92 protein-coding genes, 10 tRNA genes, 3 rRNA genes, 1 other RNA gene, 8 pseudogenes and 1 riboswitch (2 of these 115 only partly in view) are annotated in these 115,343 nt (G+C 70.2%); of the genes and pseudogenes, 59 read left to right on the forward strand and 55 right to left on the reverse strand.

All coding sequences use genetic code 11. From position 1 onward, the window contains the following. The 3 genes in view from pstC to pstB are tightly spaced (at most 54 nt apart) and all read left to right on the forward strand, a layout consistent with a single transcriptional unit that may run on beyond the window. A protein-coding gene (gene pstC / locus SSPS47_RS15110; protein ID WP_164251583.1) for a phosphate ABC transporter permease subunit PstC crosses the window boundary here: on the forward strand, positions 1-117 show its 3' end. The gene continues 882 nt to the left of window position 1, outside the view; the window shows 117 of its 999 coding nt (coding positions 883-999); the start codon falls outside the window, past its left edge; the stop codon is at positions 115-117. Next, positions 114-1,187 (forward strand): phosphate ABC transporter permease PstA, encoded by a 1,074-nt coding sequence (pstA, locus tag SSPS47_RS15115; RefSeq protein WP_164251584.1) that lies wholly within the window; start codon positions 114-116, stop codon positions 1,185-1,187. The genes pstC and pstA overlap by 4 nt, the downstream gene beginning before the upstream one ends. Positions 1,188-1,241: 54 nt before the next feature. Further along, complete coding sequence (pstB, locus tag SSPS47_RS15120) at positions 1,242-2,018, forward strand: phosphate ABC transporter ATP-binding protein PstB (RefSeq protein ID WP_078076465.1); 777 nt, start codon at positions 1,242-1,244, stop codon at positions 2,016-2,018. Positions 2,019-2,242: 224 nt separating this feature from the next. Here pstB and SSPS47_RS15125 read toward each other — a convergent pair whose 3' ends face one another. Both SSPS47_RS15125 and SSPS47_RS15130 read right to left on the reverse strand, forming a co-directional pair. Beyond that, positions 2,243-3,241, reverse strand: coding sequence for an inorganic phosphate transporter (locus SSPS47_RS15125; protein ID WP_147876553.1), 999 nt, complete (start codon positions 3,239-3,241; stop codon positions 2,243-2,245). 5 nt (positions 3,242-3,246) lie between these two features. Next, positions 3,247-3,867 (reverse strand): DUF47 family protein, encoded by a 621-nt coding sequence (locus SSPS47_RS15130; protein WP_052582416.1) that lies wholly within the window; start codon positions 3,865-3,867, stop codon positions 3,247-3,249. A gap of 212 nt (positions 3,868-4,079) precedes the next feature. Between SSPS47_RS15130 and SSPS47_RS15135 the strand changes: the two genes are divergently transcribed. Then, positions 4,080-4,469, forward strand: coding sequence for a metal-sensitive transcriptional regulator (locus tag SSPS47_RS15135; RefSeq protein WP_147876552.1), 390 nt, complete (start codon positions 4,080-4,082; stop codon positions 4,467-4,469). Between the two features lie 92 nt (positions 4,470-4,561). Here the strand turns inward: SSPS47_RS15135 and SSPS47_RS34835 are convergent, their stop codons facing one another. Further along, positions 4,562-4,738: a hypothetical protein gene (locus tag SSPS47_RS34835; protein WP_187280242.1), complete on the reverse strand. Its 177-nt coding sequence runs from the start codon at positions 4,736-4,738 to the stop codon at positions 4,562-4,564. Positions 4,739-4,843: 105 nt separating this feature from the next. After that, entirely contained in the window at positions 4,844-5,677 is an 834-nt protein-coding gene (locus SSPS47_RS15140) for a hypothetical protein (protein WP_164251585.1), read from the reverse strand. Positions 5,678-5,803: 126 nt separating this feature from the next. Here SSPS47_RS15140 and SSPS47_RS35405 point away from each other — a divergent pair, with 126 nt between their 5' ends. Then, positions 5,804-6,016, forward strand: a complete 213-nt coding sequence (locus tag SSPS47_RS35405) for a hypothetical protein (RefSeq protein ID WP_147876550.1) — start codon at positions 5,804-5,806, stop codon at positions 6,014-6,016. A gap of 53 nt (positions 6,017-6,069) precedes the next feature. Further along, positions 6,070-7,680, forward strand: coding sequence for an FAD-binding oxidoreductase (locus SSPS47_RS15145; protein WP_164251586.1), 1,611 nt, complete (start codon positions 6,070-6,072; stop codon positions 7,678-7,680). 47 nt (positions 7,681-7,727) lie between these two features. On the opposite strand, the gene SSPS47_RS15150 is transcribed toward SSPS47_RS15145, so the two are convergent. The 5 genes from SSPS47_RS15150 to SSPS47_RS15170 form a co-directional block, all read right to left on the reverse strand. Beyond that, complete coding sequence (locus SSPS47_RS15150; protein WP_164251587.1) at positions 7,728-8,453, reverse strand: phosphatase PAP2 family protein; 726 nt, start codon at positions 8,451-8,453, stop codon at positions 7,728-7,730. A 326-nt stretch (positions 8,454-8,779) separates the two neighbouring features. Further along, positions 8,780-9,808 carry a bifunctional lytic transglycosylase/C40 family peptidase gene (locus SSPS47_RS15155; RefSeq protein WP_239064918.1) on the reverse strand — a complete coding sequence of 343 codons (1,029 nt, stop codon included), beginning with the start codon at positions 9,806-9,808 and terminating at the stop codon, positions 8,780-8,782. 153 nt (positions 9,809-9,961) lie between these two features. Further along, the gene (locus tag SSPS47_RS15160) at positions 9,962-10,291 is read right to left on the reverse strand and encodes a hypothetical protein (RefSeq protein WP_239064919.1); all 330 of its coding nucleotides are present in this window, start codon (positions 10,289-10,291) and stop codon (positions 9,962-9,964) included. 254 nt (positions 10,292-10,545) lie between these two features. After that, positions 10,546-12,396, reverse strand: a complete 1,851-nt coding sequence (locus tag SSPS47_RS15165; protein WP_164251588.1) for an alpha/beta hydrolase — start codon at positions 12,394-12,396, stop codon at positions 10,546-10,548. Further along, on the reverse strand, positions 12,393-12,824 hold the full coding sequence (locus tag SSPS47_RS15170; RefSeq protein WP_164251589.1) for a hypothetical protein: 432 nt from the start codon (positions 12,822-12,824) through the stop codon (positions 12,393-12,395). Before SSPS47_RS15170 ends, SSPS47_RS15165 begins: the two co-directional genes overlap by 4 nt. A gap of 502 nt (positions 12,825-13,326) precedes the next feature. Here SSPS47_RS15170 and SSPS47_RS15175 point away from each other — a divergent pair. The 6 genes from SSPS47_RS15175 to SSPS47_RS15200 all read left to right on the forward strand — a co-directional run bounded on the left by SSPS47_RS15175 (position 13,327) and on the right by SSPS47_RS15200 (position 20,641). After that, positions 13,327-13,635 (forward strand): membrane protein, encoded by a 309-nt coding sequence (locus SSPS47_RS15175; RefSeq protein ID WP_023540597.1) that lies wholly within the window; start codon positions 13,327-13,329, stop codon positions 13,633-13,635. A 217-nt stretch (positions 13,636-13,852) separates the two neighbouring features. Beyond that, positions 13,853-14,713, forward strand: a complete 861-nt coding sequence (locus tag SSPS47_RS15180) for a hypothetical protein (protein ID WP_164251590.1) — start codon at positions 13,853-13,855, stop codon at positions 14,711-14,713. Next, positions 14,703-16,061, forward strand: coding sequence for a hypothetical protein (locus SSPS47_RS15185; RefSeq protein ID WP_203557850.1), 1,359 nt, complete (start codon positions 14,703-14,705; stop codon positions 16,059-16,061). The genes SSPS47_RS15180 and SSPS47_RS15185 overlap by 11 nt, the downstream gene beginning before the upstream one ends. Beyond that, positions 16,058-17,626, forward strand: coding sequence for an SCO6880 family protein (locus SSPS47_RS15190; protein WP_147876545.1), 1,569 nt, complete (start codon positions 16,058-16,060; stop codon positions 17,624-17,626). The genes SSPS47_RS15185 and SSPS47_RS15190 overlap by 4 nt, the downstream gene beginning before the upstream one ends. Positions 17,627-17,666: 40 nt before the next feature. Next, on the forward strand, positions 17,667-19,115 hold the full coding sequence (locus SSPS47_RS15195; RefSeq protein WP_164251591.1) for an ATP-binding protein: 1,449 nt from the start codon (positions 17,667-17,669) through the stop codon (positions 19,113-19,115). Between the two features lie 5 nt (positions 19,116-19,120). Beyond that, a complete protein-coding gene (locus tag SSPS47_RS15200) occupies positions 19,121-20,641 on the forward strand; it encodes a type VI secretion protein (RefSeq protein WP_164254596.1) in 1,521 nt (506 codons plus the stop codon). 175 nt (positions 20,642-20,816) lie between these two features. Here SSPS47_RS15200 and SSPS47_RS15205 read toward each other — a convergent pair whose 3' ends face one another. After that, positions 20,817-21,455, reverse strand: coding sequence for an N-acetyltransferase (locus SSPS47_RS15205; RefSeq protein WP_164251592.1), 639 nt, complete (start codon positions 21,453-21,455; stop codon positions 20,817-20,819). A 129-nt stretch (positions 21,456-21,584) separates the two neighbouring features. On the opposite strand from SSPS47_RS15205, the gene SSPS47_RS15210 reads away from it, so the two are divergent. From SSPS47_RS15210 to SSPS47_RS15225, 4 genes and pseudogenes are all read left to right on the forward strand, one after another. Beyond that, positions 21,585-22,544 (forward strand): ATP-binding cassette domain-containing protein, encoded by a 960-nt coding sequence (locus SSPS47_RS15210; protein WP_164251593.1) that lies wholly within the window; start codon positions 21,585-21,587, stop codon positions 22,542-22,544. After that, positions 22,541-23,359, forward strand: coding sequence for an ABC transporter permease subunit (locus SSPS47_RS15215; RefSeq protein WP_164251594.1), 819 nt, complete (start codon positions 22,541-22,543; stop codon positions 23,357-23,359). The genes SSPS47_RS15210 and SSPS47_RS15215 overlap by 4 nt, the downstream gene beginning before the upstream one ends. A 73-nt stretch (positions 23,360-23,432) precedes the next feature. Further along, positions 23,433-24,695 carry a histidine kinase gene (locus SSPS47_RS15220; RefSeq protein ID WP_164251595.1) on the forward strand — a complete coding sequence of 421 codons (1,263 nt, stop codon included), beginning with the start codon at positions 23,433-23,435 and terminating at the stop codon, positions 24,693-24,695. Continuing rightward, positions 24,692-24,895: pseudogene (locus SSPS47_RS15225) on the forward strand (response regulator transcription factor); the annotation flags it as partial. The gene SSPS47_RS15220 and the pseudogene SSPS47_RS15225, both read left to right, overlap by 4 nt. A gap of 65 nt (positions 24,896-24,960) precedes the next feature. Here SSPS47_RS15225 and rrf read toward each other — a convergent pair. From rrf to SSPS47_RS15245, 4 genes are all read right to left on the reverse strand, one after another. Further along, positions 24,961-25,077: ribosomal RNA gene (gene rrf, locus SSPS47_RS15230) — 5S ribosomal RNA — on the reverse strand. Positions 25,078-25,158: 81 nt separating this feature from the next. Further along, positions 25,159-28,282, reverse strand: a 23S ribosomal RNA gene (locus SSPS47_RS15235). A 325-nt stretch (positions 28,283-28,607) separates the two neighbouring features. Next, positions 28,608-30,131: ribosomal RNA gene (locus SSPS47_RS15240) — 16S ribosomal RNA — on the reverse strand. The 16S, 23S and 5S rRNA genes sit together here, the layout of an rRNA operon. A gap of 587 nt (positions 30,132-30,718) precedes the next feature. After that, the gene (locus SSPS47_RS15245; protein ID WP_147878035.1) at positions 30,719-31,261 is read right to left on the reverse strand and encodes a MarR family transcriptional regulator; all 543 of its coding nucleotides are present in this window, start codon (positions 31,259-31,261) and stop codon (positions 30,719-30,721) included. 146 nt (positions 31,262-31,407) lie between these two features. Here SSPS47_RS15245 and SSPS47_RS15250 point away from each other — a divergent pair, with 146 nt between their 5' ends. Continuing rightward, complete coding sequence (locus SSPS47_RS15250) at positions 31,408-32,691, forward strand: MFS transporter (RefSeq protein WP_203558077.1); 1,284 nt, start codon at positions 31,408-31,410, stop codon at positions 32,689-32,691. 17 nt (positions 32,692-32,708) lie between these two features. On the opposite strand, the gene SSPS47_RS15255 is transcribed toward SSPS47_RS15250, so the two are convergent. Then, the gene (locus SSPS47_RS15255; RefSeq protein ID WP_164251596.1) at positions 32,709-34,490 is read right to left on the reverse strand and encodes an ATP-binding SpoIIE family protein phosphatase; all 1,782 of its coding nucleotides are present in this window, start codon (positions 34,488-34,490) and stop codon (positions 32,709-32,711) included. Between the two features lie 137 nt (positions 34,491-34,627). After that, positions 34,628-36,076, reverse strand: coding sequence for an NAD(P)/FAD-dependent oxidoreductase (locus SSPS47_RS15260; protein ID WP_164251597.1), 1,449 nt, complete (start codon positions 36,074-36,076; stop codon positions 34,628-34,630). Between the two features lie 322 nt (positions 36,077-36,398). Between SSPS47_RS15260 and SSPS47_RS15265 the strand changes: the two genes are divergently transcribed. Together SSPS47_RS15265 and SSPS47_RS15270 are read left to right on the forward strand one after the other, a co-directional pair. Further along, positions 36,399-37,181 carry a helix-turn-helix domain-containing protein gene (locus SSPS47_RS15265; RefSeq protein WP_164251598.1) on the forward strand — a complete coding sequence of 261 codons (783 nt, stop codon included), beginning with the start codon at positions 36,399-36,401 and terminating at the stop codon, positions 37,179-37,181. Between the two features lie 334 nt (positions 37,182-37,515). After that, positions 37,516-39,549: a sigma-70 family RNA polymerase sigma factor gene (locus SSPS47_RS15270; protein WP_164251599.1), complete on the forward strand. Its 2,034-nt coding sequence runs from the start codon at positions 37,516-37,518 to the stop codon at positions 39,547-39,549. A 422-nt stretch (positions 39,550-39,971) separates the two neighbouring features. Here SSPS47_RS15270 and SSPS47_RS15275 read toward each other — a convergent pair whose 3' ends face one another. Continuing rightward, the gene (locus SSPS47_RS15275; protein ID WP_164251600.1) at positions 39,972-42,071 is read right to left on the reverse strand and encodes an asparagine synthase-related protein; all 2,100 of its coding nucleotides are present in this window, start codon (positions 42,069-42,071) and stop codon (positions 39,972-39,974) included. Positions 42,072-42,654: 583 nt separating this feature from the next. Between SSPS47_RS15275 and SSPS47_RS15280 the strand changes: the two genes are divergently transcribed. From SSPS47_RS15280 to SSPS47_RS15295, 4 genes are all read left to right on the forward strand, one after another. Continuing rightward, the gene (locus tag SSPS47_RS15280; RefSeq protein WP_147878041.1) at positions 42,655-44,190 is read left to right on the forward strand and encodes a sporulation protein; all 1,536 of its coding nucleotides are present in this window, start codon (positions 42,655-42,657) and stop codon (positions 44,188-44,190) included. Positions 44,191-44,349: 159 nt separating this feature from the next. Then, the gene (gene lhgO / locus SSPS47_RS15285; RefSeq protein WP_239064920.1) at positions 44,350-45,597 is read left to right on the forward strand and encodes an L-2-hydroxyglutarate oxidase; all 1,248 of its coding nucleotides are present in this window, start codon (positions 44,350-44,352) and stop codon (positions 45,595-45,597) included. Between the two features lie 223 nt (positions 45,598-45,820). Continuing rightward, positions 45,821-46,561 carry a tRNA (guanosine(46)-N7)-methyltransferase TrmB gene (gene trmB / locus SSPS47_RS15290; protein WP_239065273.1) on the forward strand — a complete coding sequence of 247 codons (741 nt, stop codon included), beginning with the start codon at positions 45,821-45,823 and terminating at the stop codon, positions 46,559-46,561. 166 nt (positions 46,562-46,727) lie between these two features. Beyond that, a complete protein-coding gene (locus SSPS47_RS15295; RefSeq protein WP_164254598.1) occupies positions 46,728-47,990 on the forward strand; it encodes a PrsW family intramembrane metalloprotease in 1,263 nt (420 codons plus the stop codon). A gap of 69 nt (positions 47,991-48,059) precedes the next feature. On the opposite strand, the gene SSPS47_RS15300 is transcribed toward SSPS47_RS15295, so the two are convergent. The 5 genes and pseudogenes from SSPS47_RS15300 to SSPS47_RS15320 form a co-directional block, all read right to left on the reverse strand. Further along, positions 48,060-49,124 (reverse strand): M23 family metallopeptidase, encoded by a 1,065-nt coding sequence (locus SSPS47_RS15300; protein ID WP_164251602.1) that lies wholly within the window; start codon positions 49,122-49,124, stop codon positions 48,060-48,062. Positions 49,125-49,135: 11 nt separating this feature from the next. Further along, a riboswitch (cyclic di-AMP (ydaO/yuaA leader) is annotated at positions 49,136-49,291 on the reverse strand. Between the two features lie 296 nt (positions 49,292-49,587). Next, a pseudogene (locus SSPS47_RS15305) lies at positions 49,588-50,770 on the reverse strand (PP2C family protein-serine/threonine phosphatase). Between the two features lie 354 nt (positions 50,771-51,124). Then, complete coding sequence (locus tag SSPS47_RS15310; RefSeq protein WP_164251603.1) at positions 51,125-51,871, reverse strand: MerR family transcriptional regulator; 747 nt, start codon at positions 51,869-51,871, stop codon at positions 51,125-51,127. A gap of 148 nt (positions 51,872-52,019) precedes the next feature. Continuing rightward, positions 52,020-52,093, reverse strand: a tRNA-Met gene (locus SSPS47_RS15315). A 70-nt stretch (positions 52,094-52,163) separates the two neighbouring features. After that, the gene (locus SSPS47_RS15320; protein WP_147878044.1) at positions 52,164-52,343 is read right to left on the reverse strand and encodes a hypothetical protein; all 180 of its coding nucleotides are present in this window, start codon (positions 52,341-52,343) and stop codon (positions 52,164-52,166) included. A 102-nt stretch (positions 52,344-52,445) separates the two neighbouring features. On the opposite strand from SSPS47_RS15320, the gene SSPS47_RS15325 reads away from it, so the two are divergent. Continuing rightward, positions 52,446-53,099, forward strand: a complete 654-nt coding sequence (locus SSPS47_RS15325; protein WP_147878129.1) for an HAD family hydrolase — start codon at positions 52,446-52,448, stop codon at positions 53,097-53,099. A gap of 96 nt (positions 53,100-53,195) precedes the next feature. Here the strand turns inward: SSPS47_RS15325 and SSPS47_RS15330 are convergent, their stop codons facing one another. Next, positions 53,196-53,408, reverse strand: coding sequence for a hypothetical protein (locus SSPS47_RS15330; RefSeq protein ID WP_164251604.1), 213 nt, complete (start codon positions 53,406-53,408; stop codon positions 53,196-53,198). 176 nt (positions 53,409-53,584) lie between these two features. Between SSPS47_RS15330 and SSPS47_RS15335 the strand changes: the two genes are divergently transcribed. After that, the gene (locus SSPS47_RS15335) at positions 53,585-53,791 is read left to right on the forward strand and encodes an antitoxin (RefSeq protein WP_164251605.1); all 207 of its coding nucleotides are present in this window, start codon (positions 53,585-53,587) and stop codon (positions 53,789-53,791) included. A gap of 134 nt (positions 53,792-53,925) precedes the next feature. Here SSPS47_RS15335 and SSPS47_RS15340 read toward each other — a convergent pair whose 3' ends face one another. Continuing rightward, complete coding sequence (locus tag SSPS47_RS15340) at positions 53,926-54,357, reverse strand: VOC family protein (RefSeq protein ID WP_164251606.1); 432 nt, start codon at positions 54,355-54,357, stop codon at positions 53,926-53,928. Between the two features lie 80 nt (positions 54,358-54,437). On the opposite strand from SSPS47_RS15340, the gene SSPS47_RS15345 reads away from it, so the two are divergent. Further along, positions 54,438-55,034 carry a TetR/AcrR family transcriptional regulator gene (locus tag SSPS47_RS15345; RefSeq protein WP_164251607.1) on the forward strand — a complete coding sequence of 199 codons (597 nt, stop codon included), beginning with the start codon at positions 54,438-54,440 and terminating at the stop codon, positions 55,032-55,034. Positions 55,035-55,116: 82 nt separating this feature from the next. Here the strand turns inward: SSPS47_RS15345 and SSPS47_RS15350 are convergent, their stop codons facing one another. After that, entirely contained in the window at positions 55,117-56,013 is an 897-nt protein-coding gene (locus tag SSPS47_RS15350) for an alpha/beta hydrolase (protein WP_164251608.1), read from the reverse strand. A gap of 122 nt (positions 56,014-56,135) precedes the next feature. Here SSPS47_RS15350 and SSPS47_RS15355 point away from each other — a divergent pair, with 122 nt between their 5' ends. Next, positions 56,136-58,181, forward strand: coding sequence for an AfsR/SARP family transcriptional regulator (locus SSPS47_RS15355; RefSeq protein WP_164251609.1), 2,046 nt, complete (start codon positions 56,136-56,138; stop codon positions 58,179-58,181). Positions 58,182-58,193: 12 nt separating this feature from the next. On the opposite strand, the pseudogene SSPS47_RS15360 reads toward SSPS47_RS15355, so the two are convergent. Further along, positions 58,194-58,514, reverse strand: a pseudogene (locus SSPS47_RS15360) (helix-turn-helix domain-containing protein); the annotation flags it as partial. Positions 58,515-58,524: 10 nt separating this feature from the next. Here SSPS47_RS15360 and SSPS47_RS15365 point away from each other — a divergent pair. Beyond that, positions 58,525-59,142: pseudogene (locus SSPS47_RS15365) on the forward strand (SDR family oxidoreductase); the annotation flags it as partial. 140 nt (positions 59,143-59,282) lie between these two features. Here the strand turns inward: SSPS47_RS15365 and SSPS47_RS15370 are convergent. Then, entirely contained in the window at positions 59,283-60,863 is a 1,581-nt protein-coding gene (locus tag SSPS47_RS15370) for a hypothetical protein (RefSeq protein ID WP_164251611.1), read from the reverse strand. 527 nt (positions 60,864-61,390) lie between these two features. On the opposite strand from SSPS47_RS15370, the gene SSPS47_RS15375 reads away from it, so the two are divergent. Both SSPS47_RS15375 and SSPS47_RS15380 read left to right on the forward strand, forming a co-directional pair. Then, positions 61,391-62,218 (forward strand): PP2C family protein-serine/threonine phosphatase, encoded by an 828-nt coding sequence (locus SSPS47_RS15375; protein WP_164251612.1) that lies wholly within the window; start codon positions 61,391-61,393, stop codon positions 62,216-62,218. A 73-nt stretch (positions 62,219-62,291) separates the two neighbouring features. Then, positions 62,292-63,257, forward strand: coding sequence for an MASE1 domain-containing protein (locus SSPS47_RS15380; protein ID WP_164251613.1), 966 nt, complete (start codon positions 62,292-62,294; stop codon positions 63,255-63,257). A 138-nt stretch (positions 63,258-63,395) separates the two neighbouring features. Here SSPS47_RS15380 and SSPS47_RS15385 read toward each other — a convergent pair whose 3' ends face one another. The 3 genes from SSPS47_RS15385 to SSPS47_RS15395 all read right to left on the reverse strand — a co-directional run bounded on the left by SSPS47_RS15385 (position 63,396) and on the right by SSPS47_RS15395 (position 66,265). Continuing rightward, positions 63,396-64,907, reverse strand: a complete 1,512-nt coding sequence (locus SSPS47_RS15385) for a DEAD/DEAH box helicase (protein WP_164251614.1) — start codon at positions 64,905-64,907, stop codon at positions 63,396-63,398. A 320-nt stretch (positions 64,908-65,227) separates the two neighbouring features. Then, complete coding sequence (locus SSPS47_RS15390) at positions 65,228-65,431, reverse strand: cold-shock protein (RefSeq protein ID WP_147878055.1); 204 nt, start codon at positions 65,429-65,431, stop codon at positions 65,228-65,230. Positions 65,432-65,929: 498 nt separating this feature from the next. Further along, positions 65,930-66,265 carry a MerR family transcriptional regulator gene (locus SSPS47_RS15395; protein WP_164251615.1) on the reverse strand — a complete coding sequence of 112 codons (336 nt, stop codon included), beginning with the start codon at positions 66,263-66,265 and terminating at the stop codon, positions 65,930-65,932. A gap of 1,183 nt (positions 66,266-67,448) precedes the next feature. Between SSPS47_RS15395 and SSPS47_RS36215 the strand changes: the two are divergent. The 6 genes and pseudogenes from SSPS47_RS36215 (at position 67,449) to SSPS47_RS15420 (ending at position 70,267) form a co-directional block, all read left to right on the forward strand. Further along, a pseudogene (locus SSPS47_RS36215) lies at positions 67,449-67,650 on the forward strand (hypothetical protein). After that, a pseudogene (locus SSPS47_RS36220) lies at positions 67,647-67,787 on the forward strand (DUF6879 family protein); the annotation flags it as partial. The pseudogenes SSPS47_RS36215 and SSPS47_RS36220, both read left to right, overlap by 4 nt. A 43-nt stretch (positions 67,788-67,830) precedes the next feature. Continuing rightward, positions 67,831-68,184, forward strand: a complete 354-nt coding sequence (locus tag SSPS47_RS36225) for a DUF6879 family protein (RefSeq protein ID WP_343234924.1) — start codon at positions 67,831-67,833, stop codon at positions 68,182-68,184. Then, positions 68,181-69,022, forward strand: a pseudogene (locus SSPS47_RS15410) (helix-turn-helix transcriptional regulator). Before SSPS47_RS36225 ends, SSPS47_RS15410 begins: the two are co-directional and overlap by 4 nt. Before the next feature lie 85 nt (positions 69,023-69,107). Beyond that, positions 69,108-69,290, forward strand: a complete 183-nt coding sequence (locus tag SSPS47_RS15415; protein ID WP_164251616.1) for a hypothetical protein — start codon at positions 69,108-69,110, stop codon at positions 69,288-69,290. Positions 69,291-69,802: 512 nt separating this feature from the next. Beyond that, on the forward strand, positions 69,803-70,267 hold the full coding sequence (locus SSPS47_RS15420; protein ID WP_164251617.1) for a hypothetical protein: 465 nt from the start codon (positions 69,803-69,805) through the stop codon (positions 70,265-70,267). Between the two features lie 666 nt (positions 70,268-70,933). Here the strand turns inward: SSPS47_RS15420 and SSPS47_RS15425 are convergent. The 7 genes from SSPS47_RS15425 to SSPS47_RS15455 form a co-directional block, all read right to left on the reverse strand. Next, entirely contained in the window at positions 70,934-71,107 is a 174-nt protein-coding gene (locus tag SSPS47_RS15425) for a hypothetical protein (protein ID WP_164251618.1), read from the reverse strand. Between the two features lie 105 nt (positions 71,108-71,212). Further along, a tRNA-Lys gene (locus tag SSPS47_RS15430) sits at positions 71,213-71,285 on the reverse strand. 157 nt (positions 71,286-71,442) lie between these two features. Further along, on the reverse strand, positions 71,443-73,572 hold the full coding sequence (locus SSPS47_RS15435) for a DEAD/DEAH box helicase (RefSeq protein ID WP_164251619.1): 2,130 nt from the start codon (positions 73,570-73,572) through the stop codon (positions 71,443-71,445). Positions 73,573-73,854: 282 nt separating this feature from the next. Further along, positions 73,855-74,508, reverse strand: coding sequence for a hypothetical protein (locus SSPS47_RS15440; protein ID WP_164251620.1), 654 nt, complete (start codon positions 74,506-74,508; stop codon positions 73,855-73,857). 147 nt (positions 74,509-74,655) lie between these two features. After that, complete coding sequence (crcB, locus tag SSPS47_RS15445; RefSeq protein WP_164251621.1) at positions 74,656-75,009, reverse strand: fluoride efflux transporter CrcB; 354 nt, start codon at positions 75,007-75,009, stop codon at positions 74,656-74,658. Then, the gene (locus tag SSPS47_RS15450) at positions 75,006-75,512 is read right to left on the reverse strand and encodes a CrcB family protein (RefSeq protein WP_164251622.1); all 507 of its coding nucleotides are present in this window, start codon (positions 75,510-75,512) and stop codon (positions 75,006-75,008) included. The genes crcB and SSPS47_RS15450 overlap by 4 nt, the downstream gene beginning before the upstream one ends. Further along, complete coding sequence (locus tag SSPS47_RS15455; protein ID WP_187280349.1) at positions 75,509-75,886, reverse strand: metallopeptidase family protein; 378 nt, start codon at positions 75,884-75,886, stop codon at positions 75,509-75,511. Before SSPS47_RS15455 ends, SSPS47_RS15450 begins: the two co-directional genes overlap by 4 nt. Before the next feature lie 84 nt (positions 75,887-75,970). Here SSPS47_RS15455 and SSPS47_RS15460 point away from each other — a divergent pair, with 84 nt between their 5' ends. From SSPS47_RS15460 to SSPS47_RS34840, 7 genes are all read left to right on the forward strand, one after another. Next, complete coding sequence (locus SSPS47_RS15460) at positions 75,971-77,602, forward strand: metallophosphoesterase (protein ID WP_164251624.1); 1,632 nt, start codon at positions 75,971-75,973, stop codon at positions 77,600-77,602. 105 nt (positions 77,603-77,707) lie between these two features. Beyond that, positions 77,708-77,780, forward strand: a tRNA-Glu gene (locus tag SSPS47_RS15465). Positions 77,781-77,818: 38 nt separating this feature from the next. Next, a tRNA-Asp gene (locus SSPS47_RS15470) sits at positions 77,819-77,893 on the forward strand. A 22-nt stretch (positions 77,894-77,915) separates the two neighbouring features. Further along, positions 77,916-77,989: transfer RNA gene (locus SSPS47_RS15475), tRNA-Phe, on the forward strand. A 124-nt stretch (positions 77,990-78,113) separates the two neighbouring features. Then, the gene (gene hrpA, locus SSPS47_RS15480) at positions 78,114-82,094 is read left to right on the forward strand and encodes an ATP-dependent RNA helicase HrpA (protein WP_164251625.1); all 3,981 of its coding nucleotides are present in this window, start codon (positions 78,114-78,116) and stop codon (positions 82,092-82,094) included. Positions 82,095-82,194: 100 nt separating this feature from the next. Further along, a tRNA-Asp gene (locus SSPS47_RS15485) sits at positions 82,195-82,269 on the forward strand. Between the two features lie 221 nt (positions 82,270-82,490). Continuing rightward, positions 82,491-82,709: a DUF6274 family protein gene (locus tag SSPS47_RS34840; protein WP_203557852.1), complete on the forward strand. Its 219-nt coding sequence runs from the start codon at positions 82,491-82,493 to the stop codon at positions 82,707-82,709. Between the two features lie 415 nt (positions 82,710-83,124). On the opposite strand, the gene bldC is transcribed toward SSPS47_RS34840, so the two are convergent. Together bldC and SSPS47_RS15495 are read right to left on the reverse strand one after the other, a co-directional pair. Further along, positions 83,125-83,331, reverse strand: a complete 207-nt coding sequence (bldC, locus tag SSPS47_RS15490; protein WP_003949541.1) for a developmental transcriptional regulator BldC — start codon at positions 83,329-83,331, stop codon at positions 83,125-83,127. Positions 83,332-83,833: 502 nt separating this feature from the next. Continuing rightward, the gene (locus SSPS47_RS15495) at positions 83,834-84,682 is read right to left on the reverse strand and encodes a hypothetical protein (RefSeq protein ID WP_164251626.1); all 849 of its coding nucleotides are present in this window, start codon (positions 84,680-84,682) and stop codon (positions 83,834-83,836) included. A 153-nt stretch (positions 84,683-84,835) separates the two neighbouring features. Between SSPS47_RS15495 and SSPS47_RS15500 the strand changes: the two genes are divergently transcribed. Both SSPS47_RS15500 and SSPS47_RS15505 read left to right on the forward strand, forming a co-directional pair. Next, complete coding sequence (locus SSPS47_RS15500) at positions 84,836-85,936, forward strand: Glu/Leu/Phe/Val dehydrogenase (protein ID WP_164251627.1); 1,101 nt, start codon at positions 84,836-84,838, stop codon at positions 85,934-85,936. 300 nt (positions 85,937-86,236) lie between these two features. Next, the gene (locus SSPS47_RS15505) at positions 86,237-86,485 is read left to right on the forward strand and encodes a DUF3073 domain-containing protein (RefSeq protein ID WP_078076416.1); all 249 of its coding nucleotides are present in this window, start codon (positions 86,237-86,239) and stop codon (positions 86,483-86,485) included. 101 nt (positions 86,486-86,586) lie between these two features. Here SSPS47_RS15505 and purM read toward each other — a convergent pair whose 3' ends face one another. The 5 genes from purM to SSPS47_RS35410 form a co-directional block, all read right to left on the reverse strand. Next, positions 86,587-87,660, reverse strand: coding sequence for a phosphoribosylformylglycinamidine cyclo-ligase (gene purM, locus SSPS47_RS15510; protein WP_147878067.1), 1,074 nt, complete (start codon positions 87,658-87,660; stop codon positions 86,587-86,589). A 144-nt stretch (positions 87,661-87,804) separates the two neighbouring features. Then, positions 87,805-89,322, reverse strand: a complete 1,518-nt coding sequence (gene purF / locus SSPS47_RS15515; RefSeq protein ID WP_164251628.1) for an amidophosphoribosyltransferase — start codon at positions 89,320-89,322, stop codon at positions 87,805-87,807. 143 nt (positions 89,323-89,465) lie between these two features. Further along, entirely contained in the window at positions 89,466-90,290 is an 825-nt protein-coding gene (locus SSPS47_RS15520; protein WP_343234885.1) for an META domain-containing protein, read from the reverse strand. An 86-nt stretch (positions 90,291-90,376) separates the two neighbouring features. Further along, positions 90,377-91,171 carry a maleylpyruvate isomerase family mycothiol-dependent enzyme gene (locus SSPS47_RS15525; protein WP_164251630.1) on the reverse strand — a complete coding sequence of 265 codons (795 nt, stop codon included), beginning with the start codon at positions 91,169-91,171 and terminating at the stop codon, positions 90,377-90,379. A gap of 112 nt (positions 91,172-91,283) precedes the next feature. Then, positions 91,284-91,427, reverse strand: coding sequence for a hypothetical protein (locus SSPS47_RS35410; protein WP_239064921.1), 144 nt, complete (start codon positions 91,425-91,427; stop codon positions 91,284-91,286). A gap of 4 nt (positions 91,428-91,431) precedes the next feature. Here SSPS47_RS35410 and SSPS47_RS35415 point away from each other — a divergent pair, with 4 nt between their 5' ends. The 3 genes and pseudogenes from SSPS47_RS35415 to SSPS47_RS36235 all read left to right on the forward strand — a co-directional run bounded on the left by SSPS47_RS35415 (position 91,432) and on the right by SSPS47_RS36235 (position 92,563). Continuing rightward, positions 91,432-91,542, forward strand: a complete 111-nt coding sequence (locus tag SSPS47_RS35415) for an AbgT family transporter (RefSeq protein ID WP_239064922.1) — start codon at positions 91,432-91,434, stop codon at positions 91,540-91,542. 90 nt (positions 91,543-91,632) lie between these two features. Continuing rightward, positions 91,633-92,031 (forward strand): annotated as a pseudogene (locus SSPS47_RS36230) (M20 family peptidase); the annotation flags it as partial. A gap of 73 nt (positions 92,032-92,104) precedes the next feature. Beyond that, positions 92,105-92,563, forward strand: a complete 459-nt coding sequence (locus tag SSPS47_RS36235; RefSeq protein WP_343234886.1) for a M20/M25/M40 family metallo-hydrolase — start codon at positions 92,105-92,107, stop codon at positions 92,561-92,563. 253 nt (positions 92,564-92,816) lie between these two features. Here the strand turns inward: SSPS47_RS36235 and purL are convergent, their stop codons facing one another. The 3 genes from purL to purS are packed head-to-tail and all read right to left on the reverse strand — an operon-like array spanning position 92,817 to position 95,997. After that, positions 92,817-95,075 (reverse strand): phosphoribosylformylglycinamidine synthase subunit PurL, encoded by a 2,259-nt coding sequence (gene purL / locus SSPS47_RS15540; protein WP_164251631.1) that lies wholly within the window; start codon positions 95,073-95,075, stop codon positions 92,817-92,819. After that, positions 95,075-95,755: a phosphoribosylformylglycinamidine synthase subunit PurQ gene (gene purQ, locus SSPS47_RS15545; RefSeq protein WP_164251632.1), complete on the reverse strand. Its 681-nt coding sequence runs from the start codon at positions 95,753-95,755 to the stop codon at positions 95,075-95,077. The genes purL and purQ overlap by 1 nt, the downstream gene beginning before the upstream one ends. Beyond that, positions 95,752-95,997 (reverse strand): phosphoribosylformylglycinamidine synthase subunit PurS, encoded by a 246-nt coding sequence (purS, locus tag SSPS47_RS15550; RefSeq protein ID WP_078076409.1) that lies wholly within the window; start codon positions 95,995-95,997, stop codon positions 95,752-95,754. The genes purQ and purS overlap by 4 nt, the downstream gene beginning before the upstream one ends. Positions 95,998-96,406: 409 nt before the next feature. Between purS and SSPS47_RS15555 the strand changes: the two genes are divergently transcribed. From SSPS47_RS15555 to SSPS47_RS15590, 8 genes are all read left to right on the forward strand, one after another. Next, positions 96,407-96,733 carry an Lsr2 family protein gene (locus tag SSPS47_RS15555; RefSeq protein WP_203557853.1) on the forward strand — a complete coding sequence of 109 codons (327 nt, stop codon included), beginning with the start codon at positions 96,407-96,409 and terminating at the stop codon, positions 96,731-96,733. 128 nt (positions 96,734-96,861) lie between these two features. Further along, a tRNA-Gly gene (locus tag SSPS47_RS15560) sits at positions 96,862-96,933 on the forward strand. 40 nt (positions 96,934-96,973) lie between these two features. Beyond that, positions 96,974-97,046, forward strand: a tRNA-Gly gene (locus SSPS47_RS15565). A 130-nt stretch (positions 97,047-97,176) separates the two neighbouring features. Further along, the gene (locus SSPS47_RS15570) at positions 97,177-98,178 is read left to right on the forward strand and encodes an ABC transporter ATP-binding protein (RefSeq protein ID WP_164251633.1); all 1,002 of its coding nucleotides are present in this window, start codon (positions 97,177-97,179) and stop codon (positions 98,176-98,178) included. Next, on the forward strand, positions 98,175-98,987 hold the full coding sequence (locus SSPS47_RS15575) for an ABC transporter permease (protein ID WP_164251634.1): 813 nt from the start codon (positions 98,175-98,177) through the stop codon (positions 98,985-98,987). The genes SSPS47_RS15570 and SSPS47_RS15575 overlap by 4 nt, the downstream gene beginning before the upstream one ends. A 98-nt stretch (positions 98,988-99,085) precedes the next feature. Continuing rightward, positions 99,086-100,486, forward strand: a complete 1,401-nt coding sequence (locus SSPS47_RS15580) for a histidine kinase (RefSeq protein WP_164251635.1) — start codon at positions 99,086-99,088, stop codon at positions 100,484-100,486. 29 nt (positions 100,487-100,515) lie between these two features. Further along, complete coding sequence (locus tag SSPS47_RS15585) at positions 100,516-101,127, forward strand: response regulator transcription factor (protein WP_147878133.1); 612 nt, start codon at positions 100,516-100,518, stop codon at positions 101,125-101,127. Positions 101,128-101,149: 22 nt separating this feature from the next. Next, positions 101,150-101,222: transfer RNA gene (locus SSPS47_RS15590), tRNA-Gly, on the forward strand. Positions 101,223-101,282: 60 nt separating this feature from the next. Here SSPS47_RS15590 and SSPS47_RS15595 read toward each other — a convergent pair. The 8 genes from SSPS47_RS15595 to ffs form a co-directional block, all read right to left on the reverse strand. After that, positions 101,283-102,182: a phosphoribosylaminoimidazolesuccinocarboxamide synthase gene (locus SSPS47_RS15595; protein ID WP_147878079.1), complete on the reverse strand. Its 900-nt coding sequence runs from the start codon at positions 102,180-102,182 to the stop codon at positions 101,283-101,285. A gap of 130 nt (positions 102,183-102,312) precedes the next feature. Continuing rightward, positions 102,313-103,770 (reverse strand): N,N-dimethylformamidase beta subunit family domain-containing protein, encoded by a 1,458-nt coding sequence (locus tag SSPS47_RS15600; RefSeq protein WP_164251636.1) that lies wholly within the window; start codon positions 103,768-103,770, stop codon positions 102,313-102,315. Positions 103,771-104,174: 404 nt separating this feature from the next. After that, positions 104,175-105,947, reverse strand: coding sequence for a hypothetical protein (locus SSPS47_RS15605; RefSeq protein ID WP_164251637.1), 1,773 nt, complete (start codon positions 105,945-105,947; stop codon positions 104,175-104,177). A 350-nt stretch (positions 105,948-106,297) separates the two neighbouring features. Beyond that, complete coding sequence (gene purD, locus SSPS47_RS15610; RefSeq protein WP_164251638.1) at positions 106,298-107,554, reverse strand: phosphoribosylamine--glycine ligase; 1,257 nt, start codon at positions 107,552-107,554, stop codon at positions 106,298-106,300. 354 nt (positions 107,555-107,908) lie between these two features. Continuing rightward, positions 107,909-108,844, reverse strand: coding sequence for a transposase family protein (locus SSPS47_RS15615; protein ID WP_203557751.1), 936 nt, complete (start codon positions 108,842-108,844; stop codon positions 107,909-107,911). Between the two features lie 70 nt (positions 108,845-108,914). Beyond that, positions 108,915-110,372, reverse strand: coding sequence for an NF041680 family putative transposase (locus SSPS47_RS15620; protein WP_164251639.1), 1,458 nt, complete (start codon positions 110,370-110,372; stop codon positions 108,915-108,917). Between the two features lie 140 nt (positions 110,373-110,512). Beyond that, on the reverse strand, positions 110,513-112,810 hold the full coding sequence (locus tag SSPS47_RS15625) for a DNA polymerase III subunit gamma and tau (RefSeq protein WP_164251640.1): 2,298 nt from the start codon (positions 112,808-112,810) through the stop codon (positions 110,513-110,515). 44 nt (positions 112,811-112,854) lie between these two features. After that, positions 112,855-112,951, reverse strand: an RNA gene (gene ffs / locus SSPS47_RS15630) — signal recognition particle sRNA small type. 72 nt (positions 112,952-113,023) lie between these two features. On the opposite strand from ffs, the gene SSPS47_RS15635 reads away from it, so the two are divergent. From SSPS47_RS15635 to SSPS47_RS15645, 3 genes are all read left to right on the forward strand, one after another. Then, positions 113,024-113,111, forward strand: a tRNA-Ser gene (locus SSPS47_RS15635). 315 nt (positions 113,112-113,426) lie between these two features. Then, positions 113,427-115,103: an Eco57I restriction-modification methylase domain-containing protein gene (locus SSPS47_RS15640; protein ID WP_164251641.1), complete on the forward strand. Its 1,677-nt coding sequence runs from the start codon at positions 113,427-113,429 to the stop codon at positions 115,101-115,103. Between the two features lie 11 nt (positions 115,104-115,114). Then, on the forward strand, positions 115,115-115,343 hold the beginning of the coding sequence (locus SSPS47_RS15645; RefSeq protein ID WP_030594928.1) for a PaeR7I family type II restriction endonuclease. The gene runs 497 nt beyond the window's last position; 229 of the gene's 726 nt are visible here — the first part of the coding sequence; the start codon lies at positions 115,115-115,117; the stop codon falls past the right edge of the window.

Raw genomic sequence — 115,343 nt, forward strand, 5'->3', positions numbered from 1 at the left:
GGCCGCGACGCCCTGATCGCCTCCGGCCTGGTCCTCTTCGTCATCACACTGCTGGTCAACGGCGCGGCCCGCGCGATCATCGCCCGCCGCAAGGAGTACTCGGGGGCCAACGCATGAGCCACACGCTGCAGGACGAGCGGCCCGCGGTCGCCGAGCCCCGGGGCTCGCTCTCGCACGCGCGCATGCCGCGCTGGGCCCCCGCGGCCATCGCCGCCGGCTCCCTGGCGCTGGGCTGGCTGATCGGCGAGACGGCGGGACTGGAGAGCAAGGCCCAGTGGGCCCTGCTCGCCGCGCTGATCTTCATCGGCGGTACGTATCTGATCACCGCCAAGGTCGAAGGCAGCCGCCAGGGCAAGAACCAGGTCGCGACCAGCCTCGTCTGGGTCTGCTTCGTCCTGGCCGTCATCCCGCTGCTCTCGCTGGCCTGGACCACCGTCAGCAAGGGCGCGTCGGTCGTCGACGGGTACTTCCTGAGCCACTCGATGAGCGGACTCCTCGACACGGACGAGGGCGGCGGCATCTACCACGCGCTGCTCGGCACCATCGAGCAGGTCGCCATCGCCGCCGTGATCGCCACCCCGATCGGTCTGCTGACCGCCGTCTACCTCGTCGAGTACGGGCGCGGGAAGCTCGCCCGCGCCGTCACCTTCTTCGTGGACGTGATGACCGGCATCCCGTCGATCGTCGCCGGTCTTTTCATCCTGGCGACGTGGAACCTGATGCTCGGCTTCGGCCCGTCCGGATTCGCCGGCGCCCTGGCGCTCTCGATCCTGATGATGCCGGTGATCGTCCGCTCCACCGAGGAGATGCTGAAGCTCGTCCCGAACGAACTGCGCGAGGCATCGCTGGCGCTGGGCGTGCCCCAGTGGCGCACGATCCTCAAGGTGGTCCTGCCGACCGCGATCGGCGGCATCACCACCGGCGTGATGCTCGCGATCGCGCGCATCACCGGTGAGACCGCGCCCGTGCTGCTGCTCGTCTTCGGTACGAAGCTCATCAACCCGAACCCGTTCGAAGGCGCCCAGTCGTCACTGCCGCTGTACGTGTACGAGCAGTACGCGGTCGGCACCAGCGCCTCGGTCGAGCGCGCCTGGGGCGCGGCACTCGTCCTGATCGTCTTCGTCATGCTCCTCAACCTGGTGGCGCGCGGCATCGCCCGCTGGAAGGCCCCCAAGACCGGCCGCTGAGGCCCCGAAATCCGGCTCCGCCGAGCGGGGTCACGCAGAAAGCAGTGATTGAAGATGGCCAAGCGAATCGACGTCAGCGGCCTGACCGCGTACTACGGCAACCACCGGGCGATCGACGACATCTCCATGACCGTCGAGCCCCGCTCCGTGACGGCCTTCATCGGCCCGTCCGGCTGCGGCAAGTCCACGTTCCTCCGCACCCTCAACCGTATGCACGAGGTCACGCCCGGTGGCCGCGTCGAGGGCAAGGTCCTGCTGGACGACGAGAACCTGTACGGCGCCAATGTCGACCCGGTCGCGGTGCGCCGCACGGTCGGCATGGTCTTCCAGCGGCCCAACCCGTTCCCGACCATGTCGATCTTCGACAACGTCGCGGCCGGCCTGCGGCTCAACGGCAAGTACCGCAAGAACGAGCTGGCGGACGTCGTCGAGAAGTCCCTCAAGGGCGCCAACCTCTGGAACGAGGTCAAGGACCGCCTCAACAAGCCCGGTTCCGGCCTCTCCGGCGGCCAGCAGCAGCGACTGTGCATCGCCCGCGCGATCGCGGTGCAGCCTGACGTCCTGCTGATGGACGAGCCGTGCTCGGCGCTCGACCCGATTTCCACGCTCGCGATCGAGGACCTGATCGGCCAGCTCAAGGAGCGCTTCACGATCGTCATCGTGACGCACAACATGCAGCAGGCGGCGCGGGTCTCCGACCGTACGGCCTTCTTCAACCTGTCGGCCGTGGGCCAGCCCGGCAAGCTCATCGAAATAGACGAGACGGAGCGGATCTTCGCCAACCCGTCCGTACAGGCGACCGAGGACTACATCTCCGGCCGCTTCGGATAGGCCTCGGCGCCCCAAGCCGTCCTGCGGTGCTGCATGGCGGTGCCACCGCAAGGCGAAGGGCCCGCCCCCTCTCCCAGGGGGCGGGCCCACTCTTGTGTCCTTGGTGTCCTAGGTGTCCGGCGGGTCGGGCTCAGCCGAAGGCCAGATTCACAATCCAACTGTGCCGCCCCGGGGGACAACCCCCGGACCCCCGGCCGAAAAACCGGGCCCCACCGGCCCCGGCCTCAGCCGAAGGCCAGATTCACAATCCAGAAGCTGACCGCCGCGACGAGCGCCGCCGCCGGCATCGTGATGAACCAGCCCAGGATGATGTTCTTCGCCACACCCCACCGCACCGCGTTCACCCGCTTCGTCGCGCCGACGCCCATGATCGCCGAGGTGATGACGTGTGTCGTCGAGATCGGCGCGTGGAAGATGAACGCCGAGCCGAACATGATCGACGCGCCCGTCGTCTCCGCCGCGAACCCCTGCGGCGGATCCAGCTCGATGATCTTGCGGCCCAGCGTCCGCATGATGCGCCAGCCGCCCGCGTACGTACCGAGCGAGAGCATCACCGCGCAGGCGATCTTCACCCAGATCGGGATCTCGTCGCCCTGACCCTCGACATCGGCGATGACCAGCGCCATCACCACGATGCCCATCGTCTTCTGCGCGTCCTGGAGTCCGTGCCCGAGCGCCATGCCGGCCGCCGAGACCGTCTGCGCTATCCGGAATCCGCGCTTGGCCTTGTGCGGGTTGGAGTGCCGGAACATCCACATGATGCCGACCATCACCAGATAGCCGATGACCAGGCCGACGATCGGCGACAGGAACATCGGGATGACGATCTTCTCCAGCACCCCGGTCCAGATCACCTCGGTCCCGCCGGCGAGCGCCGCGCCCACCATGCCGCCGAAGAGCGCGTGCGACGAGGAGGACGGCAGGCCGTAGTACCAGGTGACCAGGTTCCAGACGATCGCCCCGACGAGCGCGGCGAAGAGGATCCCCATCCCTCGCTGCCCGTGCGGCGTGGCGATCAGCCCTTCGCTGACGGTCTTGGCGACCCCTTGGCCGAGAAACGCCCCTGCGAGATTCATCACCGCGGCCATCGCCAGCGCGGCGCGCGGCGTCAGCGCCCGCGTTGACACCGATGTCGCGATGGCGTTCGCGGAGTCGTGGAAGCCGTTGGTGTACGTGAAGCCGAGCGCGACTCCGATGGTCACGATCAGGGCAAAGGTGTCCACGTGGTTCAGGACTCCTTGACCGCGATCGTCTCCACCGTGTTCGCGACGTGCTCGAACGCGTCGGCGGCCTCCTCGAGCACGTCCACGATCTGCTTGAGCTTCAGGACTTCCATGGCGTCGTACTTACCGTTGAAGAGCTGGGCGAGCAGCTTGCGGTGGATCTGGTCGGCCTGGTTCTCCAGGCGGTTGACCTCGATCCAGTACTCGGTGAGGTTGTCCATCGTGCGCAGGTGCGGCATCGCCTCGGCGGTCAGCTCCGCCGCCCGGGCCAGCACCTCGATCTGCTGCTCGACGCCCTTGGGCAGCTCCTCGACCTGGTAGAGGACGACCAGGTCGACGGCCTCCTCCATGAAGTCCATGATGTCGTCGAGGGACGAGGCGAGGTTGTAGATGTCCTCGCGGTCGAACGGTGTGATGAACGAGGAGTTCAGCTGGTGGAAGATGGCGTGCGTGGCATCGTCCCCCGCGTGCTCCGCCGCGCGCATCCGTTCCGCGATCTCGGCTCTCGCGGAGGAATCCGCTCCGAGCAGTTCCATGAGGAGCTTGGAGCCCGTGACGATGTTGTCCGCTGACGCGGCGAACATGTCGTAGAAGCTCGTCTCCCTGGGGGTCAGACGAAAGCGCACGGGGGATCCTCGGTTTACATCGGGTTCGGTCAGGCTGATGCTAAGCGCATCATCCGGCCACGGCTAACCGGCGTCCATCAGTGTGCTGCATGGGACACGACGATCATGACGTGCCCCTGCCCGTACGCGCGCGACTGGGTACCATATACCTACCTGGGGTATTTACTACCCTTTCGGACATCCATCACGAACACCCCCACCAGGAGGACGCCATGACGACCACCGAGGCGGCCGGCGCGGCGACCGGCGACGCCACCTCCGGCCCGGCCACGGCGGCCACCACCGTCGGCGACGAGATCGTCACCGATCACGACCGCGGTGTGCACGGCTACCACAAGCAGAAGGACGAGCACCTCAAGCGGCTGCGCCGGATCGAGGGCCAGATCCGCGGACTCCAGCGGCTCGTCGACGAGGACGTCTACTGCATCGACATACTCACGCAGGTCTCGGCCTCCACGAAGGCGCTCCAGTCCTTCGCGCTCCAACTGCTGGAGGAGCATCTGCGGCACTGCGTCGCGGACGCGGCGGTCAAGGGCGGCGACGAGATCGACGACAAGGTGCAGGAAGCAACGAAGGCGATCGCGCGCCTGCTGCGTACCTGACGGGCGGGCGGGGCGCCGGGCGGTCCGGCCGACGGGCGGGCCACGGCCCGCGCCACCCGGCCCAGTGCGCACGCCGGCACTCAAGCTCAAGCTCAGCGGCAGGACGATCTCTCGCCGCGCTCCACGCCCACCTTCAGCACTTCGTCGATCCGGTCCGGGCTGAGCCGTTCACCGTCCGCGGCCGACGCCGCGATCATCAGCTCTCCGCAGAGTTCGATCTCGGCGAGGGCCACGTGGTCCTGGACGGTCGGCGTGCGCAACAGAGCCACGTGCGTTCACCTCTTCCTGCCGGTGTCGTCTTCCTGGCGGTGTCGACTGCCGACTTCCTAGGGTATGGAGGGTGAGACGTGGCGCGCATGGCACGTCCGGACCATTTACACCTTGATCTTCCCGGTGAAGATCTGGTCCTTCGGGGGGAGCCGTACCCCGACGGCGACCCCGAACTCGTACAGCAGCGTGGTCGAGGCGACGGCCACCGTACGGCCTTGATTCGGGTAGCTGAACTGGTGCCGGACCTTGCGGAGCCGCCCCTCCTCGTCCAGATAGGCATCGAACGGCACGACGTCGTCCGCGAACCCCCGCGCCGCCGCGGCCAGCGCCTCGCGCGCGTACGGCGCCGCCTGCTTCGCCGCCCGCCCGATGTCGGTGACACCCCGGTAGTGCGAGACGCGCACGCCGGCCAGCTCCTGCTCTCCGACGTGGACCACGTCCTTCGCCGCGCGCAGCAGTTCGGCGGCGGTCAGCGGATCGGTCGCCCCGCCGGTGACCAGATTGCCGTCCGCGAGGGTGGTCGAGTCGAGCATGACCCACTTGTCCTCGGGCACCCCGGCGCCCCGGTTCTTCATGTACAGGGTCGAGGGCGCCAGCAGCTCCGCGATCGGCCGGTGTTCGTCCGCGCCGGCCGGGTCCTTCGGCAGTACGACCGAGAGCCGCCCCATCCGCTTCCGGAAGTCGTAACCGCCTTCGCCCCTGATGGTGACGCGCGTCCCGCCGGTCGCCATCACCAGCGAGGTCCGCGCCTTGGAGCTGCCCGCCTCGGCCAGTACGTCCGCGGCCCCGCGCACCGCCGCCGGATCACCTAGGGGCCGGTCGTCGGCCATGGCTCCCTCGCTTCCGGAACAACCGGTGCTCGTGGCCACGACCCCCGCCGCCGTCACGGCGGCGGCGACCATCGCCACGCCCCTGCGCCTGTGTTGCCGCACCACCATCGCCTGCCAACCCCAACGCCCAGCCGTTGCTTGTCCGAGAGCCCGCCCTGCCCCCATAACGACGTCTCGCGCGCGTCGTCACGCGCCACCCCTACCGGTGGGCGAACGCGCGAGTACGGTGGGAAGGTGCGCGACCAAGAGACCTCGGACCCGCCCACCGCCCCCCACGACCCCCGCGACTCGCTCGCTCCCCCCGTCTCTCCCGTCCCTCACCTCGCGTCGACCGTCGAGCGTGGCTCGTTCTCGCTGGCCCGCTGCACCTGCGGCTGGTCGGGACCAGCCAGACGTTCCCGCGACCGGGCGAGGACGGACGCCGCGTCCCATCAGGCGGCAGACTGACGTTCACCGACGTCACCCCGACGTCGCCGACGCGGGAGAGGGCGGGGGATCCGATGGAGCGGCGCACACTGCTGACCGGCGCGCTGGCCGTGGGCACGGTGGGCGCGGTGAGCGCGTGCACGGGCGACGGCGGTGGCGACGGAAAGGGGAACGGGTCCCCGGACTCCCCCGCGAGCCCCTCGCGTGACAGCCCGTCCGCCGCCCCGTCCGCCCCGTCCGCCCCTGCCCCCGGGCCGGCGGACTGGGGCGCGCTCGCCGAAGGGCTGGACGGCCGGCTCATACGGCCCGGGGACGGCGACTACGCGACCGCCCGCCAGCTCTACAACACGCGCTTCGACGATCTGAAACCGGCGGCCGTCGCGTACGTCGCGGGCGAGGACGACATCAGGGAATGCCTGGCCTTCGCCAGGAGGCACGGCACCCCCGTCTCGATCCGCAACGGCGGCCATTGCTACGCGGGCTGGTCCAGCGGCAACGGCCGCCTCGTCATCGACGTCTCCTCGCTCGACGGAGTCGGCGACGCCGCCTCGGACGGTGTGATCGGCGCGGGCGCCAAGCTCGTCGACGTCTACGGCGCGCTCTCCCCGAAGGGCCGTACGATCCCCGGCGGTTCCTGCGCCACCGTCGGCATCTCCGGACTCACCCTCGGCGGGGGTCACGGGGTCGTCTCCCGCGCGTACGGTCTGACCTGCGACAGCCTCACCTCGGCGACCGTCGTCACGGCCGACGGCAAGGTGCTCACCGCGGACGCAGAGAGGAACAAGGACCTCTTCTGGGCCCTGCGGGGAGCGGGCAACGGCAACTTCGGCGTCGTCACCGGGCTCCGCTTCCGTACCCACCCCGCCTCGACCGGCGTCGCCGCGAACCTCAACTGGCCGTGGTCCAGGGCCCGCTCCCTGCTCGCGGCCTGGCAGGAGTGGGGCCCCGACCAGCCGGACGAGATCTGGTCCTCGTTCCACGCCGCGGTCGGCGCGGGCGGCGGCGCCGACCCGACGGTCTCGATCTCCGCGTTCACACTCGGCACCGAGGGCGACCTCAAGAACGCCGTCGACAGGCTCGCCGACCGCGTGGGCGCCTCGGCGAGCCTCGTCTCGCTGCGCCCTGGCGGCTACCAGGAGGCGATGCTCGCGTACGCCGGCTGCGCCGGACTGAGCGACGACCGGTGCCGGCTGCCCGGCACGACACCGGGCCGCGGGAAGAACGGCGCGCTCCAGCGCGAGACGTACGCCGCGGCCTCGGACTTCTTCGACCGGTCACTGCCGTCGGCGGGCATCGGCACCCTGCTGTCCGCCGTGGAGGACTTCAGCCGGATCACGGTGGCCGACGGCGCGGGATCGGGCACGATCACGCTCACCGCGCTCGGCGGCGCGATCAACCGCGTGGACCCGCTCGCGACGGCCTTCGTGCACCGCGGCTCCCGGATGCTCGCGCAGTACGTGGCGTCGTGGCGCCCCGGCACGCCCGGCACGGAGCAGCGGGCATGGCTGAGGAACAGCCGGGGCGGGCTGCGGAGGCACGCGTCCGGGGCGGCGTACCAGAACTACACCGACCCCGCGCTGTCGGACTGGCGCACGGCGTACTACGGCCCGGCGGCGGGACGGCTGAAGGCCCTGAAGGCGCGCTACGACCCGCAGCGGATGTTCGACTTCCCACAGGCGCTGTAGGGCCGCGCGCGGCCCGTCGCGGGGCCGGGGCTGCCCGCCCCGCCCGCCTACGCCGCGAGGTTGTTGTCGTCGGGCCGCTGCTCGGGGATGCCGAGCGGCCGGGTCCCCGGCGCCTCGGCGGCCCCGGCCCGGTCCGCCTTCCGCGCGGCACGCGACCGTACGAGCAGCCCCACCCGTCCCGAACGGCAGACCGCCGACACCAACGGGGTGAGCAGCGCCATGGCGAGCGGCGCGAGGAGCAGCACCACCGCCGTACCGAGGGCGAAGCCGCCGATCACATCGGTCGGGTAGTGCACACCCAGATAGACGCGGGAGAAGCCCTCGACCAGCGCGAGCCCGATCGCGGCGAGCCCGAACCCGCGGTGCGCGACGAAGATGCCCGCGCCGAGGGCCATCGCCAACGTCGCGTGGTCGCTCACGAAGGAGAAGTCGGTCTTGCCGGCGACCAGGACGTCGAGCCCCCGGTGGTCGACGAAGGGACGCTCGCGGCCGACGAACTCACGGATCGGGATGTTGATCAGCAGCGCGACTCCGGCGGCGAGCGGCGCCCAGAGCAGCCCGGCGACCGCGGCCACCGAATCCTCGGCCGACCCGCGCCTGCGCACGCTCCACCAGCAGCAGAGCGCGACGAGGACGAGGGCGAACATGATCCCGTACTCGCCGACGAACTCCATGCCGCGGTCGAACCAGCCGGGGGACGACTTCGTCAGCCCGTTGATGTCGTAGAGCAGGCTGACGTCGGGGTTCGACCCATCGATCGCGAGTCCAGCCATGTGCTGCGGCCCCTTGCCTTGTCGCCCACCACGACACGCCTCCGGGCGTGTCGCTTCCACCAACCCCCGTGGTGCATGCGGTCAGTGCTGCGCGATCAACGCCACAGCCCCAGTCCAGGGAACGGCCTGATACCCCTCCAGGTTCCAGTCTTCACCGGACGATCTCCAGGACGTTATCGAAGAGTGACACATCGTCCCAGCTCAGAGGGGTGAACGAACGGATAATTCCGGCCACGCGGGCCCTCGCGGGGACCGGACTCCACCCTTCCGGACGTCAACCCTTCGCCACCCTCACACTCCGTCGGACCGACGCCCCGTCAGCCTCTTCACCCGCCGGAGTTCCGCTCGCTGGGCAGATCGGTCGGCAGCGATTTCGCGCCGTCTTCGGTGACCCGCGTCGCACCGAAGTAGTCGGGCGTATCGATTTTGTCGAACCGGATCACGGCCCCGGTGTAGGGAGCGTTGATCATGTACCCGCCACCGACATAGAGCCCGACGTGCCGGATGGCCCGCGAGTTGGTGAGGTCGTCGGAGAAGAACACCAGGTCACCGGGGTTCAACTCGTCGCGCGAGGGATGCTCGCCGGCGTTGTACTGATCGTTGGCGACTCGCGGCAACTCGATCCCCACGGACCGGTAGGCGGCCTGCGTCAGCCCGGAACAGTCGAACCGCCCCTGCTGCTCGGGGGTCCCGTTGCCGCCCCACAGATACTTCGTACCGAGCTTCTGCTGCGCGTAGTAGATGGCACTGGCGGCCTGCCGGGAGGGCTCGACGCGGCCGACGGGGCGGGCGAAGCTCTGCTGGAGGGTCGTGATGACCTTCACGTAGTTCTGCGTCTCGGCGTACGGGGGGACGCCCCCGTACTTGATGACCGCGTACGCGCCCGCGTTGTACGCCGCGAGCATGTTCTTCGTCTGATCGCCCGGCACATCGTCGACGTAGCCCGCGAGTTTGCAGTCGTACGTGGCCGCCGAAGGGATCGCGTCCTCCGGGTCCCAGACGTCGCGGTCGCCGTCCTTGTCCCCGTCCACACCGTGCGCCGCCCAGGTCCCCGGGATGAACTGCGCGATGCCCTGCGCCTGCGCCGGGCTCACGACGTCGGGGTCCCAACCGCTCTCCTGGTACAACTGCGCGGCGAGCAGCGCGGGATTGATCGCGGGGCAGAGATTGCCCCACTCCTGCACCAGCCGCTGGTACTTGGCCGGAACCGCGCCCTTGGCCAGCGCGACCGCCCCGCCACCACCCGCACCACCGGCGAGCCCGGCGGCGGCGGAGTACGTACCCACGACGAGCAGCGCGATGAAACCCAGGCTCAGCCCGAGCCCGATCCCGCCGGCCACCCAGAATTTACGCACCCCTCAACCCTCCCCCATCCGGGACACGTTCACCGCCATTTTCCCGCCTGTCGTGTCGGTGCTATCCGGACACGACAGCACGCGTCACGGCGACTCCCCTGGAACGACTGTCCCACAGGGACGACGGCCGGGCCCTACGGACCTGACGGCGACTCAGGTACGGGGTGGGGGTGAGGGGGCGGACCAGAAGTCGTCGTGGATGTCGGGACGCTGGGGGTAACCGCCTTCGCGGTGCGGTGTGTTCGGCGGGGTCTTGGGATCGGCGACGTCCGACTCCGCGAAGCAGGGGGTGGTGATGGAGAAGAAGAACTGGCCTTCGCCGGCGACGGCGACCCTCATGCGGAAGCCCTCAGGCGTCGACGCGTACATGGCGGGCAACTCTTCACTCGCCCGCACACTCGTGACCTCATAGCCGCGGCCTTTCCAGTTGCGCTCCACAACGCCGAGCAGGCTCCCGCGCCGCTCCTTCGAAACTACGGTCATGACCGCGATCCGGCGCTTCACGGAACCGGTACCGGGCACATCGCTGCAACGACTGTCGATCGAAGGTCCGTGGTTCCACCGCAGTTCCGGCCTGACCCCATTCAGAGTCATCAGCATGATGGAGTCAGCCTGGACGGCAGCCTCTTGCATATCCACGCCCAACGCCTTTCTTTCTTCGCTTCCACCGCCGCCTGGCATCGCACATCGGGCCGCCAAGCAGATCAGAAGCAGGATGCCCGCAAATCGAAGATTCCTCACCGATGCTCCTGACCAGTGACCAGGCGACCTTGTCCGGTAACGATCAGCGCGATGTTGTCGGCGGACTCTTCGTCCTTGTCCGGATCGAAATAGTTGGAGTGAGCCGTCACCCCGCCCATATCCAGAACCGGCCTCGGCCCGTCCTCCACCCTGAACCTCCTCGCTCCGAAATCCTCGTGCGCCGGATCCGTGCCGAACCAGATCTCGCTCTTCTCCGTCTGCGCGTCCTGTGCGAAGTACGCCACCGCCGCCCCGCCCGCCCCGCCGACCGCCGCGCCCACCGGGCCTCCCAGTGCCGCTCCCACCGAGGCGCCTCCCAGCGCGCCCATCCCCATGCCCTGGGCCTCGCCCTTCGCGGGCATTCGCGTCACCGGGTCGTTCTCCGCCGCGCCCACGTACACGTGTCCTCTCCCCACTCCCAGATCGGCCGCGGAATCCGCGCCCGTCCCGGGGCTGCCCACCAGCACGATGTCGTCCACTCCCGGAATACCCCCGTCCCGCTGGGCGGCCTGGCCCACCGTGAGGGAGCCGTACGAGTGGCCGACTGCCGTCAGGTGGGGGTTCTCGTGGTGGTTCGTGGCCGCGATCCCCGACATGAATTCGCCGTACGCCGACGCACCCGCCTCCGCGTTGTCCGTGAACATCACGTCCGTATTCCCCGTGATGTCGTCCACCGAGAGCTGCGGCGCGTCATAACCCAGCCACACGATCGACGCCGTCGACGAGTCGTACTCGGCCGCACCCACCAATGTGTCCCTCGCCCGCTTCAGGTCGTTCTCCGCGAAATCCTCGTCAAGTCCCGTCCCCAGCCCCGGCACATACGCCGACACATTTCTCGCCGTATCCGGATTCCCGTACGACACGATGGCCCGCCCGTTCCCCTCGTCCCCGATCCCCAGCAGGAACATCGGCGGATGCCCGCCGGCCCTCAACTGCTCGTCGATGGATCTCAGCCCCGCCAGCATCGTCCGCGACCCGTCGTCGTCCGCGCCCGCCAACTTGCCCATCAACAGCACCAAGTTGTCGCGGTTCGCCGCGTCGCGTACGGCGGCCGGGATGCCGTCCAGGTTGCCGATCGTGTCCGGGTGGACCGCCAGGTACTCCTCCCTCCGTTCCTCCGTCAGGCCCTGCCACCAGGCCAGGCGTTCCCCGGCCGTCGCGTCGAGGGGGATCGCCGCCCTGAGGTAGTCCGCCGTGAGCGCGCGTACCGCCGTCGCGTCGGCGCTCGCGTCCGTCCACATCGCGTCCGTGACGGTGAGGCCGTCCTGGGCGATCAGCTTCCGCAGTGTCCGCGTGTACCGCGCGTCGATCTCCGCCGCGTCGCTCAGCGCGCGGGCGATCCGGTCCGCGATGTCCTGCGCCTTCGCCGCGAGGGGGTTCGGGCTCGTGAACCCCGACGGCAGGGCGGTGAGCGGGTACGCGCGGCCGGCGGCCGTACCTCCCCGCAGCGTCTCCTTCGTGAGCGGGTCCTCCCCGGCGTCGGGGTAGCTCACCGACCCGTCGGTCCGCACCGTGAGCCTCAGGCCCGCCGCCTCGTCCAGCGCCTCCCGGAGATTCCGCTGCGAGCCGCGCAGGTCCTGGGCGAGGCTGTTCAGCGTCGTACGGACCAGCCCGCACTCCGAGTAGATGTACTGGAAGTTCCGTCCCAGCTCCCTCAGCCGCCCGGCCGCCGCCCGCGCCGCCTCGCCCTCCTGGGTCTCGGTCAGACCCGTGAGGAGCTGCTTGTCGATGCGGTCGCGGGACGCGTCCGCGCGGTTGCTCGCCTTGCCCCAGCCGTCCGCCGCGCCCTCCAGCTCGGCGCATCTGACGTCCCGTAACTGCGCCCAGGTCAGCCCGCCGCCCCTCACCGGCCGACGCTCGCGCCGCCCGCGACCGCTCCGGCAGCCGCGCCAGGTCCCGCGTCGACCCCCGCCAGGGCCGACCTGACCGCGGCGTCGTGCTCGCCCTGCGTCCCGGCCACCGCGCGCAGGCGGCCCGCCAGGCTCCCGCACTCGTCGCGGGCTGCCTCGATGCGCCGTTCCCAGGACGTACGTACGGTGGCCAGGGCCGCGAGGGCGCTCAGCCCCTCCCCGCAGCCGGCCACGCCCTCGTGCGCCGTTGCGAACTCCGCCTTCACGTACGCCATCTGCGTACGCATCGCCTCGGCCCCGCCCGCCGCCCGGGTCCACGGTCCGTCGCTGTGCCTCAGCCGCTCACCCGACACCGCGCCCGAAGTCCCCTGCCCCGCACCCGCCTCGTCGGCCAACGCCCGCAAACCGCCCGAATAGCCCGCCATGCCATCCGCCCCTGTCCTCTGTTGTCCGGGATGTCGCGTGGCACTGTCCCAATCCGGGACGGGGCGGATACCGCACGGCGGGGAGAGGAAGAGGCCGGTCGCGGGGCCGGGGGAGGGCGGGAGGCCCGTCCCCCGTTGGCATCGGCCGCGACCGGCAACAGCGCGGCGGCCCTGGCAGGTTCACCCGTACGGTGTGCCCGCCTCCGGGCCGCGGGCGGCGCACGGATGGCGCACGGACGCAGAACCGCGGCGGGCTCAGGAGTGCACAACGCCCAATCATTGCCCGGAGTCACCCTGCGTGATACACAGAGTGACCGTACGCGTACTCGCCCACTCCGGTTCATGACGCAGGTCAGGGCGGTCGGATCGGTCAAACGTGCGGGGATCGGGTAAAGAGACCCGCCAAGTCGGCATACGAGGGCGGTTCCATCAGCGAAGATAGAAGGCGATCCGTGCCCGCCGGGCGCGGGCACCTAACAACCCAACAGGGGCGGTGAGTTGCATGGACGTGGAAGCCGAGAAGGGCGACATCAACACCATCATCGGTGGTATCGCTCCGAGCTGGGGACCCTTCGGGAACCTCGGCACCGAGGCGCGCGTCATTGTCCAGGTGGTGATGGCCGTCGCCATCCTGCTCTGTCTCGCCATCGCGATCTGGGGTGCCGCCAAGCAGCGCATCGGCGCGACCGCGCTGCGGGACACCTTCAGCGCGGAGCAGGGCAAGGGTCTGATCGTCGCCGGACTGACCGGCGTCTTCATCATCGGGTCGCTCGGCACGGTCTTCACGATTGTGTACGGGATGGCTGTTTAGCGTCACACCGGTCCGGTCCGCGCCGGGTACGCCCGGCCCATCCCCAACACCATCCGTCCGTCGCGCCCATCCGCCGAGGTTGCGTCTCCCTGATGTCGAGTCACCACACCGCGCCCGCGCGGGAACCAGCACGGCTACCGTCGTGCTATGCGGCACCAAAAGCGCTGCCGCAAGCGGAAGTGCACACGGTTGAACCGGTCGAGGGGGCGGACGCGGCATGAGTTTCGGCGATGAGCACGGCCACGGGAGCGACCCGGGCCGCACGACGGACGGCGGCTTCGGCGGGATGGGCCAGACGCGGACGCGTCTGCCGGACGGCGGGGGCGGCGACGGGTACGGCGGCGGCCGCCGGCCCCAGCGCAGCTCGCGCTCGCTCGTGGCGGTGGTGGGTGTGGTGGTGCTGCTGATCGCAGCCATCGCGTTCGCGAACCGCGGGGGCGGCGACGACGACACGTCGGGAGCGGGCGGCGGCGACAGAGCCTCGGGCTCGGAACCGACGTCGGCGTCGGGGGTGAAGCCGGTGACGGGGAAGAACGGGGGAATTCCTTCGGGGTTCGCGAAGGATGAGCAGGGGGCGGAGAGTGCGGCGGCGAATTACGCGGTGGCGCTCGGCTCCGTCGGAATGTTCACCGCCGACTCCCGGCAGGAGATCGTCCGCGCCACCCACGATCCCGCTGCCGTCGACGCGCTCCTCGCCCAGCTGGACGAGGCCTACTCCCCGGCCTTCCTCAAGAACGTCGGCCTCAATGACGACGGCAGCGCACCGAGCGGACAGACGTTCGTGTCCAGGACGATGCCCGTCGGTACCAAAGTGACCGAGATGAACGGGGACACGGCCACCGCCGAGGTCTGGTGCACCGGTCTCGTCGGATTGGCCGGCGAGGGTTCCACGAAGCCCGTGACCGCCACCTGGTTCACCATCACCGAGAAGCTCAAGTGGGTCGGTGACGACTGGAAGATCGTGTCCTCGACGCAGTCCGAGGGCCCGACACCGGTCAACGGTGACAACCGAGCCTCCTCCGCCGACGAGATCGCCAAGGCTACCGAGGGATACGGAGGCTTCACCTATGCGCGATAATCGCCGCTTCGGACTGTCCTCGCTCCTCGCCTCAGGGGCAAGTGCCTACGCGCTGGTCATGATGTCGGCCACGTGCTCGTCCGCGGAACCGTCCCCCACTCCGAGCCCCAGCGAGAGTGACAATCCCTGCGATCTCATCGTCGGACTCGCCAAGGACTACTGCGAAGACGGCGAACCCGGCAGCAGCAGCCGCAGCACCCCCAACGACCCCACCAGCGCCCTCGACCCCCTCACCTCCCTCGCGCGTGGCTGTGCCGACGCCGCCGCGTGGACCGTGGACACCCTCTCCAAGGCCGTGAAGGAGACCGCCACGGTCGACTTCACCAACACCGCCTTCCTCTCCCAGTACGCCGTCGTCTTCGCCGCCGCCACCATCCTCACCCTCATCCTCTGGCTCCTCGCCGTCGCCAAGCGCGCCATCCGCGGCGTCCCCCTGACAACCGCCGTCTCCGAGGCCATCGGGTTCCTCTGGCTGACCGTCCTCGCCTCCGCGTTCACGCCGCTCATCCTCTACACGCTCGTCTCCGCCACCGACGCCGTCACCGAGGTCATCGCCGGCGGGACCAGTGGGCAGACCGATGTGTTCTTCGGGACGTTCTCCGAGGCGCTGAAGAAGGACACCGAGATCGGCGGCGGGCCGATCATGCTGATCGTCGTGTCCCTCGTGACGATCCTCGCCGCCGGCATCCTCTATCTGGAGCTGTTCATCCGGGCGATCCTGCTCTACGTCGGCGCCCTCCTCGGCGTCGTCGTCTACGCCGGGCTCGTCGACAAGAACATGTGGGGGCACGTACGCCGCTGGGCCGGGCTCATGATCGCGGTCATCATGGTGAAGCCCGTCATCGTCATCGTCCTCGGCCTCGCCGGCGCGCTCACGTCGTCCGACGACGGGCCCGACTCGTTCTCGGCCGTCGTCTCCGGGCTCGCCATCATCCTCCTCGCGATCTTCGCCTCGGCCATGATCTACCGCTTCGTCCCCGGCTTCGGCGACGAGATCGCGAGCGCCCGCAGCAACGCCAAGCTGTCCACCGACGGCGGCCGGGCCGCCGCCGTGATCAGTTCGCCCGCCGGTGTCGTCTCGCAGGGCATCAAGACCCACAGCGGCCGGGGCGGTGGCGGCGAGAGCGGTGGCGGCGGTGCCCGGCCGTCCAACCCGGTCTCCGGCGGCGTCGCCGCCCACAGCAGCCGACCCTCCTCGGGCGGCGGCGGAGGAGGCGGAGGCGGCGTCCCCTCGCCCGCCCCCACCCCCCGCTCCAGCAGCCCCACCAGCGGCACCCCCCACAGCAGCCGCAGCAGCCTCGGCAATCGCGGAACCGGTAACAACAGCACAGGAGGTGGAGGGCGTTGACGACTCAGTCCCATCCGATCGCGCCCCGCCGCACGTATCTCATCGGCCGCGCGCGGCCGAACGCGATCGTCGGCAAGAACCGTGAGACCGGCGAGATCGCGCTGATCATCTTCGGCGCGTTCCTCGGCATGATGAGCGGGCTCATCGTCCCCGTCCTGTCCCTGCGGATCGTGACGCTGCTCGGGTTCCCGCTCCTCGCGCTGGCCGCGGTGTACGTGCCGTACAAGCACCGCACCGTCTACAAGTGGTTCGAGATCAACCGCAGTTACAAACGGACCCTGCGCAACGGCACCACCTACCGCTCCGCCGCCATGGAGTCCGGCACCGCCGCCGACGGCCGTGAGGTGGAGATCGGCCCGCCGCCCGGTATCGGGCGGATCAACTGGCTGGCCGCGCCCTTCGGGCCGGACGAGATCGCCGTACTGCTCCACGCCGACCGCCGCACCGTCACCGCCGCGATCGAGATCGAGGGCCCCGGCGTCGGCCTGCGCGACAGCGAGGACCAGGAGGCCCTCGTCGACCGCTTCGGCACGCTCCTCAAGCACGTCGCCAACGGGGACGGCTTCGTCACCCGCCTCCAGATGCTCGCCCGTACGCTCCCCGCCGACCCCGACGCGCACGCCAAGGACGTCGCCCAGCGCGGCGACTCCGCGTCCCCGGGCTGGCTCCAGGAGTCGTACGAGCAGCTCCAGTCCATGGTCTCGACCTCCAGCGAGCAGCACCGCGCCTACCTCGTGGCCTGTATGCACTACACCCGCGAACTGGCCTCCGAGGGCCACGCCATGGCCCGCGCCGCCCGCCAGGCCGCCGGCGGCAAGGGCGCCCGGCGCCGCAGGCTCGACAAGGACGCCGGGCTCGCCGTCGTCATGGCCCGTGAACTCACCGACATCTGCGCCCGTCTCGCCGAGGCCGACATCCGTGTCCGGCAGCCGCTCGGACAGGCCCGGCTGGCCTCCCTCGTGCACTCGATGTACGACCCGGACCACCCCATAGACCACATCCAGGCCATGACGAAACGAAACGCCTGGCCCGCCGAGCTGGACGCCGTGGAGCCCACGTACCTCCAGGCCAAGACCCGCGAGTCGTCCACCCGCGCCCCCTGGTGCCACTCCACGGCCTGGGTGAAGGAGTGGCCGATGACCCCGGTCGGCGTCAACTTCCTCGCCCCGCTGCTCGTCCACACGCCCGACGTGATCCGTACGGTCGCGGTCTGCATGGACCTGGAGCCGACCGAGGTCGCCATCGAGCGGATGCTCACGGAGAAGACGAACGACGAGGCCGACGCCAGCCGCGCCGCCAAGATGAACCGCACCGTCGACCCGCGCGACATCGCCGCGCACGGCAGGCTCGACCAGCGGGGTGAAGATCTCGCCAGCGGTGCGGCCGGGGTCAACATCGTCGGGTACATCACGGTGTCGTCCCGCTCGCCCGAAGCCCTGGCCAGGGACAAGCGGACGATCCGGGCGTCGGCCGGCAAGTCGTACCTGAAGCTGGAGTGGTGCGACCGCGAGCACCACCGGGCGTTCGTGAACACCCTGCCGTTCGCGACCGGCATCCGCCGATGACCGTCATCCAGAAGCCGACCGCCGCTGATAGGGGCCTGTGATGCGAGATCCCATGTCCGCCTTCACGGACGCCTTCACCACCTTCCTCTTCGGGAAGGTGGAGACCACCCGGCTGCCGGTCCGCACGTCCACCGGCCAGGCACAGGCCGTCTATCTGCCGACCGCGGCCCCCGGTCTCGGCGACTCGGGCGTCATCATCGGCCGCGAGGTCTACAGCGGCAAGGGCTACATCTACGACCCCTTCCAGCTGTACGGGCAGCAGCTCCCCGCGCCCCACTGGCTGGTCCTCGGCGAGTCCGGCAACGGCAAGTCGGCACTGGAGAAGACGTACGTCCTGCGGCAGTTGCGCTTCCGCGACCGACAGGTCGTCGTCCTCGACGCCCAGGGCGAGGACGGCGCAGGCGAGTGGAACCTCATCGCGCAGGAGCTGGGTATCACCCCCATCCGGCTCGACCCGATGGCGGCCCTGGACGGCGGCATCAAGCTCAACCCGCTCGACCCGGCGATCACCACGACCGGGCAGCTGGCCCTGCTGCGCACGATCATCGAGGTCGCGATGGGGCACGGCCTGGACGAACGCTCCGGCTTCGCCCTCAAGGTCGCGCACGCCTACGTCCACGCCACGATCGTCGAGCGCCAGCCCGTTCTGATGGACATCGTGGAGCAACTGCGCCACCCGGAGCCGGAGTCGGCCGAGGCGATGAACGTGGACATAGACGACGTACGGGCCTGGGGCCTGGACGTCGCCCTCGTCCTGGACCGGCTCGTCGACGGTGACCTGCGCGGCATGTTCGACGGCCCGACGACGGTCGGCATCGACCTCGACTCACCTCTCATCGTCTTCGACCTCTCGCACATCGACCGCAACTCGATCGCGATGCCGATCCTGATGGCGATCGTCGGCGTGTGGCTGGAGCACACCTGGATCCGCCCCGACCGGAAGAAGCGCATCTTCCTGGTCGAGGAGGCCTGGCACATCATCAACTCCCCCTTCGTCGCACAGCTCTTCCAGCGGCTCCTCAAGTTCGGCCGCCGGCTGGGGCTCTCGTTCGTGGCGGTCGTCCACCACCTCTCCGACGTGGTGGACGGCGCCGCCGCGAAGGAGGCCGCCGCCATCCTGAAGATGGCGTCGACCCGGACGATCTACGCGCAGAAGGCGGACGAGGCGCGCTCCACCGGCCAGGTGCTCGGGCTGCCGCGCTGGGCGGTCGAGATCATCCCGAGCCTGACGCCCGGTATCGCGGTGTGGGACGTCAACGGCAATGTCCAGGTGGTCAAACACCTGGTCAGCGAGGCCGAACGCCCACTGGTCTTCACCGACCGCGCCATGACGGAGAACAGCCAGGCGTCCGACGCCTCGGACGCCGCCGACGCCATGAACGGCGGGCTGCCCGACGACGTGAGAGCCGCCGAGTGGGAGGCCGAACAGCGCGCGATCCTGATGGAACAGCAGCGGCTGAACGCGTCCTCCGAGTCCACGGTGGCGTGAGCGGCATGGCGGCGGGAGGCGGGCCCGGACCCGGCGCACAGCGCGGGATCCCGGACGGTCTGATCCTCGGCGTGCTCGGCTTCCTGCTCGGGATCACCCTGTTCGTATGGACGGCGACAGGCCTCGCCGCGCTCTTCGCGCACGGCTCGTGGCCGGAATCGGTGACCTTCACGCGTACGCCGTCGGCGATAAGGCAGTTGGTCTCGGCGCCGCACGACCTGCCCGCCGCCTGGCCGGGCACCCCGGCGGACGAGCTCTCCGGATACGGCCTTTTCTGGGGCCTGTTCATCGGCGAGCTCATGGTGGCGGCCGTGCTGACGGTGTTCGTGCTGGGCGTGGTGGTCCGCTGGCGGGCGCTGCGTACGGTACGGCTCCGGGAACGCGCGCGTGCGCGTGCGCGGGAGCGGGCGCAGGGCCGCGGCGAAGCGGGCGCGGGCGTGAACGCGGATACGGGAGCCGAGGCGGAGCATGTACGGGAGGCTCCGGTCCCCGCGCCGACGCCTGCCCACGTCCCGGCCCCGGCCCCCGTTCCAGTGGAGCAGGCGGTCGAACAGGCCCCCGCCGCCGCGCCCGTACCCGTCCCCGCGCCCCGTACGGCCCCCTACGCCCACGTCCGCTACGGCGACCCCCGTACCCGCCGCCCCGCCGCCGTACAGGCCATCCAGGACGCCGAGGGCCCCGCGCTCGTCGTCACGTCCGACCCCACCCTCTGGGCCGAGACCAAGGACGCCCGCGCCAAACTCGGGCCCGTCCTCGTCTACGACCCCGGCCATCTCTGCGACACCCCGGACCGTCTCCACTGGTCCCCGGCCTCCGGCTGCGAGGACGCCGACACCGCCGCCGCGCGTGCCGGCGCGCTGCTCGCACCCGTCCGGCCACTGGCCCGGCTCGACGCCGCGATGGCCGACACGGCACAGACCCTGCTGCGTTGCTGGCTGCATGCGGCGGCCGTGGACTCACGGCCGTTCAAGCAGGTGCACCGCTGGGCGCAGGGCGGCAACGCGCACGAGGCCGTACGGCTGCTGCGTACGCACCCCAAGGCCGCCTCCGGGCTCGCGGGGCTGCTGGAGTCCGCGCTCACGGCGCACCCCGAACGCCGGGACATCGCACAGCAGTTGACGACACGTGCGCTGACCTCGCTGTCGTCCGTCCACATCCGTGAGGCGTGCACACCCAATCGCGCCGACTCGCTCGCGTTGGATTCTTTTCGTGCCGAGGGGGGAACGCTCTACGTGGTGGGTGAGCCGATCGAAGATCCGCGCACTCGCCCGGGAGCGATGCCGCTGCTGACCGCTCTCGCCTCGAACGTGGTCGAGCACGGCCGCCGCATGGCCGCACGGTCATCCGCCGGTCGGCTCGACCCACCAATGACGCTGGTGCTCGACGACGTGGCGGCGGTGGCGCCACTGCCCGCGCTGCCCGAGCTGCTGGCCGGCGGCGACGAGCAGGGGATGCCCGCCCTCGTCCTGCTGCGCTCGCGTGAACAGGGCCGCGACCGCTGGCCGCACCAGGAACTGCCCGCCTGAGCCGACCGGTTCGGCGACCTCCGCGGCGTCCCCGTTCAACTCAGGCCGCGCCGCCGCCTCCCGGCACGCTGACCAGCTTCAGGAACGCCAACACCGCGCCCTTCACCCGTACGGCGGCGACGGCAGCTGACGGCGGCCGACAACGGCGGTCGGCGGCTGCCGGCGGACGAACGGCTCAGGCCGACGGCCGCGACACCGCGAGCTCCAACTCCCGCGCGGAGGGATCGTTGTCGACCGGGACGCTCTCCCCGCTCGGCTCGAATCCGAGCTTGCGGTACGCGGCACGCGCCCGCCCGTTCCGCTCGTCCACGTACAACCGCACCCGCTCGACACGGGGCTCCTCCAGCGACCACGCCCACGCGGTGGCGGCGTCGAACAGCTCCTTCAGCACACCGGCGCCCCGGTGCTCCGGCCTCACGTACACGGCGACGAGGTGCGCCTGGTCGTACGCGCTGGGACCACCGATGGCGCCGGGCGTGCCCCGCCGCTCGACCAGCGCCACCACCGAACCGGCCCACCCACCGTCCGCCGACTCGGCCACGAACTGCCGCACGGACGCGCTCCGCGCCGATCGCTCGGTCCGCTCGCGCCAGAAGGAATCGGGGCGTCGAACGGCGTCCTCGTACGTTTCCAGGAAGGCGATCGACGCGGCCGGATCCCGCAGGGCGTCCAGCCGGAACTCCCTGGCCTCGGCCCATTCGTCCGTGCGTACGGCACGAACGGCACGTACACCGCGTGCGACACGTTCAGTACGAACGGCATGTTCGGCCTCTTCAAGAGGTACGGCGCGCTCCGCGCGATTCGTCTGGTCCATTCCGCGATCCTGCGCGCCCACCACCGCCCCGCACAAACGGTTTTCGTCGTACCGGGGTAGTACGCCCCGTACGCGATGCCCGCCCCCGGTCCGACGTTCCGAAGCCGCCCGCTGCCTACCGTCGAAGCCATGATCAAGGCCAACGGACTCACCAAACGCTACGGCGGCAGAGCCGGCGGAACCGGCAAGAACATCGTCGACGACCTCACCTTCACCATCGAGCCCGGCGCCGTCACCGGCTTCCTCGGCCCCAACGGCGCCGGCAAATCCACGACCATGCGCATGATCCTGGGCCTCGACGCCCCCACCGCCGGAAACGTCACCGTCGGCGACCGCGCCTACGCCGCACACCCCGCCCCGCTCCACGAGGTCGGCGCCCTCCTGGAGGCCCGCGCCGTCCACCCGGGCCGCACCGCCCACCACCACCTGATGGCACTCGCCCACACCCACGGCATCCCCCGCTCCCGCGTCCGGCACGTCCTGGACCTGACCGGCCTCACCGATGTCGCGGGCAGCCGGGTGAAGGGCTTCTCCCTCGGCATGGGCCAGCGCCTCGGCATCGCCGCCGCCCTGCTCGGCGACCCGGCCACGGTCATCCTCGACGAACCGGTCAACGGCCTCGACCCGGAGGGCGTCCTGTGGATCCGTAACCTCCTCAAGTCCCTGGCCGCCGAAGGCCGTACGGTCTTCGTCTCCTCCCACCTGATGAGCGAGATGGCGCTGACCGTCGAACGGCTCATCATCATCGGCCGCGGCAGGCTGCTCGCCGAGACGACGGTGGCCGACTTCGTACGGGACTCGGGCATCACGGCCATGAAGGTCGTCTCCCCCGACGCCGCCACGCTCGCCTCGCTGCTCGCGGGCCCCGGCGTCGAGATCACACCCGGCGCCGGCCCCGACGAACTGGACGTACGGGGCGCCGACGGCGAGCACATCGGCCGTATCGCCGCCGCCCACGCCGTCCCCGTGTACGAACTGACACCGCGCACCGCCTCGCTGGAGCAGGCATTCATGGACCTGACACGCGACGAGGTCGAGTACCCGGCCGGCGGCACCACCCACGACGCACTGACAGGAGCGGCGGCATGAGCACCGCGCGAACCACCCCCGCTCCCACGGGTGTCAGGCCCGCACGCACGGGTATCACACCGGCCCGCGTCCCGCGCTCGGAGTGGCACAAGTTCTGGACCCTGCGCTCCACCTGGGTCACGCTCTCGGCGACGTCGCTGCTCATCCTCGGCACCGGCCTGGTCATGGCCGTCGGCCACGAGCCGGACGGCGGAGGCTCGGGAGGGGTCGGTGATCCGGTCGTCCTGACGCTTATCGGCATCCAGTTCGGCCAGATCATCCTCACGGTGCTCGGTGTCCTGTGCAGCGCGGGCGAGTACTCGACCGGCATGATCCGTGCCTCGCTCACCGCGGTCCCCAAGCGGCTGCCCGTGCTGTGGGCCAAGGCCGCGGTCTTCACCGCCGTGGCGCTCGTCATCGGCACGGTCACCGTCTTCACGACCTTCCTCCTCGCCCAGTTCTTCCTCTCGGACACGGACATGGGCGCCTCGCTCACCGATCCGGGCATCGCCCGCGCCGTCGCGGGCACGGCGGTCGCCCTCACGCTCCTCGGCGCGCTGGGCCTCGGCCTCGGCGCGCTGCTGCGCTCCGTGCCGGGAGCCATCGGCGCGTTCTTCGCGGGAGTGGTCATCCTGCCGGAAGTGCTGTCGGCGGTGCCGTCCGACGCCGTGAAGAACGCCGTCGCGTACTTCCCGGCCCGCGCCTCCGAATCCCTCGGCGCGCTGAGGCAGGTCGACGGGGGGCTGTCGGACGGGACAGCCCTGCTCACGCTCTGCCTGTGGGCGGTGGCCGCACTGGGAGCGGCGGGATGGCTGCTCAGACGGCGTGATGCATGACGATGGGGGCGTGAACGGCGCGGGGCATGCGCCGGACCGGTAGCAGGGGCAGGGGCAGGGTGAGGGGTCGGGGATGAGCGGGACATACGACGGCGACGCCGAGGGCGGCAGCAGATCGCTCACGCAGCTCATCAACCGCGCGGCTCAGCGGATCAGCGGCTTCGACGCGTCGCACCCGATCGTCTGGGACCTGCTGCCGGCCGGCTGCCTGCTGCTCGGCGGCGCGATCGACCTGGCCGGCGGCGGCTGGCGATCGGTCGCGCCCAACCCCGACGTACCGACGTGGGCGGCGGCGCTCTGCACGGTGGGCTTCGCGCTGACCGTGCTGCGCCGCCGTACGCGTCCCCTGGCAATGCTGCTCGCATCCTTGCCGTTCGCCCTGCTGCAAGCCTGGTCGGGTGCCGGCCTCCAGATCGCCGCGTTCTGCCAGCTGATCGTCGTCTTCAACATCGCACTGCGTCTGCCGATGCGCCAACTGGCCCTGAGCGCCGTGCTGCTGGCCGTTCCCCTCGTCGTGGGGGCGGTCCGCTTCCCGGAGGACGGCTGGGTCATACCCCTCCAGTCGTCCCTGACGAGCTACGCGGTCGTGGCGATGCTGGGGATCGTGGTGCCTACGAGGCAGGAGTACACGGCCTCGTTGAGGGAGCGGGCGAGACAGCTGGAGATCGAACGCGACCAGCAGGCCCAACTCGCGGCCGCCGCCGAACGCACCAGAATCGCACGCGAGATGCACGACATCCTCGGCCACAACCTCTCGGTCATCACGGGCCTCGCGGACGGCGGTTCGTACGCGGCGAGGAAGAACCCGCAGCGTGCCACCGAGGCCCTGGACGCGATCGCCACCACCAGCCGCCAGGCACTCACGGAACTGCGCCGACTGCTCGGCGTCCTCCGGAACGACGCCCCGCACGGCGCCCCCGCCGAACTGACACCACAGCCCGGCCTCGGCGAACTGGACCAACTGATCGACGGCGTAAGGGCGGCGGGCCTGCCGGTGCACGTCACGGTCACCGGCGACCTCGAAACCGCGCCGACGGGACGCCAGCTCACGGTCTACCGCGTCGTCCGGGAAGCCCTCACGAACACCCTCAAGCACGGCGGCCCCGGCGCCACGGCGAGGGTCACTCTCAACCGCACGCCCGAGTCCCTCACCGCGGAGATCACCGACACCGGCAGAGCGACGGCCTCGACGGGGCCGGGCGGACGCGGCATCACCGGCATGCGGGAACGGACCGCCCTGTACGCGGGCACACTTGACGTCGGACCGCTGCCACCGCCCGACAGCGGCTGGCGGGTCCATCTGCATCTGCCGAACGACGAGGACCACCGGCTGTGACGACCGTACTGATCGCCGACGACCAGCCCTTGCAGCGCCTCGGCTTCCGGATGCTGCTGGAGAGCCAGGACGACATGACCCTGGTGGGCGAGGCGGCCGGCGGAGCCGAAGCCGTCCGCCTGATCGCCCGACTCCACCCGGATGTCGTACTGATGGACGTCCGTATGCCGGGCCTGGACGGCATCGAGGCGACCCGCCGTAGGTGTCCTGATCCGGAACGCAGGAATGCCCCGCACCAGAGGTGCGGGGCATTCCCACAAAGATTGTTCGGCGGCGTCCTACTCTCCCACAGGGTCCCCCCTGCAGTACCATCGGCGCTGAAAGGCTTAGCTTCCGGGTTCGGAATGTAACCGGGCGTTTCCCTAACGCAATGACCACCGAAACACAATGAAACACATGAACAAACCGGATGTGAACACGGTCGTTCGTTGTCTCAGAACTAACACAGTGGACGCGAGCAACTGAGGACAAGCCCTCGGCCTATTAGTACCGGTCAACTCCACACCTCACAGTGCTTCCATATCCGGCCTATCAACCCAGTCGTCTACTGGGAGCCTTACCCCATCAAGTGGGTGGGAGTCCTCATCTCGAAGCAGGCTTCCCGCTTAGATGCTTTCAGCGGTTATCCCTCCCGAACGTAGCCAACCAGCCATGCCCTTGGCAGGACAACTGGCACACCAGAGGTTCGTCCGTCCCGGTCCTCTCGTACTAGGGACAGCCCTTCTCAAGACTCCTGCGCGCGCAGCGGATAGGGACCGAACTGTCTCACGACGTTCTAAACCCAGCTCGCGTACCGCTTTAATGGGCGAACAGCCCAACCCTTGGGACCGACTCCAGCCCCAGGATGCGACGAGCCGACATCGAGGTGCCAAACCATCCCGTCGATATGGACTCTTGGGGAAGATCAGCCTGTTATCCCCGGGGTACCTTTTATCCGTTGAGCGACGGCGCTTCCACAAGCCACCGCCGGATCACTAGTCCCGACTTTCGTCCCTGCTCGACCCGTCGGTCTCACAGTCAAGCTCCCTTGTGCACTTACACTCAACACCTGATTACCAACCAGGCTGAGGGAACCTTTGGGCGCCTCCGTTACTCTTTAGGAGGCAACCGCCCCAGTTAAACTACCCATCAGACACTGTCCCTGATCCGGATCACGGACCCAGGTTAGACATCCAGCACGACCAGAGTGGTATTTCAACGACGACTCCACCTGAACTGGCGTCCAAGCTTCAAAGTCTCCCACCTATCCTACACAAGCCGAACCGAACACCAATATCAAACTGTAGTAAAGGTCCCGGGGTCTTTCCGTCCTGCTGCGCGAAACGAGCATCTTTACTCGTAGTGCAATTTCACCGGGCCTATGGTTGAGACAGTCGAGAAGTCGTTACGCCATTCGTGCAGGTCGGAACTTACCCGACAAGGAATTTCGCTACCTTAGGATGGTTATAGTTACCACCGCCGTTTACTGGCGCTTAAGTTCTCAGCTTCGCCACACCGAAATGTGACTAACCGGTCCCCTTAACGTTCCAGCACCGGGCAGGCGTCAGTCCGTATACATCGCCTTACGGCTTCGCACGGACCTGTGTTTTTAGTAAACAGTCGCTTCTCGCTGGTCTCTGCGGCCACCCCCAGCTCAGAGTGCAAGACTCATCACCAGAAATGGCCCCCCTTCTCCCGAAGTTACGGGGGCATTTTGCCGAGTTCCTTAACCATAGTTCACCCGAACGCCTCGGTATTCTCTACCTGACCACCTGAGTCGGTTTAGGGTACGGGCCGCCATGAAACTCGCTAGAGGCTTTTCTCGACAGCATAGGATCATCCACTTCACCACAATCGGCTCGGCATCAGGTCTCAGACTATATGCACGACGGATTTGCCTACCGTGCGTCCTACACCCTTACCCCGGGACAACCACCGCCCGGGCTGGACTACCTTCCTGCGTCACCCCATCGCTTACCTACTGCAAGTCTGGTCCGACGGCTCCACCACTTCCCTTTGCCCGAAGGCTCCAGGACGGCTTCACGGTCTTAGCATCGCCTGGTTCAGTACTGGGCGTTTCAAAGCGGGTACCGGAATATCAACCGGTTGTCCATCGACTACGCCTGTCGGCCTCGCCTTAGGTCCCGACTTACCCTGGGCAGATCAGCTTGACCCAGGAACCCTTAGTCAATCGGCGCACACGTTTCCCACGTGTGTATCGCTACTCATGCCTGCATTCTCACTCGTGAACCGTCCACCCCTCGCTTCCGCGGAGGCTTCACCCGGCACACGACGCTCCCCTACCCATCCGCACGCCCGTTGGGGCTATGTGTACGAATGACACGACTTCGGCGGTACGCTTGAGCCCCGCTACATTGTCGGCGCGGAATCACTTGACCAGTGAGCTATTACGCACTCTTTCAAGGGTGGCTGCTTCTAAGCCAACCTCCTGGTTGTCTCTGCGACTCCACATCCTTTCCCACTTAGCGTACGCTTAGGGGCCTTAGTCGATGCTCTGGGCTGTTTCCCTCTCGACCATGGAGCTTATCCCCCACAGTCTCACTGCCGCGCTCTCACTTACCGGCATTCGGAGTTTGGCTAAGGTCAGTAACCCGGTAGGGCCCATCGCCTATCCAGTGCTCTACCTCCGGCAAGAAACACACGACGCTGCACCTAAATGCATTTCGGGGAGAACCAGCTATCACGGAGTTTGATTGGCCTTTCACCCCTAACCACAGGTCATCCCCCAGGTTTTCAACCCTGGTGGGTTCGGTCCTCCACGACCTCTTACAGCCGCTTCAACCTGCCCATGGCTAGATCACTCCGCTTCGGGTCTTGAGCGCGCTACTATACCGCCCTGTTCGGACTCGCTTTCGCTACGGCTTCCCCACACGGGTTAACCTCGCAACACACCGCAAACTCGCAGGCTCATTCTTCAAAAGGCACGCAGTCACGACTGACAGCACAAGTACTGCCAGCGACGCTCCCACGGCTTGTAGGCACACGGTTTCAGGTACTATTTCACTCCGCTCCCGCGGTACTTTTCACCATTCCCTCACGGTACTATCCGCTATCGGTCACCAGGGAATATTTAGGCTTAGCGGGTGGTCCCGCCAGATTCACACGGGATTTCTCGGGCCCCGTGCTACTTGGGTGTCTCTCAAACGAGCCGTTAATGTTTCAGCTACGGGGGTCTTACCCTCTACGCCGGACCTTTCGCATGTCCTTCGCCTACATCAACGGTTTCTGACTCGCCTCACAGCCGGCAGACTGTGAAAAAGAGATCCCACAACCCCGCATGCGCAACCCCTGCCGGGTATCACACACATACGGTTTGGCCTCATCCGGTTTCGCTCGCCACTACTCCCGGAATCACGGTTGTTTTCTCTTCCTGAGGGTACTGAGATGTTTCACTTCCCCTCGTTCCCTCCACACTGCCTATGTGTTCAGCAGCGGGTGACAGCCCATGACGACTGCCGGGTTTCCCCATTCGGACACCCCCGGATCAAAGCTCGGTTGACAGCTCCCCGGGGCCTATCGCGGCCTCCCACGTCCTTCATCGGTTCCTGGTGCCAAGGCATCCACCGTGCGCCCTTAAAAACTTGGCCACAGATGCTCGCGTCCACTGTGCAGTTCTCAAACAACGACCAACCACCCGCCACCCCCGCAGAATTTGCGGAGTTTACCGGGGCCGGCATCCCGAAGACACAAGCAGAAAAACTGCCCGTACCCTCAGACACCCAACAGCGCGCCCGGCCCAGCAAATCCGCCGTATTCACGTTCCACGCCCCGAAGGACAGTACTGGCAAACACAACCAACTCACTGTGCCGAATAGTCAACGTTCCACCCATGAGCAACCAGCACCGGACATTCGCCGGCGTACTGGCCCCTGACCAGACCCCCGAAAGGCTCTGGTGAGAAGTGCTCCTTAGAAAGGAGGTGATCCAGCCGCACCTTCCGGTACGGCTACCTTGTTACGACTTCGTCCCAATCGCCAGTCCCACCTTCGACAGCTCCCTCCCACAAGGGGTTGGGCCACCGGCTTCGGGTGTTACCGACTTTCGTGACGTGACGGGCGGTGTGTACAAGGCCCGGGAACGTATTCACCGCAGCAATGCTGATCTGCGATTACTAGCAACTCCGACTTCATGGGGTCGAGTTGCAGACCCCAATCCGAACTGAGACCGGCTTTTTGAGATTCGCTCCACCTTGCGGTATCGCAGCTCATTGTACCGGCCATTGTAGCACGTGTGCAGCCCAAGACATAAGGGGCATGATGACTTGACGTCGTCCCCACCTTCCTCCGAGTTGACCCCGGCGGTCTCCTGTGAGTCCCCATCACCCCGAAGGGCATGCTGGCAACACAGAACAAGGGTTGCGCTCGTTGCGGGACTTAACCCAACATCTCACGACACGAGCTGACGACAGCCATGCACCACCTGTACACCGACCACAAGGGGGGCACCATCTCTGATGCTTTCCGGTGTATGTCAAGCCTTGGTAAGGTTCTTCGCGTTGCGTCGAATTAAGCCACATGCTCCGCTGCTTGTGCGGGCCCCCGTCAATTCCTTTGAGTTTTAGCCTTGCGGCCGTACTCCCCAGGCGGGGAACTTAATGCGTTAGCTGCGGCACCGACGACGTGGAATGTCGCCAACACCTAGTTCCCAACGTTTACGGCGTGGACTACCAGGGTATCTAATCCTGTTCGCTCCCCACGCTTTCGCTCCTCAGCGTCAGTAATGGCCCAGAGATCCGCCTTCGCCACCGGTGTTCCTCCTGATATCTGCGCATTTCACCGCTACACCAGGAATTCCGATCTCCCCTACCACACTCTAGTCTGCCCGTATCGAATGCAGACCCGGGGTTAAGCCCCGGGCTTTCACACCCGACGTGACAAACCGCCTACGAGCTCTTTACGCCCAATAATTCCGGACAACGCTTGCGCCCTACGTATTACCGCGGCTGCTGGCACGTAGTTAGCCGGCGCTTCTTCTGCAGGTACCGTCACTTTCGCTTCTTCCCTGCTGAAAGAGGTTTACAACCCGAAGGCCGTCATCCCTCACGCGGCGTCGCTGCATCAGGCTTTCGCCCATTGTGCAATATTCCCCACTGCTGCCTCCCGTAGGAGTCTGGGCCGTGTCTCAGTCCCAGTGTGGCCGGTCGCCCTCTCAGGCCGGCTACCCGTCGTCGCCTTGGTAGGCCATTACCCCACCAACAAGCTGATAGGCCGCGGGCTCATCCTGCACCGCCGGAGCTTTCAACCGTCCCCCATGAGGGGCACAGTATTATCCGGTATTAGACCCCGTTTCCAGGGCTTGTCCCAGAGTGCAGGGCAGATTGCCCACGTGTTACTCACCCGTTCGCCACTAATCCACCCGAAGGCTTCATCGTTCGACTTGCATGTGTTAAGCACGCCGCCAGCGTTCGTCCTGAGCCAGGATCAAACTCTCCGTGAATGTATTCCCGACCCGAAGGTCAGGTGGACACCACGAGAGCGGAACAACCGGTCGGAATAAGACCAGTCGTTCACAGCGTCCTCGCTGTGTTTCTATCAAAGGAACCTCAACCCAATCCACAGAATGCGGACGAGGTCGGGGTATCAACATATCTGGCGTTGACTTTTGGCACGCTGTTGAGTTCTCAAGGAACGGACGCTTCCTTCGGTCCCGTCTCCGGGCCCCTCCGGGCTTTCCCTTCGGTCTTGCTGTCTTGCGTTCCCGACTCTATCAGAACCTTTCGGCGTCTGATTCCCAGTCAGCGGGTTTGTCTTTCCGGCCCTGCGGCCGTTCCGACGTTTCAAACTCTAGCCCGTTTCCCCGTCGACTCACAAATCGAGTCCCGGTAAATCGATTTCGGCATGCCGAAATTGTTCCCGGTCCGGGGGCCCAGCAGAGTTTGTGTGCCGCATTCAAGCGGCCGGAGTGTGCCGTGGAACCGTTACGGCTCCATGACAACTCGAAGAACCTTACGGACCGGCCCGAGTGGTGTCAACTTGGGCTGTTCACCCCTCCGCCAGGCCGGTCGCCGACCGGCCGAGTCCCCGTCAGTCCAGGTCGGTCAGGCGTCCACCGGCGTCCGGCTGCGCGTGTTCCACCCGGCGGAGCAGGCGCGTCAACAGCCCGCCGAGTAGCCCGCGTTCCTCGGCCGAGAGGTCCTGGAGCAGGTCCTCCTCGAAGTCCGAGGCCATGCGCATGGCCTCCAGCCACTTCGTACGGCCTTCGTCCGTCAGCTCGACGATCACCCGTACGCGGTTGTTCTCGTCCCGGTCCCGCGTGACCAGGCCCTCGCCCGCCATGCGGTCGACACGATGAGTCATCGCCGCCGGGGTGAGGCCGAGGCGTTTGGCCAGTTCCCCCGGTCCCAGGCGGTACGGGGCTCCGGCAAGGACCAGGGTCTTGAGGACTTCCCACTCGGCGTTGCTGATGCCGAGGTCGGAGACCTGTCTCCCGTACGCCACGTTCATCCGGCGGTTGAGCCGGCCGAGCGCCGAGACGACCTTCTCCACCTGGGGGTCGAGATCGTCGAACTCGCGCTGATAGGCGGCGATCTGTTCGTCGAGGCTCGGTTCCTCGGGGGTGTCTGACATGCCGCGCAGTATGGCACGCCTGTCGTTGGCGTTGAAGTCCTTCGATGTGTATTGTTGAGGTTCTAACTTTAGCTTTGAAGTCTTCAGGCTTCAGGTCTTCCAGTGTTGAGTCTTCTCCTCAGAGGCAGGTGAGTGTGACCAGGGTGATGGGCGCCGCGATGCGCCGGATCCAGGCGGGGAACGCGCTGAGCGCGTTCGGGCTCGGGTTCACCGTCCCGTATCTCTATGTGTATGTGGCCCAGGTGCGGGACCTGGGTGCCGGTACGGCGGGGGCAGTGCTGGCCGTCTTCGCCATGGCCGCGCTCGTCGTGCTGCCCTTCACCGGGCGTGTCATCGACCGGCGCGGGCCGTTGCCGGTCGTCGTCGGTGGTGCGGCGCTGGCCGCGGTGGGCGCCGTCGGTATGGGGGTGGCGGCGAGTGTGCCGACCGCCGTGTTCTCGGCCGCGCTGCTCGGTGCCGGTACGGCCGTCATGCAGCCCGCGCTCGCCACGATGATCGTCTGGTGCTCCGAGCCGTCGACCCGGACCCGGGCCTTCGCGACGCAGTTCTTCCTCCAGAACCTCGGGCTCGGCATCGGTGGTCTGATCGGTGGCCAGATCGTCGATGTCGGCAGGCCGGGGAGCTTCACCCTGCTGTTCGGTATCGAGGCCGCGATGTTCCTGGTGCTGGCCGCCGTCGCGGGCACGGTCCGGCTCCCCCGTACGTCCGCCTCCGCCTCCCTTCCCAAGGAGATGGCGGCGCGGGCCGGGGGCGGTGGGATGCGCGCGCTGCTCGGGCACCGGGCGATGGTGCAGCTGTGCGCGCTGGGCTTCGTGCTGTTCTTCGCCTGTTACGGACAGTTCGAGTCGGGGCTCGCCGCGTACGGCACCGAGGCCGCCGGGATTAACCCGTCGACGCTCGGCATCGCGCTGGCGGCCAATACGGCCGTGATCGTCGTCGCGCAGTTCGTCGTGCTCAGGCTGGTCGAGCGGCGCAGGCGGAGCCGGGTCGTCGCCTCGGTCGGGCTGATCTGGGCGCTCGCCTGGATCATCGCCGGGTACGCGGGCCTGGGGCACGGCAGCCAGACCATGGCGACCGCCGCCTTCATCTCCACGTACGCGCTGTTCGGGCTCGGTGAGTCGATGCTGTCGCCGACCGTGGCCCCGCTGGTGGCGGACCTGGCGCCGGACGGGATGGTCGGGCGGTACAACGCCGCTTTCGCTCTGGTCAAGCAGCTCGCGCTGGCCGTGGGTCCGGCCGTGGGCGGCCCGATGGGTGCCGCTCTGCACGGCCCGTACATCGTGACGTTCGTGCTCTTCTCGCTCGGTGTCAGTGTGCTGGCGCTCCGGCTGGGGCGGCGGCTCACCCCCGTACAGGACCAGCCGTCACTCGCCCACACCTCGCGTGTCGTGGCCGTCCACAAGCCGGAGGCCGTCACCGCCTCCTACTGAGGGTGCCGCGGTGCGTGTCAGTGCGGCAGGGCGAATTCGCACCAGACCGCCTTTCCGCCACCCGGTGTGCGGCGGGAGCCCCAGGAGGAGGCGATCGTCGCGACGATCGAGATACCGCGACCCGCCTCGTCCGCCGGTTCCGCGTGGCGGCGCAGCGGCAGATGATCGTCCCCGTCGGTGACCTCGATGATCAGCCTGCGGTCCGTACGGCGGAGTCTGAGCCGCATCGGCGGGGTGCCGTGCTGGAGGGAGTTGGCGACGAGTTCGCTGGTGGCGAGCACGCCCAGGTCCTTGAGCTCGACGGGGAAGCGCCACGAGGAGAGGACTCCCGAGGCGAACGCGCGGGCGCGCGGGGCGGCCTCGATGCCGCCGAGCAGGTCGAGCGCGGCGTTGTGGAACAGCTCGGCGGAGTGCCCGGTGCGGGCGGGGTGCTGGAGGACGAGCACCGCGACGTCGTCGTCGTGCTCGGCCGTGACGCCCATCGCGCGAATCAGCCGGTCGCAGACGACCTGGGGTGATCCCTTGGCGCCGGCCAGCGCGCGCTCCAGGGATGCCACGCCCTCGTCGATGTCCTCGCTGCGGCGCTCGACGAGACCATCCGTATAGAGGACGGCGGTCGAGCCGGGTGCCAGCTCGATGGTGCCGGACGTATGGATCCAGCCGCCGGTGCCGAGCGGGGGGCCTGTCGGGTCGGCGGCGCGCGCGACGGTGCCGTCCTCGGCACGTACGAGGATCGGCAGATGACCCGCCGACGCGTAGACGAGCCGTCCTTCGTTGGGGTCGTGGACCGCGTAGACGCAGGTGGCGATCTGGCTGGGGTCGATCTCGGCGGCGAGTCCGTCGAGCAGTTGCAGGACTTCGTGCGGGGGCAGGTCGAGGCGGGCGTACGCGCGGACGGCGGTGCGCAGTTGGCCCATGACGGCCGCCGCGCGGACGCCGCGGCCCATGACGTCGCCGATGACCAGGGCCGTACGGCCGGCGCCGAGGGTGATCACGTCGTACCAGTCGCCGCCGACAGCCGCGTCCGTACCGCCCGGCTGGTATGTGGCGGCGACGCGCAGGTCGTCGGGCTGTTCCAGCTCCTGTGGGAGGAGCGAGCGCTGGAGGGCGACGGCGGTCTCGCGGAGCCGGCGCTCGCCGGCGCGCAGCCGCTCGGCGGCCTCGGCGTGGTCGGTGACGTCGGCGGCGAAGATCAGGACGCCGCCGGATCCGCTGGTCTCGACGGGGGTGCAGGTCACCGTGTACGAACCGTCACGGGCCACGGTCGCCGAGCCGTTGACCGATCCGTGCGGCGAGGTGGTGAGCGTGCCGGACGTGGCCGCCAGGACCTTGCGGGACTTGACCGTGCGGGGCTTCCCGCTGCGCAGCACCTGGTCCATGAGGGGCATCAGGCCCAGCTCGACCAGTTCGGGGCAGCACTCGGCCGCGGCCGTGCCGGGCTCGCGTGGTCCGAAGGCGTCCGTGTAGGCGTCGTTGACGTAGGCCACGCGGTGATCGGGGCCGTACACCAGCGCGACGAGAGCGGGGAGACCTCCGAGGACGTCGCGGACGGAGAGCTCTTCGAGAGCGGGGATTCCCGCCGGCCCGCCGTCCGGTCTTCCGTCCGGGTGTTCGCCGGTCCGGTCGCCGTGCTCGCCGTGTCGTTCGAATTCACCACGGGCGGCGGGCACGGAACTCTTGGCGCCCTGCGAATGCGCGGAATTGTCCCGTGGCTCGGCAGGGGAGTCCCCCGAGCCCGTCCGCGCGGCGATGCGGCGCTGTGTACCGGGGAGCCGGGCGCTCCAACGCGTGAAATTCACGGATTTTCAGGCCTCATGGTGTCGTTGCTGATCGCCTTGGCGGGCTACCGGATAGCTCTTGGCGGAATCACTCTGTGCAGATGTGAACCCACCTATGGTCACACGTTCAGTGTGGTCGACGGGACTGACATCGGACGTCAGACGTCTCGGGGTCGTTCCACTCCGGCGGCGAGTTCGAACTCGGCACGTGGGTGCTCCAGGGAGCCGAGGGAGACGATCTCCCGTTTGAACAGTCCCGAGAGGGTCCACTCCGCCAGCACGCGCGCCTTGCGGTTGAAGGTGGGGACGCGGCTGAGGTGGTACGCGCGGTGCATCAGCCACGCCGGACGGCCCTTGAGCTTTCGGCCGTACACCTGCGCGACGCCCTTGTGGAGGCCGAGCGAGGCGACGGAACCGGCGTACCGGTGACGGTAGTCGTGCAGCGGTTCACCTCTCAGGGAGGCGACGATGTTGTCGGCGAGAACCCGGGCCTGGCGGACGGCGTGTTGCGCGTTGGGGGCGCATTCGGCGCCGGGCTCGTCCGCCGCCAGGTCGGGGACGGCGGCGGCGTCACCCGCCGACCAGGCGTGTTCGGCGCCGTCGACGGTGAGTCCTGCCGTACAGACGAGCTTGCCCCGTCTGTCGAGGGGGAGGTCGGTGGCGGCGAGGATCGGGTGCGGCTTGACGCCCGCCGTCCAGACGACGGTACGGGTGGGGAAGCGGGTGCCGTCGCTCAGTACGGCGACCCGGTTCTCGCAGGAGTCGAGCCGGGTTTCGAGGCGTACGTCGATGTTGCGGGCCCGCAGCTCACGGACCGCGTACCTGCCCATGTCGTGGCCGACCTCGGGAAGGATGCGGTCCGACGCCTCGACCAGGATCCACTTCAGGTCCTCGGCCTTGACGTTGTGGTAGTAGCGGGTGGCGTAGCGGGCCATGTCGGCGAGTTCGGCGAGCGCTTCGACGCCCGCGTAGCCGCCGCCGACGAAGACATAGGTGAGTGCGGCGTCGCGCAGTTCCGGGTCGCGGGTGGAGGAGGCGATGTCCAGCTGCTCCAGGACGTGGTTGCGCAGGGCGATGGCTTCCTCGACGGTCTTGAAGCCGATGCCGTGTTCGGCGAGGCCGGGGACCGGGAGGGTGCGGGAGACCGAGCCGGGGGCGAGGACGAGTTCGTCGTACGTCATCTCGAAGGAGCCGGGGATCCGGTCCGCGTCCGGGGTGTCGGCGCCGGGGCGGTCGGTGTCCGCTCTTGTGGCGGCCTCTTCCTCGGAGGCGAGGGTGGTGAGCGTCGCGACACGCTTGGCGTGGTCGATGGATCTCGCCTCACCGACGATGATCTTGCAGTCCGGCAGGACGCGGCGCAGCGGCACCACGACATGGCGCGGTGAGATCGAGCCGGCGGCCGCCTCGGGCAGGAACGGCTGGTAGGTCATGTACGCGTTGGGCGACACGACCACGACCTCCGCCTCGCCGCGCCTGAGCTTCTGCTGGAGCCGGAGCGCGGTGTACATCCCGACGTAGCCGCCGCCGATGACGAGAACGCGGGCGCGGGGCGGTGGTGCGGGGGCCGTCCCCCGGGAGATCTCTGCCTTCACCACCCCATGAGGCATCGGGCACCTTGGTTTGTCCACAGCCTCGGCAAATTGTGTGACCGGAGACCTCCGACCGCCCCGGGTGGGCAAATCGCCCTGTGGCGGGGAAGGTTCGCAGGTCAGGCGGGATGGGGCCGGTGACAGGAGAGTGTCGAATCAGGCATCTTCCGGTCCTTGCTCCGATCGGGGGGCGCACTGTGCGGAACCACCCCCTTCTGAATTCCTCGGGGCTCAACTATGTTCGTACTCCGTCGGGGTGTCGACCGTGACTGGTCGAAATGCCCCGGCTGTCAGGGCGGGGAGGTCTCCGGGGGGAGACGTCATTACCGGGGGAACGCTTATGCACATTCAGGATTCTCATTGGCAGGCCGTCGTCTCCGTGGACGGCAACGGACGCGCGAGCACCGGCGGAATCGGTCGGGCCGCACCGCTGCGCGTCGACGCTCAGCGCAATCTCGAACACGTCCTGCGGGCGGCTCGTGAGGTGTTCGGCGAGCTCGGTTACGGGGCGCCGATGGAGGACGTGGCGCGCCGGGCCCGGGTCGGGGTCGGCACGGTCTACCGGCGGTTCCCCAGCAAGGACGTGCTGGTCCGCCGGATAGCCGAGGAGGAGACCTCCCGGCTGACGGAGCAGGCCCGGGCGGCTCTGGGGCAGGAGGACGAGCCGTGGTCCGCGCTCGCCCGCTTCCTGCGGACGTCGGTGGCTTCCGGCGCGGGCAGGCTGCTGCCGCCGCAGGTGCTGAGGGTCGGGGTGGACGTCGACGAGTCGACGGTCGTGCCGGACTCGGCGGACGAGGCACGGGTGCCGCATCAGCGGCAGTCCGGGCAGCCGGACCTGCGCGTGGTCGTGGCGGGGGAGCACACCTCGGTCGGCTCGGTCGGCGCCTTGGACGAGGAGCTGGTGGAACCGGCTTCCGGCACGGTCGAACTGCTTGATGTCGTGGGGCAGTTGGTCGAGCGCGCGCGGTCGGCCGGCGAGCTGCGGCCGGGGGTGACGGTGGCTGATGTACTGCTGGTGATAGCCACGGCGGCGCCCGCGCTGCCGGACGCTGCTCAGCAGGCGGCGGCTTCGGCCCGGCTGCTGGACATCCTGCTCGAAGGGCTTCGGTCCCGGGCGGCTTAGTGCGGGGCCCCGGCGGGCGCCCGCGGTGTTCGGCGACGTCAACTTGAGGTGGTGGGGCGGTAGTCCGGACAGCAGTTCGTCCGACTACCGCACCGCACCTCGCCGTGAGCGTCGCCGTGCACGCCTTCCGACGGGTGCTCCTGTGCGGATGTCCAGGTGAGCGACGTTTCGGTGACGGCGGGTCGAACGGTGCGGTGGCGGTCGTTGACCGTCGCCCCGCTCAGGTGACGAATCACGTTCGAGTGGCGCTGTAGACGGGGGTTCGGCGGTGACGGGTGCTGTGGCACGCTGACTCGGTGTTTCGGGTCTGCAGGACGCTACGGGGGCTTCCGCGATGAGCGGTGAGGGACGGAACGAGCCACTGGGTGGCGGCTCCGGGGGTACGGGGACGGGAGGGCCACCGTCCGGGCAGGTGCCGAGCCAGGGTGGGCCGGGAGGTTCCTCGGGAGCGGCCGGGCCGTCCGGACGTGTCGGTCCCACCACCGGTCCGCCTGCCGGTCCGTCCGTCGGTCCTGTTGTTCCCGTGCCGTCCCCGGACGAGGCCGGGGTGAGTGTGCCGTCGCAGCGCGAGCGCGGTGGCCGGCCCGTTGAAGCCCCCGTCGAGGGGCAGGGCGCCGATCTGCCCCCGTCGGACTCCGAGTTGATCCAGCGCATGCGGGGCGGTGACGGCAGGGCGTACGAGGAGCTGTACCGGCGGCACTCGGCGGCCGTGCTGCGTTACGCGCGTACCTGCTGCCGGGACTCCCACACCGCCGACGATCTGACGGCCGAGGTGTTCGCGCGCACGCTCCAGGCGGTGCGCGGGGGCGCGGGACCCGAGCAGGCGGTGCGCGCGTATCTGCTCACGACCGTACGGCGCGTCGCCGCGGCGTGGACGAAGACGGCCAAGCGCGAGCAACTGGTCGACGACTTCGCGGTGTTCGCGGCGCAGTCCGTGCGCTCGGCCGAGGTGTCGGACGACGACACCCTCGATCCGGGCGCGGACGTGCGGGCCATGCACGAGGCCGAGCGGTCGCTCGCGATGCAGGCGTTCCGCAGTCTGCCCGAGCGGTGGCAGGCGGTGCTCTGGCACACCACTGTCGAGGAGGAGTCGCCCAGCGAGGTCGCGCCCCTGTTCGGCCTCACGGCCAACGCCACCGCCGTGCTGGCCAGTCGGGCGCGTGAGGGCCTCAAGCAGGCGTATCTCCAGGCGCATGTGAACACGGCGGCCGCCACGGCCGGCGACTGCGCGCAGTACGCCGACCGGCTCGGGGCGTACGCGCGCGGCGGGCTGCGTGTCCGCGCCGAGCGCGGGCTGCGCAAGCACTTGGACGAGTGCGCGAAGTGCCGGATCGTGGCGGGCGAGTTGGCGCACGTCAACGCCGGGATTCCGGCGGTGCTCCCGATCGCGGTCATCGGCTGGTTCGCGGCCGGTTACTCGCTGAAGGCCGCCGGGGTCGTCGCCGGCGGCGCGGCGGGTGCGGCCGGAGCCGGTGCGGCGGCGGCCGGTGGCGCGTCGGGTTCGGCGGGAGGCACCGCCGGCGCGGCGGGCGGTGCGGCGGCCGAAGGGCTGGGCGCGCCGATGAAGGCGGGGATCGCCGCGGTGGTCGCCCTCGCGGCGGCGGCCGGGCTGGTGTGGGCGCTGACGGGCGACGAGGTCCCCGACGAGCCGCGGGCGAAGCCGCCCGCCGTACAGCCCGTCGTACCGGAAAAGCCCGCGCCGGAACCGGAGTCGGAGCCGCCGGCCGCGCCCGCCCCGGCGCCCCGGCCGTCACCGCCGCCGGAGAAACCCTCGCCGAAGCCGGAACCCGAGCCGAGTCCCACGGCGACGAAGGCGAAGCCGACACCGCCGAAGCCCGAGCCCGAACTCGAACCCGAACCCGAGCCCGAACCCGAGGCGCCGCCGCCCGCCGAGCCGGAGCCCCCTGCCCCGGCGCCGCCGCCTCCACCGGCGCCGGAGGAGTACCAGGTGAACCGGCTCAGGTTCGACGTGACCGGTGACGGGTCCGGTCCCGAGGTGCTGATCGGGCAGAGCAGTTGGCTCTGGCAGCGCACCGGCATGTCGATCGGCGGCACGCGTTACGGACACGGGGCGTCCATGCACGCCTCGGGTTCGGTGACCATCCAGCTCAACCGCCCGTGCGCCACCTACCGGGCGATGGTCGGCGTGGACGACCTGACGCTGGGTCTGGGCGCGGTGCGCTTCTCGGTGTACGGCGACGGCGGCCGGCTCTGGCGGTCCCCGGTGGTGCGCGGCGGCGAGCAGGCGGTGCCGGTGAACGTGGGGATCGGGGGCCAGAAGAGGATCCGGCTGGTGGTCGAACCGCACACACCGTTCGACTCGGTGGTGGTGGCCGACTGGGCGCAGGCCGGCATCAGTTGCGGCTGACCAACCGGCCGGACGGCCCGCGGGCGCCGATCGCCCGCCACCCGCTCACTGCTGGGGCCTGTCTTCGAAGCAGCGCCGTCCGCCCGCGGCGGCCGGCGCGGTGCATCGCAGGGCGGAGGATCGGCGTGGTGGATCAACCGGCCGTACTCGGCCGACTCCGACAACACAGGGGGCACCTCCCGTGCCTCCTCGGAAACTACGGGGGATAGATGCCGTGCCGGGCGTCCCGTGCCGGGCGGGACCTTCCGGACACCGCCTAGCCTAGGTCTGTCGTTCGGATCAGGCCGGATCAGGGAGCGGGGTCCGGTGCGTGCGATCGCAAGGCGGAGGAGGGAGACAACGCGGAGCGTTGGCGACCGACGACAACGCGGCGGGCGTGCGTGCCAGGGGCCGCGAGCCCGGCAAGATCCGGACAACAGGCCCTAGGGGTGCAGCGTGGGGCGGCGTGGGACCACGCCGCCCGCCACCGCGCGCTGGCGCGGGGCCGCCGTGCCCGTCCAGCAGGTGCCGCGGCGGGAGAGCAGGCGTCTGAGCCACAGTTCCGTGGAGACGAGGTCGGCGATGCCGTCCAGCGGGATCGGTTCGCCCTCGGCCGCCCTGCGCAGCGCCTTGCGCACCACGCGTGCCTCGATCAGACCGGCGTCGGCCAGCAGCGGCGCGTCGAAGAGGGCGATCAGGTCGCCGACGGCCGCCCGCATCCCGGTGCGGGTCGCGGCGGCCGATGTCGCGTGGGTCGTGGCGCCCCAGCCCGGCGGCAGGTCGTGGATGCCCGCGCCGGCGAGGACCGCGCGCAGGACGTCGGCGCGGGCGCCGGGCTGGACCCGCAGCGATTCGGGCAGCGCGCGGCAGGCCCGTACGACCTGGTTGTCGAAGAACGGCGCGTGGAGCCGCTGGCTGCGGATCTCCGCGGCCTGCTCGAAGATCCGGTGGTCTGCGGCGTGCCGGGCCAGCGCGGCCCGTGCGCGGGCCTCTCCGGGCCGCTGGACGGATGTCGGGCGGATCGCCGCCGATGTGAGACGAACCGATACTTCGGCCAGCGCCTCGCCCGTGAGCCAGCGCGCCGCCGGTCCGGGCCGTGACCAGGTGAGCGCGGCGAGGGAGGCGCCCAACGGCCCGTCGGCGGCGGGCGCGTCGCGTTCGCGGTGGGCGCCGGGGAGTCGCGCGGCCGCCTCTTCGAGGCCGGTGCGGTAGGGCGTACGGGCGAGGCGGCGGGCCGCGCGGTAGACGGTCAGCGGCACGAACAGCGAGCCCGCCGCGGGCCCCTGGGCCTTCGCGAGCGCGGTGGCCGGCCGCAGCAGGTCGCGGCGGCGGCGGTCGATCAGCAGGTCGGCCAGGCGCGCGGGGTGGGCGTCCAGTACCTCGCGGGCCCCGGCCCCGGTGAAGTGGTCGGCGCTGCCCGCCGCGAGCCTGCGGCGGTGGCGTTCGGCGGTGACGAGGGAGGGGCCGGGCTCGTCGGTCAGCGGGCCCTCCAACTCGGCGTACGGCAGGGCCTCTTCGCCCGCCGCGACGACCACGTGGTGCAGGCGCGGGTTGGAGGCCATGGCGCGGGCCCGTTCCAGCTCGGCCTCGCGTCCGCCGGTGGCCAGGTCGTTGAAGGTGACGGCGAGGAGCCGTTCGCCCGCGCCGGTGCCGTGTCCGAGGACGGTGCCGGGCGCGCCGGGCAGTCCGGCGGCGAGCAGGGCGAGCGTGCCCGAGGCGCTGCCGCCCGACAGGTCGGCGCCGATGCCGGGGACGGGTCCGCCGCGGGCGGCGCGCCGGTCCGCGGGCCCCATGCCCGGCACGGGCCCGGGGTCGGGCGGTGTGGCCTCGGGTGCGTGACGGGGCGCCAGGAGTCTGGCCCGTACGGCTTCGACGAGGGCGTCCCTGACTCCCTCGACGGCCCGTTCGGGGTCGACCTGGGGCGCGGCGACGGCGAGCGAGGCGACCTGTTCGTATCCGGTGATCTCGCGGGAGCCCTCGCGCAGGACGAGGGCGTGGCCGGGCGGGACGCGTTTGACGCCCGCGTACGGCGTGGAGTCGCGCAGCGCCTCGGGGGTTTCGGGGCAGGCGAGCAGCGCCGCCAGGTGCCCGATGTCGAGCTGTGCCTCGATGAGGTCGGCGAGCGGCAGGGCGGCGGTGGCGTACGCGGTGCCGCTCGCCCACGGCGTGTGGAAGACGGGTCTCGCGCCCGCGAGGTCGCCGGCGACGGTGATCCGGCGGCCGATCTGGGCGACCGCCGTGTAACTGCCGGGCCAGGCGGTGAGATGGCGCAGGGCGCCGCCGCGGGCGGCGAACAGGCCGATCTTCAGCTGCTCGTCGGTGGCTCCGCAGCAGCCGAACACGGCGAGCCGGGTGCACGGGTCGACGCTGACGACGCGGACCTCGTCGTCGCGCCAGTCGCCGACGGCCCAGAGCGGATCCGGGTCGCCCCACAGGAGTTGGGAGCCGACGGGGTGGACCGTGCGGCCCTCGGACTGGTCGCCCACGGAGCCCGCCGTGCCGAAGCTCGCGGCGATACTGCTCCACCCCACCAACCAGCGCATCGGCGCCTCCACAGCCTGTGGATCAAGAGTCGTACCCGTCGTCATCAGTCGTTCGTGAACATGCTGCCACGACAACGGCACACAGGAGTGGCCCCGGTGAGGGAGCGCAAAATGCGAATGCGCCCCTGGCAAAGGCCAGTTGGCGCTGTGAGGGGCTCAGGACGGACAGACAGGATTCAGCCAATCTCCGAGCCCGATCCGCCGACAGAACGTCGGTAAATGTACAGTCCGGGAGGCGCCATCGCCTCCCGGACCGATCCGCCACCCGCGGGGAAATGAGGCGGCGGTGTCCCCCAGCCCACTGGTTCCAGTACGCAGTGGGCCGACCCACGCAGCACTCATGGAAGCGCTCCCGGCCTCTTTAGGCCAAGAGCGCACGGCCGGGCGCACGGCCACACACCCGGAGCACGTTCGATCCGGGGCGGGTTTCACACGTACTCGCGTACGGACAACAATCCCGCCATCCGGACGTCCGCCCCTTAACGGTAGGGATGCGGCGAACTACGCTGGGTTTACGAATGCCACGGGGTTCCTCAGAAAGAGGGGCCGGCGGGGCGGCCGTCTGTGTGTCGAGGGGTGACGCATGTCCAGGGAGCTACGCGGGCCGAACGAGAAGCTCGGCACCGTTCTCGCCCTCGCGGGAATCAGCAACGCCGGTCTCGCCCGGCGGGTCAACGACCTCGGGTCGCAGCGCGGTCTGACGCTTCGATACGACAAGACATCGGTGGCGCGGTGGGTCTCGAAGGGGATGATTCCGCAGGGTGCGGCGCCCCATCTGATCGCCGCGGCCATCGGCTCCAAGCTGGGCCGGCCCGTCCCACTGCACGAAATCGGCCTGGCCGACGCCGATCCGGCGCCGGAGGTGGGTCTCGCCTTCCCGCGCGACGTGGGCGAGGCGGTGCGGTCGGCGACCGATCTGTACCGGCTGGATCTGGCGGGCCGGCGGGCGGGCAGCGGTGGCATCTGGCAGTCGCTGGCCGGTTCCTTCGCGGTCAGCGCATATGCCACGCCCGCTTCGCGGTGGCTGATATCGCCCGCCGACTCGTCCGTCGCGCGGGACGCGGCGATGGCCGAGGCGGCGCGCAGAGCGCACCCGGCGCACGGCGGACCGGGGTTGACCCCGCCGCCGGCGTCTTCCCTCACACCCGCCACGGCGGGCCCCGGCGCTCCGGGAGCCGACGCCGGTGGCGAGCTGTCGCCCCTGCGCGTGGGCCACAGCGATGTCGCCAAGCTTCGTGAGGCGGCGGCCGACGCCCGGCGCTGGGACTCCAAGTACGGCGGCGGGGACTGGCGTTCGTCGATGGTGCCCGAGTGCCTGCGGGTCGACGCGGCGCCGCTGCTGCTCGCCGCGTACAGCGACGAGGTCGGCCGCGGCCTCTTCGGCGCGACCGCCGAACTGACCAGGCTGGCCGGGTGGATGGCCTTCGACACCGGTCAACAGGAGGCGGCGCAGCGGTACTACATCCAGGCGCTGCGGCTGGCCCGCGCGGCGGCGGACGTGCCGCTCGGCGGCTATGTGCTGGCCTCGATGTCGCTCCAGGCGACATACCGCGGATTCGCCGACGAGGGCGTCGACCTGGCCCAGGCCGCGCTCGAACGCAACCGGGGGCTCGCGACGGCCCGCACCATGAGCTTCTTCCGGCTGGTCGAGGCACGCGCGCACGCGAAGGCGGGCGACGCGGCGGCGGCCGGGGCCGCGCTCAAGGCGGCGGAGGGCTGGCTGGAGCGCTCCCGCGCGGGCGACGCGGATCCCAGCTGGCTGGGCTTCTACTCCTACGACCGCTTCGCCGCGGACGCCGCCGAGTGCTACCGCGATCTGAAGGTGCCTCAGCAGATGCGGCGCTTCAACGAGCAGGCGCTGTCCCGGCCGACCGAGGAGTTCGCACGGTCGCACGGGTTACGCCTGGTGGTGAGCGCGGTCGCCGAGCTGGAGTCCGGCAATCTGGACGCGGCGTGCGCGGCGGGGACTCGTGCCGTGGAGGTGGCGGGGCGGATCTCGTCGGCGCGCACGACGGAGTACGTACGGGACCTGCTGCACCGGCTGGAGCCGTACGGCGACGAGCCGAGGGTCGCGGAGCTGCGGGAGCGGGCCCGTCCGCTGCTGGTGGCGCCCGCGTAGGCCGTACGCGGGCCGGCCGGGCGGAGCGCCGCCGTGGGCGCCGTTGGCCGGGCCCGCCGACCGAATGCTCGGTGAACGATGAGGGACACGCGTGGCACCCCGGTGGTTTAAGGGCATTGTCAGTGGGCCAGTGCACTATCGGGGTGGGAGGTTGCGCGAGTGAAGACAGACGGCTCGGGTCGCGTGGGCGGCCGTGGCTACGACTGCGACGTGCTGGTGATCGGCGGCGGCATCGTCGGCCTCTCGACGGCCTACGCCCTCACCCGGGCCGCCCCGGGCACCCGTGTGACGGTCCTGGAGAAGGAGCCCGGCCCCGCGCGGCACCAGACGGGGCACAACAGCGGAGTCATCCACAGCGGTGTGTACTACCGCCCCGGATCCCTCAAGGCGCGCTACGCGATCAAGGGCGCCGCGGAGATGGTCAAGTTCTGCGCGGAGTACGGCATCGCGCACGAGGTCACCGGCAAGCTCATCGTCGCCACCGGCCGGGACGAGCTGCCCCGGCTGCACGCCCTGGTCCAGCGCGGCAGGGAGAACGGCATTCCGGTGCGGGAGCTGGGACCGGCACAGATCATGGAGTACGAGCCGGAGGTGCGCGGCCTGGCCGCGATCCATGTCGGCACGACCGGGGTGTGCGATTTCGGGGCCGTCGCGGCGCGGCTCGCCGATTCGGCGGAGGCGGCGGGAGCGTCCGTGCGGTACGGCGCGGAGGTCACGGTCGTCGACCGGCGGGAGTGGGGCGTCGCCGTCCGTACGGCCGCCGGTGAGGTGGTCAGGGCCCGCGCCCTCGTCAACTGCGCGGGGCTCCAGTGCGACCGGGTGGCCCGGCTCGCGGGCGACGACCCGGGTATGCGGATCGTCCCCTTCCGGGGTGAGTACTTCGAGCTGGCCCGGCCCGGTCTCGTCCGCGGGCTGGTCTATCCGGTGCCGGATCCGGCCTTTCCCTTCCTGGGGGTGCATCTGACGCGCGGTGTCGACGGCTGCGTCCATGTCGGCCCCAACGCGGTGCCCGCGCTGGCCCGCGAGGGCTACTCCTGGTCGGCCGTGCGCCCCCGTGAGATGGCGGGCACCCTCGGCTGGCCCGGCTCCTGGCGGATAGCCCGCAGACACTGGCGGTACGGCGCGGGCGAGCTGAAGCGCTCGCTGTCCAAGCGCGCCTTCGCCACCGCCGTACGGCGGCTGCTGCCCGCCGTGACGGACGCCGACCTGCGCCCCGCGACCGCCGGCGTACGCGCCCAGGCGGTGCTGCGCGACGGCACGCTGGCCGACGACTTCCTGATCCGGCGCGCACCACGCACGGTGCACGTGCTCAACGCCCCGTCACCGGCGGCGACGGCCTCGCTCCCGATCGGCCGCGAGGTGGCGAAGCTGGCGCTGACGATGCTGAAGGACGCGGACGGCGTCTAGGTCCTGTCCGGCGGACGGCGGACGGTCTCCGGTGTCCGGTGTCCGGTCGATCCGCGCCGGCCACTCGGGGCACTCCCGGCGGGTCCGTAGAATCGGTATGGATCCCGACCGACTCCGACGTGCCCGAGAAAACGTGTCCAAGACCCAGATGAACGTGAACAGCGACCGCGACGGCGACCGCGCCGAGAGCGCCCACGCCGACCGCACCGACCCCCGGAGCCGGATGTTCCCCGAGGGCACGGGCCCGGCCGCCGACCCCGCCGGATCGCACTTCGAGCGCCGTATCCGCAGCTTCCAGCCGCGCCGCAGCCGTGTGACGACCGGCCAGGCCGACGTCCTGCGGCGGCTCTGGCCCTCCTGGGGCCTGGACATCGACGGACAGCGCGTCCTCGATCTCGACGCCCTGTTCGGCGGGCTGCCGGTGGTCCTGGAGATCGGCTTCGGCATGGGCGAGGCGACCGCGCGGATGGCCGCCGACGACCCCGGCACCGGGATACTCGCCGCCGACGTCCACACACCGGGGCAGGGGAATCTGCTGCGTCTCGCCGAGCGGAACGGGCTCTCCAACATCCGGGTGGCCAACGGCGACGCGATCATCCTGCTGCGGGAGATGCTGCCGCCCGGGTCGCTGGCCGGGATCCGCGTCTACTTCCCCGATCCATGGCCCAAGAAGCGCCACCACAAGCGGCGGCTGATCCAGCCCGAGTTCCTCGACCTGGTGGCGCCCCGGCTGAAGCCGGGCGCCGTACTGCACTGCGCGACCGACTGGGAGCCGTACGCCGAGCAGATGCTCGACGTTTTGACCGCGCACCCCGCCTACGAGAACACCTCCCCCGACACCGGTTACGCGCCGCGGCCCGGCTTCCGGCCGCTCACCCGGTTCGAGGGCCAGGGCCTGGAGAAGGGGCACGCCGTACGCGACCTGCTCTTCCGCCGGGTCGCGGACGGCGCGGCGGCGGCGTAGCGCCGCGCCGGAGCGGGCCGGGACGAGCCGGGCGCCGTCGCGGGTTGTCGGTGCCCCTCGCTAGGGTCAGCAGGTGTCCGAACCGTTCCGATCGTCCCCGCCCACGACCGCGCCCCCGCCTACGCACCCGTCCGTCCCCGCGTACGAGCAGCAGCGGCTCGGTGACATGTGGGCCGCCGTGCCGGAGCGTTCCCGCTGGCGCTACCGGCCGCACCGCTCCCTCTGGCGCCACCCTGCGGTCCGCGCGGGCGCGGTGGTCATCCTGCTCGCCCTGTGCGGTCTGCTGATCCTGTCGCTCGTACGGGAACAGACCGGCACCCAGGGCTTCCTGGTCGGTCTCGGTCTGGCGATCCTGCCCGTGCCGCTGCTGATGGCGGCCTTCCGCTGGCTGGACCGGGTGGAACCGGGCCCCTGGCGCAATCTGCTCTTCTCCTTCGCCTGGGGCGCCTGCGCCGCGGCCCTCGTGGCGATAACGGCGAACTCCTTCGCGACCCAGTGGATAGCCACCGCCACCGCCGATCCCAGCGGCGCGGAGTCCCTGGGCGCCACCGTGGTCGCGCCGATCGTCGAGGAGAGCGCGAAGGCCGGCGCGATCCTGCTGATCTTCCTCTTCCGCCGGCAGTCCTTCACCGGTCTGGTCGACGGGGTCGTCGTCGCGGGCTTCACCGCGACCGGTTTCGCCTTCACCGAGAACATCCTCTATCTCGGCAGCGCCTTCGGCGAGGACCAGCAGATCGGCAACTCGGGCCTGGCGTCCGTGACCGCGGCGACCTTCTTCGTGCGGGTCGTGATGTCGCCGTTCGCGCATCCGCTCTTCACGGTCCTGACGGGCATCGGCTTCGGTATCGCCGCGCTCGCCACGCGCCGCCAGCGCGTGCGCCAGTGGCTGATGCCGGTGCTCGGCCTCGTGCTGGCCATGGGCACCCACGCGCTGTGGAACGGCTCGTCGTCGCTGTTCGGCCCCTACGGCTTCTACGCGGTGTACGCGGCCTTCATGGTGCCCGCGTTCGCCCTGCTGACCTGGCTGGCGATATGGAGCAGGCAACGCGAACTGCGCACGGTCTCCGCCGAGTTGCCCGCGTACGCGGCGGCCGGCTGGCTCGCCGAGACCGAGCCGCTGGCCCTGTCCTCGATGCGGGCGCGCTCGATGGCGCGCACTGTCGCCGGACGGGACTACGGGCCCGCCGCGGCCCGCACGGTCGGCGAGTACGAGGCGTTCGCGACCTCGCTGGCGTTCCTGCGCCACCGGGCGGGGCGCGGCAGGGCCGGCCCGGACTACGTCGAGCGCGAGCAGGAACTGCTGCACCACCTGTGGCAGCGCCGGGAAATAGCGTCGCCCGCGCTGGCGTACGCGGCGCGGGCGACGGGGCGGGTGTGGACGCCGCCGCCGTACATCGACTACGGCGGCTACAACCCGTACCGGAGCTGAGTCCCGCTCCCTCGGACGAGCGGATCGGGCCGGGCCGGGCCGGATCATCCGGCCCCGGTCAGGGGCCGGTCAGGGGGTGAGGCCCTTGCTGCGCAGCCAGCTCAGCGGGTCGATCCCGCTGCCGCCCGCGGTGTGCACCTCCAGGTGCAGGTGCGGACCGGTGACGTTGCCGGTGGCTCCCACGCGTCCGATGGTCTCGCCGGTGGTGACCTTCTGGCCGGCGCCGACCGTCATCGAGGACAGGTGGGCGTACCAGATCTCCGTACCGTCTTCGAGCTCCAGCACGACGCGGTAGCCGTACGACCCGGACCAGCCGGCCGACTTGACGGTCCCGCTGTGGACGGCCTTGGTGGGCGTGCCGGTGGGGGCCGCGAAGTCCAGGCCGGTGTGCTGGCCGGAGGACCACATGGAGCCGGTCTGGCCGTAGGTGGAGGTGAGCGTGTACGAGGAGGTGGGCAGCGAGAAGCTGGCGGCCAGCTTCTCCAGGCGCTCCTTCTCCGCCCTGGCCTCCGCGGCCTCCTTGGCCTTGCGCTTCGCCTCGGCGGCCTTCTCCTCCGCGTCGGTCTGCTGCTTCTTCGCCTCGGCCGCGGCCTTCTCGGCGGCGGCCGTCTCGGCGCTCGCCTTCTGGGCGGCGTCCGCCTCGGCCTGCTGCTGCTCCGCCTGCTGGAGGATGCGGGCGCGCAGCGCCTCGCCGGAGTCGGTGGTGCCCTGCTGGGCGTCCGCGGCGGTGAGGGCCGCCGTGGTGAGCGGGGAGGGCGTCTCGTCGTTCTTCTTGTCGCCGTCGGACATGAAAGACCCGACGCCGGGAAGAGACTTGGCGTCGGGGAAACTGTCCGAGATCGCGTCGGGAAGTGATATCGAGACCGCGGGCTTGTCCTGGGCGGAGGCGATGCCTCCGGCGCCGACCGCGGCGATGACGCCTACTCCGAGGACCGTGGAGCTGCGGGCGAGAGCGTTGCGCTGCTTGGCGACACGGTGCTTGCCGCGTACGGGACGGATGGAGTCCGCGGTGGGATTCCACTCCTCCCAGTCCCTGCTCGCCTCGCCGTTGCTGTGATCGGTGCCGGTGAGCCGGCTGCCGGGGCCGAAATGGGCCGGGGCTGAGGCTTCGGGGGCAGGCCTGTTGGACGCCACTCGGGCGCTCTCCTTTCCTTCCTTCTCGCCTACCGGGTTAGCTGACGGGTTCGGAGCAGGAAGGTCTCCTACGAGCGTTCCTGGCCGCACGAAGCGAACAAGAGGCGCCCGATTCACCCCAATTGGTGGTTCCCCGGTTTCCTTGCGGAATTCGGCGCGTGCGCACGGTGCCGTCTCTTTCGACGGCTGGGACAACCGCGCTGCGTTATCGAACGTTAATAGACGACCGGGGCTTATTCCAAGCTGTTCCGGGTGATCGTTAGCGATGACGGCCGGGATCAATCGGGCCACAAGCGGGCACAATCGGGCGAGTTGATCGACTCTCGGGCCGTGTGCGATCACACACTCGAACTGACGGTGCGTCAAATGTTATGCGGAGTGGTGCGCCTCAACTACGCAGCGTGCCGGGCGAGATGACGGCACGGCCCGACGAACGGCGGCGCGGGAGGCGCGACAGGCCGTCTCACGGCACGACGGGCATCGTCCTGCGCCGCTCCGGCTGCCCCGCGGTGGGCCGGCTGACGGCCAGCAGCGCCATGTCGTCCGTACTGCCACCACCGGTGTGCAGCCGTACGTCACCGACGATCGCCTCCAGCAGCTCGTCGGGGCCGGGGAAGATCCGTCCCGCCAGCCGTTCGCGCGGGTTGTAGAAGACACCCGCCGCGTTGCGCGCCTCGGTGAGACCGTCCGTGTAGAGCAGGAGCGTCGACCCGGACCCGTACGGGACCTCGTCCGGCCCGGTCCGGCCACGCCCCCAGCTCGCCCATCCCGAGCGGCAGCGCCGGGTCGGACGGGGCCAGCACCGTCAAGGCCCCGTCGGCGGCGAGCACCAGCGGCTCCGGGTGTCCGCGGTTGACCACCCGCACCATGCCCTCGACGTGCGGGATCTCCGCCAGTACGGCGGTGGTGAAGCCCTCGAACAGATCGATCCCGCCGCGCCGGGTGCCTTCGCGCGCCAGCGCCCGCTCCAGCCGCTGCGCGACCCCTTCGAGCGAGCTCTCCTGCTCGGCGGCCTCACGGAAGGCGCCGATGACGACGGCCACGGTCTCGACGGCGCCCATGCCCTTGCCGCGCACGTCACCGACCACCAGCCGTACCCCGTACGCCGTGTCCTGGACGGCGAACAGGTCGCCGCCGATGAACGCGCCCTCCTCGGCCGCCTCGTAACGCGCGGCGATGTGCAGCCCGCCTATCCGGGCCGCGGGTGTGGGCAGCACGGCGCGCTGCGCCGCCTCGGCGATCACCCGCGCCGAGGCGAGCCGTTCGCCGCTGCGGCGTACGACAGCGTTGATGGCCAGCGCGAGGACCGAGACGGTGAAGACGGTCAGCGATTCGGTGATCGTCTCGATCCCGCCCGCCGTGCCGTTGCAGAAGTGCAGCCCGAGGATGGCGGCGACCGACACGATGCCGACGGCCAGGGTGCGCGCGAACGAGAAGAAGGGCGCGGCGACCAGCGGCGCCGCCGCGAAGAGCGGGAAAGCGGTGCTCGAGTCGGGCGTCGCCTCGTCCAGGACGATCGCCACCACGATGATCAGGGCGGGCAGGATCTCCACGAACGGATGCGGCGAGCGGGCCGCGTGCCGGCCGCGCCGCCGGCCTCCCGGCCGGAGGTCCTCGGGACCGAAGCCGGGAGGGTGCTTGTCCATGGCGCGCGAGGTGTTCCAGGTGGGGTCCTGTGGGGGCATGTCCGCCTCGCGGAATCCGGCGTCGGAGCGCCGGGAGCCACGCCGGATCCCGCGCTCGACGCGGTCCCTGAGGCTGCGGAGTCTGTTCCCCGCGGGGATACGGCGACGGCGGGCGGCACCCTCGGGGGAACGGTCGTCGCTCCCGCCGCCCGCCGTCTCCGTTCTCCCTCAGGTGCCCCACTCTCCTGCCCGGTCAGTCGACGGCCGCGCACAGTACCGCGCACTTCCCAGGCTCACTCTTTCCGCGCCCGGCGGCTACCCGGCCATCGACCGACTGGGCTATGAACGGCCTCCCCCGGCCCCCGGGGAGGCCGTTCAGTCGGTGAGATGGCGCTCGGCGTACACCTTCATCGCGTCCCGTACGAGCACGGCCGCGCCCTCCTCGTACTTGTCGTAGTTCCGGCCGAAGCGCGGGTCGTCGACGTACATCGCGGTGACACCGATGACGTACGACTTGCCGACGCTGGACGTGGCCGACAGCCATTCGTAGTGGCGGCGGGCGAGCGCCTGCGCCTCCTGGCTGTCGGGGGCGCGACCGTCCTTCCTGGCCCGGCCCCAGTCCCGGGCGATGTCCTCGTGCCGGCCCATGAACTCCTTGCGCTCGCTCTCGCTCAGCGAGCGCCACCAGCGATCCCCCTTCTCGTACGCGTCGCGGCCCCACCGCTCGGTCACCTCGCGCTCGTAGCGCGTGTGATCGAAGCCGTCGAGAATCTCCTCGGCCATCAGCTCTTCTCCCCTCTCGGTCCTGTGGAGAGTGGTCCGCACCGAGGCGATGAGACGCCCCACCCGGTCCCGCTCCTGCTCCAGCAGCGAGAGATGGGTGCGCAGTGCGGCGGCCGTGTCCTGTTGGCCGTCGAGGATCCGGGCGATCGCGGGCAGGCCGAGACCCAGCTCACGCAGCAGCAGAATCCGCTGGAGCCGGACCAGGGCGTCCTGGTCGTAGTAGCGGTAACCGTTGCCGCCGACCCGGCTCGGGGTCAGCAGCCCCAGCTCGCCGTAGTGCCTGAGCGTGCGGCTCGTCGTGCCGGCCTTCTTCGCGATGTCCTGGATCGACCACTCCATGTCCGGAACGCTAAATCTTGACGTTGCGTAAAGGTCAAGCCCGATTCGGCGGGACACGGTGGCACGGAACGGCGGCAGAAGACGCGGCGGCGGGGAGCGCACGACGAAGGCCCGGATCCAGTGGATCCGGGCCTTCGTCTTCTACCAGTAGCGGGGACAGGATTTGAACCTGCGACCTCTGGGTTATGAGCCCAGCGAGCTACCGAGCTGCTCCACCCCGCGCCGTTGAATGCAACTTTACGCCATCCGGACCAAGATCATCTCCATTTTCCGGTCCGGGGCACCGATCGGCCTAAGCGGCCTCCACCACATCGGCGTGAACGGCCGCCGCCCACTCGACCAGAAGCCGCTGATACTCGTCCTGCTCGGCGGGGGACAGCGTCCGGCCGGCCCGGGCCCACAGGGCACGGATCTCCGTGTTGACGACGGCGGCAGGACGGACGGAACCACGGGCATCAGAGGAAGCTGACATGCAGTAAGGCTACGGCCAGCCACTGACAATCGGCAGAGCGTGTACCCCACGTCTCGTATAGCCACCGTCCGGAGCCCCTCAGCGCCTACGCTTACACCGGTGATCGAAACCATCGTGTTCGACGTCGGCGAGACCCTCGTCCGCGACGACCGCCACTGGGCTTCCTGGGCCGACTGGCTCGGCGTCCCCCGCCATACCCTCTCCGCGCTGGTCGGCGCCGTGACCGCACAGGGCAGGGACAACGCCGACGCGCTCCACCTCATCAAGCCCGGCATAGATGTCGCCGAGGCGTACCGGGCCAGAGAGGCCGCGGGCCGGGGCGAGCACCTGGACGAGTCCGATCTCTACCCCGACGTACGGCCGGCCCTGGCCGGGCTGCACCAGCTCGGCGCGCGCGTCATCATCGCCGGCAACCAGACCGCCAAGGCCGGGGAGCTGCTGCGGGGCCTGGATCTGCCGGCCGATCTGGTGGTGACGTCGGACGAGTGGGGTGTGGCCAAGCCGTCGGCGGAGTTCTTCGCCCGGGTCGTGGAGGCGGCGGACACCACCCCGGAGCGGATCCTGTACGTCGGCGACCACCCGATGCACGACCTGTTCCCCGCCCAGCGGGCCGGGCTGCGGGTGGCGCATCTGCGACGGGGCCCGTGGGGCTATCTGACGGCGGACGATCCGGATGTCGTCGCGGCGGCGGACTGGCGGATCGACACGCTCACACAGCTGACGCCGATCGTGGCGGAGCTGCGGCAGCCGGTCTGAGCGCGCACGGACGACGCGGGCGGCGCGGGCGCGGCTCGGGCGGGTCGGCGGCGCGGCTCGGGCGCCTGAACGCGGCGGGTCGGCGAGGGCGGCCGGTCAGCCGGAGCCGTACTCGTGCGGCTGCCCGCCCTGCCACTCGACCCAGGCGGGGTCGTCGAGCAGCTCCCACGCGTCGGACAGCCCGGCGAGCCGCAGGAATTCGATCAGATGGTCGTCGTTGTGCGCGAGTCCCATGATCCGGCCGCGGACGGTGACCCGCCGGCCGCCCGTCCCGGACGGCCGGTGCACGACGATCGGTGTGTCACTCATACGGTCAAGAGTGCGACTCCCGTGGCCCGAGCGCAGCCTCGGGGTCCGGTCTTTGCCAGGAGACCGCCGCGAAATGGACCGCTTTGCAGCCCTTGCGCATGCTTTGTCGCCGCCCGGATGCGGGATACGACACACCCCCCGATGCTGGGAGGTGAACCCACTAGGGAGGACGAGTCATGTCGATGCTCGACAAGCTCAAGGGTCTGGTCAAGGGCCACGAGGACACCGTGCGAAAAGGCGTCGACAAGGCCGGTGACGCCGTCGACAAGAAGACCGGCGACAAGTACAAGGGCCAGGTCGACACGGCCCAGGAGAAGCTCAACGAACAGCTCGGCTCCCGGCAGCGGCCCACGCCCGGCGACGACCGCCCGCCGAGGAGCTGACCCCGGAGCCGATCCGGCAGGTCGCACGTTCCGGACGAACATCCCGCCGAAGGCCCCGACCGCTCCCCTGCGCCGGTCGGGGCCTTCGCGCGCCGGCCGCCCCCGCCTCCAGTCCACCGCCTCCGTACGTACGGCTAGGGACGCGCGCCGTCGGAGCCCACGTATCGCTCCGCGAACTCCCCCACCGGCTCGATCGGCGTGATGATGTCGACCAGCACCCCGGCGGGGTCGGCCACGATGAAGTGCCGCTGCCCGAAGTCCTCGCTGCGCAGCGGGAGTACGGGGGTCAGCCCCGCACCGACGACGAGCCGCTCCCACTCCGCGTCCACGTCCGCCACCTCGAAGTTGAGGAGGAGGCCCTGGACGGGTCTGCCGTAGCCCTCGGGCAGCGTCGGATGGGTGGGGTCGAGGAGCGCGAGCTCGTACGGGACGGCCCCCGGCCTTCGCAGACTCACGTACCAGTCGGCCTCGAACGTCGTCTCGAAGCCGAGAAACCGGGTGTAGAAGTCCCGGGACTCCTGGAGCCTCGTGGTGGCGATCACGGGATAGAAGCTGGTCAGCTCCATGACGGATTCCTTTCGCATACCATCGGTATGCGAACGACGTTATTCACATACCGTCGGTATGTCAATCGGAGGGGAACGCGATGCCGCAGGAGCACGGGGCCAGGGCCCGGCAGCGGGAGCAGACCAGACTGACCCTGCTGCGCGAGGGCCGCAGGCTCTTCGCGGAGGTCGGTTACGGCGCGGTGAGCCTCGCGGAGATCGTCGCCGCCGCCGGTGTGACCAAGGGCGCGCTCTACCACCACTTCGACGGCAAGACCGCGCTGTTCCGCGCCGTGCTGGAGGACGTCCAGGAGGAGGTGGGCCGGCGCGTGGCGGGGGCGGCCGACGCGCGGGACGGCTCCTGGGACCAACTGGTCGCGGGCTGCCAGGAGTTCATCACCGCCACGACCGCGCCCGACATTCAGCGGATCATGCTCGTCGACGGGCCCGCCGTGCTGGGCTGGACCGAGTGGCGGGCGATGGACGAGGCGTCGTCGGCCCGCCATCTGACGGAGGCGCTGACCGCACTGGTGGAAGAGGGCGTCGTTGCCGCGCAGCCGGTGGCGCCCCTCGCGCACCTGCTGTCGGGCGCGATGAACGAGGCGGCCCTGTGGCTGGCGACCTCGGCCGACCCGGCGGATCTCACCGACACACGGGCCGCGTTGGGGCGGCTCCTCGGTGCGCTGCGGGTCGGCTGACGGACCGTCGGGCAGCGGGCAGCGGACGCCGGGCGGCCGGGAGGCGTCGGACGGTGACGCGGACGCCGTAACCCGTGCTCCCTCAGCGGGTGAGGAGGTCGCGAACGGCCCTGACGACGTCCTCCGGTGCCTCCTCCGCCATGAAGTGGCCGCAGGAGACGGTGGAGTGGTGCAGGTCGGGCGCCCAGGCGCGCCAGCGCGCGGCGGCGTCGAAGCCCAGCGCCGCGCCCCAGTCCTGCTGGAGGACGGTCACCGGCATCCGCAGCCGGTTCCCGGCGTCGCGGTCCGCCTGGTCGTGGACGACGTCGATCCCGGCCGAGGCGCGGTAGTCGGCGACGACGGAGGGGACGGACGCGCGGGAGGCCGCCAGATACGCGGCCCGGATGTCGGCCGGGATCGCCCCCGGATCGCGCGTCCAGATGTCGAGGAAGTGGCCGAAGAATTCGTCCGCGCTCGCGCCGATCATCCGCTCGGGCAGACCGGGCGGCTGGGCCATCAGATAGAGGTGGAAGCCGACGGCGGCGCCGGTGCCGTGCATCACGTCCCAGGTGTCGAGGGTGGGCAGGACGTCGAGCGAGGCGAGGTGGGTGATCACCTCCGGGTGGTCGAGGGCCGTCCGGATCGCCACGAGCGCGCCGCGGTCGTGACCGGCCAGTGCGAACCGCTCGTGCCCCAGGGCACGGGCGAGCGCGACGGCGTCGGCGCCCATGGTGCGCTTGGCATACGTGACCCCACCGGCCTCGGCGTCCTCGGCGTCCTCGATGGGCTTGTCGCTCGCGCCGTAACCGCGCAGGTCGGGGCAGATGACGGTGTGGTGGGCGGCGAGTTCGACGGCGACGTGCCGCCACATGAGGTGGGTCTGCGGGAAGCCGTGCAGAAGCATGACCGGGCTGCCCGAGCCGCCGACGGCGACGTTGAGGGTGACGTCGTCGGCGACGGGGACGCGCCGGTAGGTGAAGCCGGGGATGGTGGGGTGCATGGTGCGCCCTTTCGTAGGGTGACGTGCGTGGCTTCGAGCCTGCGGGCCGCGAATCAGCACCGGGTCAGCAAAGGTGCGGGGCAGCGGTGGATCGGTCGTGGGTCGGCGTGGACGGGAGGCGAATGGAACGGGACGAGGTCCGGTTCGGCGTACTCGGCCCCGTGACCGCCGGGCGCGCCACCGGGGGCACCGCCGACGACCGGCGCGGCCCGATCGCCCTCAAGGGCCCGCGCCACCGCGCCGTACTGGCCCGTCTGATCGTCGCCCGCCGCCGTGTCGTCCCCGTCGCCCGGCTGGTCGCCGACCTGTGGGCGGACCCGCCGCCCGGCGCGGTCGGCGCCGTACAGACCTTCGTCGCCGACCTCCGCCGCGCCCTGGAACCAGGCCGTCCGCCCCGTGCCCCCGCCCGGCTGCTCGTCACCGAGGGCTCCGGTTACGCGCTGCGCGCCTCGCCGGACGCCGTCGACGCCTGGCGTTTCGAGACGGCGGTCGGCGAGGCCGCGGAGCTGCCGGCCGATCGGGCGCTGCCCCGGCTCGACGAGGCGCTGGAGCTGTGGCGGGGGCCCGCGTACGCGGACTTCGAGCACGAGCAGTGGGTACGGGGCGAGCGTGCCCGCCTCGCCGAACTGCGGCTCCGTTCGGTCGAGCGCAGGGCCGGCGCCCAGCTGGCCCTCGGCCGCGCCGCCGAAGCCGTCCCCGACCTGGACGCGCATCTGGCCGACCACCCCTGGCGCGAGGAGGCGTGGCGGCTGCTGGCGCTCGCGCTGTACCGGACGGACCGCCAGGGGGACGCGCTCGCCGTCCTGCGCCGGGCCCGGTCGACGTTGGTGGAGCAGCTCGGCGTGGATCCGGGGCCGGGGCTGCGCAGGCTGGAGGCGGACATCCTGGCGCAGGATCCGGCTCTCCGCGCCACCGCAGGGCAGGCGGGGCCCACCGAGACGGCCGCGCGCCTGTGGACACGGGCGGCGGCGGCGTACGACCGTACGGTCGCGGCCGGCGCCCGCGCCCGGCTGGAGACGACGGTGGGCCTGCTCCGCGACCTCGCGGTGACCGGTGGCGGCGGGCTGGCGGCCGTCCGTGAGCACCGCATGGCAGCCGTCGCCGCCGCCGAGGAGTTCGGCGACCCGGTACTGACCGGCCGGGTGATCGGCGCCTTCGACGTCCCCGCGATCTGGACCCGCGGCGACGATCCCGAACTGGCGCGGCAGATCGTCGCCGCCGCCGAACGCACCCTGGCCGCCCTGCCGCCGCGCGGCGTATCCGGTACGTACGACACGTACGACACGTACGGCGCGGTGCGCTGCCGGCTGCTGGCGACCGTCGCGGTCGAGACGCGCGGCTCGCACTCCTCGCGCGGCCCGCAGGCCGCGAGCCAGGCGGAGGCGATCGCCCGGTGCCTCGACGACCCGGCGCTGCTGGCGTTCGCGCTGAACGGCGCGTTCATGCAGTCCTTCACCCGTGCCGGTCTCGCACCCCGCCGCGCCGAAATCGGCGCGGAGCTGGTCGAGTTGGGATCCCGGCACGGACTGGTGACCTACGAGGTCCTCGGTCGTCTGATCGGCCTTCAGGCGCACGGCGCGCTCGGCGACTTCCGGTCGGCCGACGCCCACGCCACCGCCGCCGACCGCCTGGCGGCCCGCCACGAACTCCCGCTCGTGGGCGTCTTCACCCGGTGGTACGGCGCCTTGCGCCTGGCTGCTTCCGGTGACCTCACCGGGGCCTGGCGGGCGTACGAGTCCGCCGCCGCCGACCTCCCGGGCGCTGGCATGCCGGGCCTGACCCACGGCCTCCTGCCCCTGGCCCTGTTGTCGCTGCACCTCGCCGACGGCCCGCGCGTTCCGCCGCGCGACGCGGTCGACCCGGCGGCGGACTGGGGCCCGTACCGCCCCTGGATCGCCCCGCTCGCCGCTCTCGCCTCGGGCGACCGCGCCGCCGCCCGCACCGCACTGCGCGCGCTGCCGGACCCGCCCCGCGATCTGCTGTACGAGGCGTGCTGCTGTCTGGAGGCGACGGCGGCGCTGGAGCTGGGCGATCGCGCCGTGCTCATCCGCGCCCGCGAGCGCCTGCTGCCCGCGTCCGCCGAACTCGCGGGCGCGGGCAGCGGGTTGCTCACCCTCGGCCCGGTGAGCGGCTATCTCTCGGCGATCACCTCGGCGCTGCGGGACTGAGTTCCGGCGGCGCTACGGGACCGGGTTCCGGAACGTGCGCCGGTAGGTGTCAGGTGGCACGCCGAGGGCGCGGTGGAAGTGGCGGCGCAAGGTGGCCGCCGTACCCATACCGGTGCGGGAGGCGATGAGTTCGATGCTGTCGTCGGTGGTTTCGAGCAGTTCCCGCGCGCGGTGGATGCGCCGGGTGTGCAGCCAGCGCAGTGGGGTGACGCCCGTGGTGGCGGTGAAGCGCCGGGTCAGATTGCGGGTGCTCATGTTCGCCCGCCGGGCGAGGTCGGGCGCGGTCAGCGGCTCGTGCAGCCGCTCGTCCACCCAGTACAGCAGATCGGCGAGCACGTGGCGGGCGTCGGCGGCCACCGGCCCGGCGGCGGCCACCGCGGTGGTGGGCGACATCTCGAACCTGGCGGACCTCGACCGGCTGTACGACGCGGTCCGCGGCCGGGGCCGGGGCCGGGGGCTGGACGTGCTGTTCGCCAACGCCGCCGCCGCGTCGTTCGCGACGCTGGAGGAGGTCACCGAGGAGCACTTCGACGAGACCTTCGGCGTCAACGTCCGGGGCACGCTGTTCACCGTGCAGAAGGCGCTGCCGCTGCTCAACGACGGCGCGTCGGTGATCCTGAACTCCTCGGTCCGCGCCGACGACGGCGTCGAGGCGTTCGGCACGTACGCGGCCTCCAAGGCGGCGATCCGGTCCTTCGCCCGGACCTGGGCCAACGAGCTCAAGGGCCGCGGAATCCGGGTGAACGCGGTCTCCCCGGGCACCATCGACGCCCCCGGACTCGACGCCGTGGTCGCGGGGGACACGCCCCTCACCAAGTCGCGGTTCGCCGCGGGTGTCCCACTGGGCCGGATCGGGCGTTCTGACGAGGTCGCCGACGCGGTGGCGTTCCTGGCCTCGGAGCGGAGCAGCTTCGTCCTCGGGGCCAACCTGTACGTGGACGGCGGTGAGAACCAGTTCTGACCCGAGGCGGACCCGCCAGGACCCGCCAGGACCCGCCAGGACCCGCCAGGACCCGCCAGGACCCGCCATTGAACCGGGCGGGTCGGGGCGGGTCCGGGCGGGTCGCGCCGCGCCGCGCCGGGGGCGGTGGCCCTGCGCCGTCAGGTGGGGATGGGCTTGATCTTGCTGCAGTTCTTCCACTCCACCCACGGGCGGGCGCCGCCGTTCTTGGGCCCGGTGGCGTAGGTGGGGTTCCCGGTGATCGTCTGGGTCTTCTCCTCATGGGTGATGTCGATCCCGAAGAGTTTGAACCCGAGGGTGAACTGCCCGGCGGAGATGCCGAAGCCGATGCCCAGTGAGGCGTTCCACCAGTCGGTGTTGGCCTTGTAGTCGAGCCTGCTGAGCTTCCCCTTCTCGTGCAGGAGCCGTTCGAGCGGGCTCGCGTCGGGGCCCGGCACCTTGGCCGCGTCGGTGGGGGAGGGCAGCGGGTTCTTCGCGGGCTGGTCGCCGTTGCCCCGCAGCCAGTCCTCGACGAGGACGCTGTCGGCGTCGTTGTCGAGGATGAGTTCGGCCGTCTCCGTATGGATTAGCGACTGGGTCGATCCGCCACCGCCGCCGACATCGATCGTCACGGGACCGGCGTTGGCACCTCCCTCGACCTTGACGCCGCCACCGCCGCCGGCCTCCTCGCTGGTGGTGATCATCAGCTTCTCCGGGCGGTGCGGTTTGCCGTCCGCCTCCTCCTGGTCGTACGTCGCGGCGTCGTAGGTGACCGCCACCTGCTGCATCCGCTCGCCGATGGCGACCCCGCCCGCGCCGCCCGCCCCCTTGACGGTGAAGGTGTAGACGAAGGTGATCTTCCCGGCGTTGGGGCCGGTGTGCGCACGCATGACGACGACGTCCTCGGTCATCGTGCCGTTGGCCAGCTCGCCGGATATCTTCCCCAGATCCTTCGGGCCGTCGCCGGAGTCCTTGCCGCCCTTGCCGCTGCCCTTGAACTTCCCGCCGAAGTTCGCGTTGCCGGAGGCCTCCACGGAGGTCTTGGTGATGTCGACGTCCGGTGCCTTCTCCGGCGGCAGGTCGGGCTTCTTCTTCCCGGCGTGGTGGCCGCAGATCATGCCGAGCTCGGATGAACGGGGCCCGGCGGGGCGGGAGTTGCACTCGTCCTGGGCCTTCAGGTACTCGGTGAACTGCTTGGCGTCCGCCAGGTTCAGCTCCAGGTCCTTCTGCGGGTCGCCGGTCTTGTTCCCGGAGAAGAGCCACTGACCGCCGCTGCCGCTGCCCGCCAGATACGTGCCGCTCAGCTTGGCGCTGCCGCCCCAGTCCTCCAGGCCACGGATGCCCGCGGAGACGCTGGCCGTGACCCCGCCGCCCGTCTCGGTGATCCGCTCCAGGGTGACGGTGCCGTCGGACCACTGCTGGAGCTTGACCGTCTCCGAGCTGCTGATCTTGATGAAGAAGATCTGGACGACCACGGTGGTCTTGGTCTGTTCCTGGGACAGCAGACACCTCGTGGGCTCGAACGGGTCGCCGTTCGGTACGAAGGGGTCCCCGCCCTCGCCGCCGCCCCCGCCGCCCTCTCCCCCGTCCCCGCCGTCCGCGAAGTCGCCGGTGGCACACGCCTCGTCCCCGCTCAGCGGGTGCAGTACGCGGCACACCGCGCTCTTCAGCCCGGTCGCCTCCTCCTCGGGCAGGCTCAGACCGACGACAGCGAGCACGATCATGGACACGACCCCGAACACCGCGGCGTACTCCGCGCCGCTCTGTCCCCGGTCACGATGGAGCGGATCTCGCCGTCTCCGTATCCGGCTCCGTAGCCGCGGATACGCCTGCCAACACTGGAACCTGCGGGCCCTCTTCACCTGGTCTCCCACCTCACGCCGTCGTCACCCACCCCCGAGCGCGAGCAGCGTAAGGACAGGTCAGGGCCCACACGGCAGTGTCCACGGACCCAGCCGACGCGCCATCACGGCCGAACCGGCATACGTTCATCCCGCCGTTGACCGGCGACCTCCCACAGGCCCCCGGATGTTCCCCGTACGTACGCGGCGACGTCCCCGACGGCCGGCCGGCGGCCCGGTTCTGCCGCCGATCGCCCCCGGCGGTGCCGGAACGCGCTCCACAGGGTTGGGCCCCGGGTGGGCCCGCAGGCCCTTCGGTCGGGACTCCCCCGTACGTACGGGCGGGTCTCGGCCCTACGCGCCAGGCGGCGGCGACGGGGCTAGGGTTTACGCAAGGGGCGATCGGAACGCGGAATGCCAGGAACGCCATGAACCGACACCGCAGAGCGCCGGACAACACCCAGGAACTCCTCCTCACCCTGGGAAGCCTTGTCGACCAGGCGATGGAGAACATCAGACTCCAGCAGGCGCGGGCGGAACTCGGCATGGCGCTGCAGCGGAACATGCTCCCCTCCGAACTGCCCGATTTCCCGGGCGTCCGGCTGGCGGCCCGGTACTCGCCCTCGCAGGACGGTCTGGCCGTCGGCGGCGACTTCTACGACGCCTTCCCGATGAGCGACGGGGTGGCGGGGATGGCCATCGGCGATGTGCAGGGCCACGGGGTGGAGGCCGCCGCCTTCATGGGGGAGGCCCGCGCCAGCCTCCGGGCCCTCGCCAGCGTCACCAGTGACCCGGGGCAGGTGCTGACCAGCGCCAACGACCTGCTGATCTCGCTCGGTACCGACCTCTTCACCACCTGTTGCCTGCTGAGCTTCGCGCCGCGGACCGGTGATCTCGCCATCGCGCGGGCGGGCCACGTCCCGATGGTCTGGGGCACCGACGCGGGCGATTCGGGTGTGTCCCTGGACTCCGGCGGGGTTCCCCTCGGGATTCTGCCGGGCCAGCGGTACCCGGTGGCTCATCGACGCCTGACCCGGCCCGGTTACCTCGTCCTGGTGACCGACGGCGTCGTGGAAGGACCGGCCTTCCCGATCGAGGAGGGCCTGGCCGAGGTCGCCGGGCTGACGGGCGCCGGACGCGGCGTCGCCCCCGGCATCCTCGCGTCACGGGTGATCCGGGTGGCGGACCGCACCGGGCACGACGACGACGCGGCCGTTCTCGTCGTCCGCCACGACGGTCCGCCGGACGCCCGGTAGCCGCCGGCAGCGCGGTGGCGTCGGCGCGTCCGTCCGAGCAGCGGGACCCGGGGTGGTGTCTGATGCTGATGTGGTGGACAGCGCACGACTGGGGCGGCACGGACCCACCGTCCTGACGATCCTGGCGGTCGCCGCCCTCTACTACGCGACCGCCCGCCTGGGGCTGCTCCAGCAGCTGGTACGGGGCCAGGTCACGCCCCTGTGGCCGCCGACCGGTATCTCCGTCGCCGCCCTGCTCCTGTTCGGCAAGCGCGTCTGGCCCGGCATCGCCGTCGGCGCCCTCGCCGTCAACGCCACCATCGGCCCCACGGCCTGGTCCGTACTGGCGATCGTCGTCGGCAACACCCTCACCCCGGTCTGCTCCTACCTGCTGCTGAACCGGGCCGGCTTCCACAACGACCTCGACCGCCTACGGGACGCGGTGGCCCTGGTGTTCCTCGGCGCCCTGGGCCCCACGCTGATCAGCGCGACCATCGGCAGCGGCACACTCTTCCTGTCCGGGGCACTGTCTGCCGACGGCTTCTGGCCGACCTGGTCCGTGTGGTGGACGGGCGACGCCATGGGCGTGCTGGTGGTCACCCCGTTCCTGCTCGTGATCCGCTGGGCACGGTGGCCACCCGCCGTCGGCCCCCTGATCTGGGCGGAGGCGGCGGCACTGGCGGCGTCCACCCTCGCCGTGGCCTACCTGGCCACCAACGCCGGCAACTCTTCCCTGCTCTTCCTCGTCTTCCCGTTCCTGATCTGGGCCTCGTTCCGCTTCGAACGCGCGGGCGCCGCACCCTGCGCCCTGGCCGTCTCCACCCTCGCGATCCTCGCCTCGGGCCGGATGACCGGCCCGTTCGAGCACCACAATCTCCTCACCAACATGGTCACGCTCCAGGCGTTCAACGGCACGGTCTCCCTCACCGGCCTGGTCCTCACAACGGTGGTCACCGAACGGAACCGCACCCACGAGGAGATCGAGCGCCTGTGCGCGCAACTCTCCAACGCGGTCACCCGCCAGTCGACAAAATCCCGTCAGGTTCCCCCCAGCCCCTGAGCCGAACCCGAACCACCCGCCCCGCAGCGCTCCCTGTCGGTCCGTCCGGGGGTGGCACCCGCCGGGCGGGGCCGCATCTGAACCAATGTCAAAAGGTTTCTCCTGCATTGGTGGGTCAGTTTCCTGATCACGAGGTTTCTACGCCGCCGCGTCGAAGGAGGTCTGCCGCGCTGTCGTGCGCCGGGCAGCCGAAGCGGGGCTGCGCCGGCCGCGTGAGGACGTGCTGCGCCGACGCCGCTCGGGGGCCGGAGCGGTGATCGTCACGGGAATACCGGAAGGGGCTTGGGCTCCGGTGATCCGGCTGAGCGCTTCATCGCCGGAGCGGACCTGGGTGGTCCGGGGCACGATGCCGGCCGCTGCCATGAGGCGCGTCATGTCCCGGCGCTGGTTGGGGGTGACCAGGGTGACGACGCTGCCGGATTCCCCGGCCCGCGCGGTTCGGCCGCCGCGGTGGAGGTAGTCCTTGTGGTCGGTCGGCGGGTCGATATTGACGACGAGGTCGAGGTCGTCGACGTGGATGCCGCGGGCGGCGACGTTCGTGGCCACGAGCACGGTGACGTGCCCGGTCTTGAACTGGGCCAGGGTCCGGGTGCGCTGCGGCTGTGACTTCCCGCCGTGCAGGGCGGCGGCCCGCACCCCGCTGTCCAGCAGGTCTTGTGTCAGCCGGTCGACAGCGTGCTTGGCGTCCAGGAACATGATCACCCTGCCTTCGCGGGCCGCGATCTCCGTCGTCGTCCGGTGCTTGTCGGCGCCGTGGACGTGCAGCACGTGGTGCTCCATCGTGGTGACCGCGCCCGCGGACGGGTCGACGGAGTGGACAACCGGGTCGGTGAGGTAACGGCGGACCAGGCGGTCGACGTTACGGTCGAGGGTGGCGGAGAACAGCATCCGCTGGCCCTCGGGGCGTACCTGGTCGAGGAGTGCGGTGACCTGGGGCATGAAGCCCATGTCGGCCATCTGGTCGGCCTCGTCCAGGACGGTGATCGCTACCTGGTCGAGCCGGCAGTCGCCGCGGTCGATGAGGTCCTTGAGCCGGCCCGGCGTCGCCACGACGACCTCGGCACCACCGCGCAGCGCGTTGGCCTGCCTGCCGATCGACATCCCGCCGACGACGGTGGCCAGGCGCAGCCTCACCGAGCGGGCGTAGGGGGTGAGTGCGTCGGTCACCTGCTGTGCCAGCTCACGCGTCGGCACGAGGACCAGGGCCAGCGGCTGGCGGGGCTCGGCGCGCTGACCGGCGGTGCGGGCCAGCAGGGCCAGGCCGAAGGCGAGGGTCTTGCCGGAGCCGGTGCGCCCGCGTCCCAGGGCGTCGCGGCCCGCGAGGGTGTTGGGCAGGGTGGCGCCCTGGATCGGGAACGGGACGCTCACGCCTTGCTCGGTCAGGGTGGCCAGCAGTTGGGCGGGCATGTCGAGGTCGGCGAACCTCTCGACCGCGGGCAACGCGGGCGTGATCGTCTCAGGCAGGGCGAACTCTCCCTGAACCGCCGCGGGCCGTCGGCCGTGGCTGCCCGAGCGGCCCGTCCCGCCCGAACGGGTCGGTGCGGGCGAGCCGAAGCGGGCGCCCCGCCTCGACCCGGCGGTGGACCCGTAAGCGGGGCCTTCGGTCCGGCGGGGGCGGGAGGAGCGGGCGTTCGTACGTGTGGGGTTCATCGAGAACCTTCCTTGATACGGCGCGCATCAAGGAATTCCCGCAGCGAAAGAGTGGCGCGGGGAATCACAAGAACGAACCGAGTGGAATGCGAAAAGCGAATGTGGTTTGCAGTGGTTCCGGCGCGGGACGCACGCGATGAAATAGGTGACGTCATGTGGACGTGAAAATCCATACCTCGACCCGCGCAGCTCCGAAAAGGTGCGCACCCCTGAAGACGGGACTGCGGGCGGCGCTGTTCCACAGGTGACACCGCTGCGGGAAATGCCCGTAGCTGGGGCCCACACCCCTCGGGGTGTGGGCCCCAGCTACGAAGTGAACGTCAGACGGGAACGATGTTCTCGGCCGTCGGGCCCTTCTGGCCCGTCGCGATGTCGAAGGTGACCTTCTGACCTTCGAGCAGCTCGCGGAAGCCCTCGGCGGCGATGTTCGAGAAGTGGGCGAACACGTCAGCGCCGCCGTCGTCCTGCTCGATGAAGCCGAAGCCCTTGGCCGCGTTGAACCACTTCACTGTTCCAGATGCCATGTCATATCTCCTTCAGGGGCAGTACGCCGGGACCCGTGGTGCACGGATGCCGGGTCGCCGCGATGATGCCCCGCCCGGAGAACAACCGGAAATACAATGAAGCTTCCGTCGGCCGAAAATGCCCACGAAGAAGCTTGAAGTTTTGGGAACCACAACTGCAACTTGGATGGACAGTAGCATGAGGTGGCGACGCGTGTGCGGTGAATTTGTTCGCTCCGCCGGTTGCCGTAAAAAGACTCCCCGCAGTGCGCGTTAAACTCTCATCTCGCGGTTATAGATATTGCCCCGCCCGGACGGCAGCGTTTCAGAAAAAGCTCGCACTGTTCAGGCTCGGGGGGACCCGTAATCCGGTGGCCACCGTCTCGCCCGGCATCCGCCCCATCGGCCCGTGGCCGGTCTGGACACAGGTCGGAGCGGCGGGCAGTAGTGAGAGACGCCCCGGCGCCGCACCCTGACAGGCTGTGCGATGACCCGCCGGATTCCGGCGGGCGCGCTGCCTCAAGCGAGGGACGGACCCACCCCTTTGGCGGCGTTGCGGTATTCCGCGTTGATGCGCTGGGCTTCCTCGAGCTGGTCTTCGAGGATGACGATGCGGCAGGCGGCCTCGATGGGGGTGCCCTGGTCGACGAGCTCCCGGGCGCGGGCGGCGATGCGCAGCTGGTAGCGGGAGTAGCGCCGGTGGCCGCCCTCGGAGCGCAGCGGGGTGATGAGGCGGGCTTCGCCGATGGCGCGGAGGAAGCCCTGGGTGGTGCCGAGCATTTCCGCGGCCCGGCCCATCGTGTAGGCGGGGTAGTCGTCGTCATCGAGCCGGCTGAACGAGTCGTCTGCTGTCATCTGCACCTCTCTGGCACGCGTTGAGGGGCCTTGGTGCCATATGGCACCAAGGCCCCGAAGGAACTGCTACACCATCTGCCGGCCCTGTTCCGGCGCCGGCCTTCTGTTTCCGCCGACCCGACCTGGAAGTTGCCGGGGTTGCGGGGATCGCGGTTGCTTGACCGGAGACCACCTCGCTATCGATGTCCTGCGGTACCCGGGCTCATTGATTACACCCGGGCGATCCTGATGGCGCTCGGCTCCTCCGTTCTTCCCTCTGGGATCAATTCACACAACTACTGCTGGTACTGCGAACTGCTCTGTACTACTGGTGATGCGAACTGCTGGTGACCTGAGTAAGCGCCACTCTCCGGCAGCCAGCCCCGTCGCCCGTCCTGCGTCTGCTCTGGCTTAGAACCCCACTGCCGAACTACCCGGCACGCGCGCCCGCAGCCGACGCCTTCACCGAGGTGCTGCTCATTCACTTCACTGCTGTTACCGCACTTGCTTCACTTCGGTACTGCTCGTGGCGGCCCCTGATCACTGCGGGCCACCCGGTCCGGCCGCCAGTCCCGTCACCGTCCTGCAATCGCTATGGCTTCGAAACTCCACTGCCGCACCGTCCTGCGTACTGCGACTTCCGTACTGCTGCCCGGCAGTTCGTCTCTGCCGGGCCCTGCTGTCTCTCTGGGCTACGAGAGAAACCATAACCACATCGCCACCCAATGTCTACTCCGGCCGACATAGATTTCTGTGCACCGATCAGGGAGATAGTCGGCCACGACCGCAGACGGGGGCATCCCGTGGCCCCACTCCGGCCGGGGACACCCGCTCCGAGCTGCGCCGTCACGCCGGCCTCGATGCCGCGAGCACCGCAGCTTCCACTTCTGACCGCGCGAATAACCAGCCGGACACACTCCCCAGCGGGCACCCCATACGTTGGCTGGCAGACGTTCCAGGATGTCCTGGAGAAGGCGAGGTACTCGCCAGCCCCGGTTGAGGACCGCAGCGTCGCCGACAAGGCGTTCACGCAGGTCGGCACTCACCAAAGCTGAGGTCCGTCAGACCTTCGGGCCAGGCAGGGGACGCCTTCGCGTTGCCCGCAACCGGCGTCCCGGCCACCGACCGCCGCAACCCGCGCAACCAGCCACCGCCGAGCGCCGGCAGACACCATGCTGGTGGCCCGACCAGCGAGGGAGACACCATGAACCTCCGGTTCATCGGCACCACCTCCGAGCACGGCAACTGACCGACCCTTGTACGAGACCGAGACCGGAGACATCGTCGTCCAGGGCGACCGCCTCACGGACCCCGAAGCCCTGGGACAACTACGCGACGTCGCCGATCATGAGACGTTCGTGGTCATCCCTCGTGAGTTGCTGTCCCGTTTCGCCCCGAAGGAGTGACGTCGCCTCTGATCCCGTTCGACGAAATCACCCACCTTTTCTCGGAGTTCGAGCACACCGCATTCCGTCTGGAGACCCGCCGCGGCTACGCCACCGACCGGGACGGCGCCCTATACCAGGCGTTCATGCGCGGCGTGATGCCCGATGTCGAGCCCGATCACCCGTGGAACGTCAACGTCCGTGCCAAGGCCGACCAGCGCGCGGTTCTCCCGGGTGGGGATCATCGACACCCCGCCCACGGACGGGCAGCGGTTCCTCATGGCCACCGCCGCCGGGGGTGTAGCGGCCGGCGAGGACATCCGGGTCCTCACCCGGGCCGAGGCCGAACATCTGGAACTCCCGGACTATGACCTGTGGCTGTTCGACTCCCGGACCCTGGTGCGGATGCACATCGACGGAAGCGAAACAACGATCGGCGTGGAGCTGATCACCGATCGGGGCCGGGTCCTCTCGGCGTGCAAGGCCCGTGACGCGGCCACGGCCGCCGCGCGTTCTTCTGCCGAGGTGTGGGCGCAGGTACGTTCAACGGTGTGAGCAGCGACTTTCACAGTGCCGGAGCGACCCTCGGCGCGCGCGCCTGCGGGAGCTGCGCGCCGAAGCCGGGCTCAGCGGCAAGGACCTCGCCGAACGCCTTGGCTGGCAGCGCTCGAAGGTGTCCCGGCTGGAGACGGGGAAGCAGACCGCGACGGAGACCGACCTCGAAACGTGGGCCGGCGTCACCAACCCTGAGCAGGCCGCGGACCTGGAGTCCCGACGACGGGGCCTGCTGTCGCAGCAACGCAACTGGCGGCGCCGGCTTGCGGGCGGCCATGCACCGGTCCAGGACCGGTACGTGATCGAGTTCCAGGGCACCGGGACGATGCGCGGCTATGAAGCCACAGTCATCCCCGGCCTGTTCCAGGCCCCGGACTACGCGCGCCATCTGCTGGTCAAGAATGCGGAGTTGATGAAGTCGCCCCGGGATACGGAGGCGGCGGTCACCGGCCGGATGAAGCGCCAAGAGGTCCTGTACGAGGTGGGCAAGCGGTTCCGGGTCCTGATCTGGGAAGGGGCGCTGCATGCGCTGATCTGCCCGCGTGAGGCGACGGCCGGCCAACCGGACCGCCTCGTGGGTCTGATCGGGATGAGCACGGTGGAGCTGGGGATCGTCCCGATGGGCGTCCCATTGCCGATCACCCCGAAGCATGCCTTCTGGATTTACGACGAGCAGCGGGTCGTGGTCGAGACGATCGGCACGGAGTTGCAGTACGACACCCCGGACGATGTGGACCTGTACGGGCGGGTGTGGGACCAGCTCGACAGTGCGGCGGTGTACGGGCCGCAGGCGCACCGGTTGATCGCGCGGGCGCGGAACGGATTGTTCCGACCGTAGCAACCGGCCTCAACCCGGCGGTGGGGTCGCGCAATCGGGCGCAATCGGCACGACGGTGCGGGAGGCCGGTTCCTACGGTCCCCGTATGACTACCGCGACCCGCACTCTCGCCGTCACTGCTGAGCCCGACCCCCACGTGCGGTACCACCGCGGATCCGGCTGGCCCTCGTCCCGGCTCCGGCCCCTGGCGCTGTCACCGTCCGAGGAGAGGTTCTCAGCCTCCGGCCCGGAGAAGCTGGCCCGGCGCGAGCGGAGGGTCGAGCAGTGACCGCGGCGACCGTGACCGGAGCGCTCGCCTCGGTCCCTGCGGTGGAGACACTGACGGCCCGCCAGCAGCGGGGCGCGGACTGCGACCCGCCTGGGGTGGCAGTACCGCCCCCAAAGCTCCGGTCGGCCGGCCCGGCAGCGCGTCACGGTTACCGGTGGAGCGCCGGCGGATGAGATCGACGGTGTGATCCCGCGTACGGACCCGGCCCGCGCGGTTCAGGAGCACGCGTCAAGGTGCACCACGTGCGCGCTGCTCAGGAGCACCGGCGCGTACTGCCGGCAGGCCGGGCGCCTGCGCGAAGAAGCCGGGCGATGGCGCACGGTCGTGCGCGCACACGGCGCGACTTCCCCTTGGGGGACTCGGCCTACGCCCACTGACCCTCGTCACGGCCGTGACTCCGACCAAGAAACCCCGGCCGAGCGACAACGGCGGCTACCGCGTCAGCTGACACATCCGGAGGGCCCGTTCCGGGAGGCCGGGGCGGGCCCGTCCGTCACGAGGGGAACAGACCAGTGCCAAGAACTGTGACGGGGGCCGGCCGGGTCACCGTGCTGCCGCTGCCGCACACGTGGCCCGACCGGTACGGCGTCCTCGCCTACACCACAAGCGGGGAGTTCGGAGACACCGCGATCGTCGGCTACGTCACGATCGTCGACATCCCTGACATGTCCCTGATGGACATCGCCGAACAGCACCAGCCGGCGCGTCTGTGCGGCTCTGCCGCAGGCGCTCGCTTCACCGAGGCGTGCTGGCTGATCTGCGTGGGCTGGTCCGGTCGCACCATCCCCAAGCCCGGCACCCTCGAACTTCCCCACGCGGCTTGGTCGCTGGAGGTCGACAGGACCACGGAACTGGGCATGACGATGTACGGGCACGACCGCCTGAGCGTCGGCCGGATCACCCTGGACGACCCCGATCTCATGGCGCGGGCACCAGGCGTGCTGGCCCCCGATTCCCGGATTGCGGCGAGCGTGTGATCCCAGCGCCGCACCGTCGTTGGGTAACCAGGAGCTGATCCGATGGAGTGGACAGACCCTCGGTACACGGACGCGGTCGCCCTGTACAGAGCGGCGAAAGCCGCAGCCCCCGCCCCGGCGGCGCGCAGCGGCCGGTCCCGGAAGAGGGGCGACTCGTTCGTCATCGTCGTTGACCCGGCGGCCATGAAGCCTCACGCCGTCGCCCGCTGAGACCGCCCCGGCCGCGGCTGAGCGACGACACAGCTTGGCATCCCCGCCGATGCTCAGCACTCGCCACATGATGGCCCTTAACGGCGTCTCGAACTGGACGGTGAACCGCCGGGTGCAGGCAGGCTGCCCGGTGGAACCCATGAGGTCGCGGGGAAAACGCTTCGATCCGACAGTTGTACGCGCCAGGCAGAGGGCGGGAGAGCCGCATGTCGAGGAAGGCTGAGCGCCTCACCGACCTCCCTGTTGGACTCCTACCTCTGCTCTCGATGCGCCAGTTGGCGACGTACTACGGCGTCTCGGGCTGGACAGTCCTCCAGTGGGTGGGTCAGGGCCGGAATGCCCGTCGAACGTCTTCCGACCGCCGGCGCGAAGAACCAGACGCGCCGCTTCGCCCGGCAGAGGTCCGCGCTTGGATGACGGTGGCAGGTACAGATGGTTGAGCGCCCGAGTGTGCTTCTAAGTGGGACGCCGCACGCCGTACGCCAGATGCGCCACCGGGGCGTCGGCCCGATGGGGACGCGCGTCGGACGCGAGGTTCTGTGTCGCCGCGAGGTGGTGCACGCCTGGCTGGTCGCGCTGGAGCAGGCGGACCCGTTGGCGCAGCGCTCCGCCGGGGCCTCGTCGCCTCATGATCGTTTGCACTTCGATGGAGCATCGATGGAGCGAGTGTCCGAAATGGGCTCGAACATGAGGCGACCCCAGCTCTGAAAACCTCTCTGAGCTGGGGTCTAGCGGTAGGCCGTGTGGGACTCGAACCCACAACCAACGGATTAAAAGTCCGCTGCTCTGCCAATTGAGCTAACGGCCCTCGACGAGTCATCCACGAGCATAGCCCGCCGGGGGCGGCGAGCCGATCGGGTATCCCCCGGTGGTGGTGCGGGGGCCCGGATCAGGGGTACGGGGCGGGGCCCCTGCCGCAGCCCGGTGGGTGCGGCAGGAGCCCCGTCGTGTCAGGTGCCGGACCGTCAGCCGTTGCGCTTCCAGCGCGGCTTGTCGTCGCGGCGACCGAACGAGCCCGTGCTCGTGCCCGTACCGGTCGTGCCTCCGCGGTGGTCGTCGCGGCGGCCCGAGGGGCGGTCGTGGCCGCCGGAGCGGAAGCCGCCCGAGGGGCGGTCGTCGCGGCGGTCGCGGTTGAACGGGCGGTCACCGGTGGGACGGTGCTCGCGGCGCTCGAACGGGCGGGCACCGTCGCGGCGGTCGTCACGGCGGTCGCGGTTGAAGCCGCCTTCCTTCCGGTCGTCGCGGCGGAAGCCGCCACCGGCCGGACGGTCGTCACGACGCTGGAAACCGCCGCTCGCGGGCCTGTCGTCACGACGCTGGAAACCGCCGCTCGCGGGCCTGTCGTCGCGGCGCTGGAAACCGCCGCGGTCGCTGCGGTCACGGTTGAAGCCGCCCCGCTCGCCACCACGGTCGTCGCGGCGCTGGAAGCCGCCGCGGTCACCGCTGCCACCGTCGCGAGGGGTGTAACCCCGCGCGCCACCACGGCCACTGCGCTCACCGCGGTCGTCCCTGCGGTCGTCACGACGACCGTAGTTGCCGCGCTCGTCGCGGGTCGCCTGCGCCGGTACGGACGCGGCTGCCGCCGCCGCCTCGATGGCCGCCACGGCCTCGGCCGCGACCTCCGCCACCGCCGCCTCCGGGTCGTCCCCACGCTCGCGCGCGGCACGCGCGACGAGGCGGTCGGCCTCTTCGCGCAGCTCACCGGCGCGGCGCTGGAGGCGCTCCAGCTCCTTGGTCAGGTCGGCGACCTCGCGCTCCGCCTGCTTGGCGGAGTTGTTCGCGGAGTCGGCCTGGACCTCGGTCAGTGAACGGGCGCCGGTGATCTCGGCGACCTCCGGCTCGAACGCGCCGGCGCCGGCGACCGTGTGACGCGCGGCGTCGACGCCCGCGTCCTCCATCAGCCGGAAGATCTGGCGGCGCTGGTGCGGCAGGGCCAGCGAGACGACGACACCGGACTTGCCGGCGCGCGCGGTACGGCCCGAGCGGTGCAGGTAGTCCTTGTGGTCACCGGCCGGGTCCACGTTCAGGACCAGGTCGATGCCGTCGACGTGGATACCGCGGGCGGCCACGTCGGTCGCGACGAGCGCGTTGACGTGACCCTCCTTGAAGTCGGCCAGCGTGCGGGTGCGCGCGCCCTGCGTCATGCCGCCGTGCAGCGCGTCCGCCTTCACGCCCGAGTCGCGGAGCTGCTCGGCGATACGGTCGGCACCGAGCTGCGTACGGACGAAGATGATCGTGCGGCCCTTGCGTGCCGCGATCGCCGCCGTGACCGGCGCCTTGTCCTTGGGCTTCACGACGAGCACGTGGTGGCTCATGGTCGTGACGTTGCCCTGCGCGCTGTCGACCTCGTGGTGCACGGGGTTCTTCAGGTAGCGCTTGACCAGGGTGCTGATCTCGTTCTCCATGGTGGCGGAGAAGAGCATGCGCTGGCCGCCGGCCGGCACCTGGTCCAGCAGTTCGGTGACCTCGGGCAGGAAGCCCAGGTCGGACATCTGGTCGGCCTCGTCGAGGATCGCGATCCGGACGTTCTCCAGGGAGCAGGCGCCGCGGTTGATGATGTCGCGCAGCCGGCCGGGGGTGGCGACGAGGACGTCGACGCCGCGCTCCAGCGCGTAGATCTGGTTGCCCATCGACGTACCGCCGCAGACGACCTTCATCTTCAGACCGAGCACGTCACCGTACGGCTGGAGGGCGTCGGCGACCTGCATCGCCAGCTCGCGGGTCGGGGTCAGGATGACGCCGCGGGGCTTCTTCTTCTCGGTGTGGCCCTCGGCGAGGGTGGCCAGCAGCGGCAGACCGAAGGAGAGGGTCTTGCCGGAGCCGGTACGGCCGCGGCCCAGGATGTCCTTGCCGGCCAGGGCGTCCGGGATGGTCGCGGCCTGGATCGGGAAGGGCGCGACGACGCCGTTCTGGGCGAGCTTGCGGACGATGCCTTCGGGCAACCCCAGGTCGCCGAAGCTGATTTCGGGGGTCTTCGGGGCCTCTGTGGCCTCGGCCGTCCCAGCCTCGATGTTCTCGACGCTGTCGACGCTCTTGATCGAGTCGTCGGAGTCGTTCTCGGGCATGACGGCGTGGTCAGTACTGGAAATGGACATGCGAAATGCGAAACCTTCCGGAGTCTCGGCACGCGCCCAAACTCCGTGATTCGCAAATCGACCGCCTCAATGCGGTCTGCCACGGCAAGGGAGAGTACGCGCCACGCGGCGCTCTTCTGTGTCGGCGCCGGGCAATGATCAAACGATCTACTACCATACGCACCGCTCCCCCTCCCTGGCAAACCGCCTCCGCACGATCCGCGTCACACCGGGGCTCCACCGGCACTCCACCGATGCCCGACCGGCTCTCCACCGGCGCGCCGAAGGCCTCTTCCCCGGCCCTCATACCGGCCCCAACTGCGGCGACGCCACGGGCTCCTTCCGCATCCCGGCCCCGTCACCCGGAGACAGCGCGCTCGTCCTTACGTCCGCCATCGGCGAGGCCGACGGCTCGGCCGGCGGGCTGCTCGGCTCGGGCTGTGCCGGGGGCTCCGGCTCCGGGTCCGGCGGAGGCGGCTCGGAGGGCGGCGGCGGGGTCCTGGTCGGCTGCTCCACGGGCGGTACGTCGCCGCCCGGCGGCCTCGGGGCGGGGGGCAGCGGCTTGCCGTCCGGCCCCTTCGACGGCTCGGCCGACGGGCCGCCCGACGCCTCCGGATCGCCCGGTTTCCCCTTCTCGCCGCGCCCGCCGGTGTGCTCGGCGCCTTTCGGCCCCGCGCCGCTCCGGCCCTCGGCCTGCGGGGTCGCGCCGGTGTCCGCCGCCGTACCGCCGTCCTGCTCCGCCGCGGCCCCGCTGCGTTCGGCCGATCGTGAGGGGGCCGGCTTCCCTTCGTCGTGGCCTACGCTCATGCAGCCCGTGGCGGTGGCGACGGCCATCGAGGTGACGACCCAGACGGCGAAACGGCCGGAGGCGGACAGACGGCCGGCGGCGCCGGGGCGGCCGGGCGCGGGGAGGCGGCCGGCGGCGGACAGACGACCATGGGCGGGCAACGGGCGCACGCGGGCACCTCCGGGGCATGGAACGGCTCACCCCACCGACGAACGCCCGGCGGCGGGGGATTGATTACCCTGCCCAACTTCCTTTTCCCCACGAGGGACACGCTCCCCAGGGCCCAACCGAGTCACAGCCCGCCCCACGGCGGCCCCTCAGAGCGCGCCCAGCTCCCAGCCGGCCCACACCGCGCCCAGGCCCACCAGCAGCGACGCCGAGACATAGGCGCCGGCCAGCAGACCCTTCCCGCGCTCGGCCAGCCGCAGCGTCTCGTACGAGAAGGTCGAGTACGTCGTGAGCGCCCCGCACAGCCCCGTACCGACAAGGGCGTACGTCGCCGACGACACCGTCGCCCCGGCGAGCACTCCCAGCACCAGACTCCCCGCCACGTTCACGGCGAACGTCCCCCAGGGGAACAGGGTTTCGTGCCAGTTCTGCACCGTACGGTCCGTCAGATAGCGCAGCGGCGCGCCGATCGCGCCGCCCACGACGACCAGCAGCCAGTTCACGGCGCCGCCCGCCGCCCCGCCACCGGCCCCACCAGGCGCCGCGTGAGCGTGGCCGTGAGCCAGACCGCCGCCATCGCGCCCACGAGCGTCACGGCCGCGTACCCGAGCGCGGCAGGCGCCTCCCCGTGCCGCACCAGCCGCAGGAAGTCCAGCGTGTACGTCGAGAACGTCGTGAAGCCGCCCAGCACCCCCACCCCGAGGAACGGCCGCAGCAGCGGATGCACCGACCAGCCGCCCTCGGCGACCAGCACCATCAGGACACCGATCAGCCCGCAGCCCACGACGTTCACCAGGAACGTCGTCCACGGGAAGGCGCCGTCGGCGGCGGGCCACAGGCGCTCGGCGCCGTACCGCGCCGTCGCACCCGCCGCGCCGCCTGCGGAGATGACGGCCAGCACCTGCCAGAGCCGGTGCCCGGCCGTCTCGGCGCGCTGGCCGGGCACCCGCAGATCGACATCGGGGTCGACCGGCTCCAGGGGCGGGTCTCCCGGCCCCCCGCTCACCCGTACCCCAGCTCGTGCAGCCGCTCGTCGTCGATCCCGAAGTGGTGCGCGATCTCGTGCACCACCGTGATCTCCGTCTCCGCCACCACGTCCTCGCGCGTCTCGCACATCCGCAGCGTCGGCCCCCGGTAGATCGTGATGCGGTCCGGCAGCACTCCCGCGTACCACTCGCCGCGATCGGTCAGCGGAGTCCCCTCGTAGAGCCCGAGCAGATCGGGGTCGAACTCCTCGCCCGACTCCTTGGCCGCGGCGGGATCCGGCTCGTCCTCCACGAATACCGCGACGTTGTCCATCAGCCGCATAAGCTCCGGCGGAACGCGGTCCAGCGCCTCGGCCACCAGTTCTTCGAACTCCTCGCGCGTCATCTCCAGCACCCGGCCATTGTCACGCAGGTCACCAAGATCGGTGAAAGGCGGTGCCCACGCATGATCGCCCACCGCTCCGGGCATACGCGACCAATGGCCCGCGACGCACGCCGTGTCCCGTTCCGTACCGCGATCACCGCGATCAGCCGAATCCAGCGGCACTACCGCTCCCGCGGCGAGGGCCCGACCAGTGCCCTCGTCAGCTCCCCGCACCCGTACACCCGCGCGCTCGGCCTCGTCGCCGTCGTCCTGCTCGGCGCCTGGCTCGGACTGCTGATCGTCGGCAGTGTGCGGACGCCGGTCGGTCCCATGGACACGAAGATGACCCTGCGGCCCTCCCTCACCGGCGGCACGAAGATCAACGTCTCGCCGCTGGGCGCGCTCGAACTCGACTCCCACACGGCCCCGATCCGTCTGGACGTGGACGTCGACCAGCTCGACCCGGTCCGCTCGCAGGCCCTCGTGGAGCACCCCGAACGCCTCGCCGGGCTCCAGGAGGAGGTCGGGAACGACGTCGCGGCCGGGACGACGGAGCTGGCCGTACGGTCCTGCGTCGCCGTCGTCTCGGGCGCCACCGCCCTCGGCCTGGCCGTCTACCGCCGCCCCCGCCGCGCGCTGGCCGCCGGCGGCCTCGCGCTCGCGCTGCTGAGCGCGGCCGGTGTCACCGCGTTCGCGACCTGGAACCCGAAGTCCGTGCTGGAGCCCCGCTTCTCCGGACTGCTCTCCTCGGCCCCGCAGGTCGTCGGCAGCGCGCGCTCGATCGTCACCGAATTCGACGTCTACCAGAAGGAGTTGGCGCGGCTCGTCACGAATGTGACCAAGCTGTACGACGCGACGTCGACCCTGCCCTCGTACCAGCCGGACCCCGGCACCCTGCGCGTCCTCCAGGTCTCGGACATCCATCTCAACCCGGCGGCCTGGCACATCATCGGCTCGCTCGTGGAGCAGTACAAGATCGATCTCATCATCGACTCCGGCGACACGATGGACCACGGCTCCGCCGCCGAGAACAGCTTCCTCGACCCGATCCCCGACCTCGGCGCGCCGTACGTCTGGGTGCGCGGCAACCACGACTCGGCCGACACCCAGAAGTATCTGTCGGGCATGAAGAACGTCCACGTCCTCGACAACGGCCGCGCCGTCACCGTCGCCGGGATCCGGGTGGCGGGCACGGGCGACCCGCAGTTCACCCCCGACCGCTCGCTGGCCAGGGGCGGTGACCCGGCCGAGGAGATGGCGGGCGTACGGCTCGCGTCGGCCCTCCGCGACCAGGAGCGGGCGGGCACCCCGGTGGACATCGCCGTCGCGCACAACCCGACGGCGGCCAGGGAGACGGACGGCACCGTCCCGCTCGTGCTGGCCGGCCATGTCCACCACCGCGAGACCGAGATCATGCCGTTCGGTACGCGGCTGAAGATCGAGGGCTCGACGGGCGGCGGCGGGCTGCGCGCGGTCCAGAACGACGAGCCGGAGAAGGTACGGGCCTCGCTGCTCTATCTGGACAGCTCGACCAAGCGGCTCCAGGCGTGGGACGAGATCACGCTGGGCGGTCTGGGGCTGACGACGGCGGAGGTCAGCCGTCATCTTCCTGAGGAGGCGGGCGTACCGGGTACGGACCCGTCGCCCTCCGGAGCGCCGTCGGGATCACCGAGCGGATCGCCTCCGGGTTCACGCTCGAACGAGCCGCCCGCACCCGCCTCCGGCTCCCCCTCCCCCGACAGGTGAACCGGCCGGTAAGCCGTTCCGGTAAACCGTTTTGGCGATAGGTCCCCGCATCCCATATGCTTCTCACGTCCCCGACGCGCTGCTAAGCGCCCAGGCGGGCCCTTAGCCCTCATCGTCTAGTGGCCCAGGACGCCGCCCTTTCAAGGCGGTAGCACGGGTTCGAATCCCGTTGGGGGCACGCAACACCGTGTGCGAGACTCGTCTCGCACATTGCTTGGTCCTGTGGAGCAGTTTGGAGTGCTCGCCACCCTGTCAAGGTGGAGGCCGCGGGTTCAAATCCCGTCAGGACCGCTGTGGCTCGCGAGAGCCGCGTGGCTGGGTAGCTCAGTTGGTACGAGCGATCGCCTGAAAAGCGATAGGTCGCCGGTTCGATCCCGGCCCCAGCCACTCTTCTTTCTTCCGTACAGACGCCCCTGTCGAGATCTTCGGCAGGGGATTCGGCTTGTCCGGGGGCCCGTCCCGCGAAATGGGTTCGCCACTCGCCCGGCACGGGTGAGACCCTGGGCTCGGTATGTCTACTTCCCTCGCCGACCTTCAGTCCCTGCTGGCCGAGGTGTCGCTGCGCGACTCGCAGCGCCTCGGCCGCCGTCTCGAAGGCGTCCGGCGCATCCGCAAGCCCGAAGCCCGGCAGGCCGTTCTCGACGAGATCGCGGCCGAGGCCGGCAAGTCGGCCGAGCGTGTGCGCGCCCGCGCGGCCCGGATGCCGGCGATCACGTACCCCGAGCAACTGCCCGTCAGCCAGAAGAAGGACGTGATCCTGTCGGCGATACGCGACCACCAGGTCGTGATCGTCGCCGGTGAGACGGGATCGGGGAAGACGACCCAGATCCCCAAGATGTGCATGGAACTCGGCCGGGGCGTGCGGGGCATGATCGGCCATACGCAGCCCCGCCGGATCGCCGCCCGTACCGTCGCCGAGCGAGTCGCGGACGAGCTGGGGACCCCGCTCGGCGAGGCCGTCGGCTGGAAGGTCCGCTTCACCGACCAGGTGAACCAGGACGCGACGTATCTGAAGATCATGACGGACGGCATCCTGCTCGCCGAGATCCAGTCGGACCGCGACCTGCGCGCGTACGACACGATCATCATCGACGAGGCCCACGAGCGCAGTCTCAACATCGACTTCCTGCTCGGCTATCTCGCCCAGCTCCTCCCAAGGCGCCCCGATCTCAAGCTCGTCATCACCTCGGCGACGATCGACCCCGAGCGCTTCTCGCGCCACTTCGGCGACGCCCCGATCGTGGAGGTCTCCGGCCGTACGTTCCCGGTCGAGGTCCGCTACCGCCCGCTTCTCGAAGACGACAGCGACGAGGGCGACCGCGACCAGATCACCGCGATCTGCGACGCCGTCGACGAACTCCAGTCGGAGGGCCCCGGCGACGTCCTGGTCTTCCTCTCGGGCGAGCGCGAGATCCGCGACACCGCCGACGCGCTGGACAAGCGCAAGCTCCGGCACACCGAGGTGCTTCCTCTGTACGCGCGCCTCTCGCACGCCGAGCAGCACCGGGTCTTCCAGAGACCCGGCGGCGGCGCGACCCGCAGGATCGTGCTGGCGACGAACGTGGCGGAGACCTCGCTGACCGTGCCGGGCATCAAGTACGTGATCGACCCCGGCACCGCCCGTATCTCCCGCTACTCCCACCGCACCAAGGTCCAGCGCCTGCCGATCGAGCGGATCTCGCAGGCCAGCGCCAACCAGCGCAAGGGACGCTGCGGCCGTACGTCGGACGGCATCTGCATCCGGCTGTACGCCGAGGACGACTTCGAGGCCCGGCCCGAGTTCACGGACGCCGAGATCCTCCGTACGAACCTGGCCTCCGTGATCCTCCAGATGACGGCGGCCGGCCTCGGCGACATCGAGAAGTTCCCGTTCATCGACCCGCCGGACCACCGCAACATCCGTGACGGCGTCCAACTCCTCCAGGAACTGGGCGCGTTCGACGCCGCGCAGAAGGATCCGCGCAAGCAGCTCACCCAGCTCGGCCGCAAGCTCTCGCAACTGCCCGTGGACCCGCGCCTGGCGCGCATGGTCATCGAGGCCGAGCGCAACGGCTGCGTACGCGAGGTGATGGTGATCGCCGCCGCGCTCTCCATCCAGGACCCGCGCGAGCGTCCCTCGGAGAAGCAGACCCAGGCCGACCAGCAGCACGCCCGTTTCCGGGACGAGACCTCCGACTTCCTGGCCTTCCTGAATCTGTGGCGCTACATCCGCGAGCAGCAGAAGGCGCGCGGCTCCTCCGCCTTCCGCCGGATGTGCAAGGCGGAGTACCTGAACTTCCTGCGGATCCGCGAGTGGCAGGACATCTACTCCCAACTGCGCACGGTCGCCAAGCAGATGGGCATGACGGTCAACGAGCACGACGAGAACCACGACGTCCCCGCCCCGGACCGGTCCGTGCACATCTCGCTGCTCTCGGGGCTGCTGTCGCACATCGGGCTGAAGGATGTGAAGACCGCCGGGGGGGAGGGCGGGAAAAACACGGCGAAGAACGAGTACGTGGGCGCCCGCAACGCCAAGTTCGCGGTCTTCCCGGGCTCGGCCCTCTTCAAGAAGCCGCCGCGCGTCATCATGTCCGCGGAGCTGGTGGAGACGTCCCGGCTGTGGGCGCGGGTCAACGCGAAGATCGACCCCGAGTGGATCGAACCGCTGGCCGGGCACCTGATCAAGCGCACGTACAGCGAGCCGCACTGGGAGAAGGACCAGGCAGCGGTGATGGCGTACGAGAAGGTCACGCTGTACGGCGTACCGATCGTCGAGCGGCGCAAGGTGAACTTCGGCCGGATCGACGCGGAGGCGTCGCGCGACCTGTTCATCCGCAACGCGCTCGTCGAGGGCGACTGGCGGACGCACCATCAGTTTTTCCATGACAATCGCAAACTTCTGGGCGAGGTCGAGGAGTTGGAGCACCGCGCGCGGCGCCGCGACATCCTCGTGGACGACGAGACGCTGTTCGACTTCTACGACCAGCGCGTGCCCGACCATGTGGTCTCCGGCGCGCACTTCGACTCGTGGTGGAAGCACCGGCGCGAGGAGGAGCCCGAACTCCTCGACTTCGAGCGCTCGATGCTCATCAACGAGGCCGCGGGCGCCGTCACGAAGGACGACTATCCGGACTCCTGGCGCCAGGGGCGGCTGAAGTTCCGGGTGACGTACCAGTTCGAGCCGGGGGCCGACGCGGACGGTGTGACCGTGCACGTACCGCTCCAGGTCCTCAACCAGATCACGTCCGAGGGCTTCGACTGGCAGATCCCCGGACTGCGCGAGCAGGTGGTGGTGGAGCTGATTCGCTCCCTGCCGAAGCCGATCCGCCGCCACTACGTCCCTGCGCCGAACTACGCGGCGAAGTTCCTGGAGCGGGCGGTGCCTCTTCAGGAGCCGCTGCCCGTGACGCTGGCGCGCGAGCTCCAGCGGATGGTGGGCGTGCCCGTCACGGCGGACGACTTCGATCCCGGCCGGGTGCCGGACCATCTCAAGATCACCTTCCGGATCGTCGACGAGCGGCGCCGCAAGATCGCCGAGGACAAGGATCTGGAGGCGCTGCGGATCGCGCTGAGGCCCAAGGCCCGCAAGGCGCTCTCGCAGGCCGCCGCGGCGGTGGCGGGGCCCACGGGCGAGTCGGTCGAACGCTCCGGCCTCACCGACTGGACGATCGGCACCCTCTCGCGCACCTTCGAGACCCGGCGTGCCGGCCAGCCGGTCAAGGCGTACCCGGCTCTGGTCGACCAGGGCACGACCGTGGCCGTACGGCTCTACGACACCGAGGCCGAGCAGCAGCAGGCGATGTGGCAGGGCACCCGGCGGCTGATCCTGCTCAACATCCCGGTCAGTCCCGCGAAGTTCGCCTCGGACACCCTCACCAACAAGCAGAAGCTGGCCCTGTCCCGTAACCCGCACGGCTCGATCCAGGCGCTGTTCGAGGACTGCGCCACGGCGGCGGCGGACCGGCTGATCGCCGAGCACGGGGGGCCGGCGTGGGACGAGGAGTCGTTCCGCAAGCTGTACGAGCTGGTCCGCGCCGACCTGGTCGACGTGACCGTGCGCACCATCGGTCAGGTGGAGCAGATCCTGGCCGCCTGGCAGGCGTGTGAGCGGCGCCTGAGGTCCACGAACAGCCTGGTCCTGATCAACAACGTCCAGGACGTGAGGGACCAGCTGGCGGAGCTGGTTCCGGCGGGCTTCGTGACCCGCACCGGTCTGCGCAGACTGCCCGACCTGATGCGCTATCTGGTGGCGGCGGACCGCAGGCTCCAGCAGATGCCGACGAACGTCCAGCGCGACACCACGCGTATGGAGAAGGTCCACGAGATGCGCGACGAGTACGCGTGGCTGCTCGAACAGTTCCCGCGCGGGCTGCCGGTGCCGCGGCAGGCCCTGGACATCCGCTGGCTGATCGAGGAGCTGCGGGTGAGCTACTTCGCGCACGCGCTGGGCACGGCGCAGCCGGTGTCCGACAAGCGGATCGTGAAGGCGATCGACGCGGCGGTGCCGTAGCGCCCCGGGGGCACCGATCCGGTTCGACCGCACCCTCCGACCTGCTGTACAGTCTGACTTCGCAGCCGCCGGTACGGATCGCACCGGAGCCGCGAATTCTGGTCCTGTGGAGCAGTTTGGAGTGCTCGCCACCCTGTCAAGGTGGAGGCCGCGGGTTCAAATCCCGTCAGGACCGCAGTGCAGCAACGGAGCCCGCTTCCCTTTGGATGCGGGCTTCTTCGTTGTTCCGGCGCGCCACGAAGAGTCCGCGTCCTCATGGCTGCGGATTCCGTCGTTGTGCCCGGGACACGGGTTCCACTGCCGCGTGTTGGGTTGACGGTCCCCCGTGGCGCGGGTAAGCCATCAGGAGGGGCCCTTCCCCGGCAGCGCAGGGCCCCGTACCGGGGGGTGGCGCGCATGGCGGCATCGGTGGTGAAACACGAGACCCGCGCGCTCCTGCGCGCCCATCTGGCGGCCGCGACGGGCTTTCGGCATGTCACACGGCACTGCGCGGTCTGTCATCGCCTCCAGCGGCTCGTCATGGAGCCTGTCGCGCCCGCTCCCGCGGACGCCGGAGGGACGGTCAACAGCTCCGCGCCGAACAGCACACCAGAAGCGGACACCGACCCCCAATAGGCGCTGCGACGGGGAGTTGGCAAGAGGTTCGGACTGTGACGGGTGTCACCGTTCACGTTTGCGGAACGACTGCGCTTACACCCCGCACAAAAGCCCCGAATTTAGTATGTGCAATTGCACCTCTCCGTAAGCACCCCCTCCGAACCGCCGGAACCGCGCCCGCACCACCCCGACATCACCCCAACTCCCCCTCCACAGAACAAAAAAGATCGCGCTGGACCCGGCGGAGTCCAGCGCGATCAAAGTGACTCGCCCCGCGTCGCGGGAGCGTGGGACCTGTTGGGGCAGGTGCCCGTCATGTGGAGCTTTGCAAAGCTCTGTGGATCAATGTGGAGCTGTGGTGCGGGACGACCGGATTGGGGACCCGGGTGCCCAGTTGGGTTGATTGGTTGTCAGTTGTGCCCTGACGAGGCTTTCAGGCCTCGCTGCGCTGCTGCGGAATACCCGCGAGCAGTGCGCGGACCTCTGCCTCGCGATACCGGCGATGCCCACCGAGCGTGCGGATGGACGTGAGCTTGCCCGCTTTTGCCCAGCGTGTGACCGTCTTCGGGTCCACACGGAACATCGTGGCAACCTCAGCCGGCGTCAGCAGCGGCTCGGCATCAGGGGTGCGAGCGGTCATGAGCGGCCTCCTCGGGAGAACCGAACCATCTCGGTTCTTTCCTCTAAATTCTGCACCTTGACCCACGTTGCCCGAAATGGCGGACGCGGGCCGAGTCGGTTATAGGACGAACGGCTTGTCCTCGGCACTACAACTACACCATCCGTCCAGCCTCGTCGGCCAAACCGATGGAATTGCCCTCTCAGGTGTTCATCAACGACGGAAGCCGATGGACCATGCCATAGCGGACAGTTACGCGGCGGTGACGATCAGTCACAGGAGCAATCAGGAGTCACCGGACCCCCCATAGAGCGCAATGACGAGCATTCCGCCCACACTCGGACGGAAGGAGCCCTCTCCGGACTCCTTGTCCTATTTTGACACGAGGGTAGGTGATGGGCGCAAGAGCCCCGTAAGTGCGGTCCGTCACCCTTGGGGCTTAGAGACCGTATAGAGGCCTTAAGTCCTCACGGTGCCGAACGCCCGTCCTGTCCAGCGATCCAGGGCGGATCCGGGTCCGCCCTCAGTTGGCGAACTGACGGTCCCTGACCGCCCGCCAGCGCTCCGCCAGCCGTTCGTACGCCTCGCCCGCCGCCTCGCCGTCACCGGCCCGCAGCGCCGCGATCCCGGCCGCCACGTCCGCCGCCGAACGGTCGTCGGCGAGCTGCGGCCCGGTCAGCGCGTGCACCAGCCCGCCGTAGTCGAGCTCGACCAGCGAGCGGGGATGGAACTCCTCCAGCCACCGGCCCACGTCTATGAGGCCCTCGATGAGCGGACCCTCGTCGACCGACTCACGCAGCGCCTTCAGCGCCCGCGCCAGCCGGCGCCGCGCCTGCACCATCGGAGTCCGGTAGCGCAGGGCGGGCGCCGCGGGGCCGTCGGGCTCCTGCGCCCGGTACTCGCGCTCGTCGTCGGCGAAGAGCGTGAACCAGCGCACGGGCACCTGCCAGACCGCCGTCCTGATCCACGGCCGGGCGTCCGGATTGCGTTCGCGCCACTGCTCGAAGTCCGCCACCGCCTGCCCGCGCACCACCGGCGGCAGCACCGCGTCGAGCAGCGGCTCGGGCAGGGTGTCCACCAGCGACTCCAGGGCCAGCCAGCCGCGCAGCCGGGTGCGCCACGGGCAGACGCACACCACGCCGTCGATCTCCGTGACGAACGCGTCGGCGCTCTCGTGGACGGGCACCGGGACGGGCGGTGTGGGCAGCAAGTCGGCCAGGGAGCGCCGGAGTTCGTCCTGCGCGGTCGGCGTACGCTCCCGGGCGGCGTAACGCGCCCAGTGGCTCCTCTCCGGCTCCGGGAAAGCCGCCAGGGGCTCGTACACCCGCAGGTAGGAGGCGTAAGGGACAAGGAGTGCAGACACCGCTGGCATGGGCCGAATCGTCCCATGCCCGTACCCCTCGGGAGGGTGATCCTCGGCACTGCGTCGGATCTACGTCGCGGTAGGACTTACCCTCATGCGCAAACAGTCCCTCCCCACCCCCAGGAGGGTCTACTCGCCGCTTCGTACTTGGGAGTCACCACCGTGACCGATGTGACCGGAGCCCCTGTCGCAACCGCCGATGTACTGCACACCCTGTTCCGCTCGGAGCAGGGAGGCCACGAGCAGGTCGTGCTCTGCCAGGACCGTGCCAGCGGGCTCAAGGCAGTCATCGCCCTGCACTCCACCGCCCTGGGTCCGGCCCTGGGCGGCACCCGTTTCTACCCGTACGCCTCCGAGGAAGAAGCCGTCGCCGACGCGCTGAACCTGTCGCGGGGGATGTCGTACAAGAACGCCATGGCCGGTCTCGACCACGGCGGCGGCAAGGCCGTGATCATCGGTGACCCCGAGCAGATCAAGTCGGACGAGCTGCTGCTGGCGTACGGCCGGTTCGTGGCCTCGCTGGGTGGCCGCTACGTGACGGCCTGCGACGTCGGTACGTACGTCGCCGACATGGACGTCGTCGCCCGCGAGTGCCGCTGGACGACCGGCCGCTCACCCGAGAACGGCGGCGCCGGCGACTCCTCCGTACTGACCGCCTTCGGTGTCTTCCAGGGGATGCGCGCCAGCGCCCAGCACCTGTGGGGCGACCCGTCGCTGCGCGGCCGCAAGGTCGGCATCGCGGGCGTCGGCAAGGTCGGGCACCACCTGGTCGAGCATCTGCTCCGGGACGGCGCCTCCGTCGTGATCACCGACGTACGGGACGAGTCCGTGCTCCGGATCACCGGGCGCCACCCGGAGGTCGCCGTGGCCGCCGACACCGACGCGCTGATCCGCTCCGAGGGCCTGGACGTCTACGCGCCCTGCGCGCTCGGCGGGGCGCTCAACGACGACTCCGTGCCGGTCATGACCGCGAAGGTGGTGTGCGGGGCGGCCAACAACCAGCTCTCGCACCCCGGCGTCGAGAAGGATCTCGCCGACCGCGGGATCCTCTACGCGCCGGACTACGTGGTGAACGCGGGCGGGGTGATCCAGGTCGCCGACGAGCTGCACGGATTCGACTTCGAGCGGTGCCGGGCGAAGGCCGCGAAGATCTTCGACACAACGCTTTCAATATTCGCACGTGCGAAGGATGACGGGATTCCGCCCGCCGCGGCGGCCGACAGGATCGCCGAGCAGCGGATCTCGGAGGCCCGTCTGCGCTGACGTCGGAAAGGGGCGGCCGGCCGACGCGGAGCCACCGCGGGGCCACGGGGGAGACGAGACTCACCCCGGTCGGCGGGTCGCCCCTCAAGAAGAGGTTAAAATCGCAGCTGACCAGCGGGGACAGCCGTTCCCGCCGGTCCCGCGCCGAGGCGCGTCATGCGGGCGGCGTACCGTATGGCCGCGGAAGCAGGTACCGTTGAAGTCCTAAGGACGGGTCTCTCTGCGGAGAGCTCGTTCTGAAACATGAACGCGTGTCAAGACTCTGGGGCCGTGGAGCCCCGTCACCGAGGGGGTCGAGCCATGGGGCGCGGCCGGGCCAAGGCCAAGCAGACAAAGGTCGCCCGCCAGCTGAAGTACAACAGCGGCGGGACAGACCTGTCGCGTCTGGCCAATGAGCTGGGCGCATCGCCTTCGAGTCAACCGCCGAACGCTGAGCCGTTCGAGGATGACGACGAGGAAGATGACCCGTACGCACAGTACGCGGAGCTGTACAACGACGACGATGAGGACGAGGAGTCCGGCCCGTCGTCACAGCGTCGCGGCGCTTGACGTACGTACACCTCAAAAAGAAATCACTCATGTGACCCGGTCCGGGCTCCCCGGACCGGGTTTCACCATGACACCAGTGCCCCGTGGGCACCGAGCACTCGCTAGCTCGCATAGTCCCCGGTCAGCGCCGCGCCCGTGGACACGGCGCTCTGCCGGTCCACGATGCCGCCGGCCACCCAGGCGTCCACACCGCGGTCCGCGAGCGTGGTGAGCGCCGTGTCCACCGACTCCTCGGGGACGACGGCGATCATGCCGACGCCCATGTTGAGCGTCTTCTCCAGCTCCGTGCGCTCCACCTGGCCGGCCGAGCCGATCAGGTCGAAGACCGGGCCGGGCGCCCAGGTCGAACGGTCCACCGTCGCGTGCAGATGGTCCGGGACGACCCGCGCCAGGTTGTTGGCGAGGCCACCGCCGGTGATGTGGCTGAAAGCGTGTACCTCGGCGGTCCTGGTCAGCGCCAGGCAGTCCAGCGAGTAGATCTTGGTGGGCTCCAGCAGCTCCGCGCCGAGGGTGCGGCCGAACTCCTCGACCTCGCGCTCCAGCGACCAGCCGAGCCGGTCGAACACGACATGCCGGACGAGTGAGTACCCGTTGGAGTGAAGCCCGGAGGACGCCATCGCGATCACGACGTCACCCGTACGGATACGATCCGCGCCCAGCAGCCGGTCGGCCTCGACCACGCCCGTACCCGCGCCGGCGACGTCGAAGTCGTCCTCGCCGAGGAGGCCGGGGTGCTCGGCGGTCTCGCCGCCCACGAGGGCGCAGCCGGCCAGCACACAGCCCTCGGCGATGCCCTTGACGATGGCGGCGACGCGCTCGGGGAAGACCTTGCCGACGCAGATGTAGTCGGTCATGAACAGCGGTTCGGCGCCGCACACCACCAGGTCGTCGACGACCATGCCCACGAGGTCGTGGCCGATCGTGTCGTAGACGCCCATCTTGCGGGCCAGGTCGACCTTCGTACCCACGCCGTCGGTGGCCGAGGCGAGCAGCGGGCGCTCGTAGCGCTTGAGCGCGGAGGCGTCGAAGAGGCCGGCGAAGCCGCCGAGGCCGCCGACGGTCTCGGGGCGCTGGGTCTTCTTCACCCACTCCTTCATCAGCTCGACGGCGCGGTCGCCGGCCTCGATGTCGACGCCCGCGGCGGCGTAGGAGGCACCGGAGGATTCAGCTGGCATGGCGGGGAGCTTTCGTGTCGGTACTGCGGGGGCTCGGTTCGGGGGCGGGGTCCGTCCGTCCGGGACGTGACTGTGGTCCGCCGCGACCGGAGAGAGGGTCGCGGCGGGCCGTACGGGCACGTTCACGGGCGCTCACGGCCGCTGTTACGGCCGCCTGAGCGCGTCGGCGGCATCGGAGCCGCCCGCCAGCTCGGTCTCCAGCAGCTGCTTGCCGAGGAGTTCCGGATCGGGCAGGTCCATCGGGTACTCGCCGTCGAAGCAGGCGCGGCAGAGATTCGGCTTGGCGATGGTCGTCGCCTCGATCATGCCGTCGATGGAGATGTACGCGAGCGAGTCGGCGCCCAGCGACGTGCCGATCTCCTCGATGGACATGCCGTTGGCGATCAGCTCCGCGCGGGTCGCGAAGTCGATGCCGAAGAAGCACGGCCATTTCACGGGCGGGGACGAGATCCGGATGTGGACCTCGGCGGCGCCGGCCTCGCGGAGCATCTTGACCAGGGCGCGCTGGGTGTTGCCGCGGACGATCGAGTCGTCGACGACCACCAGGCGTTTGCCCCTGATGACCTCTTTAAGAGGATTGAGCTTCAGGCGGATGCCCAGCTGGCGGATGGTCTGGGAGGGCTGGATGAAGGTCCGGCCCACGTACGCGTTCTTCACCAGTCCCGAGCCGTACGGGATGCCGCTGGCCTCCGCGTAACCGATCGCGGCGGGTGTGCCGGACTCCGGCGTCGCTATGACGAGATCGGCGTCGGCGGGCGCTTCCTTGGCGAGCTTGCGGCCCATCTCCACCCGGGAGAGGTAGACGTTCCGGCCGGCGATGTCGGTGTCGGGGCGGGCCAGATACACGTACTCGAAGACACAGCCCTTGGGCTTCGCTTCAGCGAATCGCGAGGTGCGCAGGCCGTTCTCGTCGATGGCGACCAGCTCGCCGGGCTCGATCTCCCGGACGTAGGAGGCGCCGCAGATGTCGAGCGCCGCGCTCTCGGACGCCACGACCCAGCCGCGTTCGAGCCGTCCGAGGACGAGCGGGCGGATGCCCTGCGGGTCCCGGGCCGCGTACAGGGTGTGCTCGTCCATGAAGACGAGCGAGAAGGCTCCCTTGGCGCTGCGCAGAACCTGCGGAGCGGCCTGTTCGACGGTGAGGGGCTTGCCGTCGTCGTCCGTCTGTCCGGCGAGGAGCGCCGTGATCAGATCGGTGTCGTTGGTGGCGGCGACGCGGGTCGTGCGGCCGTTCTCCTTGGGGAGGTCGGCGACCAGCTCGGCCAGCTCGGCCGTATTGACCAGATTGCCGTTGTGGCCGAGCGCGATGGAGCCGTGGGCGGTTGCCCTGAAGGTCGGCTGCGCGTTCTCCCACACCGAGGCTCCGGTGGTGGAGTAGCGGGCGTGACCCACGGCGATATGGCCCTGGAGGGAGCCGAGAGAAGTTTCGTCGAAGACCTGTGAGACGAGGCCCATGTCCTTGAAGACAAGGATCTGGGAGCCGTTGCTCACTGCGATGCCCGCGGACTCCTGTCCGCGGTGTTGCAGTGCATACAGTCCGAAGTAGGTGAGCTTGGCGACCTCTTCACCGGGGGCCCAGACTCCGAAGACGCCGCAGGCGTCCTGAGGGCCCTTCTCGCCAGGGAGGAGGTCGTGGTTGAGTCGTCCATCACCACGAGGCACGCCACCGAGTGTAGGCGAGATCGAGCGCTGGTCCGAATGCGGTACGGAAGTGGGCCTTGAGGTGGACGGCGAAGCGGGCCGGCGGCGTGTCGCCACCGGCCCGCTCGGACAGGTCCCCACTCACCAGCGGGAACGCGCCGTTACTACTTCGCGGGGGTGCCCGCGGCGGCTCCGAAACCGGTGCCGTCGGCCGCCTTGAGGGTCAGCTCACGGTGGTGCACCTCATACGTCACCTTCCCGTCGAGCACCTTCAGGAGCTTGCGTTCCAGGGACATCCCCGGCTCCGGGCAGATCTTCTTGGTGGACCTGACGGGCCCGAAGGTGATCGTGGAGTCCGTGGTCTTCGCCGGCGCCGAGAACGTGTTGCAGCCGAGGCTGCCGCTCACGGTGCCGTCCTTGGCGAAGGTGAGCGTCGCCTTTCCGCTCTCGCCCTTCTTGTCCTTGGGCAGCGAGCTCGCCGTCCCGCCGGAGACGAGGCTGGTGACGGTCCACCCCGTACCCACGAGCGGGACGGGCTTCTCGGCGGACATGGAGATGGAGTCGCCCCCGGCACTGGTGAGGGTGAGCTTCTTGTCCTCGACCTTGGCCTTGAGCTTGCCCTCGAAGGCACCGTCGAGCGCCTTCTCGAACGCGGCCAGCTCCTCGGGGCAGCCGATCTGCGTCGACTGCTTCTCACCGACAGTGATCGTGTCGCCGTCGATGGTGGCCTTCGCGCCGATGGAGTTGCATCCGGTCCGGGCACTGACCCGGCCCTTGGAGTCGATCTCCACGCTGGCCCCGGCGGGCGCCGCGGTCTTCTTGCCGTCGACGCTGAGGCTCTCGATGCTCCAGCGCACGTCGGTCAGGGGCAGATCGGACTGCACCGCGCTGCCTGCCTCGGCCGCCCCGTCGGACCCTCTGCCGGATTCCGTGCCGCACCCGGCGAGGACGAGGAGGGACAGGGTCGTGAGGGCGGTGACGATGGTCACTGGCTGTTTCCGCATACCGGTGGGACGAGGCAGCCCCCGGTCCGGTTCCGTGACGGTGCCGGAAGGGTCGGCCGATCGGGTCCCGCTCAGCTCATGACCGGCAGCAGCGCGGCCAGATCCGCGCGCTCCCCGCTGGCGCCGACCTGCGCCGACGCCAGCGCCTCGGACCACGTCGTACGTCCCGTGGCCAGCCTCAGCCAGGTGATCGGGTCCGTCTCGACGACGTTGGGCGGAGTGCCACGGGTGTGCCGGGGGCCCTCCACGCACTGCACGACGGCGTACGGCGGGATCCGCACCTCCGTCGACGCGCCGGGCGCCTTCTCCGCGAGCGCGTCGGCGAGCAGCCGGGTGCAGGCGGCGAGCGCCTGCCGGTCGAAGGGGATGTCGAGCCCGGCGGCACGGTTCAGGTCGTCGGTGTGGACGACGAGCTCGACGGTGCGGGTGACCAGGAAGTCGCCGAGGCGCATCGCGCCGACCCGGACGACGATCAGCCGGTCGGCCGGGGCGTCGGGGAGCAGTGCGTTGATCCGGCCGGCCGTGCGCTCGAACAGCTCGGCGGGTTCGGCGGAGGCCGCGTACGCCTTGACGTCGTCCGAGATGGGGGCGGCGAACGCGGCCGTGGCGAACGCCCACCCGGGCAGGCCGACCTCGGCCACGGGCGGGGCGGGCTGCTCCAGTGCCCGGCTGACGGTCTCGACGCCCATGCACAGGTGCGCGGTCAGCTCCCGCACGGTCCAGTCGCCGAGCCCTGCGGGCCGGGCGAGCTGCTCGGGCATGAGGGCGGCGACCGCCTCACGCACGTGCGCGAACTGGGTGAGGACGGCGGTACGGGTCCTGTCGGAGTCGTAACCGCGCTGCTTGCGCTTCTTGGCCGGTGGCATGACCGGGAGGCTAGCGCGACGGCCTCGGCGGCTTCACCGGGGCCGTCCCGGAGCGGACCTGGGGCGGACCCGGAGCGTGTACTGCCGGGGGCGCGTACCGCCGGGGCGCGTACTACGGCTCCAGCACGGCGCGCAGGAACCCGTCGGACCTGTCCCCCAGCCGCACCCCGTCGCGCGCCGTCCAGTGGCGGCGCAGCACCCGGACGCTCTGCCTCGGCTTCGTCCGCCGGTACCGCCCCAAGGCGGGCATCGGCACGCTGATGTCGCTGACGCTTCCGGTGGCGCTGTCGATGCTCGTCGTATGGACGCCGCTCTTCCTCGCCTGGTACGCCATCGGCCTTCCGTTCGGCCCCGGAGCACCCACGCGCTGACGCGCCCCCTCACAAAAACGGCGGACCCGGAACCCCCGGAGCCCCCCGAGCCCCCGAGCAACGCGACCGAATCGGAGAGACAGAGAGAACATGTCGGCACCCGCATCCGCCCCCGCCCCCCGGTCCCCCGAGGGCCCCGCCCTGTCCCGTATCTCGTCCTGGTGCCGCACACCGGAACACGAGGACGGCTACCTCGCCGATCTGCGCCGGCTGGTGGAACAGGAGTCGCCCAGCGACGAGAAGAAGCTCCTCGACGCCACCGCCGATCTGCTTCTGGAGCTGCTGTCGGAGCGGCTCGGCGAGCCGAGCCGTACCGTAAGGCACCGTCACCCGGAGCTGGGCGATGTCATCGAGGCCGAGTACGACGGCACGGTCACCGGCGCCGTCGTCACCGTCGTCGGCCATTACGACACCGTGTGGCCGGCCGGGACCACCGCCGACTGGCCGTTCACGGTCACGGGCACGACCGCGTCGGGGCCGGGCGTCTTCGACATGAAGGCCGGTCTGGCGCAGGGAATATGGGCGCTGCGCGCGCTGCGCGCTCGGACTGCCGCGGCCCACCGTGCGTTTCGTCTTCAACGGGGACGAGGAGACCGGCAGCGTCGTCTCCCGGCCGCTCATCGAACGGGCCACCGACGACGCGGTCGCTACACTCGTGCTGGAACCGGGCGGCGAGTGGGGGATCAAGGCCGGCCGCAAGGGCGTCGGCATCTTCAACCTCACCGCGACCGGTCTCGAGGCCCACGCCGGCCTCGATCCGGCCAAGGGCGCCAGCGCCATCCACAGCCTGGCCGACGTCATCGGGGACCTGGTCGCCGCCGCCGATCCGGAGCGTGGGACGACCGTCAACGTCGGCCGCATCGCCGCCCTCGGCCGTCCGGTCCTGTGCGGCATGGGCGCGACCGGTGACGGGGCGCACGCGCGGCACGAGCACGTCACCGTCGCGGACCTTCCCGACCGTGTCGCCCTCACCGCCGGAACGCTACTGGGCCTCGCCGCCGAGCCGCTGTCCGACAGCTGATTCCATCAGCTGGAAGTGAAGGCGCGGTTCGGTGGAGTTGCCGGTATTGCCGCAGTCGGCGATCCGCTGCCGTACCGAGCCCGTGCACCTCACGCCGTCGGCGTCCGCCCCGGCCCCTCTCCTCGCGCCGGCCGGGACGACGCCTCCGTACGCTCCGGCGCCGCGAGCCGGCGCTCCGGCTCGGCGACAAGAATCGCCGGACGGGCCGCGTACGCGCGGCCCGTCCGGCGATTGAGGACGGAAGCGGGAACGGTCAGGCCAGCAGGGCCTCGATCGTGCCCTCGTGCGCCGAGCGCAGCTCGCTCAGCGGGATGCTGAACTCGCCCTGGACCTCGATCTCTTCACCGTCCACCACACCGATCCGCGTCGCGGGCAGCCCCCGCGCGGCGCACATGTCGGTGAAGCGGAGCTCCTCGCTGCGCGGCACGGCGACGACCGCGCGCCCGGCGGACTCGCTGAACAGCGCGGTGAACGCGTCGAGCCCGTCCGGCACGACCAGCCGCGCGCCGTTGCCGCCCCGCAGGCACGACTCGGTGACGGCCTGGATCAGACCACCGTCGCTCAGGTCGTGGGCGGCGTCGATCATGCCGTCGCGCGATCCCGAGATCAGAATCTCGCCGAGCAGCTTCTCCCGGTCCAGGTCCACCTTCGGCGGCAGCCCGCCCAGGTGGTCGTGGATCACCTGCGACCAGGCCGATCCGCCGAACTCCTCGCGGGTGTCACCCAGCAGATAGAGGAGCTGGCCCTCTTCCTTGAAGGCGATCGGGGTACGGCGCGTGACGTCGTCGATCACACCGAGCACGGCGACGACCGGCGTCGGGTGGATGGCCGTCTCACCGGTCTGGTTGTAGAGCGAGACGTTGCCGCCGGTCACCGGGGTGCCCAGCTGGAGGCAGCCGTCCGCCAGACCGCGGGTGGCCTCGGCGAACTGCCACATGACGGCCGGATCCTCGGGCGAACCGAAGTTCAGGCAGTCCGAGATGGCGAGCGGCTTGGCGCCGGAGGCGGCGACGTTGCGGTACGCCTCCGCCAGCGCGAGCTGCGCGCCCGCGTACGGGTCGAGCTTGGCGAACCGGCCGTTGCCGTCCGTCGCCATGGCCACACCGAGGTTGGTCGACTCGTCGATGCGGACCATGCCCGCGTCCTCGGGCTGCGCGAGCACCGTGTTGCCCTGCACGAAGCGGTCGTACTGGTCGGTGATCCACGACTTCGACGCCTGGTTCGGCGACGCCACGAGCCGCAGCACCTGCTCGCGCAGCTCGGCGGAGTTCGCCGGCCGGGCGAGCCTGCCCGCGCCGTCGGCCTGGAGCGCGTCCTGCCAGCCGGGGCGGGCGTAGGGCCGGTGGTAGACCGGGCCGTCGTGCGCCACGGAGCGCGGCGGCACGTCCACGATCTGCTCGCCGTGCCAGTAGATCTCCAGGCGGGTGCCCTCGGTGACCTCACCGATGACGGTCGCGATGACGTCCCACTTCTCGCAGATCTCCATGAACCGGTCGACCTTGTCGGGCTCGACGACCGCGCACATGCGTTCCTGCGACTCGCTCATGAGGATTTCCTCGGGCGAGAGGGACGAGTCACGCAGCGGGACGGTGTCCAGCTCGACCCGCATGCCCCCGGAGCCGGCCGACGCCAGCTCGCTCGTCGCGCAGGAGAGCCCGGCGCCGCCGAGGTCCTGGATACCGGCGACCAGCTTCTCGGCGAAGATCTCCAGGGTGCACTCGATGAGGAGCTTCTCCTGGAAGGGGTCGCCGACCTGGACGGCCGGGCGCTTGGCCGGTCCGGTCGACTCGAAGGTCTCGGACGCCAGCACCGAGACGCCGCCGATGCCGTCGCCGCCGGTCCGGGCGCCGTACAGGATCACCTTGTTGCCGGGGCCCGACGCCTGCGCGAGGTGGATGTCCTCGTGCTTCATCACGCCGATGCAGCCCGCGTTGACCAGCGGGTTGCCCTGGTAGCAGGGGTCGAAGACGACCTCGCCGCCGATGTTCGGCAGGCCGAGGCAGTTGCCGTAACCGCCGATGCCGGCGACGACGCCGGGCAGCACGCGCCGGGTGTCGGGGTGGTCGGCCGCGCCGAAGCGCAGCGGGTCCACGACGGCGACCGGGCGGGCGCCCATGGCGAGGATGTCGCGGACGATGCCGCCGACGCCGGTGGCCGCGCCCTGGTAGGGCTCGATGTACGAGGGGTGGTTGTGCGACTCGACCTTGAAGGTGACCGCGTACCCCTGGCCGACGTCCACGACGCCCGCGTTCTCACCGATGCCGACGAGCATCGCGTCGCTGGCGGGGGCCTTGTCGCCGAACTGCTTGAGATGCACCTTGCTGCTCTTGTACGAGCAGTGCTCGGACCACATCACCGAGTACATGGCCAGCTCGGCGCCGGTCGGCCGACGCTCCAGGATCTCGCGGATCCGGGCGTACTCGTCCTCCTTGAGGCCGAGTTCCTTCCAGGGCTGGTCGACGTCGGGCGTCCCCGTCGCGTTCTTGACGGTGTCCAGGTTCTTGATCGTCATCAGGCGCTTACCAGCTTCTTCAGGATCGAGGTGAAGAATCCGAGCCCGTCGGTACGGCCCGTGCCGATCAGCGGTTCGACGGCGTGCTCGGGGTGCGGCATCAGACCCACGACGTTGCCCGCCGCGTTGGTGATGCCGGCGATGTCGCGGAGCGAGCCGTTCGGATTGCCGTCCAGATAGCGGAAGGCGACCCGGCCCTCGGCCTCCAGCTCGTCCAGGACCGACGCGGCGGCCACGTACCGGCCGTCGATGTTCTTCAGCGGTACGGAGATGGACTGGCCCGCCGTGTAGTCGGCGGTCCACGCGCTCGAAGCGTTCTCCACGCGCAGCTTCTGGTCGCGGCAGATGAAGTGCAGATGGTTGTTGCGCAGCATCGCGCCCGGCAGGAGATGCGTTTCGGTGAGGATCTGGAAGCCGTTGCAGATCCCGAGGACCGGCATACCGGCCTTCGCCTGCTCGATGACCGTCTCCATCACCGGCGAGAATCGCGAAATGGCGCCGGCGCGCAGATAGTCGCCGTAGCTGAATCCGCCCGCCAGGACGACGGCGTCGACCTGCTTGATGTCCTTGTCGCGGTGCCAGAGTGAGACGGGCTCGGCGCCGGCGATCCGCGCCGCGCGAAGACTGTCCTGGTCGTCGAGTGTGCCGGGGAAAGTGACGACTCCGATACGAGTGGTCACGACTCCACCTTTACGACGAAGTCCTCGATGACGGTGTTGGCGAGGAACGTCTCGGCCATCTCGTGGATGCGGGCGAGGGCGGCCTCGTCGACCGGGCCCTCCACCTCGAGCTCGAAACGCTTTCCCTGTCGGACGTCCGCGATCCCGTCGAAACCCAGCCGGGGCAGTGCGCGCTGCACTGCTTGTCCTTGCGGGTCGAGGATCTCCGGCTTGAGCATGACGTCGACTACGACGCGTGCCACTGGCACTCCCGGTGGTGTGGTGCGGCTGTGTGGTGCGGCTGTGTGCAGCTGTCCGCGGCTGTGGTTCCGCCGGGGAATCCCCCGACCCCCCGAGTGCCTTCAGCGTACCCGTACGCAAAATCTACGCGAGTAGATATCCACACAGTGTCGGACTCTCCACCGATCTCCGTCGATATCGCACCGTGAGACGACCGGGAAAAATCCAGGAAAAAAATCGCCCCCGCCATTGCCGTCGGACACGCTGATGCAATTGGCTGGGCTTCACAATGCGATGCGGTTCGCTGTACAAAGGAATAGAGCAGAAAGCCGCATTGCCCCTAAACAGCCGGAAGCCCGGTATCGCCGCACGTCAGCCATGATCCCGAGCATGGCCCCGGCCCGGCGGTGCCGCAGGAAAGGACCGATATCCGTGGCGCAACGCGTAGTGGTCACGCTCTCCGACGACATCGACGGCGGGGAAGCGGCGGAAACGGTCACGTTCGGCCTCGACGGGAAGTCGTACGAGATCGACCTCAATCCCGCCAATGCAAAGAAACTGCGCAAGGCCCTGGCCCCCTACCTCTCCGCGGGCCGGCGGCAGACCCACGCCGGAAAGAACCGTAAGTCGTACCGGCACACGGCCCTCGCGCCCGACCCGGCGGCCGTACGCGCCTGGGCGCTCTCGCACCGGATGGAGGTGCCGGCCCGCGGCCGGATCCCCAAGCGGGTCTACGAGGCGTTCCGCGAGGCGAGTTGAGGAGGTGTCCGGTCCGGGACGCACGGCCGGGCTCGCCGGGGAACGGAGTTGCACAGCACCCCCAGCGATCGGCTAGAGTCTGGAGCACGCCGAAGGGCAAGGCCGAAAAGCCGAACCCCACGCAGCGTGCGGGTGTAGTTCAGTAGTAGAACGCCCCCTTTCCAAGGGGGAGGCGCAGTGTGCGATTCCTGTCACCCGCTCTGCATCACATCGAAGCTTGTTGTTGGTGAACGATGCACTGCGGACGTAGCTCAGTTGGTAGAGCGCAACCTTGCCAAGGTTGAGGTCGCCAGTTCGAACCTGGTCGTCCGCTCCGTATCGAAGACCCCGGTCACCTGTGACCGGGGTCTTCGTCGTGCTGGGCCGCAGCGATGACATTTGTCATGAGCAGTGGTGACAGCGTGCACTGATCCCGGGCCCCGTCCGGCGGAAGTCTTGTACTCATGACAACGACTCGGGGAGACAACGCGGTAAGGGCCACGGATGTGGACTGGAACGTCATCGAGGTGGACCGGCTCCGGCGCACCTACGCCGGGGGGTTCCAGGCGGTGGACGAGATCTCGTTCACCGTCGGCGAGGGGGAGGTCTTCGCGCTGCTCGGCACGAACGGGGCGGGCAAGACCTCCACCGTGGAGATGCTGGAGGGCCTCGCCCGTCCCAGCGGGGGCACGGTGCGGGTACTCGGACACGACCCGTACACCGACAGGGCCGCAGTACGGCCGCGGACCGGAGTGATGCTCCAGGAGGGCGGCTTTCCGACCGATCTGACGGTCAAGGAGACCGTACGGATGTGGTCGGGCTGCACCAGCGGGGCGCGACCCGTGGCCGAGGCGCTGGATCTCGTCGGGATGGCCAAGCGCGCCGGTGTGCGGGTCAAGCAGCTGTCCGGCGGCGAGAGGCGGCGCCTCGACCTGGCGCTCGCGCTGCTGGGACGGCCCGAGGTGCTCTTCCTCGACGAGCCGACGACCGGCCTCGACGCCGAGGGCCGCCGCGACACCTGGGAGCTGGTCGCGGCGCTGCGCGACGGCGGCACGACCGTCCTGCTGACCACGCACTACCTGGAGGAGGCCGAGTCCCTCGCGGACCGGCTGGCGATCATGCACAGCGGCCGGATCGAGGTGGCGGGAACACCGGCGGAGGTGACCGCGACCAGGCCGGCCCGGATCCGGTTCAAGCTGCCCGAGGGCGTGGCGCCGGGGCAGCTGCCGCTCACCCTGCGGGCGGCGGCGGACGGTCCGCAGATCGAGATCCGCACCCAGGACCTCCAGCGGGACCTCGCCGAACTGCTGCGCTGGGCCGAGGAGTTCGGCGTACATCTGGCGGGGCTCGACGCCCGGTCCGCCTCGCTCGAAGAGGCGTTCCTCGACATCGCGGCACAGCGCGCGGGGGCCGGTACCCCCGGTGTGGGTACGGGCGACAACAAGGGAACGGGGGTCGCCGCATGAGCGCGACAGTCACACAGAAGCGCGAGACGGCCGCCGAGGGCGGGACGACGACCAGGGCGGGACGGCTGGGCGCGCTCGCGCGGGCCGAGCTGACGCTGCTGATCCGCAACAGGACGACGCTCTTCGTGGCCCTGTTCGTGCCCATCGGGCTGATCGCCTCGGTCCAGGTCTCGCTGAAGGACGTCGATCTGGAAGAGACCGGGATGAGCGTCCTGGAGATCGCGCTGACCGGCGGCATCGGCATGGTGCTGCTGATGGTCGTGTACTCGAACCTCACCTCCGCGTACACGGCCAGGCGCGAGGAACTGGTGCTCAAGCGGCTCCGTACGGGCGAGGTGTCCGATCCGGAGATCCTGACCGGGACCGCGCTCCCCGCCGCCGCGCTGGCGCTCGCGCAGTGTGTGCTGCTGGTCGCGGTCGGTGTCGCGTTCCTGGACGTCAGCTCCCCGCGGCGGCCCGAGCTGCTGGTGCTGGGTGTGCTGGTGGGCATCGGGCTGATGGCGGCGCTGGCCGCGGCCACGGCTTCGTACACCCGCACCGTGGAGAGCGCGCAGATCACCACCATGCCGTTGTTCCTGCTCTCGGTGGTGGGATCGGGCCTGTTCATGCCGCTGGAGGCGCTGCCCGACAACGTCGCCTCGGTCTGCGAGGTGCTGCCGATGACCGGCATCGTGACCCTGGTGCGGGCGGGCTGGCTGGGCGACGCCGCGACCGGGGACCTGGTCTCGGCGGGACTGAATGCTCTGGCCTGGTCGGTGCTGGCGGTGTTTGCTGTGAAGCGGTGGTTCCGCTGGGAGCCCCGACGCTGAGCGAAGGGCGCGACGGACGGACGACGCGCCGGCGGACGCCGAGCGCGCGTCCGTCCGTGGAAGAACACGCCGACACGGGCGGGAGCGGGAAGGACGGCATGGCGAGGGTGATGGGCAGGGCGCGACCGTGGGCCGGGAAGAGCAAACCCGCCAAGGTGGAGATCTACACCCGCTGGTCCTTCCACCTCTTCATGGTCGGCGAGCTGGTGGTCATGGCGATGGGCACCGTGGCGCGGGCCGGCTCACCGGTCGGCGGCTGGTTCCTGCTGCTCGGCTGTGCCCACGCGCTGGCGGCCGGCGCCTACATCTCGTACGCCCTCGACTGGTCGCTCGGCAGGCGGGCCCGGCCGACCCGTCTGATGGCCGTCACGGGTGTGCTGTCCGTCGTCGGTTCCGTGGCGACCATGGCTCTCGTCGCCGCGAACCGGTCGAGCACGGACGACCTCCAGAGCCTGTCCTACGTGCTGGTCGCCTTCGCCGGATTCGGCGTCGGGTCGCTGGTCGTCGGTGTCCGGCGGGTGAAGAACATGCTGCTCCTGGTGCTGGCCTCCATCGTGGTCGTGGCGCTGTCCGGGCTGGTGTTCGGCATGGGGCTCGGTGCCCTCTTCGGTTCCGTGCTCGGGGTGCTGATCGCGGGACTGGCCCTGACCTTCACCACCGGCTTCTCGGTCTGGCTGGTCAAGGCCGTATGGGATCTGGACAGCGCCCGTGAACTCCAGGCACGGCTGGCCGTCGCCGAGGAGCGGCTGCGTTTCGGGCGGGACCTGCACGATGTGATGGGCCGCAATCTGGCGGTGATAGCGCTCAAGAGCGAACTCGCGGTGCAGCTGGCGCAGCGCGGCGGCACGGAGCAGGCCGCCGCCCAGATGTCCGAGGTGCAGCGGATCGCGCGGGAGTCGCAGCGCGAGGTGCGGGCGGTCGTGCGGGGATACCGGGAGGTGGACCTGCGCACCGAACTGGAGGGCGCGCGGGGCGTGTTGCAGGCGGCGGGGATCGGTTTCCGGCTGGAGGGCGTGGATACGCCGAGCGGTGCGGGCGGGAACGGAACGGGCAGGGACGGTACGGACGGCGTGGACGGCGGCTCCGGCGGCGGTGCGGACGGCACGGCGGGCCTGGCGGCCGACGTGCAGTCCGCACTCGGGTGGGTGGTCCGCGAGGCCGCCACGAACGTGCTGCGACACGGGGACGCGCGGCAGTGCACGGTACGACTGACGGTACGGGAGGGGTGCGACGCGGTGCTGGTCGTGGAGAACGACGGACTGCCCGACCGGGCGGCCCTGGCCCGGTCGGGCGCGGACAGCCCGCCCCGGCGGGCGGGGACCGGGCTCGCGGGGTTGCGCGAGCGGCTGGCCACGCTGGGCGGCACGCTCGACGCGGGGCCGGTGGACGGCACCCACTTCAGGCTGACGGCCCGCGTGCCGCTGGCGGCGGCGCCGACCGGGACCACTGAAACCGCTGGGGTCGCCGAGGCGGCCGGGGCGAGCGAGGTGACCGCGTGAGTCAGCCGCCACCGCCCGTCCCCGCGTCGGTGACACCCGTACGCATCCTGCTCGCCGACGACGAGCATCTGATCCGGGGCGCGTTCGCGGCGCTCCTCGGGCTGGAGGAGGATCTGACCGTCGTCGCCGAGGCCGCCTCCGGGCCCGAGGCGCTGGCGATGGCGCTGGCACACCGCCCGGACGTCGCCGTCCTCGACCTCCAGATGCCGGGCGCCGACGGTGTGAAGGTCGCCACATCTCTGCGTACCGAACTGCCCGGCTGCCGGACGATGATCGTCACCAGCCACGGCCGCCCCGGCCATCTCAAGCGGGCCCTGGCGGCGGGGGTGCGCGGCTTCGTACCGAAGACCGTCAGTGCCCGGCAGCTCGCCGAGATCATCCGTACCGTGCACGCCGGAAACCGGCACGTGGACCCGGAGTTGGCGGCCGACGCGATCTCCGCCGGTGACTCGCCGCTGACCGCGCGCGAGGCCGAGGTGCTGGAGCTGGCCGCCGACGGGGCGCCGATCGCCGACATCGCGGCATGGGCCTCGCTGTCGCAGGGCACCGTACGGAACTACCTGTCGTCGGCCGCGTCCAAACTGGGGGCTTCGAGCCGGCATACGGCGGTGCGTCTCGCCCGGGAGCGAGGTTGGGTATAGTGGGCTTCGCGCCACGGCGCACGCGGACGTAGCTCAGTTGGTAGAGCGCAACCTTGCCAAGGTTGAGGTCGCCAGTTCGAACCTGGTCGTCCGCTCAGCACAGGAACCCCCGGCCGGATCACCGGCCGGGGGTTCCTCGTTGTTCCGGCCGCGGGCTACCAGCGCGTACCGGTGAGGAGTTCGTACGCCTCCAGGTACTTGGCGCGCGTCGCGTCCACGATCTCCTGGGGCAGCTCCGGCGGTGGCTGCTCGCTCGCGCGGTCCCAGCCGGAGGCGGGCGACGTCAGCCAGTCCCGTACGTACTGCTTGTCGTACGACGGCTGCGCGTGGCCCGGCTCCCAGGTCGCCGCCGGCCAGAAGCGCGAGGAGTCCGGGGTCAGCACCTCGTCGGCGAGCACCAGCCGGTCGTCGGTGTCGAAGCCGAACTCGAACTTCGTGTCGGCCAGGATGATGCCCCGGTCGCGGGCGATGTCGCGGGCGCGGCCGTAGACGTCGAGCGTCGTACGGCGCAGCAGCGCGGCGGTCTCGGCGCCGACCTGGCGGGCGACCTCCTCGTACGACACGTTCTCGTCGTGGTCGCCGACGGCGGCCTTGGTGGCGGGGGTGAAGATCGGCGCCGGCAGCTCGGAGCCGTCGACCAGGCCCTCGGGGAGGGCGAGTCCGCAGACGGTGCGGGTCTGCTCGTACTCCGCGAGACCGGAGCCGGTGAGATAGCCGCGGGCGACGCACTCGACCGGGGTCATCCGCAGGGGCTCGCAGATGAGTGTGCGGCCGGCCCAGTCGGCGGGGGCGCCGTCCGGGAGGTCGGTGGAGATGACATGGCTCGGCGCGAGGTCGGTGAACTTGTCGAACCACCAGAGCGAGAGCTGCGTCAGGACCCGTCCCTTGTCGGGGATTTCGGTGGGCAGGACCCAGTCGTACGCGGAGATGCGGTCGCTGGCGACCATCACGAGATCGCCCGCCTCGTTCCGGTACAGGTCGCGCACCTTGCCGGTGTGCAGATGCACCAGGCCCGGGACCTGAAGCGGCTCGGGCTTTTCTACGAATCCGGACACGGTTCCTCGTTCCTCGCCGCGGGTGCTTTCCGGTTCCGATTCTCCCGTATGCGCGGGGCGTGCGTGGGGGCGGGGCGTGCGTGGGGCGGTGCGTGCGTGGGGCGGCCTGCCTCACCGGCCCCGGCCGCGTTCAGTCCCGCTTGCAGATGCGGTCGAGGAGATTCGCGGTCGCCCGCTGGACGCGCGGGTCGACATGGCCGGGGCGGTCCAGGGCGGGTGACCACGCGAAGGTTCCCGAGGCGAAGACGAGTGCGCCGGAGGGCGCCCGGTAGAGCGAAGTCTCCTGATGGCGCAGGGCGTTGTCGCCGTCCCGGTACGGCGAGTGGGCCAGCAGCATCCGTTCGTCGTGCTCGGGCAGCGCCGTACGCGGGAAGTAACGGTCCGCCTCGCCGGCGACCAGGCCGGGGATCTCGTCGCCCTCGGAGGCGCCGGTGGCTTCCCAGAACCAGTGCTCCGCGTTCCGTACGACCATCGGGTGCGGCTCGGGGACCCGGCCCACGTACTGGATGCCGAGCAGCTGCTGCTCCGGCTTGTCCACCTCCCGCCAGAGGGCCGGGCGGCCGGGGCCGTGGCGCTTGCGGCAGGTGAGGAGACGGTCGGGGATGCCGGAGGCGGACGGGCCCAACTCGACCTGCCAGTACATGGTGTTGGCGGAGAGGAAGACCAGCGACGTGCCGTGCGCACGCGCCCGCTCGACGGTGCGGCGCATGGGGAGCGACCAGTACTCGTCGTGGCCGGGGAAGACCAGCCCCCGGTAGCGGGTCGGGTCGATCCTGCCTGCGTGCAGATCGCGGGCGTCGGCGTAGGCGATGTCGTAGCCGTAGCGCTCGGCCCAGCGGATGAAGTCGTACGCGTGGCCCACGTGGATGGGCAGGCCGGCGCCCGCGTACGGGCGGTCGAAGGAGACGGTGATCGCCGCGTCCTCCTCACCGAGGAGCCGGCCCTGCTCGTCCCAGGCGTGGTAGAGGCTGGCGCCGAGACGGCCGTCCTCCGGGTAGAGGTTGTACGCCTGCCAGGTGATGTCGGGCAGCAGCAGGAGCAGGTCGGCGGGGTGGCTGTCGCGGACCGTGAAGGGGATGTGGGAGCGGTAGCCGTCGGTGGTGGTGAGGACGGCCACGTACGCGCCGAGCGACCAGTACGACGGGATCTGGAGTCGCCAGGAGAGCCACCAGTGGTGACAGGAGACCGTGCGCTCGGCGGCGAGCGGGGCGGGCTGGACGATGCCGGAGAGGCGGGGGCTGGTGGTGATCTTGCGGGCGCCCTCGCCGCCGTAGTGCCCGATCCGGTAGATGTCCACGGCGAACGGCTGGGGCGGATCGACGGTGACGTGGAAGTCGATCGACTCGCCGGGCGCGGCGGCGCCGGTGGAGGCGAAGCCCTTGATCTGTCGGTGGACGTCGTCGGCGGTGCGGGTGCCGCCGCGGTCGCGCCCGAGCGTCGGGTCCGCGTACCAGGGGACGACCTGGCCGGTGTCGTCGAAGTAGGTCTCGCTGCCGCGCAGCCAGGGCACCGGTCCCTGGCCGAAGGGGTCTGAGACGGCGTGGGCGAGCGCGCCCGACTCCCACCGTCGGATGTGATCGGCGCACATTGGCGCGCCCCTCCCTGGAATCCCGTCCGGGTCTTGGTGGTCGGTCGACTGCCGGTGGGCGGGCGGCCGTTGGGGCCGGGCCGTGTCAGCGTCGAGCCCCAGCACATCACATTACGCACGCGCTCCGTCACCGTTCGTCGCGAATGGAAGTGAACGGAACACCCGGATTCGGATGGCGGGTTGAGTGGCGCGTGGCGCTCACCGGGCGGCCCGCCAGGCGGTTTGCCGGACCCCTGCCGTGGGGTTCTTCAGGCCCTCGCCGGGCGGTTTGCCGGGCGGTTCGTGTTCTGTGCCCGGGCGGTTCGTGGGCTGTACCCAGGCGGTTCGTGGGCCTTGCTCGGGCGGGGCGCGGCGCCTTCGGCGGGTCCGGGCCGGGCGTCCCGGCCGGATGGGGGTGAGCGAATTCACACCAGACGGACCGGTTTCTCCGAACGTACGCCCGTCGAGGCCAGCCATGTCCGCAGCGGCTCCACGTCCCCGTCCTCCACCAGGCTCAGCACCCCGCCCGCCAGATCCGTGCGGCGTTTGCCGCCCATCAGCAGGGCCGGTCCGTCGAGCCAGTCGAGGCCCGGGGCCGCGCCCGCCGTGTCCACGGCCGCGCAGCAGACCATCGCCGTGACGTGGTCGGCGAGCAGCTCACGGCCCGTACGCGGCGGCATGAGCGGAAGCAGCGGGAGCGGGTCCGTCCCACGGAACGCCAGGGCGTCGCCGGCCGTCTCCGCCGCCGGGGCGGGCGACGGGACGGACGGCACGGCCGCGGCCTCCTCGCGCGCCACCTCGGCGCTGATCCCGGCCGCCAGGGCATCGCCCGCCTCCTCGCCCCGTCCGGCGAGATGGTCCATGACGCGGTCCAGCGTGGGGCCGAGCACGCGGGCGGCCGAGAGGTCGGCCGCGGATTCGCCGGGCCGGACGGAGGGACGTACACCCATGTCGTCCAGGACGCGGTGCAGCCTGGCCGCTTCCGTACGCCACTTACGGTCGACGACCTCTTCCGGATACTGCTGCCAGTCGACCGGGGACCAGTCGGGGCCGGAGGCGGCCGGGCCGCCGTGGAAGAGGCGCGCGGCCAGCAGGGACGCGGCCTCGTCGACCGCGCCGGGCTCTTCGAGCAGATCGCAGGCGGGCCGCTCGCCGAGCCGGGAGGTGAAGCCGTCGGCCAGCCGGTCGCGCCGCGAGAGCTCGGTGAGCGCCGATACGACTCCGACGTCGAGCCGGGACGGCCAGCGGCCCATCCGCCAGGCGGGCAGCGCGACACGGGTCAGCAGCCGGTCCCAGCCCGCGTAGGCGAGGCCGACCTGCTCCTGGGCGACGATCCGCAGGCCGTAGTCCACACCCTGTGCGCGCTCGGACGCGGCGGAGGCGACACCGCGCTCCATCAGCGCGGCGTGCTCGCCGCAGGCGCGCAGCATCAGGCGGGCGATCCGGCCGACGACGGCGAGCGCGGCCCGGCGTATCAGCCCGAGCCCCGGGCGGCCGGAGAAAGCCGCCGCGGCGTCGAGGCCCCGCACGAAGCGGCGGGCGGCCGCTATGTCGGGGTGCGACGCCGGCCCCGTACCGGCCACGACAGGGGCCAGCACGGCGCGCAGCTCGGCGACCCGCATCCACCACAGGAAAGGCGAGCCGATCACGAGGACTGGCGCGGCGGGGATCCGGTGGCGGCCGGGGCCGGCGGCCGACCCCTTCGGGAAGCCGGGGACCCCACGGGCGCCGGTGCCATCGCCGGTACCGGATGGGCCGGTCGGGGCGTCGACGGGGGCGTGCGCGGGGTGCGTACGGTCCTCGAGCCAACTGTCGCAGTCGGGGGTCAGGGCTATGGCCGAGGGCGCGGGCACGTCCAGCCGCTCGGCCAGATCCCGCACCAGCCGATACAGGTCGGGGGCGGACCGCTCGGCGATCTCCACGGTGGGGCTGAGGGCGGGTCTGGCCCTGGAGATCACGACGGCGACGGCCGCCGCGCACAGCAGCACGACCACGGCGAAACTTGTCACGGTCCAGCGCGCGGTGTCCCAACTCCCGCCGGTGAGACGGCCCGTGGCACCGCCCGCGAGCAGCACGACCGCCGCCGCGGCGGGCAGCAGCGCGACGGCCATGGCCCTGCCGCGCACGCGCAGCACCGCGACAGCCCTGGACCTGGCGCCCAGGACACCGATCTCCTCACCGACACCGGAACCGGACACGTCCGGATCTCACCCCCTCTGCCAGCACTGCGGCGGATTTGCTCACTCCCCCACTGTGGCACCCGCCACTGACATCGCAATGCCGGTGGGCCAAGTGCCCGAACGCTTGCGCCGCACCATAGTTGGGGCCCCTGCGGGGGTCATTCGGATGGGCTAACCGCCACTCGATGGAATGGCTTTGGGCAAAGGTGCTGACGCGCGGGTGTTCCGGAGTCCGGTATCCGCGGCGGGGTGACGAGGGGAACTGGTTTCCGCGACCGGGCCGCGTGGCGGGCTCGGGTGTCGGGTGTCCGATGTTCGTGCCGGGGGGGCCGGGGCGGGACGGAGACGTCCCGGCCCCGACCGGCCGGTCAGGCTTCGGCGGCCTCGCGGGCGATGTCCGTACGGTGCTGGGAACCGTCCAGGCGAATGCGGTCCACGGCCGCGTACGCCCGCTCCCGCGCCTGCCCGAGATCCTTGCCGGTCGCCGTGACGGACAGCACCCGGCCACCGGCGCTCAGGACCGTGCTGCCGTCGTCGGCCAGCCGGGTCCCGGCGTGCAGGACGTACGCGTGGGGCGCATCCTGCGCGACGACGTCGGCCAGGCCCTCGATGGGGTCGCCCGTGCGCGGCGTACCGGGGTAGTTGTGCGAGGCCACGACGACAGTGACCGCCGCGTCGTCGCGCCAGACCAGGGACGGCTGATCGGCGAGACGCTCCTCGGCGGCGGCCAGCAGGACACCGGCGAGCGGGGTCCTCAGCCGGGCCAGGACCACCTGTGTCTCGGGGTCCCCGAAACGGGCGTTGAACTCGATCACCCGCACACCGCGGCCGGTGATCGCCAGGCCCGCGTACAGCAGCCCGGCGAAGGGCGTGCCACGGCGGCGCAGTTCGTCGACGGTCGGCTGGAGCACCGTCTCCAGGACCTCGTCGACCAGCTTGGGATCGGCCCACGGGAGCGGCGAATAGGCGCCCATGCCACCGGTGTTGGGGCCCTCGTCGCCGTCGAGCGCCCGCTTGAAGTCCTGGGCGGGCCGCAGCGGGAGGACGGTGCGGCCGTCGGTGACGGCGAAGAGGGAGACCTCGGGGCCGTCGAGGAACTCCTCGATGACGACGCGGCCACAGGCGAGCGCGTGCTCGCGGGCGGCGGCGATGTAGTCGGTCACCACGACGCCCTTGCCGGCGGCGAGACCGTCGTCCTTGACGACGAAGGGGGCACCGAAGGCGTCGAGGGCCTTGTCGATCTCCTCGGGGGTCGTACAGACGTAACTGCGCCCGGTGGGGACACTGGCCGCGGCCATGACGTCCTTGGCGAAGGCCTTGGAGCCCTCCAGCCGCGCGGCCTCGGCGGACGGGCCGAAGCAGGCGATGCCCGCGTCCCGTACGGCGTCGGCGACCCCCGCGACGAGCGGCGCCTCGGGTCCGACGACGACGAGCCGGGCCTCCAGCTCGGTGGCGAGCCGGGCGACGGCCGCACCGTCCATGGCGTCGACCGGGTGCAGCTGGGCGACTTCGGCGATGCCGGCGTTGCCCGGCGCGCAGTGCAGGGCGGTGACGTCGGGATCGAGGGACAGAGAGCGGCACAGGGCGTGTTCGCGGGCACCGCCGCCGATGACTAGGACCTTCACGGGGGGCAGCCTAGCCGGGACGGGGTCCGCGACCGACCTGACGTCCGGCGGCCGGACGGCGGGCGCGGGTATGAGGGTGCGCGGGGCGGGGGCGTCCCAGGGCGTGTCCGGAGAGTCCCGCCTGGCCCGCAGCGGCTGGCGCGGCACCTCCCCGAGGGGGTACGGGAGGTGCCCCCGCGTTGTGGGAGCCGGCCAAGTACGTCCAGTACAGGACCACTCCTCGGCCTCGCGATGCACCGCGGCAGCCGCCGCGGGCCCCGCCCTGCGGGCGGACGGTGCTACTTCCGGGACACGCCCTACGAGCTCGTGCATGGTTGGCGGTGAGACGTCGAGGACTTCGGTGGGGCCCGGGGGTCACATCTGCCGTGCCGATGTCAGGTCTGCGCCCTGCTGATGAGACAGCAGGCCGGCGATGGCCTGGACCGTGTCGCTCATGTGCTCGCGGCGGCCGAGGTGGCGTGCGAGTGCCCGCCAGTTCTTGAGATGTGCGATGCCGTGCTCGACCCGGATACGGCGTGAGGAGTGCGCCTTGCGCTGGCGCTCGTACATATCCTCGTACCAGTCCGGGGCGTTCTTCTTGAACTTGCGGTGCGGTGGCGTCACCACGCGTCCGCCGGTCTGTGCGCCGAGCCCCTGGTAGCCGGCATCGGCGAGGATCTCGACCGCAGGCCCACCGGCCAGGAGCTCCACCAGCCCCAACTGGCGTGCGTGGGTGATGTCCGCGCAACTCCCGGGCTTGGTCGGGCTGCACCACAGCATGCGTCCTTCGCCGTCCGTGACCACCATGGATTTGACGGCGTTCTGCTTGTTCTTGCCGGAGATGAACTTGTCCCGGTCCTTGCGTCCTTGGGCCGGCCGCCGGACCCGGATCTCGGTGCCGTCGATGATGCCGGTCTTCCCTGTCGCGCCGAGATGGTCGACGACTTCGGCCAGAGTCCGCAGCCGTACGTCGGGGCTGATGGTGCACCCTCGCTCGGCGAGCAGGGGCCGCACCTCGTTGATGGCCCGGGTGATGGTGGAGCGGTCCACGCCAAACCAGCAGGCCAGCACGTCGTGGGTAGTCCCGTGACGGAGATGGACGAGAGTGGCCAGCAGCCGGTCGACAAACACCAGCCGGTGCTTCGCGCCGGCGCCCATGGCCCGCTTGCGCGGCCGGGAGGCAAGCCTGGCCTGGTGGCGCTCGTGCCACAACGGCCCCACTTCGGCGACGAGTTCAGCGATCACATCGGCCGTCAGGCCCGTGATCCGCCGGTTGCTGATGACCAGTGCACGAGCCGAGTTCCCCACCACGCAACCATGATCAACGATCAAGGACTCGGCGTCTCACCGCCAACCATGCACGAGCTCGCTAGCTTGATCTTTAACCTGTGCGGCGTGGACGCGGGGTCGTTGACTTCTTCTTGCGTCGCTTCGCGGAGCCTGGTTTGCCAACTGTGTGCACGTCATAGCGGGCAGTGGGTTGGTTGTTCTTGCGGCCGGGTGGGCGTCCTGGGCCGGGTCGGGCGGGTTTCGGTGCTTCGGCTGGGCAGGCTGCCTTCGGGCGGAGGTGCCGAAAGCCGCGGCGGACTCGTGCGGGAGTGAGCCTGTCGGGCGGGGTCGGTTTCTCCCACGGCCTGCGGAGATCGGCTGCCAGTGGGCGGGCGAGCCGGAGCTGGGTGAAGACCGCGAGGGTCAGCCAGGTCCAGCGGTCTGCGGCTTCGGGGCTGCGGATCTTCGGGCAGGTCCAGCCCAGGGTCTGCTTGAAAAGGCGGAAGGTGTGTTCGATGTCGAAGCGCCGCAGGAATGCCTGCCAGAGCCGGTCGACGGTGGTTTCGGTGGCGTCGGTGCCCGACCACCACAACCAGACCGGCTTCGGTGTCGCACCGCTGGGCAGGTACTCGACCTGCAGACGGATCACGGTGCCCTCGATCACCGGCAGGGCACCCAGCTCAGCAGTCCAGGCGGAGCGGTGGGTCAGCCTCGGGTGGAGCCGGTCCCAGGCCCTGGCGGTGGCTGTCCCGTATAGGCGGGTTGCGGTCACCGTCTGAATGTCGGGGGTGTTCCAGGTGTCCGGGTCACCGAAGACGAACTCGCCGCCGTGGCGGGGTGGGCGGCCCAGGACACCGGGCTCACGGGGTGGGACCGCGCGTCGCAGGACGCGGTCCGAGCGCATCCGGCCCAGTACCTGCACCGGCAGATCCTTCAGAAGGAAGGCCAGACGTGGCACGTCGTATCCGGCGTCCACCACGATCAGGATCTCCTGATCACCGTCCTTCCACTGGCCGGCCGTGACCAGCCGCTCGACGAGTTCGCGCATCTGCCGGGCGGTGACGGTGGCGGCATCGTCGCCCGGTGCCAGACGCAGTGCGTCCAGCGGTGCGGTCCAGGAACTGCGGCCGGTCTCCAGCGCGCAGATCACCGAGTACGGCCAGCCGGGAACGGGAATGTGCTGGTCCTTGCCCCGCCCATAGGTGTGGCACAGGATCCGCTGCGGCGAGGTGTGGGCGCTGGGCCGCAGCCGGCAGGTGAGGTCGGCGGCCAGAACCAGCCGGCCGTCCGCCGCCCTCGGCAGCGGCACCGTCGCCAGGGCCCGCCGCAGCCGGGCGACGTCGACCCGGCCCGCGGCCAGGGCATCGTAGAGCCCGCCGTGTCCCCGCCGGTGTTCGCCCACCAGCGACAGCTCCACCAAGGACCGGACCGGACCATCCGCGCACAACACCGCGTCCGCGAGTTCGAACAAGGCGTCCGCACGCCTGGTCAGACAGGAGTAGAACTCACCCCGGAAGCGTGACAGTCCCGCAATCGGATCCTGCCGGACGACGTGATGCGACAGACTCATCCCCACGGCCTTCGTGCTGAGCGTTGTGTGTTCCTTGGTCGGATCACATGCTCAGCCGAAGGCCGCCCGCACGTAGGGCAGTTACCAGTCCGAGTGATCAAGTACGACGCACCGTTCGGACCCCGAGGTTAAAGATCAAGCTAGTCGTTCGGATACTCCTCGACCACGGTGGCGCCCAGCTCGCGGACGATCAGGTCGTGCCCGGAGAGCGCGGAGTCGACGAGGTCGGCGTCGTCCTCTTCAGGAGTGTCGTCCTCGGGGGCGACGTGCCGGGGGGCCGGGGGGGCCGCGTCCGACGGGCGGCGCTGTTCGGGCGTCGTGGGGCCGGGGACGGTGTGCGCCGGGGCTGCGGGTGCGTAGGCGCCGGACACCGCGGAGCCGGAGCCCGCCCCGGAAGGGGCGGACTGGGCGGGCGGTGTGGGCCGCTGGGAGGGAGCGGGTGCCTGGGGTCTGGTGCCGCCGTCCCCGCCGCCGAAGCCGCCACCGCCTCCGCTTCCGTAGCCGCCCCCGGCACCTCCGCCGCCCCCGTAACCCCCGCCACCGCCGGGGTTGTTGCCGCCGCCGGGAGCCGGCGGCTGCGGGGTGCCGCCCGAGGGATCGATGATCGCCTCGATCTTCCACTGCACGTGGAACTGCTCGGAGAGCGCCTGCTTCAGCACCTCCTCGCTGCCGCTGCTCGCGAAGTTGTCACGGGCGCCCGCGTTGAGGAAGCCGAGCTGGAGGGTGGTCCCGTCGAAGCCCGCGACCTGCGCGTTCTGACTGAGCAGGATCCAGGTGAAGCGACGGCGGTTCTTCACCGCCTCCAGGATGTCCGGCCACATGTTCCGCACCTGTCCGGCGCCCTGGGTCATGACGGGGCCGCCGGCGGGGGCGGCCGGTCCTGCCGGCTCGTGCGCCGACGGGGTCGCGGCCGGAGCGGGCTCGGCGGGCTGCGGTCCGCGCCCGGGGGTCGACGCGGTGGGCCAGCCGCCGGGCTTGCGGGCGGGCTCGGGAGCGGCCGGGGCGGGCGCGCCGGGCGTCGCCGCACCGGGCCAGGCGCCGGGCCGGCCGCCGCTCGGGGGCGCCGGGGCGGGGGCGGGCTCGGGGTCAGGGGCGGGCGCGGACGGTGCGGGGGGCGGTGTGGTGGCGGGGGGCGCGGGTGCCTGGCCCGGCGCACCGCCGCCCTGCGCGGCGGCCCGTGCCGCCGCGGGTCCGCCGCCGGGCGCCACCGGGTGCGCCTCGGGCCCGGGGACGTACCCCATGGCGGGCGCCGGGCCCCCGGTCGAGAACGCCGCCGCCGACACCCCTCGCTCCAGCCGGTCGAGCCGCGTCTGTACGGAACGCTCGTCGTCGAAGGCCGCGGGCAACAGCACGCGCGCGCAGATCAGTTCGAGCTGGAGCCTGGGCGAGGTGGCGCCCCGCATCTCGGTGAGCCCGGTGTTGACGAGGTCGGCGGCCCGGCTCAGCTCGGCGGCCCCGAAGACCGACGCCTGGTCCCGCATCCGCTGGACCACGTCGTCCGGGGCGTCGATGAGCCCCTTCGTACCGGCGTCCGGAACGGCGGCCAGGATGACCAGGTCCCGCAGCCGCTCCAGCAGGTCGGCGACGAACCGCCGCGGATCGTTGCCGCCCTCGATGACCCGGTCCACCACCTCGAAGGCCGCGGCGCCGTCGCCCGCCGCGAAGGCGTCGATCGCCGAGTCGAGCAGCGAACTGTCCGTATAACCGAGGAGGGCCGTCGCCATGGCGTACGTCACACCGTCCTCGGCGGCGCCCGCGAGCAGCTGGTCCATGACGGACATCGAGTCCCGCACGGACCCGGCCCCGGCCCGCACCACCAGGGGCAGCACCCCGTCGGCGACCGGGATCCGCTCCTTGGCGCACACCTCGCCGAGATAGTCCCGCAGCGTCCCGGGCGGCACGAGCCGGAACGGATAGTGGTGCGTACGCGACCGGATCGTGCCGATGACCTTCTCCGGCTCGGTGGTCGCGAAGATGAACTTGAGATGCTCCGGCGGCTCCTCGACGACCTTCAGCAGGGCGTTGAACCCCGCCGGCGTGACCATGTGCGCCTCGTCGATGATGTAGATCTTGTAACGACTGCCGGCCGGCCCGAAGAAGGCCTTCTCCCGCAGATCACGCGCGTCGTCCACACCACCGTGCGAAGCCGCGTCGATCTCGATGACATCGATCGACCCGGGGCCGGTCCTGGCCAGGTCCTGACAGGACTGGCAGACCCCGCAGGGGGTCGGCGTGGGCCCCTGCTCACAGTTCAGACAGCGCGCGAGGATGCGCGCACTGGTGGTCTTCCCACAGCCTCGCGGCCCGCTGAACAGGTACGCGTGATTGACCCGGTTGTTGCGCAGGGCCTGCTGCAGCGGGTCAGTGACATGCTCCTGCCCGATGACCTCGGCGAACGACTCGGGGCGGTAACGGCGGTACAGCGCTAGGGACGACACACCTACGACGATATCGGCCCGCTACGACATCCCACCCCCGCCAACGCAGACGCCCCCCACGTACCCGCCAGAGCCAACCTACCCTTGCTGCCTTCCGGCCCTGGGGGAGTTCAGTCAGATAGCGCCACGTGAGGGGCTGCGCCCACAGTACCCGATCCCCACCCCCACGAACGAGTTCGCGAGCACCGCTCCCAGTCTTGTATGGTTCGTCGCGGAGGATTCGCCTAGTGGCCTAGGGCGCACGCTTGGAAAGCGTGTTGGGGGCAACCCCTCACGAGTTCGAATCTCGTATCCTCCGCCATTGCTCTCACCGGGCAATACGACGAGGGGCCCCGCAGCTTGCTGCGGGGCCCCTCGTCGTTGGTGGTCTCAGTTTTGGTCTCAGTTACTCCGAGGTGACGCGTCGGCTCGGTTGCTGGTCCGCTCTCCTCCGCCGTGCGCCCTCTCAAGGCCGACGAGCCAGAGCACGCTCTCGTTGAGCATGGGTACGAGTGGATGTCGATCCCACGAGGCCCACGAGCCCGATGCTCCGCAGATGGAACAGATCACTCCGTTGAGCGCGAGCGCCCCTGTGGATAACTCTCGTGGCCGAAATCCTCCCTAGTAGTGTCAAGACGTGGCCACTCCCCTGTTCTTCGACACCGCCCTCCACACCCTCCCCTCGGTCCCCGAGGAGGCCGTGGAGCACGGCGAGGTGTTCACGCGGCGCTGGGTCGTCGATCTGATCCTCGACCTCGTGGGCTACACCTCTGATAAAGCCCTCTGCGACCTGAAGCTCGTGGAGCCGGCCTGCGGGTCAGGTGCGTTTCTAGGAGCCGTGGCTTCGCGGATCAGCGCATCCTGCCGCGAGCAGAACCGTCCCATCGGTGACGCAAGCGGTGCCGTGCGTGCGCTCGATCTGCTGGAGCGCAACGTCCGCAGGAGCCGCGAAGTCGTCGAGAAGCACTTGGTCGACGACGGCTGGAACCCGGCGGATGCCCGGCAGGTGGCGGCGGCCTGGGTCGAGCAGGGTGACTACCTACTCCAGCCCGAAGGGACCCAGCACGCGGACTACGTGGTCGGCAACCCGCCCTACATCCGCTTGGAGGACGTCCCCGCGGACAGGATGGCGGTCTACCGTCGCGCGTGCCCCACCATGGGCGGCCGTGCAGACATCTATGTCGGCTTCTTCGAAGTCGCGCTCCGAAGCCTCGGCCCCGGAGGACAACTGGGCTTCATCTGCGCGGACCGGTGGATGCGCAATCAGTACGGCCGGCGGCTCCGGCAGATGGTGACCAAGGGCTTCAGCGTGGACCTGGCTCTGGTTATGCACGATGTCGACGCCTTCGACGACCAGGTTTCGGCCTACCCAGCCATCACGCTCATCAGCAAGCGGCCCCAGGGCACCGCCGTAGCAGCGGACGCCACGCGAGCCTTCGGTGCTCCCCAAGCCACCGACTTTGCGCGTTGGTACGCGAGTGGTCGGGATGAAGCGGTCGTGACGGAAGCCTTCCAGGCTGCTCGCATGCCGCACTGGTTCCCGGACGAGGACTCATGGCCGAGTGCCTCTCCGGCCCGGCTGGCCGTGCTCGAAGAGCTGACGGAGCGCTTCCAACTGCTCGAGAACGACGGCACCGGTACCCGGGTCGGCATCGGGATCGCCACTGGCGCGGACAAGATCTTCCTCACCAACAACGGCAAGTTGATCGAGGAAGATCGACTGCTGCCGATGGCCATGGTCCGCGACACCACAAGCGGGACCCTGAACTGGAACGGCACCTATCTGGTCAACCCCTGGTCGGCCAGCGGCGACCTGGTCGACCTCGCTGCGTATCCGCGGCTTGCCCGATATCTCGACGAAAACGGAGCAGCGCTGCGCCAGCGCTATGTGGCGGTCAAACAGCCGCACCGCTGGTACAAGACCATCGACAAGGTCGATCACGCGCTGACCCGGCGGCCCAAGCTGCTGTTCCCGGACATGAAGCTGACGATCCATCCGGTACTCGACGAGGGCGGACTGTACCCTCACCACAACCTGTACTTCATCGTCTCGGACGTCTGGGACATGCGCGTGCTGGGTGGTCTCCTACTCTCCAAGGTCGCGGAAGCATTCGTGGAGGCGTACGCGGTCAAGATGCGAGGGGGGACCCTCCGCTTCCAGGCTCAGTACCTCCGCAAGATCCGGGTCCCAGACCCGGAAGCGATCGGCGAGCGCGACCGAGAAGCCCTGGCGGCAGCTTTCGACAAGCGAGACGTGAGGGCCGCCACGGAGGCCGCCCTGCGCGTCTACGGACTTGCCGAGCTTCCTGACTAGGAGAGCGGATCTTGACGGTCACCCGCCAGGACTTCGAGGACGCGATAGCGACCTATTGGGGCGCCAAGCAGCTGCAGCGGGAGCAGTCCGCGATCAAGGCCGCGGTCGGCGCCGGCACCGCCGGATCCGTGCGCGGTGGTAAGCACTTCGACGCGATCGCGATCCTCCTGTCGAAGTTCTTCCTCGAAGCCGGCTACCCGCCCGAGAGCATCCGGGTCACCAAGAAACAAGGTCTGGAAC

Origin of the sequence: Streptomyces sp. S4.7 (assembly GCF_010384365.1) — a bacterium.
GTDB lineage: Bacteria > Actinomycetota > Actinomycetes > Streptomycetales > Streptomycetaceae > Streptomyces.

Excerpts from the sequence above, each read along its gene's own strand:
- pstA (WP_164251584.1), top strand. The coding sequence starts at position 114 with ATGAGCCACACGCTGCAGGACGAGCGGCCCGCGGTCGCCGAGCCCCGG.
- pstB (WP_078076465.1), top strand. The coding sequence starts at position 1,242 with ATGGCCAAGCGAATCGACGTCAGCGGCCTGACCGCGTACTACGGCAAC.
- SSPS47_RS15135 (WP_147876552.1), top strand. The coding sequence starts at position 4,080 with ATGACGACCACCGAGGCGGCCGGCGCGGCGACCGGCGACGCCACCTCC.
- SSPS47_RS15140 (WP_164251585.1), bottom strand. The coding sequence starts at position 5,677 with ATGGTGGTGCGGCAACACAGGCGCAGGGGCGTGGCGATGGTCGCCGCC.
- SSPS47_RS15145 (WP_164251586.1), top strand. The coding sequence starts at position 6,070 with ATGGAGCGGCGCACACTGCTGACCGGCGCGCTGGCCGTGGGCACGGTG.
- SSPS47_RS15150 (WP_164251587.1), bottom strand. The coding sequence starts at position 8,453 with ATGGCTGGACTCGCGATCGATGGGTCGAACCCCGACGTCAGCCTGCTC.
- SSPS47_RS15160 (WP_239064919.1), bottom strand. The coding sequence starts at position 10,291 with ATGACCGTAGTTTCGAAGGAGCGGCGCGGGAGCCTGCTCGGCGTTGTG.
- SSPS47_RS15170 (WP_164251589.1), bottom strand. The coding sequence starts at position 12,824 with ATGGCGGGCTATTCGGGCGGTTTGCGGGCGTTGGCCGACGAGGCGGGT.
- SSPS47_RS15175 (WP_023540597.1), top strand. The coding sequence starts at position 13,327 with ATGGACGTGGAAGCCGAGAAGGGCGACATCAACACCATCATCGGTGGT.
- SSPS47_RS15180 (WP_164251590.1), top strand. The coding sequence starts at position 13,853 with ATGAGTTTCGGCGATGAGCACGGCCACGGGAGCGACCCGGGCCGCACG.
- SSPS47_RS15185 (WP_203557850.1), top strand. The coding sequence starts at position 14,703 with ATGCGCGATAATCGCCGCTTCGGACTGTCCTCGCTCCTCGCCTCAGGG.
- SSPS47_RS15195 (WP_164251591.1), top strand. The coding sequence starts at position 17,667 with ATGCGAGATCCCATGTCCGCCTTCACGGACGCCTTCACCACCTTCCTC.
- SSPS47_RS15200 (WP_164254596.1), top strand. The coding sequence starts at position 19,121 with ATGGCGGCGGGAGGCGGGCCCGGACCCGGCGCACAGCGCGGGATCCCG.
- SSPS47_RS15205 (WP_164251592.1), bottom strand. The coding sequence starts at position 21,455 with ATGGACCAGACGAATCGCGCGGAGCGCGCCGTACCTCTTGAAGAGGCC.
- SSPS47_RS15210 (WP_164251593.1), top strand. The coding sequence starts at position 21,585 with ATGATCAAGGCCAACGGACTCACCAAACGCTACGGCGGCAGAGCCGGC.
- SSPS47_RS15215 (WP_164251594.1), top strand. The coding sequence starts at position 22,541 with ATGAGCACCGCGCGAACCACCCCCGCTCCCACGGGTGTCAGGCCCGCA.
- SSPS47_RS15220 (WP_164251595.1), top strand. The coding sequence starts at position 23,433 with ATGAGCGGGACATACGACGGCGACGCCGAGGGCGGCAGCAGATCGCTC.
- SSPS47_RS15245 (WP_147878035.1), bottom strand. The coding sequence starts at position 31,261 with ATGTCAGACACCCCCGAGGAACCGAGCCTCGACGAACAGATCGCCGCC.
- SSPS47_RS15250 (WP_203558077.1), top strand. The coding sequence starts at position 31,408 with ATGGGCGCCGCGATGCGCCGGATCCAGGCGGGGAACGCGCTGAGCGCG.
- SSPS47_RS15260 (WP_164251597.1), bottom strand. The coding sequence starts at position 36,076 with ATGCCTCATGGGGTGGTGAAGGCAGAGATCTCCCGGGGGACGGCCCCC.
- SSPS47_RS15265 (WP_164251598.1), top strand. The coding sequence starts at position 36,399 with ATGCACATTCAGGATTCTCATTGGCAGGCCGTCGTCTCCGTGGACGGC.
- SSPS47_RS15270 (WP_164251599.1), top strand. The coding sequence starts at position 37,516 with ATGAGCGGTGAGGGACGGAACGAGCCACTGGGTGGCGGCTCCGGGGGT.
- SSPS47_RS15275 (WP_164251600.1), bottom strand. The coding sequence starts at position 42,071 with ATGCGCTGGTTGGTGGGGTGGAGCAGTATCGCCGCGAGCTTCGGCACG.
- SSPS47_RS15280 (WP_147878041.1), top strand. The coding sequence starts at position 42,655 with ATGTCCAGGGAGCTACGCGGGCCGAACGAGAAGCTCGGCACCGTTCTC.
- trmB (WP_239065273.1), top strand. The coding sequence starts at position 45,821 with ATGTTCCCCGAGGGCACGGGCCCGGCCGCCGACCCCGCCGGATCGCAC.
- SSPS47_RS15295 (WP_164254598.1), top strand. The coding sequence starts at position 46,728 with ATGTGGGCCGCCGTGCCGGAGCGTTCCCGCTGGCGCTACCGGCCGCAC.
- SSPS47_RS15310 (WP_164251603.1), bottom strand. The coding sequence starts at position 51,871 with ATGGAGTGGTCGATCCAGGACATCGCGAAGAAGGCCGGCACGACGAGC.
- SSPS47_RS15320 (WP_147878044.1), bottom strand. The coding sequence starts at position 52,343 with ATGTCAGCTTCCTCTGATGCCCGTGGTTCCGTCCGTCCTGCCGCCGTC.
- SSPS47_RS15330 (WP_164251604.1), bottom strand. The coding sequence starts at position 53,408 with ATGAGTGACACACCGATCGTCGTGCACCGGCCGTCCGGGACGGGCGGC.
- SSPS47_RS15335 (WP_164251605.1), top strand. The coding sequence starts at position 53,585 with ATGTCGATGCTCGACAAGCTCAAGGGTCTGGTCAAGGGCCACGAGGAC.
- SSPS47_RS15340 (WP_164251606.1), bottom strand. The coding sequence starts at position 54,357 with ATGGAGCTGACCAGCTTCTATCCCGTGATCGCCACCACGAGGCTCCAG.
- SSPS47_RS15345 (WP_164251607.1), top strand. The coding sequence starts at position 54,438 with ATGCCGCAGGAGCACGGGGCCAGGGCCCGGCAGCGGGAGCAGACCAGA.
- SSPS47_RS15350 (WP_164251608.1), bottom strand. The coding sequence starts at position 56,013 with ATGCACCCCACCATCCCCGGCTTCACCTACCGGCGCGTCCCCGTCGCC.
- SSPS47_RS15355 (WP_164251609.1), top strand. The coding sequence starts at position 56,136 with ATGGAACGGGACGAGGTCCGGTTCGGCGTACTCGGCCCCGTGACCGCC.
- SSPS47_RS15375 (WP_164251612.1), top strand. The coding sequence starts at position 61,391 with ATGAACCGACACCGCAGAGCGCCGGACAACACCCAGGAACTCCTCCTC.
- SSPS47_RS15385 (WP_164251614.1), bottom strand. The coding sequence starts at position 64,907 with ATGAACCCCACACGTACGAACGCCCGCTCCTCCCGCCCCCGCCGGACC.
- SSPS47_RS15390 (WP_147878055.1), bottom strand. The coding sequence starts at position 65,431 with ATGGCATCTGGAACAGTGAAGTGGTTCAACGCGGCCAAGGGCTTCGGC.
- SSPS47_RS15395 (WP_164251615.1), bottom strand. The coding sequence starts at position 66,265 with ATGACAGCAGACGACTCGTTCAGCCGGCTCGATGACGACGACTACCCC.
- SSPS47_RS15415 (WP_164251616.1), top strand. The coding sequence starts at position 69,108 with ATGACTACCGCGACCCGCACTCTCGCCGTCACTGCTGAGCCCGACCCC.
- SSPS47_RS15425 (WP_164251618.1), bottom strand. The coding sequence starts at position 71,107 with ATGAGGCGACGAGGCCCCGGCGGAGCGCTGCGCCAACGGGTCCGCCTG.
- SSPS47_RS15435 (WP_164251619.1), bottom strand. The coding sequence starts at position 73,572 with ATGTCCATTTCCAGTACTGACCACGCCGTCATGCCCGAGAACGACTCC.
- SSPS47_RS15460 (WP_164251624.1), top strand. The coding sequence starts at position 75,971 with ATGGCCCGCGACGCACGCCGTGTCCCGTTCCGTACCGCGATCACCGCG.
- hrpA (WP_164251625.1), top strand. The coding sequence starts at position 78,114 with ATGTCTACTTCCCTCGCCGACCTTCAGTCCCTGCTGGCCGAGGTGTCG.
- SSPS47_RS34840 (WP_203557852.1), top strand. The coding sequence starts at position 82,491 with ATGGCGGCATCGGTGGTGAAACACGAGACCCGCGCGCTCCTGCGCGCC.
- bldC (WP_003949541.1), bottom strand. The coding sequence starts at position 83,331 with ATGACCGCTCGCACCCCTGATGCCGAGCCGCTGCTGACGCCGGCTGAG.
- SSPS47_RS15495 (WP_164251626.1), bottom strand. The coding sequence starts at position 84,682 with ATGCCAGCGGTGTCTGCACTCCTTGTCCCTTACGCCTCCTACCTGCGG.
- SSPS47_RS15505 (WP_078076416.1), top strand. The coding sequence starts at position 86,237 with ATGGGGCGCGGCCGGGCCAAGGCCAAGCAGACAAAGGTCGCCCGCCAG.
- purM (WP_147878067.1), bottom strand. The coding sequence starts at position 87,660 with ATGCCAGCTGAATCCTCCGGTGCCTCCTACGCCGCCGCGGGCGTCGAC.
- SSPS47_RS15525 (WP_164251630.1), bottom strand. The coding sequence starts at position 91,171 with ATGCCACCGGCCAAGAAGCGCAAGCAGCGCGGTTACGACTCCGACAGG.
- SSPS47_RS35415 (WP_239064922.1), top strand. The coding sequence starts at position 91,432 with ATGTCGCTGACGCTTCCGGTGGCGCTGTCGATGCTCGTCGTATGGACG.
- purL (WP_164251631.1), bottom strand. The coding sequence starts at position 95,075 with ATGACGATCAAGAACCTGGACACCGTCAAGAACGCGACGGGGACGCCC.
- SSPS47_RS15570 (WP_164251633.1), top strand. The coding sequence starts at position 97,177 with ATGACAACGACTCGGGGAGACAACGCGGTAAGGGCCACGGATGTGGAC.
- SSPS47_RS15575 (WP_164251634.1), top strand. The coding sequence starts at position 98,175 with ATGAGCGCGACAGTCACACAGAAGCGCGAGACGGCCGCCGAGGGCGGG.
- SSPS47_RS15580 (WP_164251635.1), top strand. The coding sequence starts at position 99,086 with ATGGCGAGGGTGATGGGCAGGGCGCGACCGTGGGCCGGGAAGAGCAAA.
- SSPS47_RS15600 (WP_164251636.1), bottom strand. The coding sequence starts at position 103,770 with ATGTGCGCCGATCACATCCGACGGTGGGAGTCGGGCGCGCTCGCCCAC.
- SSPS47_RS15620 (WP_164251639.1), bottom strand. The coding sequence starts at position 110,372 with ATGAGTCTGTCGCATCACGTCGTCCGGCAGGATCCGATTGCGGGACTG.